At 58.5% G+C, this 115,343-nt stretch carries 90 protein-coding genes, 1 tRNA gene and 1 pseudogene (1 of these 92 running past the window's edge); 18 read left to right on the top strand and 74 right to left on the bottom strand.

The window, feature by feature from the left end; genetic code table 11:
- From Q0J60_RS04065 to Q0J60_RS04105, 9 genes are all read right to left on the bottom strand, one after another.
- A partial coding sequence (locus tag Q0J60_RS04065; protein ID WP_367178780.1) for a coiled-coil domain-containing protein occupies nt 1-409 on the bottom strand: 409 nt, incomplete at its 3' end.
- A gap of 160 nt (nt 410-569) precedes the next feature.
- Nucleotides 570-1,319: a peptidoglycan-binding protein gene (locus Q0J60_RS04070; RefSeq protein WP_294438968.1), complete on the bottom strand. Its 750-nt coding sequence runs from the start codon at nt 1,317-1,319 to the stop codon at nt 570-572.
- 9 nt (nt 1,320-1,328) lie between these two features.
- Entirely contained in the window at nt 1,329-2,399 is a 1,071-nt protein-coding gene (locus Q0J60_RS04075; protein WP_294438969.1) for a polyprenyl synthetase family protein, read from the bottom strand.
- A 266-nt stretch (nt 2,400-2,665) separates the two neighbouring features.
- Nucleotides 2,666-2,750: transfer RNA gene (locus Q0J60_RS04080), tRNA-Leu, on the bottom strand.
- Nucleotides 2,751-2,836: 86 nt separating this feature from the next.
- Nucleotides 2,837-3,814: a Ppx/GppA phosphatase family protein gene (locus Q0J60_RS04085; protein ID WP_294438970.1), complete on the bottom strand. Its 978-nt coding sequence runs from the start codon at nt 3,812-3,814 to the stop codon at nt 2,837-2,839.
- Nucleotides 3,815-3,837: 23 nt separating this feature from the next.
- On the bottom strand, nt 3,838-4,668 hold the full coding sequence (locus Q0J60_RS04090) for a septum formation initiator family protein (RefSeq protein ID WP_294438972.1): 831 nt from the start codon (nt 4,666-4,668) through the stop codon (nt 3,838-3,840).
- Between the two features lie 509 nt (nt 4,669-5,177).
- Nucleotides 5,178-6,647 (bottom strand): basic amino acid/polyamine antiporter, encoded by a 1,470-nt coding sequence (locus tag Q0J60_RS04095; RefSeq protein WP_294438973.1) that lies wholly within the window; start codon nt 6,645-6,647, stop codon nt 5,178-5,180.
- Nucleotides 6,648-7,376: 729 nt separating this feature from the next.
- On the bottom strand, nt 7,377-9,077 hold the full coding sequence (locus Q0J60_RS04100; RefSeq protein WP_294438974.1) for an FAD-dependent oxidoreductase: 1,701 nt from the start codon (nt 9,075-9,077) through the stop codon (nt 7,377-7,379).
- Between the two features lie 137 nt (nt 9,078-9,214).
- Nucleotides 9,215-10,696 (bottom strand): LuxR C-terminal-related transcriptional regulator, encoded by a 1,482-nt coding sequence (locus tag Q0J60_RS04105; protein ID WP_294438975.1) that lies wholly within the window; start codon nt 10,694-10,696, stop codon nt 9,215-9,217.
- Nucleotides 10,697-10,965: 269 nt separating this feature from the next.
- On the opposite strand from Q0J60_RS04105, the gene Q0J60_RS04110 reads away from it, so the two are divergent.
- Complete coding sequence (locus Q0J60_RS04110) at nt 10,966-11,736, top strand: hypothetical protein (protein ID WP_294438976.1); 771 nt, start codon at nt 10,966-10,968, stop codon at nt 11,734-11,736.
- 198 nt (nt 11,737-11,934) lie between these two features.
- Here the strand turns inward: Q0J60_RS04110 and eno are convergent, their stop codons facing one another.
- From eno to Q0J60_RS04190, 16 genes are all read right to left on the bottom strand, one after another.
- The gene (eno, locus tag Q0J60_RS04115; RefSeq protein ID WP_294438977.1) at nt 11,935-13,227 is read right to left on the bottom strand and encodes a phosphopyruvate hydratase; all 1,293 of its coding nucleotides are present in this window, start codon (nt 13,225-13,227) and stop codon (nt 11,935-11,937) included.
- A gap of 673 nt (nt 13,228-13,900) precedes the next feature.
- The gene (locus tag Q0J60_RS04120) at nt 13,901-14,698 is read right to left on the bottom strand and encodes a hypothetical protein (RefSeq protein WP_294438978.1); all 798 of its coding nucleotides are present in this window, start codon (nt 14,696-14,698) and stop codon (nt 13,901-13,903) included.
- A gap of 488 nt (nt 14,699-15,186) precedes the next feature.
- Nucleotides 15,187-16,032: an energy-coupling factor transporter transmembrane protein EcfT gene (locus tag Q0J60_RS04125; protein ID WP_294438979.1), complete on the bottom strand. Its 846-nt coding sequence runs from the start codon at nt 16,030-16,032 to the stop codon at nt 15,187-15,189.
- Between the two features lie 223 nt (nt 16,033-16,255).
- Nucleotides 16,256-16,630 carry a hypothetical protein gene (locus Q0J60_RS04130; RefSeq protein WP_294438980.1) on the bottom strand — a complete coding sequence of 125 codons (375 nt, stop codon included), beginning with the start codon at nt 16,628-16,630 and terminating at the stop codon, nt 16,256-16,258.
- Between the two features lie 361 nt (nt 16,631-16,991).
- Nucleotides 16,992-17,555 (bottom strand): 50S ribosomal protein L17, encoded by a 564-nt coding sequence (rplQ, locus tag Q0J60_RS04135; RefSeq protein WP_294438981.1) that lies wholly within the window; start codon nt 17,553-17,555, stop codon nt 16,992-16,994.
- An 18-nt stretch (nt 17,556-17,573) separates the two neighbouring features.
- Nucleotides 17,574-18,524 carry a DNA-directed RNA polymerase subunit alpha gene (locus tag Q0J60_RS04140; RefSeq protein ID WP_123209171.1) on the bottom strand — a complete coding sequence of 317 codons (951 nt, stop codon included), beginning with the start codon at nt 18,522-18,524 and terminating at the stop codon, nt 17,574-17,576.
- Nucleotides 18,525-18,556: 32 nt separating this feature from the next.
- Nucleotides 18,557-19,153 (bottom strand): 30S ribosomal protein S4, encoded by a 597-nt coding sequence (rpsD, locus tag Q0J60_RS04145; RefSeq protein WP_294438982.1) that lies wholly within the window; start codon nt 19,151-19,153, stop codon nt 18,557-18,559.
- 21 nt (nt 19,154-19,174) lie between these two features.
- Nucleotides 19,175-19,573 carry a 30S ribosomal protein S11 gene (rpsK, locus tag Q0J60_RS04150; protein WP_123209169.1) on the bottom strand — a complete coding sequence of 133 codons (399 nt, stop codon included), beginning with the start codon at nt 19,571-19,573 and terminating at the stop codon, nt 19,175-19,177.
- Nucleotides 19,574-19,586: 13 nt separating this feature from the next.
- Nucleotides 19,587-19,955 carry a 30S ribosomal protein S13 gene (gene rpsM / locus Q0J60_RS04155; RefSeq protein ID WP_294438983.1) on the bottom strand — a complete coding sequence of 123 codons (369 nt, stop codon included), beginning with the start codon at nt 19,953-19,955 and terminating at the stop codon, nt 19,587-19,589.
- Between the two features lie 21 nt (nt 19,956-19,976).
- The gene (gene rpmJ, locus Q0J60_RS04160; protein WP_006363204.1) at nt 19,977-20,090 is read right to left on the bottom strand and encodes a 50S ribosomal protein L36; all 114 of its coding nucleotides are present in this window, start codon (nt 20,088-20,090) and stop codon (nt 19,977-19,979) included.
- 222 nt (nt 20,091-20,312) lie between these two features.
- On the bottom strand, nt 20,313-20,531 hold the full coding sequence (gene infA / locus Q0J60_RS04165) for a translation initiation factor IF-1 (protein WP_123209167.1): 219 nt from the start codon (nt 20,529-20,531) through the stop codon (nt 20,313-20,315).
- A gap of 280 nt (nt 20,532-20,811) precedes the next feature.
- A complete protein-coding gene (locus Q0J60_RS04170) occupies nt 20,812-21,390 on the bottom strand; it encodes a DapH/DapD/GlmU-related protein (protein WP_294438984.1) in 579 nt (192 codons plus the stop codon).
- A 161-nt stretch (nt 21,391-21,551) separates the two neighbouring features.
- Complete coding sequence (locus Q0J60_RS04175) at nt 21,552-22,316, bottom strand: DmsC/YnfH family molybdoenzyme membrane anchor subunit (RefSeq protein ID WP_294438985.1); 765 nt, start codon at nt 22,314-22,316, stop codon at nt 21,552-21,554.
- Between the two features lie 22 nt (nt 22,317-22,338).
- Nucleotides 22,339-23,301 carry a molecular chaperone gene (locus Q0J60_RS04180; protein WP_294438986.1) on the bottom strand — a complete coding sequence of 321 codons (963 nt, stop codon included), beginning with the start codon at nt 23,299-23,301 and terminating at the stop codon, nt 22,339-22,341.
- Nucleotides 23,298-23,873 carry a 4Fe-4S dicluster domain-containing protein gene (locus tag Q0J60_RS04185; protein ID WP_294438987.1) on the bottom strand — a complete coding sequence of 192 codons (576 nt, stop codon included), beginning with the start codon at nt 23,871-23,873 and terminating at the stop codon, nt 23,298-23,300. The genes Q0J60_RS04180 and Q0J60_RS04185 overlap by 4 nt, the downstream gene beginning before the upstream one ends.
- 3 nt (nt 23,874-23,876) lie before the next feature.
- Nucleotides 23,877-26,774: a molybdopterin-dependent oxidoreductase gene (locus Q0J60_RS04190; protein ID WP_294438988.1), complete on the bottom strand. Its 2,898-nt coding sequence runs from the start codon at nt 26,772-26,774 to the stop codon at nt 23,877-23,879.
- Nucleotides 26,775-27,069: 295 nt separating this feature from the next.
- Here Q0J60_RS04190 and Q0J60_RS04195 point away from each other — a divergent pair, with 295 nt between their 5' ends.
- The 3 genes from Q0J60_RS04195 (at nt 27,070) to Q0J60_RS04205 (ending at nt 30,517) form a co-directional block, all read left to right on the top strand.
- Nucleotides 27,070-28,092, top strand: a complete 1,023-nt coding sequence (locus Q0J60_RS04195) for a LysR family transcriptional regulator (protein WP_294438989.1) — start codon at nt 27,070-27,072, stop codon at nt 28,090-28,092.
- A gap of 662 nt (nt 28,093-28,754) precedes the next feature.
- Nucleotides 28,755-29,858, top strand: a complete 1,104-nt coding sequence (locus tag Q0J60_RS04200; RefSeq protein ID WP_294438990.1) for a low specificity L-threonine aldolase — start codon at nt 28,755-28,757, stop codon at nt 29,856-29,858.
- Nucleotides 29,859-30,076: 218 nt separating this feature from the next.
- Complete coding sequence (locus Q0J60_RS04205) at nt 30,077-30,517, top strand: universal stress protein (protein ID WP_294438991.1); 441 nt, start codon at nt 30,077-30,079, stop codon at nt 30,515-30,517.
- Nucleotides 30,518-31,018: 501 nt separating this feature from the next.
- Here the strand turns inward: Q0J60_RS04205 and Q0J60_RS04210 are convergent.
- Together Q0J60_RS04210 and Q0J60_RS04215 are read right to left on the bottom strand one after the other, a co-directional pair.
- Nucleotides 31,019-31,291: a CBS domain-containing protein gene (locus Q0J60_RS04210; protein ID WP_294438992.1), complete on the bottom strand. Its 273-nt coding sequence runs from the start codon at nt 31,289-31,291 to the stop codon at nt 31,019-31,021.
- Nucleotides 31,269-33,101, bottom strand: a complete 1,833-nt coding sequence (locus Q0J60_RS04215; RefSeq protein WP_294438993.1) for a DHA2 family efflux MFS transporter permease subunit — start codon at nt 33,099-33,101, stop codon at nt 31,269-31,271. Before Q0J60_RS04215 ends, Q0J60_RS04210 begins: the two co-directional genes overlap by 23 nt.
- A 92-nt stretch (nt 33,102-33,193) precedes the next feature.
- Here Q0J60_RS04215 and Q0J60_RS04220 point away from each other — a divergent pair, with 92 nt between their 5' ends.
- Entirely contained in the window at nt 33,194-33,667 is a 474-nt protein-coding gene (locus Q0J60_RS04220) for a MarR family winged helix-turn-helix transcriptional regulator (RefSeq protein WP_294438995.1), read from the top strand.
- A 57-nt stretch (nt 33,668-33,724) separates the two neighbouring features.
- On the opposite strand, the gene Q0J60_RS04225 is transcribed toward Q0J60_RS04220, so the two are convergent.
- The 4 genes from Q0J60_RS04225 to Q0J60_RS04240 all read right to left on the bottom strand — a co-directional run bounded on the left by Q0J60_RS04225 (nt 33,725) and on the right by Q0J60_RS04240 (nt 38,293).
- Nucleotides 33,725-35,308 (bottom strand): helicase HerA-like domain-containing protein, encoded by a 1,584-nt coding sequence (locus tag Q0J60_RS04225; protein ID WP_294438996.1) that lies wholly within the window; start codon nt 35,306-35,308, stop codon nt 33,725-33,727.
- A 196-nt stretch (nt 35,309-35,504) separates the two neighbouring features.
- Complete coding sequence (gene tsaE, locus Q0J60_RS04230) at nt 35,505-35,960, bottom strand: tRNA (adenosine(37)-N6)-threonylcarbamoyltransferase complex ATPase subunit type 1 TsaE (protein ID WP_294438997.1); 456 nt, start codon at nt 35,958-35,960, stop codon at nt 35,505-35,507.
- Nucleotides 35,961-36,068: 108 nt separating this feature from the next.
- Nucleotides 36,069-37,007 (bottom strand): acetamidase/formamidase family protein, encoded by a 939-nt coding sequence (locus Q0J60_RS04235; RefSeq protein WP_294438998.1) that lies wholly within the window; start codon nt 37,005-37,007, stop codon nt 36,069-36,071.
- A 347-nt stretch (nt 37,008-37,354) separates the two neighbouring features.
- Nucleotides 37,355-38,293, bottom strand: a complete 939-nt coding sequence (locus Q0J60_RS04240) for an aldolase (RefSeq protein ID WP_294438999.1) — start codon at nt 38,291-38,293, stop codon at nt 37,355-37,357.
- Between the two features lie 640 nt (nt 38,294-38,933).
- Between Q0J60_RS04240 and Q0J60_RS04245 the strand changes: the two genes are divergently transcribed.
- Nucleotides 38,934-39,962, top strand: coding sequence for a hypothetical protein (locus tag Q0J60_RS04245; RefSeq protein WP_294439000.1), 1,029 nt, complete (start codon nt 38,934-38,936; stop codon nt 39,960-39,962).
- Nucleotides 39,963-40,444: 482 nt separating this feature from the next.
- On the opposite strand, the gene nadE is transcribed toward Q0J60_RS04245, so the two are convergent.
- The 11 genes from nadE to Q0J60_RS04300 all read right to left on the bottom strand — a co-directional run bounded on the left by nadE (nt 40,445) and on the right by Q0J60_RS04300 (nt 50,886).
- Complete coding sequence (gene nadE, locus Q0J60_RS04250) at nt 40,445-41,266, bottom strand: NAD(+) synthase (protein WP_294439001.1); 822 nt, start codon at nt 41,264-41,266, stop codon at nt 40,445-40,447.
- A 3-nt stretch (nt 41,267-41,269) separates the two neighbouring features.
- Nucleotides 41,270-41,929 carry a hydrogenase nickel incorporation protein HypB gene (gene hypB / locus Q0J60_RS04255; RefSeq protein ID WP_294439002.1) on the bottom strand — a complete coding sequence of 220 codons (660 nt, stop codon included), beginning with the start codon at nt 41,927-41,929 and terminating at the stop codon, nt 41,270-41,272.
- Nucleotides 41,926-42,306, bottom strand: a complete 381-nt coding sequence (locus Q0J60_RS04260; protein WP_294439003.1) for a hydrogenase maturation nickel metallochaperone HypA — start codon at nt 42,304-42,306, stop codon at nt 41,926-41,928. The genes hypB and Q0J60_RS04260 overlap by 4 nt, the downstream gene beginning before the upstream one ends.
- Nucleotides 42,307-42,604: 298 nt before the next feature.
- The gene (gene tatC / locus Q0J60_RS04265) at nt 42,605-43,459 is read right to left on the bottom strand and encodes a twin-arginine translocase subunit TatC (RefSeq protein ID WP_294439004.1); all 855 of its coding nucleotides are present in this window, start codon (nt 43,457-43,459) and stop codon (nt 42,605-42,607) included.
- Nucleotides 43,459-44,124 carry a twin-arginine translocase TatA/TatE family subunit gene (locus Q0J60_RS04270; RefSeq protein ID WP_294439005.1) on the bottom strand — a complete coding sequence of 222 codons (666 nt, stop codon included), beginning with the start codon at nt 44,122-44,124 and terminating at the stop codon, nt 43,459-43,461. The genes tatC and Q0J60_RS04270 overlap by 1 nt, the downstream gene beginning before the upstream one ends.
- Nucleotides 44,125-44,386: 262 nt before the next feature.
- Complete coding sequence (locus Q0J60_RS04275; protein WP_294439006.1) at nt 44,387-44,725, bottom strand: P-II family nitrogen regulator; 339 nt, start codon at nt 44,723-44,725, stop codon at nt 44,387-44,389.
- Nucleotides 44,726-44,814: 89 nt separating this feature from the next.
- On the bottom strand, nt 44,815-46,086 hold the full coding sequence (locus Q0J60_RS04280) for an ammonium transporter (protein ID WP_294439007.1): 1,272 nt from the start codon (nt 46,084-46,086) through the stop codon (nt 44,815-44,817).
- A gap of 410 nt (nt 46,087-46,496) precedes the next feature.
- Complete coding sequence (locus Q0J60_RS04285; RefSeq protein ID WP_294439008.1) at nt 46,497-47,168, bottom strand: winged-helix domain-containing protein; 672 nt, start codon at nt 47,166-47,168, stop codon at nt 46,497-46,499.
- An 18-nt stretch (nt 47,169-47,186) separates the two neighbouring features.
- On the bottom strand, nt 47,187-48,518 hold the full coding sequence (glnA, locus tag Q0J60_RS04290; RefSeq protein ID WP_294439009.1) for a type I glutamate--ammonia ligase: 1,332 nt from the start codon (nt 48,516-48,518) through the stop codon (nt 47,187-47,189).
- Nucleotides 48,519-48,608: 90 nt separating this feature from the next.
- A complete protein-coding gene (locus tag Q0J60_RS04295; protein ID WP_294439010.1) occupies nt 48,609-49,343 on the bottom strand; it encodes a type 1 glutamine amidotransferase in 735 nt (244 codons plus the stop codon).
- 1 nt (nt 49,344) lies between these two features.
- On the bottom strand, nt 49,345-50,886 hold the full coding sequence (locus tag Q0J60_RS04300) for a MurT ligase domain-containing protein (protein ID WP_294439011.1): 1,542 nt from the start codon (nt 50,884-50,886) through the stop codon (nt 49,345-49,347).
- 186 nt (nt 50,887-51,072) lie between these two features.
- Here Q0J60_RS04300 and Q0J60_RS04305 point away from each other — a divergent pair, with 186 nt between their 5' ends.
- Nucleotides 51,073-51,369, top strand: coding sequence for a hypothetical protein (locus Q0J60_RS04305; RefSeq protein WP_294439012.1), 297 nt, complete (start codon nt 51,073-51,075; stop codon nt 51,367-51,369).
- Between the two features lie 254 nt (nt 51,370-51,623).
- Here Q0J60_RS04305 and Q0J60_RS04310 read toward each other — a convergent pair whose 3' ends face one another.
- From Q0J60_RS04310 to Q0J60_RS04335, 6 genes are all read right to left on the bottom strand, one after another.
- Nucleotides 51,624-53,717 (bottom strand): glutamine synthetase III, encoded by a 2,094-nt coding sequence (locus Q0J60_RS04310; RefSeq protein WP_294439013.1) that lies wholly within the window; start codon nt 53,715-53,717, stop codon nt 51,624-51,626.
- A 109-nt stretch (nt 53,718-53,826) separates the two neighbouring features.
- A complete protein-coding gene (locus tag Q0J60_RS04315; protein ID WP_294439014.1) occupies nt 53,827-54,876 on the bottom strand; it encodes a tyrosine-protein phosphatase in 1,050 nt (349 codons plus the stop codon).
- A gap of 14 nt (nt 54,877-54,890) precedes the next feature.
- A complete protein-coding gene (locus Q0J60_RS04320; RefSeq protein WP_294439015.1) occupies nt 54,891-56,342 on the bottom strand; it encodes an amidohydrolase in 1,452 nt (483 codons plus the stop codon).
- Nucleotides 56,343-56,391: 49 nt separating this feature from the next.
- Nucleotides 56,392-56,979 carry an NAD(P)H-dependent oxidoreductase gene (locus Q0J60_RS04325; protein WP_294439016.1) on the bottom strand — a complete coding sequence of 196 codons (588 nt, stop codon included), beginning with the start codon at nt 56,977-56,979 and terminating at the stop codon, nt 56,392-56,394.
- Nucleotides 56,980-57,086: 107 nt separating this feature from the next.
- Nucleotides 57,087-61,457, bottom strand: coding sequence for a DNA-directed RNA polymerase subunit beta' (locus Q0J60_RS04330; RefSeq protein ID WP_294439017.1), 4,371 nt, complete (start codon nt 61,455-61,457; stop codon nt 57,087-57,089).
- A complete protein-coding gene (locus tag Q0J60_RS04335; protein ID WP_367178782.1) occupies nt 61,458-65,015 on the bottom strand; it encodes a DNA-directed RNA polymerase subunit beta in 3,558 nt (1,185 codons plus the stop codon).
- A 625-nt stretch (nt 65,016-65,640) separates the two neighbouring features.
- Here Q0J60_RS04335 and Q0J60_RS04340 point away from each other — a divergent pair.
- Nucleotides 65,641-66,789, top strand: a complete 1,149-nt coding sequence (locus Q0J60_RS04340) for a hypothetical protein (protein ID WP_294439018.1) — start codon at nt 65,641-65,643, stop codon at nt 66,787-66,789.
- 594 nt (nt 66,790-67,383) lie between these two features.
- Here the strand turns inward: Q0J60_RS04340 and Q0J60_RS04345 are convergent.
- The gene (locus tag Q0J60_RS04345; RefSeq protein ID WP_294439019.1) at nt 67,384-68,364 is read right to left on the bottom strand and encodes a DMT family transporter; all 981 of its coding nucleotides are present in this window, start codon (nt 68,362-68,364) and stop codon (nt 67,384-67,386) included.
- A gap of 147 nt (nt 68,365-68,511) precedes the next feature.
- Between Q0J60_RS04345 and Q0J60_RS04350 the strand changes: the two genes are divergently transcribed.
- Complete coding sequence (locus Q0J60_RS04350; protein ID WP_294439020.1) at nt 68,512-69,393, top strand: LysR family transcriptional regulator; 882 nt, start codon at nt 68,512-68,514, stop codon at nt 69,391-69,393.
- A gap of 8 nt (nt 69,394-69,401) precedes the next feature.
- Here the strand turns inward: Q0J60_RS04350 and Q0J60_RS04355 are convergent, their stop codons facing one another.
- The 6 genes from Q0J60_RS04355 to Q0J60_RS04380 all read right to left on the bottom strand — a co-directional run bounded on the left by Q0J60_RS04355 (nt 69,402) and on the right by Q0J60_RS04380 (nt 75,702).
- Nucleotides 69,402-69,734, bottom strand: a complete 333-nt coding sequence (locus Q0J60_RS04355) for a helix-turn-helix transcriptional regulator (RefSeq protein WP_294439021.1) — start codon at nt 69,732-69,734, stop codon at nt 69,402-69,404.
- A gap of 405 nt (nt 69,735-70,139) precedes the next feature.
- Nucleotides 70,140-71,156, bottom strand: coding sequence for a DmsC/YnfH family molybdoenzyme membrane anchor subunit (locus Q0J60_RS04360; protein ID WP_294439022.1), 1,017 nt, complete (start codon nt 71,154-71,156; stop codon nt 70,140-70,142).
- 14 nt (nt 71,157-71,170) lie between these two features.
- A complete protein-coding gene (gene dmsD, locus Q0J60_RS04365; RefSeq protein WP_294439023.1) occupies nt 71,171-71,827 on the bottom strand; it encodes a Tat proofreading chaperone DmsD in 657 nt (218 codons plus the stop codon).
- A gap of 8 nt (nt 71,828-71,835) precedes the next feature.
- Complete coding sequence (locus tag Q0J60_RS04370) at nt 71,836-72,489, bottom strand: DMSO/selenate family reductase complex B subunit (RefSeq protein ID WP_367178783.1); 654 nt, start codon at nt 72,487-72,489, stop codon at nt 71,836-71,838.
- A 151-nt stretch (nt 72,490-72,640) separates the two neighbouring features.
- Complete coding sequence (locus Q0J60_RS04375) at nt 72,641-73,261, bottom strand: 4Fe-4S dicluster domain-containing protein (RefSeq protein WP_294439025.1); 621 nt, start codon at nt 73,259-73,261, stop codon at nt 72,641-72,643.
- An 11-nt stretch (nt 73,262-73,272) separates the two neighbouring features.
- Nucleotides 73,273-75,702, bottom strand: coding sequence for a DMSO/selenate family reductase complex A subunit (locus Q0J60_RS04380; protein ID WP_294439026.1), 2,430 nt, complete (start codon nt 75,700-75,702; stop codon nt 73,273-73,275).
- A 405-nt stretch (nt 75,703-76,107) separates the two neighbouring features.
- On the opposite strand from Q0J60_RS04380, the gene Q0J60_RS04385 reads away from it, so the two are divergent.
- Together Q0J60_RS04385 and Q0J60_RS04390 are read left to right on the top strand one after the other, a co-directional pair.
- A complete protein-coding gene (locus tag Q0J60_RS04385) occupies nt 76,108-77,679 on the top strand; it encodes a helix-turn-helix transcriptional regulator (RefSeq protein ID WP_294439027.1) in 1,572 nt (523 codons plus the stop codon).
- Nucleotides 77,680-78,006: 327 nt separating this feature from the next.
- Complete coding sequence (locus tag Q0J60_RS04390; protein WP_294439028.1) at nt 78,007-78,486, top strand: helix-turn-helix domain-containing protein; 480 nt, start codon at nt 78,007-78,009, stop codon at nt 78,484-78,486.
- 111 nt (nt 78,487-78,597) lie between these two features.
- Here Q0J60_RS04390 and Q0J60_RS04395 read toward each other — a convergent pair whose 3' ends face one another.
- The 4 genes and pseudogenes from Q0J60_RS04395 to Q0J60_RS04405 all read right to left on the bottom strand — a co-directional run bounded on the left by Q0J60_RS04395 (nt 78,598) and on the right by Q0J60_RS04405 (nt 82,670).
- Nucleotides 78,598-79,755 (bottom strand): hypothetical protein, encoded by a 1,158-nt coding sequence (locus tag Q0J60_RS04395; RefSeq protein ID WP_294439030.1) that lies wholly within the window; start codon nt 79,753-79,755, stop codon nt 78,598-78,600.
- Between the two features lie 61 nt (nt 79,756-79,816).
- Nucleotides 79,817-80,413, bottom strand: a complete 597-nt coding sequence (locus Q0J60_RS10510) for a sensor histidine kinase (protein ID WP_367178786.1) — start codon at nt 80,411-80,413, stop codon at nt 79,817-79,819.
- Nucleotides 80,396-81,718 (bottom strand): annotated as a pseudogene (locus tag Q0J60_RS10515) (sensor histidine kinase); the annotation flags it as partial. The gene Q0J60_RS10510 and the pseudogene Q0J60_RS10515, both read right to left, overlap by 18 nt.
- A gap of 184 nt (nt 81,719-81,902) precedes the next feature.
- Entirely contained in the window at nt 81,903-82,670 is a 768-nt protein-coding gene (locus Q0J60_RS04405) for a response regulator transcription factor (protein WP_294439032.1), read from the bottom strand.
- Between the two features lie 368 nt (nt 82,671-83,038).
- On the opposite strand from Q0J60_RS04405, the gene Q0J60_RS04410 reads away from it, so the two are divergent.
- The 5 genes from Q0J60_RS04410 to Q0J60_RS04430 all read left to right on the top strand — a co-directional run bounded on the left by Q0J60_RS04410 (nt 83,039) and on the right by Q0J60_RS04430 (nt 90,941).
- The gene (locus tag Q0J60_RS04410) at nt 83,039-83,689 is read left to right on the top strand and encodes a C39 family peptidase (RefSeq protein WP_294439033.1); all 651 of its coding nucleotides are present in this window, start codon (nt 83,039-83,041) and stop codon (nt 83,687-83,689) included.
- A gap of 161 nt (nt 83,690-83,850) precedes the next feature.
- Nucleotides 83,851-85,461, top strand: a complete 1,611-nt coding sequence (locus tag Q0J60_RS04415) for a helix-turn-helix transcriptional regulator (protein WP_294439034.1) — start codon at nt 83,851-83,853, stop codon at nt 85,459-85,461.
- A gap of 124 nt (nt 85,462-85,585) precedes the next feature.
- Nucleotides 85,586-87,304, top strand: coding sequence for an FAD-dependent oxidoreductase (locus Q0J60_RS04420; protein WP_294439035.1), 1,719 nt, complete (start codon nt 85,586-85,588; stop codon nt 87,302-87,304).
- Between the two features lie 296 nt (nt 87,305-87,600).
- Nucleotides 87,601-89,019 carry a LuxR C-terminal-related transcriptional regulator gene (locus Q0J60_RS04425; protein WP_294439036.1) on the top strand — a complete coding sequence of 473 codons (1,419 nt, stop codon included), beginning with the start codon at nt 87,601-87,603 and terminating at the stop codon, nt 89,017-89,019.
- Between the two features lie 224 nt (nt 89,020-89,243).
- Nucleotides 89,244-90,941: an FAD-dependent oxidoreductase gene (locus Q0J60_RS04430; protein WP_294439037.1), complete on the top strand. Its 1,698-nt coding sequence runs from the start codon at nt 89,244-89,246 to the stop codon at nt 90,939-90,941.
- A 104-nt stretch (nt 90,942-91,045) separates the two neighbouring features.
- On the opposite strand, the gene Q0J60_RS04435 is transcribed toward Q0J60_RS04430, so the two are convergent.
- From Q0J60_RS04435 to tsaD, 5 genes are all read right to left on the bottom strand, one after another.
- Nucleotides 91,046-92,575 carry a sodium:alanine symporter family protein gene (locus Q0J60_RS04435; protein ID WP_294439038.1) on the bottom strand — a complete coding sequence of 510 codons (1,530 nt, stop codon included), beginning with the start codon at nt 92,573-92,575 and terminating at the stop codon, nt 91,046-91,048.
- 223 nt (nt 92,576-92,798) lie between these two features.
- Nucleotides 92,799-94,115, bottom strand: a complete 1,317-nt coding sequence (locus Q0J60_RS04440; protein WP_294439039.1) for a hemolysin family protein — start codon at nt 94,113-94,115, stop codon at nt 92,799-92,801.
- A gap of 316 nt (nt 94,116-94,431) precedes the next feature.
- The gene (locus Q0J60_RS04445; protein WP_294439041.1) at nt 94,432-94,683 is read right to left on the bottom strand and encodes a DUF2442 domain-containing protein; all 252 of its coding nucleotides are present in this window, start codon (nt 94,681-94,683) and stop codon (nt 94,432-94,434) included.
- Between the two features lie 11 nt (nt 94,684-94,694).
- The gene (locus tag Q0J60_RS04450; RefSeq protein WP_367178784.1) at nt 94,695-95,003 is read right to left on the bottom strand and encodes a DUF4160 domain-containing protein; all 309 of its coding nucleotides are present in this window, start codon (nt 95,001-95,003) and stop codon (nt 94,695-94,697) included.
- A 170-nt stretch (nt 95,004-95,173) separates the two neighbouring features.
- Nucleotides 95,174-97,909 (bottom strand): tRNA (adenosine(37)-N6)-threonylcarbamoyltransferase complex transferase subunit TsaD, encoded by a 2,736-nt coding sequence (gene tsaD / locus Q0J60_RS04455; protein WP_294439042.1) that lies wholly within the window; start codon nt 97,907-97,909, stop codon nt 95,174-95,176.
- A 357-nt stretch (nt 97,910-98,266) separates the two neighbouring features.
- On the opposite strand from tsaD, the gene Q0J60_RS04460 reads away from it, so the two are divergent.
- Nucleotides 98,267-98,467, top strand: a complete 201-nt coding sequence (locus tag Q0J60_RS04460; RefSeq protein ID WP_294439043.1) for a hypothetical protein — start codon at nt 98,267-98,269, stop codon at nt 98,465-98,467.
- 110 nt (nt 98,468-98,577) lie between these two features.
- Here Q0J60_RS04460 and Q0J60_RS04465 read toward each other — a convergent pair whose 3' ends face one another.
- From Q0J60_RS04465 to Q0J60_RS04505, 9 genes are all read right to left on the bottom strand, one after another.
- Entirely contained in the window at nt 98,578-100,194 is a 1,617-nt protein-coding gene (locus Q0J60_RS04465) for a radical SAM protein (RefSeq protein WP_294439044.1), read from the bottom strand.
- 38 nt (nt 100,195-100,232) lie between these two features.
- Nucleotides 100,233-100,961: a response regulator transcription factor gene (locus tag Q0J60_RS04470; RefSeq protein WP_294439045.1), complete on the bottom strand. Its 729-nt coding sequence runs from the start codon at nt 100,959-100,961 to the stop codon at nt 100,233-100,235.
- 5 nt (nt 100,962-100,966) lie between these two features.
- Nucleotides 100,967-102,748 (bottom strand): DUF3365 domain-containing protein, encoded by a 1,782-nt coding sequence (locus Q0J60_RS04475; RefSeq protein WP_294439046.1) that lies wholly within the window; start codon nt 102,746-102,748, stop codon nt 100,967-100,969.
- A 165-nt stretch (nt 102,749-102,913) separates the two neighbouring features.
- Entirely contained in the window at nt 102,914-103,594 is a 681-nt protein-coding gene (locus Q0J60_RS04480; RefSeq protein WP_294439047.1) for a molecular chaperone, read from the bottom strand.
- A gap of 79 nt (nt 103,595-103,673) precedes the next feature.
- Entirely contained in the window at nt 103,674-104,252 is a 579-nt protein-coding gene (locus Q0J60_RS04485; RefSeq protein ID WP_294439048.1) for a 4Fe-4S dicluster domain-containing protein, read from the bottom strand.
- Nucleotides 104,253-104,261: 9 nt separating this feature from the next.
- Complete coding sequence (locus Q0J60_RS04490; RefSeq protein WP_294439049.1) at nt 104,262-106,886, bottom strand: molybdopterin-dependent oxidoreductase; 2,625 nt, start codon at nt 106,884-106,886, stop codon at nt 104,262-104,264.
- Nucleotides 106,887-107,226: 340 nt separating this feature from the next.
- Complete coding sequence (locus tag Q0J60_RS04495; protein WP_367178785.1) at nt 107,227-107,805, bottom strand: 4Fe-4S dicluster domain-containing protein; 579 nt, start codon at nt 107,803-107,805, stop codon at nt 107,227-107,229.
- 165 nt (nt 107,806-107,970) lie between these two features.
- On the bottom strand, nt 107,971-108,255 hold the full coding sequence (locus Q0J60_RS04500) for a hypothetical protein (protein ID WP_123208648.1): 285 nt from the start codon (nt 108,253-108,255) through the stop codon (nt 107,971-107,973).
- 756 nt (nt 108,256-109,011) lie between these two features.
- On the bottom strand, nt 109,012-110,658 hold the full coding sequence (locus Q0J60_RS04505; protein ID WP_294439051.1) for a polyphosphate--AMP phosphotransferase: 1,647 nt from the start codon (nt 110,656-110,658) through the stop codon (nt 109,012-109,014).
- 402 nt (nt 110,659-111,060) lie between these two features.
- Here Q0J60_RS04505 and ppk1 point away from each other — a divergent pair, with 402 nt between their 5' ends.
- Nucleotides 111,061-113,850, top strand: coding sequence for a polyphosphate kinase 1 (ppk1, locus tag Q0J60_RS04510; protein WP_294439052.1), 2,790 nt, complete (start codon nt 111,061-111,063; stop codon nt 113,848-113,850).
- A gap of 180 nt (nt 113,851-114,030) precedes the next feature.
- Here ppk1 and Q0J60_RS04515 read toward each other — a convergent pair whose 3' ends face one another.
- Nucleotides 114,031-115,343 carry the 3' portion of a CCA tRNA nucleotidyltransferase gene (locus Q0J60_RS04515; RefSeq protein ID WP_294439053.1) on the bottom strand. The gene runs 115 nt beyond the window's last position, so the window shows 1,313 of its 1,428 coding nt (coding positions 116-1,428); its start codon lies beyond the right edge, outside the window; its stop codon occupies nt 114,031-114,033.

Here is a 115,343-nt window from a genome sequence, read left to right on the forward strand (position 1 = left end):
TCTGCAGAATGTCCCACTTCTTCAGGAAGTCGTCGAAGGAGGACGAGCCCAGAAGCACGTCGAGGAACGTGATCTGGCCGTCGCGGTACATGCCGCGGGCGCGGCCGCCCAGGCTCTCCTGGAGCTCGGAAATCTTGGCGTTATTGTCGTCGATCTTGGCCTGCGCCTCGTCCATCTTGGTCGTGGCGGTGTCGTGCTCCTTGAGGGCGGTGTAGTAATCGTCAGATGCCTGGTTCAGGCGCTTCTGCATATCGTCCAGTTTGACGCGGGCGGCATCGGCCTGGGCCTGCACGTCAGCGGAGGTGGGCTCAGCCAAAGCAACGCGCGGCACCGCAATCGACACGGCACCAAACGCCGCCGCGCCTCCGATAAATGCACGCCTCGTCAGATTCGTTTTGTTTGCAGCCATAAGCGCAAGCCCTCCGTGCGATCCTTCAAATGCAAAAAACATGCATACCTTAACAAAATTCGGCGAATGGCGTGCCGCAGGCGGCATCTTCGCCATGCGCACGCCATAAACCGTTCACATGACGCGAGGTAATTGTCCCTCCCTCGCGACTGCCCTTCCCTTACGAGAACGCGGCGCAAAACGCGTCGAGCAGCGTGATGGCGTCGTGGTGCGCCACCTGATCCTGGCGCGCCTCGTCGGCACCTTCGGCGGCCCCTGCGACCTCAATCACGATGCGCAGCGGACGCCCCTCCTGAGCAGTCTCTCGCGCGCGATCGATAGCGCTCGAAATGCGCAGCGGGAGCGAAGCGGCATCGTCGCACACCACGCGCGGGGTGCCCTGATCGATTGCCGTGCCCTCGCACACGATGTGCGCGAGAAGCATATCCGCGTCAGGCGGCACGAGCAGCGTCTCGGCGCTCACCATCTTGGAGCGCGGGTTGGTGGCGAGTGCCAGGTTGGACATGTACGAAGCCACCTTGCGAGAGAAGGCATCCGTGCCGAACAGGCACACGGCGTGGTGTTCGAGCACGCCCGCCGCGCGCGCGAAGCCCATGTAGGCGTGGTCTTCGATCTGGGGCTTGTCCATCCACGCGTTGTGCAGGTTCTTGAGAATGGCGTAGGTCTCAACGCCGGCGATGCCGTCGGCCTCAAGGCCCATGTTCACCTGGAACTTGCGCAGCGCGCCCTCGGTGTAGGCGCCGAACGTGCCACTAATGCCGCCCGTGGCAAAGCCCAGCGCGCCCAGCGCCGTCTGCAGCGCCTCCACGTCGCGCCCGCGGAAATTGGGCGTACGCAGGTACAGCAGGCGTTCGCCCAGCTCGAAATCTTCCCCTTCGGAATCTTGGCGATAGATGGTCTGCTCGGTCATGGATGTGCCTTACTTCAAACGGTTAACGAAATAATCCGCCATGGAAATCAGCAGGTCGCGCGCGGGGCTCTCGTCCAGCATGTCGACCAGGCGATTCTTGGCGATGCTTGTCAGGTTTTCGGCGTAGTTGCGCGCGTACTCGATCGAGCCGCTCTCGCGCATGATCGAAACCGCCTCGGCCAGCACGGTCAGGTCAGTGGTCTTGCTGGAGAGGATCTCGATCAGACGGTCGCGCTGCGCGGAGTTCTGCAGGGCGTGCACCACCATGAGCGTGCGCTTGCCCTCGGTGATATCGCTGCAGAAATCCTTGCCCACGGTCTCGGGGTCGCCTTCGATGTTGAGGAGGTCGTCCTGGATCTGGAACGCCAGGCCCGTGTCCAGGCCGTAGTTGCGCAGGGCCTCGATCTGGGCCTCGGTGCCGCCGCCGATGATGGCGCCGATGGCCAGCGGTACGGCTCCCGAATAGTGAGCCGTCTTGTGCGTGGCCATGACCAGGTAATCCTCGGGCGTGATGTCATAGCGCTTGTCGCGTGCCCAACCCAGGTCGAGCGCCTGGCCCTCGATGGTGCGACGCGTCATCTCGATGAGCTCGGTGACCACGCGCACCTTGATGGCGTCAGACAGGTTGGGGTCTTTCACCACGCTGCCGTTGACCAGGGAAAGCGCGAGGTCGCCCGCGTTGATGGCAAGGCCGATTCCCTCGGTCAGATGCAGGCAGGGCTCGCCACGGCGCAGCGTGGCCTCGTCGGCGATATCGTCGTGGATGAGCGCCGCCGTGTGGAAGTGCTCGATGGCAGACGCGGCAGAAGCAGCCTTGCGAACGTCGCCGCCCACCGCCACGCACGCCGCGAAGCAGATCAGGGGGCGATGGCGCTTGCCGCCGTTTTGGCTGTACTTCAACAGGGGGTCGTACAGATACGCATCCATGTCAGGATGGGTGCCGCGAGGGATGAACGTATTGACCAGGTCTCCCACGGTTTCCGCATAGGAGTCCAAATACTCCTCGAACGTTGCAGGCGGATTGGCGACCGCCTCCAGAAGCTCTTCCATGCTTGCTTTTCTCATTTCAGCTGCCGTCATGCCTCGGGCTTTCTACTTCCGCCTACTCGTTATATATGCCTCTCCTGGTAGGGGCGGTGGAAGAACGCGTCGTTCCACTACCTCTCCTGGTAGGGGCGGTGGGACTCGCGTGCCGCCGATGGCGGCGCGCACCCCTCGGGCTAAAGCCCTCGGGCGATTTCCTGAAAACTGCCCACTGGGCAGTTTTCTTAACGGAAATCCACCTCATCGGTTCGAGTCCCACCGCCGGGTCCCGAATCGATGCGGCGTCGTTCCACTACCTCTCCTGGTAGGGGCGGTGGGACTCGAACCCACAAGCCTTGCGGCGGCGGATTTTAAGTCCGCTGCGTATGCCAATTCCGCCACGCCCCCACGTTTCGAGCGTACGCCTTTTGGGCGCAATTAATCATAATAGCAAAAAGTGACCAAGACCTGGCCTCGGTCACGAAACGCACCCATTAGAGCGATGAATCCGATTCCTCTCCCGATGCGCTGCGGGCCGCGTCGAGCACGATTCCCTTAAGGATGTCGCTTTCGCTTGCCGTGAAGCTATCGACGCCCGCAAGTTCCATGACCGCCCCCATGATCACAACGCCTGCTGGGAACACGCCCGCGCGTTTGGGCTGTATACCGGGCACGCGCATACGGTCCGCAAGGGGCAGCGCGCACATGCGGCGCGCCACACGGTCGAATTCCGCACGCGTCACTTGAGCGCCATGAACTTTCTCCGAATCGTAGGGCACCAGCGCATCGCGCACCGCCACCACGCTTGTGGGAGTGCCCGCGACGGCAACAAGGCGGTCGCACGCAAAACGCCCTCCTTCAAAGAACGGTTGAAGCACCTCGATGGCCCAGTTGCGCGCGTCGGACAGCTCGGCAATCGAAGGCGGATCGCTTTTGAGGAAGCGCTCGGTCATGCGGCGGCATCCGATGTTGAACGAATGGCTCGCTCGCAGATCGACCTCAGGCACCAAGGGATCGCCCCCCGTAGACGCGCGCCCGAACGCCAGCTCCGTCGAGCCGCCCCCTATGTCAGCGAACAGCAGATTCTCGTCGCGGAAATCACTGGATGCCCCCAGAAACGAGAGATACGCCTCGCGCTCGCCCGGAATGACCGTTAATTCCACGCCCACATCCCGCAGGCGGCGCACGAATTCGTCGGAATTGCCCGCGTCACGGCTTGCACTAGTCGCAAGCGCCACTACACGGTCGACAGCAACGTCGGCAGAGCATTCGTCTATCGTGCGCTTATAGCCAGCGACTGTTTCCACCGTACGCTCGATGGCTTCAGGAGAAAGCATGCCCGCCGCATCCACGCCCTCGCCCAGATTGGTGATGACGCTTCGCCTGACCACCGTCCGCAGGCCGGACTCAGTCACGTCCGCCACGAAAAGCCTGCTTGTTACGGTGCCGATGTCGATAGCTGCAACGCGCATGCCACTCCCCCGTTTCGAATTCGCTACTGTTGGCCGGCCCCCGACGATTCGCCCTGGGCGCCATCGTTTTCACCGGACTCGGCGCCTTGCGCCTGGTCGCTCTGGGCAGATGCGCCCTGCGTCTTTTGCACAGACGCAGGATCGGAATAGCCGAATATCACATCGAGCACCGGCGAATACCAAGTCTGCGGAGCAGGAATGCTTCCGCTGACGATCTGGATATTCACGTCGGAAGCAGCGTCGGAGGAATCCTCCGACAGGCCCTCAACCACGACGGCCTTCTCGCCTTCCTTCACCCAGCCAAGCTGCTGGCGCGCGGCATCCTGGATGCCCTCGTCGGTCTTGAGGTAATCGATGCGATCCTGCATGGCGTCGTTACGCGCCATGAGGGCATCGTATTCGGCCTGCAGGCGGTCTTCCTCGCGCGATTCGAGATAGACCTGCTGCGCCGTGGGATACAGGAACAGCAGAACGGCCGCAACGCACACCAGGCATCCGACCGCCACCGCGATGCGCGATGCCGTGACCGAACGCATCTTCTTCGCCTTGCCCGCATCGGACCGTGCGGAAGAACGGGCGCCGCGCTGCGTTCCGCCCATCTCGGCGAAGGCGCGTTTATGGCTCTTACCCATTTCGCCCTTGTAGACAGCGGCACGCGGGCCGGAATCCGCCGCAGCATCAGAGCCGCCGAACTGATGGGCGAACATCTTCTCGGCTTTTTCCTTGAGGCGCTGCTTCTTTTTGCTCTGTCGGGAATTGCGGGCGGGAAGATCGTTTTCCTCGGCGAATTCGTCATAGGACTCGACCGCAGGACGCGACGCAATTTGGCGTTCTTCGGCGGAAGAGCCTCGCATCGAGGAGCGAGAGGCGCGAGAAGGGCGTGAATCCGCGGCGTCATCGGCGTCATACCAGCTAGGGGTCGGGCGCGAGATGCGTCCCGAACGGGAGACGGTGGAAAATTCGCTACCCGATGCCCGCAAGGACCGAGCGGAATAGGACGAGCGAGAAGACGCCTGTCTGCGACCGCTGCCCGCAGCGGAGAACGGGCTTTCGAAAGGAGTGATATCGTCAAAAGCATCCAAAGGCGCAAACGCACCCGAATCGGATGAACCAGAAGCGCGCGAATATGCGATAGAACGGTACGTTTCCGCAGATGAACGAGACGAAGCGTAGCGTTTTGCGTCGTCAAAAGAAATGATGTTGCCTTGACGGGCCATAAGAACAGAGCGCTCCTTGATGCATCGTGGTGTGTTTATGGTTCGGGTAATGCCTTGAGCTGTCCAATTATGGTACCACAAAAGCAAGGACCCGCACCAAAGTGCGAGCCCCTTCAAAACTAATTCGTCGTTTTCATGCGACGGAACTAAATCACCGCAATCTGACCCGTGGCGATCAAGTAGATGCTGACCACGAAGAACACCACGATGGCTGCAGCCACAATCTTGTCGATGGCCTTCGGAAGCACCGGCTCGCCATGCTGCTTCTCGCCCACCGCATACAGGATGATGCCAGGGGCAAACAGGATTGTGGTGATCATGAGGCCCTGCATGCCGCCCGCGTACACCAGGAACACGCTATACAGAAAGCCGACAAGACCCGCCACGCGATAGAAGGTCACAGTCGAGCCGCTCGCATTCGCGAAGCCATCCTTCTTCATGGCACACACCAGCGCGAACAGCGTGCCGAAGAAATACGGCACCAGAATCATGGATACGCTCACGCTGTAGAAGAACTGGTAGGTCTGCTCGGAGAAAAGCTGCACCACGAGGAACAGCTCAACCACGGCGCAGCTCACCGTGCAGGTGACGATGGGGCCGCCCGCCTTGCCGATCTTCGCGAACGCTTTGGGGAACACCCCCTGCTCAGCCGCCTCGAACGGCACCTCGGAAGAGAGGATGGTGTAGCCCAGCATGGACCCCAAAAGCGACAGCGCCACACCCAGGCTGATCAGTGCGCCGCCCCACGGGCCCACGCACGCCTCGAGCACTCCCGCCATAGACGGATTGGCCAGCTCGGCCAGCTCTGCGCGCGGCATGATGCCCATGGAAAGGATGGACACCAGCAGGTACGTGGCCAGAATACCGCAGAACGCGATGATGGTGGCGCGGCCTACGTCCTTGCTGTATTTAGCGCGACCCGAGATAGCAATGGCGCCCTCGATGCCCAGGAAAATCCAGATGCTCACGCCCACAACGCCCAGAATCTGGTCCCACAGCGGCAGCCCGTCGGGCTCGCCCCAGAAGTTATCCATGAACACAGCGGGATCGAAGTGCATGGACAGGATGATGGCCACAATCGCCACAAACAGCGGCACTACCTTGGAGATGGTGGTGAGGATATTCACCGTAGCGGCAACCTTCACGCCGCGAGCCACCAGCGCCCAGCAAATCCAGGTGATGATGGAAGCGCCAATGACAGACGGCAGGTTGTTGCCCTCGCCGAACACCGGAAAGAAGTATGCCAGGCTGGAAAACATCAGTGCGGTGTAGGAAACCGTGGCAAGCAGGCAGCTAACCCAATAGCCGTAGACCGAGGTGAAACCAAGGAACTTGCCAAAGCCTGCACGCGCATAGGCAAAGATGCCGCCCGTGAGCTCTGATTTATAGCGACTCAAGCCGAAGAAGCACATCATCAGGCAGAACACGCCGATGCCGCACAAAAGCCAACCGATGAGCACGGCTCCGGTGTTGGCGCCCGCAGCCGCCATATCGCCCGCCATCGTGAATACGCCGCCGCCCACAACGGCAGCGATAACGGCAGCGATAAGATGCGGAAGCGAAAGACCATTGGGGTCGTTAATCTTGTTTCCGCCGCCTTGCGCGAGGTTTGCCATGATGCCCTGCTTTCCTCTCAACCCGCCTTCCGTCTGGCATGACCGCCAGATGCGCCCTCCGAGCACCGCGTGAGATTTGCCCGCATGCGCGCCGCATGCAACGACGTCACGCAATTGGCCGCACGTTAAGAATCGCCTAACGTCGCGTATCGGAGGTATACCGCACAGAATACTCCTCGCTTTGCTCAATTCATAGGGAAAATTGCATATTATTCAGTAATATTGCACTTTAAGGCATTTTTATGCATTTAGGATTCACGGGTACTTTTGAAACCGCCCCCGAAGGATTCCTCCAGCATAGGAATACCGACTCCAAAGCGTAATGACCGACAAAACCGCGAGCAAAAGAACCGCACAGGGATGGGGCAGGATGTTCCCCTATCAGGGTCCGACCCAAGGATGCCCCCATCAAAGCCCGACCCAAGAAACAAAACGCGATACGGTGCGGTTTTCTAATACCCCGTTAAATAGCTGCCTAATCCCACACGCATCGACCCAGTTCAAAAAGCCCACTAATTTCAAGCTGCTTGAGCACTTTGAAGAAAACTGCACCGTATCGCGTTTGATTTGTCTTTCGACGCTCGCTTCCGTTGCCGAAAAGCACCGAAACGCAAAAAGCGGCCGACCCGGGAGGGGTGAGTCGGCCGCCATAAGGGATTCGGCGATTGGGAGGGTGCGCTCATTCGAGCAAATCGCCTATCGGGTAGTTACGAGCACGCGATCTAATCGTTATTCGAATTCAATCTCGGTCAGAACGCTGTCCTTCGCCAGAGCCTCGCCGACCAGCTGGCCGAACGTAACGCAACGGCTGTGGCTGATGCCGGGGCAATGCACAGGATAGTTCAGACCGAAGAAGTCGCCCTGAACGTTGCCGATAGCGAACAGGCCAGGAATGGGTTCGTCGTCCTCGGTGCACACCTGGGAGTTGTCGTCCACATGCAGACCCATCGGGATGGTCAGCACAGAGCACACAACCGGAGTGGCATAGAACGGAGCAGTCTTAATCTCGGAGAGGAACTGCGCAGGCACATCGAAGCGCACGTCCTTGCCATTGGCGTAAGCAGTGTTGTACTCGTCGACAGATGCCTGAAGCTTGTCGGCGGGAACGCCCAGCTTCTCGGCCAGCTCTTCGATGGTGTCAGCCTGAATCAGGCTACCATCCTCAAGGCGCTTCGCCATTTCCTCATCGAGGCCTTCAAGCTGCACATCGTAGTTGGTGGGCCACTGCTGCTTGACATACTTCTCGTAGTCAGAATCGAAGATAGACCATGCCATATTGCCCGGAGTGTTCATGCGGGCGCTAGTCAGATACGGCTCGAACGGGAGCTCGGCGCCATAGCGCTCGCCATTGCGGTTAACGGCCAGCCAACTCATCACGAATGCGGTGAGGTTGAAGCTCTTCGAGTCGGGGGTGTACTGATGAACCATAGGAGCAGCGGGGCTCTTGGACAGAGCGGCACCTGCCCAGCAACCCATCAGAATACCGTCACCCTTGTTACCGTTCTCAGGAGTGTACACATTGCCGTCGGCGCGATTGCAGATGGGAGCCCAGCAATCGATCATTTCCTGGTTGCCTCCGATGTCGCCGGTGGCCAGAATGACACCCTTCGCAGCGTTGTACTGCACGTGGTTGCCATCAGCGTCGGTCACGATGACGCCGGTGATTCCGCTCTCGGCATCGCCCACAAGCTGCTCCGCATGAGTGTTGAAGAAGTATTCGGCGCCATTATCGGTGGCGTTCTTATAAAGAGCCTCAACAAGATTCCAGTTGCAGGTCTTGCTGTCAGCACGAGTCGAGCCGGGATCGGCGTCGGTCACGAACGACACAGCATCGGGATACACGCGCCAACGCTCGGGCAGCTCTTCCCATCCATACTTCGCAGTCTTGGACAGAGCGGTCACGGTGTGGACGCCTTGAGCCTCGCACATCTCCTCGATGTAGTCCATAACAGGGCCGGTCTGCTCCGCCCAGGTGCGAATCAGGTTGTAATTGGTGGTCTGCTGCGACCACAGGAACAGAAGCTTGCAGGCCTCATCGATGTCGATATCGACGCCGTTGTCCAACTTCCACTTGCTGCCAATAGCGGCAACGTCGATGCCGTGACACTGGATGCCGTCACTCTGCTCGATAACGGCGACCGTAGCGCCATTGCGAGCAGCAGCCTCAGCTGCAGAGTTGCCGGCAAAGCCGCCACCCACGATTACGATGTCGTAATCCTTGGTCTCAGCCACATCGGAAATGGCCTCAGGCTTGATTTCCCAGGTGTGGAGCTGCTCACCAGTCTGCGCGGTGGAGGCAGAAGCCGTGGTGCTGCCGCCGTCAGAAGACGTGGAGCCCGACGGGCTGCAACCTGCCAGAGCAGCACCGGCGGCCACAACGGCACCAGCGGTCAGCGAGCCCTTGAGAAAATTCCTGCGAGAAACGTCCATGATTCCCTCCTTGTTCCCTCATTCAGAACGGCATGGCGCCTTTCTTTTCTTCGCCATGCGGCACCTTTTGGCGCTGAAGAAACTTTCGAACAAGGAGCGTTGCGTGCGCAACGTGCGAATTACCGGATTTTCACAAATCAGGTGTTTCTGCCAATGGCATCAAGCCCATCGTGTGAATCACATGATGGGATGCTGACCAGGCAATCTAATAACTCTTGCCTTCCATGCACGTCTGCCTTCTGATAGATATGGCGCACATGGGTTCCCACGGTGCTCTCGGAGATACTGAGGTTCTCGGCGATCCACGGCTGAGTCCTGCCCGCCGCAAGACACTCCAGCACATCGGTTTCCCGCTGAGTAAGGCCCCACCGCTGAGCCCATACTTCAACAGCATTACCCTGAGCGCCCTCTTCGACATCCATTCCCACCCTGCCGCGACCAAACCTAAACAGGCTCCAGATATCTTCACTTCCCAGCAGCAGCACGATAGCGATCACCATGGCATACCCCACCACCATGGTTTCTTGCGCGGAATATGCATGACCCGCAGGATTCGCGTTGAGTGCCAGACCGACGCCCAAACCGAGCGCGAGAAATACCGCATCAGCAAGACGCATGACCGCAATGGTCTTGATTGGCATCTTAGATTGCGAAAATGCTATTTGCGAGAACGCCACCCATTTCAACACGTCGAACACCGTGTAGCCGCCAATGAAAATCGCCCCGGGAATCCAGAAGACATCCGTACCGTAAAGGAACGCCATAATCATGAATCCCGCAATAATGGCGAGCAGGCCAATACGATACGCAATGCTTGAGCGCAAAGGATTCATGGCAATAAAACCAAACAAAACGATACCGACAATGCCACGCACCACCTGGATAATCACTCCGCCATTCATAACGCTCTCGGAGAACGATACGATGTGCTGGATATATCCGAATCCGAACATAACCAGACAAAGCGCGCAGAGAATGGAAAGCTGCACGCCAAGGTAATTGCGCAGAATACTGTGAACGCCCCCGGACGAAGGAGGTAATTCAGGGCGTTTTACGTACGCACGACTATCTTTGCCCAATGATGCAAAACACAGCGCCGAAGCAAGCGGCAACAACGCAAAAGAAAAAGCACGTCCCTCGGGAATCATGAGCAGCAGCGGAATGTCGATGACAATGGCAACCGCGAAACCTCCCGCGAGATACGCCATAGCTGAGACAGCGCCCTCTTTGCTGTAGATACCGCCCCAAGCAAGTGTGAGAAATCCCATGAACGCCCCACTGAGCAGCGAGCCAAACACGAGTAAAGGAGGACTCATCAGCATACCCGAAGCGATACAGAGAAGAGCGCCGCATGTCCCCGCCACGCCCAATCCAACAATGAATCGATTATGGGAGATCGCGCGCATGACCAGAGAACCGCGCGCTAAAACAAGAATGTACGGAATGATGCTGAGGGAAAACACAAGCATTGTGCACGCTTCCGGCATGATGCCCTTTTGCCCCGGAAAAAATGCACCCATGAAAAGCGCGTCAAACCAAGCCCAAAACAGCCCCGACCCTAAAAACGCACGAAACCCCGGGCCGCACTTCAGCTGACGAATCACCATATCGTTTTTCATGCCGAGCTTTATTCCCTCCCAAATGCCTCAGCAGACCAGCTTGCTGCACTACGATCCGCCGAACGTAATTCTCTCCCTCTGTGCCTCATATTGTAATTGAAACGCCATTCGGGATGACCTAGTTAGCACTCCCTTAAACTCGTGTTCCGTGCATTTTGCCCCAAAGCGCACGAAACGCTGCTCGTCCGCCGCGTCCGCGTCGCCTCAATAGTTTATGCTGACACCGTGACAATGCTCGCATGCTAAGTCAAACAGGCTAAGGAGTAAGCATGGTAGAAGGAAAATGCCCTCTGTGCGGCAAATCGATTCCCGTCGACCCTCAGACCGATGCGGGAATTTGTCCCTATTGCAGCAATGCGTACGTGACGGCAAAGGCCTTACAGGGACAAAGCTCTACTCCTTCGCCCAACTCAATCGCAGCGCTTTCGGACAGATGCACAAAGCTTTGCCAAGCGGAGATGTTCAATCAGGCTGCGGAGGCCGCCGAAACCGCAACTCGACTCTTTCCCGACGATTATCGCTCGTGGGTTCTTCGCATATTCGTGTTCTCTTCTACACCCGACTTCAAAACGCCCTATCCCCAGGATTGGGTGGACAACGCAGCGAAGCTCTATCGCCTAAGCGACAAGAAAAATCCCCGATTCGAAAAATGGTATGCAGACTATCAACGCTGGCTTCAGCAAGCACAGCGAGCCGTAGATCTTTGCAACAAGCTCGATGCCAGCCATGCCTTGAGACTCATTGGGTGTTCGCACCTGGAATACGGCCACGCCTCCAGAGAAACCATTCCATGCGGCAATGCATTGGACGGCTATCAATCCAAAGAGTACGTTGCCAAGACGCGGTACGGGAGATGGATAGACAGCACGAGGTTCCGCCTCGCACCCTATTGCGGCATTGTGCTTGATGTGACCTATGGCGAACACGACGGCAGATTCCATAACTTCCAGGAGTGCTTTCAGCGCAAAGCCTATATCGTCGCATTGGAAGGCAATCTGGTTGACGCCCTGCCCGAGCTAGAAAGAGCAGCCGGGCGCTAGCAACTTACTTGGTTCCCGACGACTCGTCTCCATCGCGAAAAGCACGCAACGCAAAAGGCGGCCGACCCGAAAGTGGGTCGGCCGCCCTCTTGATGCGCCTCTAGCATAAAGCCCCGCTGCGAGAATCACTGCCGCGACGCTCTGGCTTTATTCCCGAGCCCGCACGCCATGCCTCGCGTCCAAGGCCACAGCTCGCATCTAGCGCTTGATGTTGTAGAACGCGTTCAAGCCAGCGTACTGGGCGGAACCTTCCAGCTCCTCTTCGATGCGGATGAGCTGGTTGTACTTGGCGATGCGGTCGCTGCGGCACGGAGCGCCGGTCTTGATCTGGCCAGCGTTGGTGGCAACGGAAAGGTCAGCGATGGTGGTGTCCTCGGTCTCGCCGGAACGGTGGCTGATCACGCACGCATAGCCCGCCTGCTTGGCCATCTGCACGGCCTCGAGCGCCTCGGTCAGGCTACCGATCTGATTCACCTTCACCAGGATAGCGTTCGCAACGCCCAGTTCGATGCCCTTCTTCAGGCGCGCGGGGTTGGTGACGAACAGGTCGTCGCCCACCAGCTGCACGCGATCGCCGATGCGGTCGGTCAGCATCTTCCAGCCATCCCAATCCTCCTCGGCCATGCCGTCCTCGATGGAGATGATGGGGTACTTGTCAACCAGCTTCTCCCAGTAATCGACCATCTGCTCGCTGGTGTAGGACACGCCCTCGCCCGCCAGCTCGTACATGCCGGTCTCGGCGTTGTAGTACTCGGTGGATGCGGGGTCCATGGCGAACATGATGTCGGTACCGGGCTTGTAGCCGGCCTTTTCGCACGCCTCGGTGATGTACTTCAGCGGCTCCTCATTGGTCTTGAGATTGGGAGCGAAGCCGCCCTCGTCGCCGACACCGCCGCCCAGGCCCGCGTCATGCAGGACCTTCTTGAGCGTGTGATAGATCTCGGCGCACCAGCGCAGGCCCTCGGCGAAGCTCTCGGCGCCCACGGGCATGATCATGAACTCCTGGAAGTCCACGTTGTTATCGGCATGCACGCCGCCGTTGAGGATGTTCATCATGGGCGTAGGCAGCACGTTGGCATTCACGCCACCCACGTATTTGTACAGAGGCAGCTCGGCAGATTCCGCAGCGGCGCGAGCGGCGGCGAGCGACGCACCCAGGATGGCGTTCGCGCCCAGACGGCCCTTGTTGGGCGTGCCGTCCAGGTCGATCATCTCGGCGTCGATGGCGCGCTGGTCGCACGCATCCATGCCGATAAGCGCCTCGGCGATTTCCTCATTCACGTTGGCAACAGCGTTCTGCACGCCCTTGCCCAGATAGCGGCCCTTGTCGCCATCACGCAGCTCTACGGCCTCGAACGCGCCCGTAGACGCACCGGAGGGAACGATGGCGCGGGCGAACGACCCGTCGTCCAGCGTGACCTCTACCTCGACAGTGGGATTGCCGCGCGAATCCAGGACCTCGCGACCGTACACATCGAAGATGATGCTCATGTGAGAATGCCTCCTCATTTCGTTGAACGCAACGCGCCGATGGAGCGCCGACACCTGATTGCGTCAACGCCTTTTGCGCGCCCATCCATGCCAAGCGCACGGATAATGCGATTGTATACCACACTCCCGGCAGCCGCGCACGCGTGTAGGCGGGCGGACACCACAAGGCGCATGATTGGCACATTCGAGTTGACCATTCACCCTAGCTGACGGCCGGACATCGTGCCCCATAAGATCAATGCGGATGAATTTTGCCTTAAATGCACATGCGGGGCGCGGTCCTGCTGAAAAATGCCTTATCTGTACTGCATCAATTCACTTAGTATCTTTCGCCTTGCTCGCCAATATCAGCCTCTTCTGCATAATCCCAGTTCACGCGTTTGGAATCTATTCATCTCAATACGCTCTGCAACCAATCCGGCGTTTTCACGAGTACATATAAGTGATTTTTCAGCATCCACCCCGCAAAAGCATGCACATAAGCTCTTTTTCAACATCTCGTTTCGTATGATTCCTCACCCCGGTGCTCATCAAAACGCTCCACCCGCCTCCGATGCTCGTCAGTGCTCGCCAACGTGCCCCAGCCGCCCTTGACGCTCACCAGTGCGCTCCAATCGCTCAGCGCTCACGCATTATTGACCATTCCCATGCTCGCCAAGTAAGCCCCATACTGTCATCGACTACACATCGCTCTGTCTTTGATCCTGACGGACTGGAGATAATCACCTTTCAGCAAGTTTCTCAGCCTTTCGTTTCTCTTCTTGAAATCGCTCACTCCTGGCTGAAGCCTGAACTTAAGTTCTTGCCGAAGACCATTAACTAGATCCCAGAATTTCAGCGATGAAGACATCGTCACACGCGTCGCAACGTGAACCGAATATCCCGACGCAGCCAATATCCTCGCCTTTCTTGCATCCTTCTCGACACCCTCACGAGTGAAATGAGTTTCGTCTCCGTGATACTCAAGAATGACCTTTCCAGCATCTCCCCAAACCAAGTCACATTCAAAGTAAGGCAGTCCGCGCGCATCCCAGCGCACTCCACCGCCAGATGGAACAAGAGACGGATCAATGAAAATCGGACAATTGAGAGCGGGCTTAGGCATTGAGCAGCCTCCCAATCGATACGGCAAGGTGAGCGCCATCGTCAAAGACGATTCCATCGGGGAGCGGCTTCTCTCGATAATATAGGGGAGGGCTCTCGTGGCTACTTTGATGCCTTTCAATGCGCGAACATGTTTGAAGTCTTGAAGCTGTTCGATATACGTCGACAGGTTTGCGACAGTGGTCAGAGGCGAACGGCGCGCCAAGTTCCTCTTTTCACCTCGCAATGTCGGACTGTTTTCGCCCAAGGATGCATCAAGGGCAAGTGGCTCACGCGAAAATATGCCACAGAGCATCATTCCGAAGTGAATCAGCTGTTCGACCGTGAGATGTCGTGCCATTTCTACATAGCTCAATTCAGGAGACACGACGAATGTATCGTCTGCAATTTGGAATAATGAACCAGGCGGAAGCTCCCCCGAATGAACGTGGCACACCCCCTCCTTAAGCGTACGCCTCAACTCAGGTTTCGTAACAAGCACATGAAGCCTATCGAATGCGCACTTCGGCAGAAATCTTTTCATTCTCTCGATATCACGCTCGCAAAGGGGCGAGTCGAGACATGTCGACAAACCCCGTCGAGCATTCGGGTACGACGCGGAATGATACGACTCCCAGAAAAGCGCAGCGGATATGTCTGAAAGAATGATCGCCATACATGGAAGGCTAGTCCCTCGACGTTTTTCTCTCGCACAGCACCGACATTCTCCATAGTTGCCCACAGATTTGTTACCGTCACGTTTTACCTGGTCAGAAACGGGTCAGAAATAGGCAAGAAAACCGCAAGGTTGTGAGGGAATACTGGCAAGTTAGGAGCACGAACCGCAAGGTCACACCACTCTGACGGGTCGAACCATCAGAGCGCTATTCCCAACATAACGATTACTGCGCAAGCGAAAACCGTAGCGACAACATCGCCTGCACCGAGGCGCTCGTCGCCGTGCAGGCTGGTGCGGCGAGCGGCGCTTCCGTAACAGCGCGCCTCCATTGCCTGGGCGAGCGCGCCGGCGCGGCGAAACAAACCCACCAGCATGGGCACCAGAACGTTGCCCCATAACCGCACGCGGGCAATTGCGCCGCCTTCGTCAAGCTGGGCGCCTCGGCTGCGCTGGGCGTTGGCAACGCGCTTGAATTCCTCCATGCCCGCCGGAATGAATCGCAGCGCAATGGAGAACATGGTGGCTATGTCGTCGACGGGCACGTGCAGAGCGCGCAGCGGACGACCAAACGAAGAGAACGCGCGCACGAACTGCGAGTCGTCATAGGAGAACGCCACGGCAAGCGTGGCAAGCGCCAGCAAAAGAATGCGAAGGGCGTAGAAAAAGCCCTCATCGATGCCCTGGGGAATATGCGCGACCACGGTAAACGCCAATATGAATAGAAGTGGAATGATGCTCTTGAGGATTTGCCCGATATGCACCCCCATGGCGCCGAGCACCGCAGCAACTATAAGGGCGAATGTCGCCATGCCCACCCACGTATCCACCAAGAACACCGCTATGCAATACGCGAGGGTGGCAACGATGGAAATCCGCGGGTCAGGACGTAGCCCACGCCGGCGACCCTGGTAGCCCTGAGGAGCATCGGACGTATCGGGGTCGCGCGACAAGTCACATCCGACGGCAGAGGCATCATCAAGAGAAATGGCGCTTTGCGCGTTAAGCGAACGGTGCGAAACGATATGTTCTTTCGAAATCGGCATTCGCCCAGTATAAAAGAAGGAGACCGAAGCCTCCTTCCGAAATGACCCCGTCATAGGTTCTACCACGGGTTTTCTATGGTGCAAACATCCAACAATTCGTTCACGCAACCCATCGTTCATCGGCCCACATCGCACAACCACGAATTAATGTGAAACCGACAATACGAGACAGCTGTCAAAGCACCCATCGTTTGGCAACGTGTCAGACAAAGGGCGAAACGCGCTATTTCTCTTCGTCCTTCTTGGTGATGCGCTCGACGGTAGCCTTGGTGGCATCAGCCGCACGATCGGCCACTTCCTTGGTGGCGTCGACCGTTTTCTCGGCAACGCTCGAGGTCACGTCCATGACCTTTTCGGCGGCCGACTTGGTAGCGTCCATCGCCTTCTCAGCTGCAGCCTTCGCATCGTCCATGACCTCGGGGAAGTTTTTCTGAGCCTGGTCAAGAAGCTCCTCGGTCTTCGCCTTCGCGCTTTCCATGACAACGGGAGCCTGCTCCTGAACAGCGTCGATGACCTTGTCGCCGGCGGCTTTCATCTCGCCCGCGAACTCCTGCGCCTTGTCGATGGCATCGTTGATAAGCTTACCCATCTCAGACATGATGCCCTCCTTATGATAGTGCGGGCGAAAACCAATGAACCTCGCTCGCGTTGATCCCGATTTCGGGCTTTCCCTTATCCTACCACGTCGGCGGACGCAAACGGAGTGCAGGACTGCACCGCATCAATCGGTTGCCATGACGTTGCCGATACGTGCTTTATCCGCACCTGCAACAGCAGAAGGCCGCCAGCACCCCAGGCAGACGCGAAGAGCAAGCGTAGCGTGTTTTAGATACGTAGGCTTGACCAACGCGGCTAGATGGGGCACATGGCGGCCTTGCAACGGCACAAGCGCCTTCGAGGCGCGACATACAAAAACGCCGCCCCAAACGGACGGCGTTTTGCAAGTAAAAGAGTTCAGGCTATTCGGCCTTCTTCTCCTCCTCGGCGGGAGCCTCAGCAGCCTCGGTCTCGGCGGCTTCCTCAGCCTTGGCCTCGTCAGCGGCCTCGACCTCTTCCACCTTCTCCTCAGCAGCCTCTTCGACCTTTTCCTCCTCGGCCTTGGCGACCTTCTTGGGAGCGGCCTTCTTGGCGGGAGCCTCGGTCTTCTCAGCCTTCTTGGCCACGGGCTCGGTCACGAGCTCCATGATGACCATAGGGGCGTTGTCGCCCTTGCGGGGACCGAGCTTCATGATGCGGGTGTAACCGCCCTGGCGGTCGGCCCACATGCCCTGCTCGACCTTGGCGAACACCTCACGCACCAGTTCCTTGTCGCCCAGCTTGGCGATGGCCAGACGGCGAGAGTGCAGGTCGCCACGCTTGGCCCAGGTGATGATGCGGTCCACGTCGGGACGGATTTCCTTGGCGCGCGACTCAATGGTCTTGATACGGTCATTGAGGAACAGCGCCTGAACCAAGGACTTCTTCATGGCCTTGGTGTGGGCGGCATCGGTGCCCAGCTTGCGGCCCTTCTTGTAATGCCTCATCGGTAAATCTCCTCGTAGCTATTGCTTCAGGTTCAGGTCCATGGAGATCAGCTTGTCCTTGACCTCCTCGATGGACTTGGCACCGAAGTTGCGGATGTTGAGCAGGTCGTTCTCGGAGAACTCGACCAGCTGACGCACGGAGTGGATACCCGCGCGCTTCAGGCAGTTGTAGGAACGGACGGAAAGGTCCAGGTCCTCAATCTGCTTATCGAGCTCGGCGTTGGCCTCCTGGCCCTCCGGCGCGAAGATGGACGGAATCTCGCCCTCTTCCTCGTCGACGATGTCGGCCAGGCCGAGGAACGCGCCCATGTACTGGTTGATGATGTTGGCCGCACGGCACACCGCCTCGTTAGGGGCGATGGAGCCGTCGGTCTCCACCTCGAGCACCAGCTTGTCGAAGTCGGTGCGCTGGCCCACACGCGTGTCGCTGACCGCGAGGGTGCAGCGGCGCACGGGCGAGAACAGGCTGTCCACCGGAATGATGCCGATGGGATCCTCGGTGCGCTTGTTGCGCTCAGCCGAAACGTAACCGCGACCCACGCCGATGCGGATGGACATGTTCAGCGTACCGCCGTCGGCGACGGTAGCGATCACATGCTCGGGGTTGATCAGCGTGAACTCAGCGGGAACATGCACGTCGGCACCGGTCACCGTGCAGGGACCTTCGGCCGAAATGGTAGCCGTGGCCTCAGTGTAATCCTCGGACAGGGCCGAGAACACCAGGCCCTTCACGTTGAGGACGATGTTGGTGACGTCCTCAATGACGCCTTCGGCGGTGGTGAACTCGTGCTGCACGCCCTCGATCTGGATGGCGGTAGCCTTCGCACCGTCCAAGGAGGACAGCAAAACGCGACGCATGCAGTTGCCAAGCGTGTAGCCGAAGCCACGCTCCAGCGGCTCAACGATGAAGCGCGCGACGGTGTCGTTCACTTCTTCGGTTGTGACGGTTGGCCTCATGAACTCTGCCATAGTTTGTAAGCCTCCTAATCAGCCGCGGGTCATTACTTGGAGTAGAGCTCGACAATAAGCTGTTCGCGGATGTCCAAATCGATCTGATCGCGGTTGGGAAGAGAGAGCACGCTGCCCTGAAGCTTCTCGATGTCGACCTCGAGCCAGGCGGGAACCTGAACGCTCGCGTTGGCAACGATAGCATTCTTGGTGACCAGCATGTCCTTGGCCTTGGGAGCCACGGCCACCAGGTCGCCGGGGCGCACGCGGAAGGACGGGATGTCCACGCGACGGCCGTTCACCAGGATGTGGCCATGGGACACAGCCTGACGAGCCTCTTTGCGGGTCTTGGCGAAGCCCAGACGGAACACGACGTTGTCCAGACGAGACTCGAGAATCTGCATCAGGTTGTCGCCGGTGATGCCGGGCATACGCTTGGCCTTGTTGAAGTAGCCGCGGAACTGCTTCTCCAGAACGCCATAGATGAACTTGGCCTTCTGCTTCTCGCGCAGCTGCATGCCGTACTCGGATTCCTTACGGCGACGCTTGGGCTGGCGAATGGATTCTTTCTTGCTGCTGTAGCCTAGCACGACGGGATCGATCCCGAGCTGGCGGCAGCGCTTAAGAACCGGGGTCCTATTGATTGCCATAGTGATTCGATCCTTTCTGAACTACACGCGACGACGCTTGCACGGACGGCAACCATTGTGCGGGATGGGGGTGCAATCCTGGATGGAGGCCACTTCGAGGCCGGCAGCCTGCAGCGAGCGGATAGCGGTCTCGCGACCCGAGCCGGGGCCCTTCACGAAGACGGCGACCTTCTTGAGGCCGTGCTCCATGGCGGTCTTGGCGGCCTGCTCGGCAGCCATCTGCGCAGCGAACGGGGTGGACTTACGGGAGCCCTTGAAGCCCACGGTGCCGGCAGAATTCCAGGAAATCACGTTACCCTGAGGATCGGTGATGGAAACGATGGTGTTGTTGAAAGTGCTCTTGATGTGAGCCTGCCCCACCGCGATGTTCTTGCGCTCGGAGCGCTTGATGCGGGTGGTGCGAACGTTCTTCTTAGCCATGTGTCAAATACCCCTACTTCTTCTTGCCGCCGATTTGCTTGCGCGGACCCTTGCGGGTGCGGGCATTGGTGTGCGCGCGCTGGCCGCGGACGGGAAGACCCTTGCGGTGACGCAGGCCACGGTAGCAGCCGATCTCCATAAGGCGCTTGACGTTCTGAGAAACCTCACGGTGCAGGTCGCCCTCGACGGTGAGGTTCTTGTCGATGTATTCGCGAATCTTGCCGAGATCTTCCTCAGAGATGTCCTTCACGCGGACGTCCGGATCAACGCCGGTCTCTGCAATGATCTTCTTGGCGGTGGTGTTGCCGATGCCGTAGATATAGGTCAAGCCGATCTCGATGCGCTTCTCGCGAGGGAGGTCGACACCAAAAAGACGTGCCATAGTAGTACTAGCCTTCCTCTCTTAGCCCTGACGCTGCTTGTGACGGGGGTTCTCGCAGATCACGAGCACCTTGCCGTGGCGTCGGATAATTTTGCACTTGTCGCACATTTTCTTGACCGAAGGACGGACCTTCATGTTTGTCTCCTTTGAATGTGCGGCTTCCCTTCGGCGACGGTTAAGCCTCTAGGGGAACCATGTTTTCCTTTACTCTATGCAACACGCCCAGCCGCAGGCGATGGTTGTCATATGGATGCTTTCGGGCTCCCGCCCGGCGGTTTTGAGGGGTTCCGCTCCCCTGCTTCAGAGCGCAATAAGGCGCCCCCTTGCCCCGACGTGGCGCCGGCGCGAGGAAGCGCGTTACTTGAAGCGATACGTGATGCGTCCGCGCGACAGGTCGTACACGGACAGCTCAACGGTCACTTTATCGCCCGGCAGGATCTTGATGTAATGCATGCGCATCTTGCCGGAGATATGGGCCAGAATCTGATGACCGTTCTCAAGCTCCACCTTGAACATAGCGTTGGGCAGTGCTTCGAGAACCGTGCCTTCGAGTTCGATAACGTCTTGCTTCGCCAAGTATCTTCCCTTTTCCCTTATCCTGATAAAGCGGCAGCCGAGTATTATACCCAACATCCCTTGGATGCGCACGAATTTCATGGGGAAATTCACGACGGCATCACAAAAGATGGCGCTAACGCGCCTGCGTTTGGCATTCTAGCACGACACGGCGCGTTTTACGCTTGCTCACCTGCGCATATTCGCAATTTCTCAACCCTTTACAGAAGGTGTTAAGCACCCCTACAGAAGGTTGGTTTCTTTTTGAAAGTAAGTATGTGTAGACGTGTTCCTGCAATCGTTAGTCAATTGTCTTGATAACGTGAGCCGGAACGCCGCCTACGATGGTGCGCGGCGGCACATCGCGCGTCACAACCGCACCTGCAGCAACCACCGCGCCATCGCCGATGGTCACGCCCTTGGCGATGGTCGCGTTCGCACCGATCCATACATCGTCGCCGATAACGATAGGTGCACAATGAAGCACAGCGCGCTTGGCGGGGTCAAGATCGTGGTCGAGCGTCGCCATGACCACGTTATGACCTACGAGCACGTTGTCCCCAATCGTGATGCCTCCCTGGTCCTGCAGACGGCAGCCACTATTGAAGAAAACATTGCGCCCCACCGTAATGTTCTTGCCGAAGTCAGACGTGAACGGCGGGAAGATGCGGAAATCCTCTGGCGCGGGCTTGCCGATGAGCTTGGAAAACAGCTCTCTGATTTCCTCGGGCGTGCGGTATGCGCCGTTAATCTGCGCAGCGATGGCCAGCGCCTCCTGAGCGCCCTCATGCATCACCTCGGCATCAGGCGTGCCGGGCATAATCGATTCACGGCGCATGCGGTTGTCGATGAAGGTATCAATCTGTTCCTTGGTGAGCATAGGAGCTCCTTTCTTGTACGACGGTTGGCATTGTAGCAGTGCACAAGAAACCCCGATTGTCTAGGGAGGGATGGCAACCGGGGTTTATGAGGAAGAAGAGGGCAATTAGATGCTTTGGCGGGCACCTCACGCTTCTGCAGGGCACCCGCCACATGGAACTGCTAGAGAATACTCGCCGCGTAGAAGAAGTAGCGCGCGATGACCACGCCCACCAGCACCAGCACGAGGCCGAGCAGAGCGGCGACCTTGGGCGCGAGTTTGCCCGTCATTCCCAGCGCATACACGACAATGCCCGCTACCGGGCCAACGATCAGGCCCGCAATGAACGGCACCACGTCGAAGCCGTAGCCTGCGAACTGGGCCGCGATGGCGGCGATGGACGCAGCGCACAGCACCAAGATAACGATGACGACGGCCGCGAACGTCTTCTGCGATACCAGCTCAGAGCGGAAGCATGCCACCATCGCAGCGCCCATAGCGAAATCGCCCACCACGAACAGTGCGAGCGTCGCGGGGCTCGTCCACACGGGGTTACCATGCATGGTGAAGTAGGCGTTTGCGGTCACGCACATGAGGCCGATGGCGGCAAGGGCGCCAAGCACACGCACCGCAGCAGGGGCCGCACCTTTCATCTTGCACAGCACCGCGTCAATTACCATAAGCACACCGAAAGCGATAGACCAATAGGCCTCCTCGGCAATCATGGACGCAGGATTGGCGAGCGCATTAAGGAATCGCTCGGGATGACCCAGGTGAGCGAGCGTGCCGCACAGACCCAGGCCCAAAAGCACGATGCACACGAGCGGGAACAGCCACGCCATCTTGGAATCGGCCTTCTGGCCGCGAAATACCGCACCCACGGCATAGCCGCCGGCCGCCAAGCCGGAAAGCGTCGTGAACGCGAACAGAGGAAATTCGGAAATCATGTCAACCATCCATTCTTGGGGTCTATGCACATGCCGTCGCGGCAGGCGCGTGGGTGACGAAGCTGTTGCCCGGCACCTGGTCGGCGGGCGCGAGCTCGTTGTCTTCCAGGCCGAAGAGGCGCAGGGCGCGAAGCCGCTCGCAGGCCCGTTTCACCCGATTGAACGCTTCGGGCTCATCCGCATCGGCGCCAAGCTGACGCACCTCGTCGCCAAGCCATTCGAGTGCATTGACGGCGAAATCGGCATCAAGCTTTACGAAGGCGGCAAGCGCTTCTACAAGCTGCGGATACAGCACCGCCGTCTTGGAGCGGCGCAGACCGCGGGCGTATTCGAACAGCCAGGTGGTCATGTGCCCCGCGACGAACGCTTGCTGTTCGACCAACTGCCGAGCAAAAGCATCCGCATCCGCCGCCTCGAACGATGCCAAAGCGTCATCCGCGAGGCGCGCCATGAAATCGCACATGAGCGCTACGTGATCGTCAGGCAGCTTCAGGTACCGCTTGGGCAGAAGCCCATGGGCGCGATACTGCTCGCGAACGGCAAGCGTGTTCTCCTGGAACACCGCTGCGTCATGCGTCACATAAGGCGACTCCAGCGGCAGAGCCGGCAGCATCGCGGGGCCTACAAACGTGCGCGTGTACTCGTCACGAGCAGCATCAACCGTCTGGTTCCTATCCGTCTCGCCCAGCGTGCACAAAAACGCCTGCAGCCCGCGCATGGTTTCGTCCTGCGCATACTCATCCGTCACGTTCAGCGTCACGTCGCTGGTCAGATGTGCGATAAGCTCCGAAGTAGGCTCGCCGCCGAGCGCTTTATGGAACAGCGTGTACATATAGGTGCGCGCGATCAGGAGCGCATGCACGGCGAGAGCATCGGCACGAGCGTCCTGCGCCTCGGATGCCGCCTCTTGAACAGGAGCCTCGCTGCCCGCCGGAGCGGTCAGGGCCTCGGCATCAGCCGAGAAACCCTGACCTTTGCCAATCACAGGACCACCTCGTGGAAATCGTCGCGCAAGGCCGCATCGGACGCTCGCAGCAGCACGTTGGGGCCGGTGATGGAGGCGTCGGGCATGCAGGGCAGCTCGTTCACCGCGTCAGGATGAGCGGCTCGCAGTTCGTCCATATCGCCGAACTCGATGGCGCGCATGGGGCACGCATCCACGCACACGGGATTGTGCCCCGCATCGCGCAGCGCCTTGCACGCGTCGCACTTGGCGATGGCGTTGTTCTCCTCGTCATGCTGCGGCGCGCCGTAGGGGCACATCAGCATGCAGTTGCGACACATCACGCACTTGTCGGAGTCGTAGACCACCGTGCCGTCGTCGGTCTTGTGCATGGCGCCCGTGGGGCATCCCTCTACGCAGGCGGGGTTCTCGCAGTGGTTGCACGAAAGGGTCAGATGGAACAAGCCCACCTCGGGATAGGTTCCGCATTCGTAGGTGTCGACGCGGCGCGGGCGCGGGCCTGCCTGCTGCAGGTCGCGGCGATCTTTGCATGCCACCTGGCAGGTGCGGCAGCCGATGCAGCGCGCCAGGTCAACGTAGAATCCAAGGCTCATGGTTTAAGCCTCCTTGCCTTCGTAAATGCCTTCGGTGGTATAGGCGGGGGTGTCAGGGTCATCGATGCCGGCAGCCAGGAACGGCCCACGCTCGCAATCGAGAACCAGAGGCTCGCCGTCGTATTTCTCGATCTCGATCAGCAGGCTGTTGTAGCCGTCCACCTGGTTGAAGTAGTTGGACTGCTGGCCGTCGGAGAGCATCTGCTCGCTGCCGCCGCGATCGATGATATTGTCGGGGTCGGACTCGTCGAGCACACTGTGCGGCCCATGCGGAATGGCGACGGTGCCCGGCATCATGCCCTCCATGGGCTGAGCGATGCGCAGCATGCGACCGAAGTCGTTGTAGCACATGACCGTATCGCCCGCCTGAATGCCGCGGTCGGCCGCATCCTGGGCGTTCATGAACACGGGATTGGCGAAAGCTTCCTGCGTCCAGGCCATATTGTCGTAGCAAGTGTGGGCGCGGCGCATGTAGTGCGGCGTGTAGGCCTGCAGCGGATACTTGCCCATGACCTTGTTGCCCCAGTCGTCGAACATGGTCTGGTAGCCGCGATTGGGCACGAAGTAGTTCGCGTAAGGCTTGATGGGCTCAGGGTTCAGGCCAATGCGGTTGACGTTATCGGCCTTGTACTGGCAGTAGATTTCCAGCTTGCCCGAAAGCGAGGGACGCGGCCACGCGGTGTCGGATACCACGACCTCTCCGTTGGGGCCGATGCCCAGCTTGTCGTCGCGATAGCCCACGTAGTTGCGGCGATCCTCGGGCGAACGCTGGCACACATAGGCGCCATCGGCCATGAACTGGTCGAGCGTGACCTTGCCCTGCTGCTCGGGGTAGTTCGCGTGATAGCGCACGTTATCCTCGGCCGTCCAGGTGATGATGGGGTCCCAACGCGTGAGGTCTTCGGAGAGCTCGCGCATGCCCAGGAAGTATCCCAGCCATTGGTCGTAGTTGCTCTTGGGATACGCCAGATCAGGATCCACGCCCATGCGTTCCATAATCTCGCGCGCGATTGCCTTCTCCTCACGCGCCTCATACATGGGCTTGATCAGCGGTTTCCAAGCCAAGAGCGCATCCTTGCGCTGCTTCTGGCCGTTGCCATCGCCGAAGGGGCTCGGCCAGCACAGCTCGCCCCAGCTCTCGTCGTCGTTGCCCTCCCAATGGGTGGCAACGGGCAGAATGATGTCGGCGAACGACGCGGTGAGCGAGTACTTGATCTCGAGCGAAACGCACATGTCAGCCTGGCGCATGACGCGGATGGCCGTGGGCAGATTGCCGCGCGTCTGCATGAAGTTGGAGCAGGAGGCGAACATGATGCGCGGGTTCACTGGCATCTCGCGCGCCTCGTGATACACGGGCGTGTTCGCGCGCAGCTTGGTGGGCGCGATGGTGCCGTCGGGGTCGTCGATGTATTTGGAAACCTCGCTGGAAGAACCGGCGTCGTAGGCGCCTTCCGAGGTGGAGATATAGGTGCCCTCTTCGAGCGAGCTCCACCAGGAATTGCCCTCAACACAGCGGTTGGCGCCCTGCGCGGGCACGGCGATCAGGTTGTCGATGTAGGCATAATCGCCACCGGCATGCTGAATCAGGCGGTAGCCCGAATCGCCCGCATCCCAGGTGTAAATGGCGGCGCTGCCGTTGCCGGACTTACCGAAGTGGCCGCCCAATGCGCTTACGGTCATGAACGCCTGCGACAGGTTCTCGGCGCCCAGGTAGCGTGACGCGGCATAGCTGTGCAGGAAGATGTCGTTGTTGTTCTTGCCCGCCATCTCGGCGTACCAGGTGATGTCCTCCACGGGCGTGCCGCAGATCTCGCTCGCCCATTCCGGCGTCTTGGGAGTGCCGTCGTATTCGCCCAGGATGTAGTCGCGGAAGTTCTCGTCGGTCGTGGCCTCATCGGGCATGGTCTCGGGCGTGAAGCCCACGGTGCGCTCGTTGATGAAATCCCAATCGATGATGTCGCCCTGCTCCTCGTCCAGACGAATCATCTCGTAGACGACGGCCAGGAGGAACGCGGTGTCGGTACCGGGGCGCACGCGGATCCAGCGAGCGCCCAACTGCGAGGCGGTCACGTTGTAGCTGGGACCCACGTAGACGAAGTTCACGCCGGCCTCTTTGGCGTTGTTGAGCCAGTACATGCTCGAATGTTGTGCCCAGGCGGGGTTGCAGCCATAGAGGATGATGTTGTCGGCATTGGGCAGGTCGTACTTGTCGGGCGCCATCATGATGTCGGGATGGTCGCCGTTGGAGAACATGCCCAGCGCCTCAGTCTGGAAGGCCCAGCAGCCAAACGATTCGGTCTCGGTGTTGTACACGGCGCCGCCGATGTGCGGGAACATGGCCGAGACGGGTGCCCAACGCCAGCCGTTCACCACCACGCCGTCCTGGCCGTATTCGGCGTAAACGCGCTTCAGCTCGTCAGTGATGTAGGCGAGCGCCTCATCCCACGTGATGCGCTCCCATTCGTCTTTGCCGCGCAGTTCGCCATGCGCGTTCTCGCCGCCGCCGGGCTGCCAGTTCTTACGCTTCATGGGGTATTTGATGCGGTCGGCGTTATACACCTGCTGGCGCAGACTGCGACCGCGCAGGCATCCGCGCTGCTGAGGATGATCGAAGCTATCCTCAATGGAATCATGCGTCTTCTGGCGAATGCACACGCCATCGACCACGTAGCCCATGTTCAGGCACATCTGGTTGCAGTTCTGATGGCAATGGATGGGCAGCCACTCGCCCGCCTCGGCCAGGATTTTCTCGTCGGAATCGATGCGCTGCACGCCATCCGCCGCCGTGGGCTCCTGCTCGCCCGCAGCGCAGCCCGAAAGCCCGAGCGCGCCCAGCGCCGCTACGCCTGCGGTGGCTCGGAGAAAATCGCGGCGCTTGAGGTTCTTGTCAAACAATGACATATCCTCTTCCCCCTTCTTATTGTCTTCCCACGCGCGAGGCAAAACTGAGCAGATGTGGCACACCGTACGAAACGCGATACGAATCACAGGTTCCGGCTTTCGCGCTTCCCCCTTTTTCATGCTCTGACCTCGTGCGAATTGGCCTGAATTGATAATAAGAAGTGGGTATTAAAAACGATATTGCCTATAATGTAATTCGTACTATGCCTAATAAGCATAGATTGTGGTTGATTGGCTGCTGCATCTGCCTCACCATCCGCAGTGATCGGCGCATGCACGCATGAGAGGGGTGCCTGTGGAAATCCGCGTTCTGAATTACTTTCTCACCGTTGCCCGCGAAGGGAGCTTCTCCAATGCCGCCAAGGCGCTCCACGTGACGCAGCCCACGCTTTCGCGCCAGCTGGCCGCTCTTGAAGATGAGCTGGGGCGCCAGCTGTTCACGCGCGGCAAGAACGGCGTGATGCTTACCGAGCAAGGCGTCATGCTGCGTCGGTATGCCGAATCCATCGTTGGCCTTGCGGAGAAAGCCGAGGAGGAGATTGCCCTGCCCGCGAAATCCGTTGCTGGCAGTGTGCATATAGCTGCGGGCGAGACAAAAGCGATGAGCGTCCTCGCCCGAGCGATGGCGCTCACCCTAGAGGAATATCCGGATATCCAGTTCAAGCTCTACAGCGGCACAACGTCCGACCTGATGGACGGCCTGGTCAAGGGGCAATACGATCTCATGCTGGAATGCGAGATCCAGGCGCATGTCAACATGAACGTGATGCGCCTGCCCGTACGCGACCGTTGGGGCGTGATTACGCGCGCCGATAACCCACTCGCCAGGCTGGACGTCATTCGCCCGCACGATTTGGAAGGTGTACCGCTCATCACGTCGCGTCAAGGCATGAAGGCGGCGGGGCTGCGCGAATGGGCGGGGTCCTCACTTGAAAAATACCGCGCCGTTGCAGAGTATGGCCTTGGATTGAACTGCCGGTATCTGGTGGCACAAGGTATCGCAAGCGCCATTGCGTATGAGGGGCTCATTGAGGATGTGGCGTTGCCCGAATCCTTTGACAGCTCGCTTTTCGACCTACCTGAAGGATTACCCACGACCAGCTCATCCATCACCACGCAACCCGATCGCGCACCTCGTACCCAATGCAATATCAATTCCAAAGCAGCCCTCGTATTCAGACCTCTTGACCCGGCCATCGAATCGCACCATGGCGTGGTGTGGCGCAAAGCGTTGCCCACCAAGCAGACGCAGGTATTCTTGGATAAGCTCGGCATTGTGTGCGAACAGATAGAGCGCGCCGAAATAAATACGTTCTAGATACACCGGCATGGCGGAGGGCTGAGCAAGAAAAGCCAACTCCATGACGAAATGGCGAAGAAGCGACTGCAAGCTCGTGTAACCCGCAAAAGATGCTACAATGCAATCAGACGGCAGCGCCCGCCAGAACTAACGACTTTCCAAGGGGTTAGCTACGGGTGATGCGTGTCAGTTTCTAGAAGGCCGGGTCCCCACCCGGCCATTCTATTTCCTGGGCTTCATCTTCTTTCCTCGCTTTCTGCGTCGGAATCTGTCTATGCAACTCAGAACAAACGTCAGAATCGTGCAGCAAGCTGCAAGGGCCATAAGCAGTTCCATAGGTTTAGCTCCTTTCGAATCGATTGGAGCATCACCCGCAGAGTCGGCGAGCACTGCCGTGAGCGCATCTTAACGCGGCCCGCTCTAGCGCAGTCTTCCTTCGATTAATTACATGAATGCTTCACTGTGGGCTGTCGCCCAACACCTTTTTGAACTGGGATTATGGTGGATTTGAAGTCCACAGAGGTCACGCAATCAATTCTGTTCCGCCCAGATTGCCATTCGCCAACAAAGCTAGCTAAAAAACCGAGCAAACCTATAATGGTTCGTGGACATAAATGGCGAGCCACCGCGTTGGCTCCTTGGCAGAAAGGCTCATCATGCACAGCTTTCGCAATGATTATATGGAGGGCGCGCATCCGCGCGTGATGGACGCGCTCGTGCGCACCAACGCCGAGCAACAAATCGGCTACACCGAAGACCCCTGGTGCATGAAGGCGCGCACCGCCATTCGCCGCGCCATCGTGGACAGCGACTCCAAGGGTGCGCTGCGTGCGGCGAACATCGCCGGCGCATCGCTGCAGGTCGAGTTCGTGAGCGGCGGCACCATGGCGAATCTGCTGTGCATCGGCGCCGCGTTGCGCCCCTGGGAATGCGTAATCGCCACGCCTGACGGGCACGTAAACGTGCATGAGACGGGCGCCATCGAGGGCACGGGGCACAAGGTGCTCACCACCGATGACGTGGACGGCGTGCTCACCGTTGAGGGCGTGGACGCCGTGATGCGCGCGCACGAAATGGGTCGCAATCACCACATGGTGAAGCCGCGTATGCTGTACCTGTCGCTTGCCACCGAGTTCGGTGCCGTGTTCACCGCCAAGCAGCTTGCCGACCTGCGCTCCTATGCAAACAAGAACGACCTGCTCATCTTCATCGACGGCGCTCGCCTTGCCTGCGGCCTGGCCTCCGAGAAGTGCGACCTCACGCTTGCTGACGTGTGCGCGGCCGCCGACGTGTTCACTATCGGTGGCACCAAGAACGGCGCACTGTTCGGCGAGGCCATCGTCATTCGCAACCCTGCTATCCAGCGCTATTTCAAGTATTACATGAAGCAGCGCGGCGCCATCCTGGCCAAGGGGCGCCTGCTGGGCGTGCAGTTCGCTACGCTGTTCGAGACCACCGGCACCGCCGCCGGCATCGAGGAGGCCCAAGGCGACGAGGCCATGTACTTCTCCATGGGGCGTCACTCCGTTGAAGCGGCCGCACGTCTGAAGGACGTGCTCGTGCGCCACGGCTACGACTCGTTTGCCAGCGATTCGAGCACCAACCAGCTGTTCCTCACGCTGGATAACGACACCGCGGACGATTTCATCCGCGCGTTCGACGCCGATCTGAGCGCCCGCCCCGACGCGTCGCACACCATCGTGCGCATGACCTGTTCGTGGGCAACCACCCAGAATGACATCGATGAAGTCGAGCGCATGCTGGCGGGAGCGGAGCAGGAATAGGGCCGAACGAACGTCGGCGCGCAAACCGATGCCATGATTCGTGCGCCAGACCCTCGCAGCTGAACGCAATAACACGCAATCAAAGGTTTCGTACGTAAACAATCGGATAACGCTCGCGCCCCTGCGCCCCTGCCCCGGCGCGAGACGATTCTCCGAGTGCTACAATAAAAAACGTCCCGTCGAAGGATGGCGGGCGCATCCGAAGTTAGGAGTTTCCCATGTCTCAGTACAAGCGTATCTTCGCCGCGTTGGACGGCGGCAAAACCCAGGACATGGTGGCAGAGCGTGCAATCGAGCTGGCCGCGAACGAGCATGCCGAGCTGCTGTTCGGCCACGTGGTCGATTCCGTCCCCTATGAGGCAGCCGGCACCGACTTCGCCGCGCTGGCAGCCGACGTGAAGGAAAAGCTGGAGGAGAGCATCGCCGACCAGCTTGAAGCCGCTCGCAACAACCCGGACATCCCCCACGTCGAAGTGGTGGTCAAGGCCGGCCGCATCACCGAGACGTTGAGCGAGCAGATCATCGAGCCCTTCGAGCCCGATCTGGTCATCTGCGGCGAGCGCGGCCTGTCCAACATCAAGTACGTGTTCGTGGGCAGCGTTTCCACCTACCTGATTCGCAACCTCCGCTGCGACGTCCTGGTGGTCAAGCAGGATTAATGCCATTGTGCCGTTCTTCCGAACGACACTCTCTTGACGCTTATGAGGGGCTCCATGCGGAGTCCCTCTTTGCTTTTCGGAGACGATATATCCAGCGGTATAAAAATGACCTTATTGGCTAACTTTTGGACCTCTCGGTATAAAAAGAGCGTTATATGCGTGGGAGGAAATCCACTCGAATGGCTCATTGCCATTGGCATTAAAAATTGACCAGGCATTTTAATATTATTCCGCATTCCTCGGATTTCCAAAAGGGCGTAGAAAGCTGCTTCGAAGCACGCAAATAATGCGATTTTAGGAAATCACCCCCCGATTTCATGCACTTAACGCATTTTTCGGAATGGGATGTCGCGGATCCCGCATAGAGAGCAGCAACAAAGAGGGCGGCAACCTCTCGGTCACCGCCCTCTCTCAATGAAATGGAAATGCACTTTAAATGAGATAAAGATGCTCTCTCTCAATGAAATAACAATGCTCTCAAACCCAAAGAGAAATCACGCTCTAGTGCGAAAGGCGCGCTTTTTCTTCTTCTGTCAGCATGTTGGCTACGAACTTCATCAGGCTGCGGCGGCGCACCACGCCCACCAGTTTGCCGTCGTCGAGCACCGGCAGCTCTTTGAGGCGCTTCTCAGCAATCATGCGGCACGCATCTTCAAACGAGGCATCGGGGGCAATGCCCACCACCTGCTTGGTGGCAATCGACGCCACGTCGGTATCGGCCATACGCAGCGCGCGATCGCGCACGTTCTCGTCATCGGGCATGCGCAACGCCATGAAGCCCGAGGCGCCTGCCTGTCACAGTTTGCATCTCATCGCCAAACGTGCGCAGGATATCGCTGTTGGACACGTAGCCCTTCGCCATACCCTGGTCGTCCACGACAACCGCGCCGCTCGCATCGGCCTCGATAAGGGCGCGCGCGGCAAACGCCATGCTCGCTCCCTCGGAGATGGTCACGGGGCTTGCATCCATAACGTCGGCGACGCTGTGGCGCCCGGGCTTGACCTCGACGCGCGCAGCGGACGGCGCAACGTCGGTCTTCTTATTGCGCACGAACACCGCGATTATGACCAGCGCGACGATCGAAATCACCAGCACCGCGATGTAGGACAGGTGGTATCCGGCGAACACGCGCTCGACCTCGGACCCCTGCGCGACGCTTGCGGAGCCCACGGCGCTGAACGACATGATGAACGCCGTGCCCAGCGATGCGCCCACCTGGTTCATCGTATTGGTGACCGAGGTGGCATGCTGCACCAAATCGTTGCTCAGAGAGTTCACGCCCCAGGTGTTGATGGGCGTGAACAGCAGCTGAATGGCCAGGCAGGTTGCCACATTCGCCACGATGACGTAAGGAACCACGCTATCCATGCCGTAGAACGCCATGCCCACGCAGCCAACCACGAGCATCACGACGCCGATGAGCGAGATGGCGCGCACGCCCGAACGGTCGAACATGCGGCCGGCGAAGAGGCTGCCGAAAGCGCCCAGAACCGCGCCCGGCAGCGTGATGAGGCCGCTCACGGTGGCAGAGTGGCCCAGCACGTTCTGGATGTAGAGCGGCATGAGCACGCTCAGACCGATGAGGATGGCCTGCAGAACGGCACACGTACAGGCGGCCACGCGATAACGGCGGCTCTTGAACACCTCGAGGCGCAGCATGGGCTCGTCAAGCTTGAACTGGCGCCATGCGAACAGTCCGAGCAGAACCACGCCCACAACCATAAGCACCACGCACACCACGGGCGCGGGCGACGAGGCGAACGACGAGATGCCATAGAGCAGCGATACCAGACCCAGCGACGAGAGCACGATGGATAGCGCATCGGCAGACGTACGAGGGAAGCCCTCGCGATTGGCGAGTACCTTGGCGGCGAACACCAGAACGATTGCCGTGCACACAACGACCACGCAGAAGAGCGCACGCCAACCCACCATATCGACCAGCAAACCGCCGAGCGACGGGCCCACGGCAGGAGCAAATGCAATGACCAGGCTCACCAAGCCCATGGCCTGACCACGGCTTTCACGCGGGAACGACAGCAGGATGAGCGACATCACCATGACCATCAGCACGCCGGTGGACGCGGCCTGCATGACGCGGCCCAGCAGCAGCACGGCAAACACCGGAGCGATGGCCGCCACCAGACTGCCGGCGCCGAACAGAATCATGCCGCCGATGAACAGCTGGCGCGTGCTGAAGCGGCCCATGAACCACGCCGCTAGCGGGATGACCACGGCTTCAACCAGAGCGTAAGCCGAGGTCAACCACTGCACCGTAGTGGCATCCACATTCATGTGCACCATGATGGACGGCAGTGCCGGCGAAAGCAGCGTCTGGTTGAGCACCACCAGAACCGCGCCTGCCAGCAGCACGATTACCATGCGCTTGGCTTCCTTCGTAAGACCTAGAGATCCCATGTTCCACACTTTCTGTCGCGAATCGGGGTGCGCCATCGAATACGGCCAGGCGGGCTCGGACTCGGGGCCAAGCGAACTTTGTGTGCCTTTCGGCATACCGCACGCCTCCTGAGCCATCTCCCAGAGATAGGAAAGCCGCCCTGCGGCGGCGATTCGATTGCACATCACGATTGCTTGTTTTACACTTGACGAGCGTCAATTGTATGATTCACTTGACTAATGTCAATGGATTTTCGTCAATTCTTCGGAGGATGCTCATGATTGAGGAACGCGATATTGACAGCATGATCAAAGCGTCGCTGTACTTCCACGAGCTGTTCAAGAAAACCATCCTCGCCACGCCACCCGCCGAGGTTGTTACAAAAACCCAGATGGACATCCTTCTCACGCTGTACGCCGATGGACCCATGAGCATGTCAGCTCTGAGCTCGCACGTGAATATCGCGCCCGAACAGGCCACGCGCGCCATCAAGAACCTGCGCGAGCGCGGGCTGGTGGAAAGCGACCGCGACGAGGAAAACCGACGCGTGGTAATCGCCCGACTCTCCGAGAAAGGCACGCTGCTGCTTGACGACCACACGCGCGAACTCCACGCAAACCTACAGGCTAGTCTCGAAGGGTTGACCGATGAAGAGGTAGCCCAGCTTGCCGAAACCGCCCGTGTTGCCACCCGCCTGCTGGAAAAGACAGGATTCAGACACGTGGTGACCGACCCGAAGATTCGCAAATAACCAAAGGGCGCCAAATTGTCTTCGACGCCCTTCTAGCCGTATATGTATGCGCAGTCCTTAGCGCTTGCGCGTGCCGAACAGGCCTCGCATGATCTGCTTGGAGGCATCGCGGCCGATTTGTCCCAGGATGGACGTCGCGGCCTTGGTCACGTCTTTGAACAGCTCCTGCTTCTGCTTCTCGGCGGCCTTGACGGCACGTTCCGCCTCTTTCTCGGCTTCTTTCTGCGCCTTGGCGGCAGCTTTCTCGGCCTCCTTGGCAGCCTTCGCCTCGGCCTCGGCCTTCTGCTTTTCCAGCTCGGCCTTCTCTGCCTCAAGCGCGGCACGCTCTTCCTCGAGCTTTTCCTCCTCGGCTTCCTTCTGCGCCTCGCCGGAAATGATCTCGAACGCCGACTCGCGGTCCACGGCGGTGCCGTACTTCTCCATGAGCGACGCCTGGTCGGCCAACGCCTTGTCCATGCATTCCTGAGACGCGGCTGCCATCAGGCACTGCGGAGGCAGAATCTTGGCGTTCTCGACCACGCACGGCTGGCCCTCCTCGTTGAGGAAGCGCGCCAGCGCCTCGCCCGTGCCCAGCTCAAGAATGACATCCTCGCTCTTGAACTTCGGGTTGGCGCGGAACGAACTCGCCGCCGCACGCACCGCCTTCTGCTCGGCCGGCGTGTAGGCGCGCAGGCCGTGCTGGATGCGGTTGGACAGCTGCGCCAGCACCTCGTCGGGGATGTCGGAGGGGCTTTGCGTGATGAAGTACACGCCCACGCCCTTGGAGCGGATGAGCTTGACCACCTGGATGATCTTGTCCAGAAGCTCGCCCGGCATGTTGTTGAACAGCAGGTGCGCCTCGTCGAAGAAGAACACGAACTTGGGCTTGTCGAGGTCGCCCGCCTCGGGCAGCGTGTCGAAGAGCTCGGAGAGCATCCACAACAGGAACATGGCGTAGATCTGCGGGCTTTGGATGAGCTTGGCGGCGTTGAGAATGTTCACGTAGCCCTGGCCGTTGGGCGCGCACTGGAACCAGTCGGAAAGATCGAGCGCCGGTTCGCCGAAGAACACGTCGCCGCCCTGATCTTCGATGGCGATGAGCTCACGCAGGATGGCGCCCACCGACTGCGAGCTCACCTTGCCGTACACGGTCTCGTATTCCTTGGCGTGCTCGGATGCGTAGTTGAGCATGGCACGCAGGTCTTTGAGGTCGATGAGCAGCATCTGCTTGTCGTCGGCGATGCGGAAGATGATGTTGAGCACGCCTTCCTGAGCCTCGGTCAGGCCCAGCAGACGCGACAGCAGCGTGGGGCCCATGTCAGACACGGTGATGCGCACGGGGATGCCCTGGCCACCCAGCATATCCCAGAAGCGGCACGGGCAGCCCTCAAGGGTGAAGCCCTCCAGACCGAACTTCTCCACGCGCTTCTTGATGTTGTCGGAATCCTCGCCCGCCTGGGCCATGCCGGTCACGTCGCCCTTGACGTCGGCCATGAACACCGGCACGCCGGCCTTGGAGAAGCCCTCAGCCATCACCTTGAGCGTGACGGTTTTGCCGGTGCCCGATGCGCCGGCGATAAGACCGTGACGGTTCGCCTGGTTGAGCAGCAGATCGACGTGGACGTCGCCGACGCCCATCCAAATCCTATCGCCCTGGAACATATGGTTTCCTCCTTGGGCGCCATGCGCGACGATTCTTTGCGCGAGAGGCTTTTCGCACGAAGGTCGCGAACAGCGGCAATGTTGCATTGGCCCATGGCCCTCTGCCATGGAGCCGCGTTGTTCCTAAACATGTGAACGATAGCAAACGACCACGTCGCATGGGAGAAATGAGCGACGCTCAAGAAGAAATTGAAGGCTAGGCCGTAGCCGCCGCAACAAGCGCTTCGCCGCGCTCGGTTGCGGAGGCGGCGACGATGGTGCGCGTGCCGTCGAGCGCCACGGCGAAGTCGAGCGTCAGGCACGCCTCGTCGGCCGCCTCGGGGAACTTGTCACCCCATTCCACCAGGCTTACGCCGTCGCCTTCGGTGATTCCCCAATAGTCGATATCGTCTAGCTGCGAGGCGTCTTCGAGGCGATAAAGATCGAAATGGTACAGCGGAAGGCGTCCGCCCTGGTATTCGCACACCAGGTTGAACGTGGGGCTTGTGGGAACGTCAGGAGTGTGAAGACCGGAGGCGAACCCCTGCGTGAAGTGGGTCTTGCCCGCCCCAAGGTCGCCCACAAGCAGAATCACATCGCCCGGTTGCGCCGCTTGCGCCATGCGATGTGCCAGCTCCTGAGTATCTTCGACGCTGTGGCTCACAAATTGCATACTCGTGCTCCTGACAACCTTGTGATGAGTATTGATAAACTATTAGAGAGTTAGTATGTAATAGATACTAACTCTCTAATTCGTTGTTAGTTTACTATTAATGTCTACTTACAGTTCGAATCCATAAGCCTCAAGCACCTTCTTGGGAACCATGAAGCGTACAGTCTTCTCGGGGTCGACCATCTGGCACACTTCCACGTTGCCGCACAGGCTGAACAGCATCACCAGGTCGGCAGGATCTTCGCCCGTGCGGTCGGCCACCAGGTCAACCATGCGATGCACGGCCCCATCGGCAGCCGCATCCAGCGATTCGGCGGAGTAGATGACGCCGAACTCCTCGAAGTTTTCGATGAGTGGCGTGTCGATAGAAAGCTCGGGCAGCGCCGTCAGCTTCACCGTCGCATGGCCTGCAGCCTCAGCACCGGAGACGCTCACCTCGCCATCGCCCATCACAGCATGCATATCGCCGCAGCCGAACAAGGCACCGTCGACCGCCACCGGGAAATACAGCGTGGCACCGGGAGCGACCTTGGTGTTGTCCATGTTGCCGCCGTGTGCGCCGGGCGTGCCGCAGTTCACAGGATCGCCCGCCGGGGCAACGCCGATGACGCCGATCATGGGGCGCAGGGGCAGCTGCACCTTGTCATCCCACGTCAGCATGCAGTTCTCGATGGAGCACACACGCTTGCTCCATCCGTCCAGGCGGTCGCCGTACACGCCCTCGTCCTTACCGGTGCAGCATATGACCGTGCCGTCGAACGCAAGAGATTCGATCTCGACCTTGAGCGCGCCGCCTGCCTTGGCGCCTTCCACATAAATCGGGCCGGTAGCAGGATTGATGGCGTCCCAATCGATGTTGTCGATCTCGTCATCCGGCATCTGAATCTGGTTGCCGAAGCAGTCCTTTGTACGGATGGTCACCGTTTCGCCGGACGGCACGGTAAGCGCCGGCTCAAGATCTTTGCTGAACGCGTAGAACACTTTCGAATCCGACAGGTACGGGAAATCCATGGGCGCCTCCAATCGATTGGGGATGATTGGCACCATGATACCGCGCCCACCGCCTGTACGCGACCGAACCGCGGCAATTCCACTCCCCAAAATGCAACGATGCCGCCCCGAAGGACGGCATCGGCACAGAGCAAAATTATATCAACATTGGGTGCATGCAAAAACAGCGAGCGGCGGCCCGGTGCCCCAGATAGCCCCGCCGCAGCACCAGCAAACATGCCTGTGGCATGTTTGGTCCCTCTCTATGCGACCGAGAGGGAGCGCGATGCATAGCATCGCGGTACGCGCCGAGTGCTGTACAAGGGGCTAGATGGGATGCCCGGCCGCCGCACAGCGTCGTAGCGACTCATCGAGTAATTACGCTGGCTGGTAAGCCAGCGTAATTAAATAGCGAAATCCTCTTCGCCGTTGAACACCTTGAGGGCGTCTTCCACGGAGTAGTCGGCCAGGGTGATGGCGCTGATGGCCTTGGTCAGGCGCACGGCCTCATCCAGGCTGCGCTGATGGATGTTGCGGCCAGTGGCGTTGCCGCATGCGCCGCCCACGTGAATCTGGTCGTGCAGCTGCGTGAGGAACGTCTGAGCGTCCACGGTGGAACCACCCGCGCACACCAGGCCGGTGCGACCGGCGGCCTTGGAGGCAATCGACAGGTTCTCGGCGGAGGTGGAATCCGCGCAAGCTTTGGGCGGGTTCACCTTCACGAAGTCGGCGCCCAGGCACAGAGCCACGCCGGCGGCGCCCGCGATCAGCTCGGGGGCCTTCTCGTCGGTGACAGCCTTGCCGCGGGGGTAAATCCACAGCACGACAATCAAGCCGTTCTCGTGGGCTTCGGCGATGAGCTGGCCGGCCTCGGACACCATGGCCGCCTCGTACTCGCTGCCCAGATAGATGGTGTAGCCCAGACCCACCACGTTCACGCCGTTCTCGCGCATGGCGAGCACGGCCTCGAGGTCATGCAGCTGCGGGCTGTAGGGGTCGCTCTGGGCGGTTTTGACCAGGTTGGTCTTGGAGTTCATCTTGACCAGATAGTTGATTTCAGGGTAATCGGCGGCATAGCGCGCGATAAGGCCGCGCTGGCCGGCGAGCACGCCGCACACGCCCTGGGAGCCAATCTGGAACAGATGCTCGGGATTGAGGTCGGCGATGTCAATGCCCTCGCCGTAGAAGTCGCCGTTCATGTGCTCGATCTTCTGGTCGCAAGCGAAGAGCATCAGGCGACCGGTGCCGCGCGTGGCGGCCATGTAGTTGTCGATGTACGTTTCGCGGGCGTCTGCCGCGACGTCGACGGGCACCTTCACCTGATCACGGGTGATCTTGGGCATGGCTTTCCTCCTAAGAGACGATTAACTCTGGCACGCTTCGCGAAGGACTGCCCCGCGCGCTGCGTGCACGCATGCTGCGTGCCCATGAGAACACGCACGCAGTAAGTGTAACGCCAATAAAGCGAGCAACAAGTCGCGCATAGAAAAATGGCTAAGAACATCAGGCGTAAGGCTGGGCGCTGGGCGCTGGGCGCTGGGCGCTGGGCGCTGAATTATCTTGCAGCCACGCTGCCGCCAAAGGACAATCACGCCTTCTCCATATGATGAAAATTCACCTCGTCAAATCCTTGCCGAAACCTTGCGCAATCCCAATCAAACACTGCTGCAACCTTGCGGGATTCTTGCGGAACTCTTACCGCATTCTTGCCGGATTCTGGCCAATTCCTCGCCGAAACCACCCCCCCCCACCAACCATGCGAAACGCCCACGAAGCGCATTCGCCCTCATGAAACGCACATCGGATTAGGAGACAACCCAGAACATCCACCATACACCGCTCTAAAGCCGTTTTTTGCCCGACAATCCACACAGGATTCCACTCACGATCCGCACGACATTTCGAGCAATATTCCACATTTCCCCAGATAGCAGACATATTTTATTCTCAGAATCGCAGCGAAATCTGTGATAGGATGCCGCCATGTATCCACCGCTTTGCAACATATCAGCCGTCAAATTCTGGACCGCCTACGGCGCCCCCGACATGCCCACTGCATACCCAATCCCAACGCCCACGCATTTCGATCCGCCCGACAGCGAACTCATGCAACGGCTGCAATCGATTCCCGCCCTGCAGCTCGGGGAGCCGCTTCATTTTCTCTGCCGCGATTTAAAACAGCGCCGACATGCAGCAAACGTGATTTGCCATGCGCGTGAAGTCCTGCCTCCGAGACATTCCGTTTTCTCATTTGGAAACGAATTATCCGTCGTCTCCCCTGAACTGAGCTTTTTGGAAATGGGGGCCGTCTATCCCGTTGAACGCCTTTCCCAATACGGCACTATGCTCTGTGGCAAATACGGAATTAAAACTGCAACTCAAGATGCCTCGTCGGTCAAGTCGACACGTTTCGACACCGACCTCTTCAAACGCACTCCCGTTACATCACGGGAGCTAGTCGAAAGCTACCTTGCCTCGTGCCACTCACTCCACGGAAGAACAATCGCACGCCGCGCGTTCCCCTACGTGTTCGACAGGAGCCGGTCACCCATGGAAACGGCAACCGTCCTTTTGCTTTCGATGCCTTACCATTATGGCGGGCGAAACCTTCCTCAGCCGCAGCTGAATATCCCTGTTGCAATCAAGCAGCCCATGCAGGTTCGAAATTGGAATGGGTCGATTTCCGCGCTCGATGCTTTTGAATGCGATTTAGTGTGGCACTCAAAACGCGGCATTGTTGTGGTCGAATACCAGGGCGAACTTGGTCATTCAGGTGAATCAAACATACATCGCGATGCCAGAAAACATAATGCGCTAGAAAACTCAGGCAGCAAAGTTCGAGCCTTAACCAAAGAAGCGCTCTTGGATTATGAGCTATTCACCGGGTTCGCGAACGACCTGGCCAAATTGCTTCGATGCTATCGGAAATCAAAACTATCCGACATAGACAAGCGGCAAAAGGCTCTACATCGATTACTTCTGGGTAAATACCTGACCATGCGGGTCTTTTAGAAATCGAACCCAACCTCTCGGGCAGACGGAATTCGACCGCCACGCCATGGTTTAACTACCATACTCAAGGCGAGAACCGAAAAACGTTTTTTACTCTCTTATGCCTCCGAATCAGGATGAGGTGAAGAGTTCAACACTCAAGCCAGATGCAGCTCATTGTCGAATGACGCAAGTATTGAACTCTTGAAGACGCGTTACGGGGAGCATTTCGTTATCCCCCGAATCACGACCAGGCATTATGACATCAAAGAAAAGCCGTAAGAGCACATACATTGAGAATCAGAGTTCAATACTTGCGTCATTCGATAATCGACTGCACTTGAAGCAAGTATTGAACTCTGATCTGCATTTAGGTTGAGTATTGAACTCGTAGTTGCGTTTTGAATTTAGCATTGAACCGACACTCAAGCAAAGTCAATAGAAGAGCAGGCAACCGCGATAGCCACAGACCGCCAACCGCACGCGCGCCCGACGCCATAGCCTTACGCGTAGGGAATCTCGGGGAAAGAGGGTTCGAGGGCTCGCTTGAATGCATAGGACGCGACGCGCTTGGTCACGCGCTCGACCTCGGCAGCATCGTAGCCGGCGGCGACGAGCGCGGCGGCGTCCATGCCACGTTCGACATGGTCAATCAGCAAACGATCCAGCTCATCGTATGACCCCAACGTTGCCTCGTCGGTCTGACCGGGAGCGAGTTCGGCACTCGGCGGCTTGACCAGCACATGCTGCGGAATAGGCGGAAGGTCACCCTTGGCGCACGCCGCGAGGTTCACCCAGCGCGACACGGCGAATACGTCGGTCTTGTACAGGCCGCCGATGGGAGCGTATGCGCCGGCCGTATCGCCATAGAGCGTGGAATAGCCCATCATGGCCTCGCTTTTGTTGCCCGTGTTTACCATCATCCAGCCGTGCGCGTTGGAAAGCGCCATGAGGACCACCATGCGGCAGCGCGCCTGCGTATTCTCGGCGGCCAGCCCGGTGAACGACGCGCAATCGGCGGCACAATGGGGACCGAGCACATGGGCGAACGCCTCATAGGGCTCCACGATAGAGATGCGTTCCACATGCAGGCCCAGATTGCGGCCGAGCTCCTGCGCATCCACAAGCGAATGCTCGCTGGAATACGGGCCGGGCAGCATGTAGCCATGCACGTGGTCGGCGCCGAACGCGTCAACGCACATGTAGGCAACAAGGCTCGAGTCGATTCCGCCAGAAAGCCCCAGCACCACATCGGTCGCGCCGGTGCCCGCCGCGAATTCACGCAGTCCATTCACGCATGTATGGTATTGCTCTTCAGGGGTCATGCCCTACGCCTCCTGCATGGCGCGAATCTTGGCACGCAGCCATTCGGCCCAAGCCTCAACGCCCTCGCCCTTGGTGGCGGCAATCGGGAAGATGGGCGCCTGCGGATTCAGCTGCGTCACGGCATCGCGGAACGCCTGCTCGTTGAAGTTGAACACGCTCATGGTGTCAACCTTGTTCAAAATGATGGCCTCGGCCACCTGGAACACGCCAGGATACTTGAGCGGCTTATCGTCGCCTTCGGGCACCGACAGAATCATAACCTTAGCGCCCTCGCCCAGGTCAAAGTCGGTGGGGCACACCAGGTTGCCCACGTTCTCCACGATAATAAGGTCGAGGTTGTCCAAATCAAGCGCATTCACGGCGCGGCGAATCATGTCGCTTTCCAAGTGGCACGCGCCACCGGTGTTAATCTGAACCGCAGCGATGCCCTGTGCGCTGATGCGCTCGGCGTCAACGTTGCTGGCGATATCGCCCTCGATGACAGCGATATTGAATTCGTCGCGCAGCGCCTCGATGGTGGCGAGGATAGTGGACGTCTTGCCGCTGCCGGGGCTTGCCAGGAGGTCCAGCACGAACACGCGCTTCTCCTTGAACAGGTCGCGATTCTCGCTGGCGATGCGGTCGTTCTTGTCAAGAATAGGCTGATGCAGATCTATCTTCATGACGACTTCCTTTCGGTTTCTTCTTCCTCGTCGGGAATATCCACCTCGATGCTGTCGATGCGCAATTCCTTACCCTGCAGAAGTTCGGCGAATCCCCCGCATTCAGGGCAAATCACATGATAGCGGTCATGGTCGAACACGAGGCCGCACTCGGTGCAGCGGCTCTTCGGATGCACCATGGTGATATCGAGCTGCGCGCCCTCGAACAGGGGATCCTGCTCGCACAGCGCCTCGAAGGCGAACTGAAGCGCGTCTTCGATCGCCTCGGTCATCACGCCCACGGAGAGCGACACCTTGAGCACCTTGTCAGCGCCCGCGTTACGCGCAGCCGCGCCCACGCTCTCGACGACGCCGGTCATAATTCCAAGTTCGTGCATGGGGCGCATTCCTCCTTTGTTGCTCAATCGCGTATTACACGACGAACATTCGATGCAGCCAACAGCGGCCTCCAACAACACGCTCTTGCTGCAGGACAAACACCTGGCTTCATTCGCCGTAGTTGCACACGACTTACGGCAAATGTAACACTTTCGCATGGTATAACAGAATCGCGGACGCAAAACCCACCTATCCCCTATTCGGCCCGAAAACTCCGCAGAGAACCAAAAAGGCGCCCGACTTGTGTCGGACGCCTTGCGCAATTAATGGGTTTCGGCAGACAAACGGCCGCTATGACTAGTCTTCGTCGCTATCGAGGCGCTTCTTGATCTTGTCCTTCGTGGCGGCCCATTCTTCCTGCCATTCGGCCTCTTCGCGCGCCTCGCGCTCGGCCTCTTCCTTCTGCTGCTTCACGCGCTTGCCCAGCACCAGACGAGCAATCAAGAGGCTGGCCTCATACAGCACCACCATAGCAGCGAACATCAACAGCATGGTGATCGGCGAAGCGTCCAGCGTGACCATAGCGGAAATGACCATGAGCACGATGTACACGGTGCGCCAGGATTCGCGCAGCTTGGCGTACGGAATGATCTCGAAGATGACCAGATAGAACACGATCAGCGGCAGCTCGAACGCAAAGCCGAAGGCGATCTCGAAGTTGATGAATACGTCGATCCACGCCTTGGCGTCGGGGAACACCTGGGCAAAGCCAGCGCCCTGCTCGGTGAGCCACTGAACCGCAGGGTTCAGGATGAACAGGTAGCAGAACACGGTGCCCGCAATGAACAGCGTCACGCCCGCGGCAAACGTGGGGATGAACCACTTGCGCTCGTTGGGCTTAAGGGCGGGCAGGAAAAATGCCAGAACCTGCCACAAAATGATGGGAGCAGTGGCAACAACGGCCGACCACAGCGCCACCTTGAAGCGCACCGTGAAGAAGCCGAACACGTCGAAGATGTTCAGCGCGATGAGGCCCGCGTCATCGTGGGGCAGGTACTCCGCCGCAGGCTGCAGCAAGAACTGGATGATAGTAGGCGTAGCGGGATAGAAAACACACATGGCGATGAACAGCGCCGCCACGATGCGCACCAAGCGCATACGGAGTTCGCCCAGATGGTCGAACAAAGGCATACGTGCCGGACCGATAGGCATTAGTTCTCCTCCTTCTGGGCAGAGGCGGACGCATCCGCGGAGGTTGCAGATTCAGCGGGAGCCGCAGAGGACTCGGCAGACGAGGCGGCATCGGCCTTCTTCGCAGCCTTCTTCACGGGCCTTTTGGCACCCAGAAGCTCATCGGCAAGATCGCGCTCGGCAGCCTGCTTCGCTTCCTCCTCGGCGGCGACCTTAGCGGTGGCTTCCTTCCGGGCCTCCATCACCTTTTCGTGCACCTTGGTAGGCGAAGGCTTGGCGGCAGCAGTCCCAGCGGCACCGGCAGCAGCGGCGGCGGCAGCTTCCTTTTCCTTTTCTGCCGTAGCGGCAGCACGCGCCTCTTTGGCAGCCTCGTTTGCAGCCTCGCGCTTCTTTTTGTCTTGACGCTCTTTATCGTACTTGGCCTTGCGAGCGGCGAAGGATTCCTTCTTCTCCACCTTCTGCTTGTTTTCCTTGTCGATGGCGTCGAGCGGGTTTTTCACCGGATCTTTGCTCAGCGGGTCGTAAATCTCGGTTTTGACGACCTTGTTCATCTCGTCCTGCGCGCTGCGGAACTTCTGCACGGCCGCTCCGATGGTCTTGGCAAGCTGCGGCAGCTTATCAGGGCCAAAGATGAGAAAGCCAAAGAGCAGGATGAGGAAAAGTTCGAATCCACCTATACCGAACACGTTCTACCTCTCACGTCATACTGCGGTTTGCATTACGGTTTGCGGTTGCCATGGCGCCAAAGGACGCACTGCTCCCCTAGCGCATAACTGCGCTATCTTACCACAGCGTTTCGCGGTGAGACCGCCCAATTACGCTCCGTTGCGCATCGCCAGCAATTCCGTACATTCGCGTAAAAGCGGCCGCACCGATCATCCGACGCAGCCGCCCTACCGCTTATTGCTCAAGCCATAGGCTCGAACGGATTGCGAGACCCCCAGAATCCTACAGCGCTTCCACGCCGCGCGCACCGGTGCGGATGCGGATGCATTCCTCGACGGGCGATACGAAAATCTTGCCGTCACCCACCTCGCCGGTGCGCGCTGTGGCACAGATGAGTTCCACCACTTCATCCACCTTGGCGTCTTCCACCACCATCTCGATCTTCACCTTGGGAAGCATGTTCACGATGACCTCGCTACCGCGGTAGTACTCCTTCCATCCGTGGCTGTTCCCGCAACCCTGCACCTGCGAGAGCGTCATGCCCTTCATGCCCTGTTCGAGCAACGCCTCCTTGAGCGCCTCGAGCTTGGCGGGACGGATGATTGCTTCAATCTTTTTCATGATATGGCTCCTTACTTTTGAGCGTACTGCGCGAATAGCGGAACGTCGGATGGCTCGCCCGCACATCCACGCTTCATTTGCGCGGCAAATCAATCCAAACCGTTGAACGACGGGTAGGCGCTCTCGCCGTGCTGACGGGCGTCCAGGCCTTCGGCTTCCTCCTCGACCGACACGCGCAGACCGCCGAACAGCACTTTCACGACAAGACCGATGACGGCGGACGCCGCGGCAACGAAAACGACCGTCAGAGCAATACCTTCGACCTGAGCCAGAAGCAGCGCGGGGTCACCCGTGTACAGCAGGCCGCCGAAATCGGTCCACGACAGCTCGGGCACGCAGAACACGCCCGTGAGAACGCCGCCCACGATGCCACCCACGCAGTGGCAGCCGAATGCGTCAAGCGCGTCGTCGTAGCCTATGCGCGGCTTGAGGAAAGCGATCGCTGCATAGCATATGGGCGACACGATGAGGCCCATGACCACGGCGGCCCACATATCCACGAAGCCCGCAGCAGGCGTGATAACCACAAGACCTGCAACGATGCCCGTGCAGGCGCCGACGAGCGTCACCTTGCCGGTGCGCACACGCTCCACCAGCATCCAAGAAAGCATGGCAGCAGCCGGAGCCGCCATGGTATTGAGGAACGCAAGGGCGGCGATGCCATCGGCCGCGAAGGCAGATCCGCCGTTGAACCCGAACCATCCGAACCACAGTAGCCCTGCGCCCAGCACCACAAATGGCACATTATGCGGACGATACGACATGAGTCCGAATCCGCGGCGTTTGCCCAGAAGCAGACACAGCACCAGGCCAGTGAGGCCGGAGGAAATGTGAACCACGTCGCCTCCGGCGAAGTCCAGCGCGCCGATTGTGTCGCCAATCAGGCTGCCCTCGCCTCCCCACACCATGTGCGCAAGCGGAGCGTATACCACCAGGCACCACACGGCGACGAACGCCAACAGCGCGCCGAACTTCATACGGCCCGCTACAGCGCCCGTGATAATGGCGGCCGTAATCATGGCAAATGCCATCTGGAACGCCACGTCGACAAGCGCGGGATACGTGTCGTGCGAAAGCGCCGCATCGGCCCCATTCAAAAGGTTGGCCAGCACTCCTTGGCAAAGAAGCTGGTCAAATCCTCCGAACACGGGATTCGACCCGTCTCCTCCGTACGCGAGCGACCATCCCGCCACTGCCCAAAGCACGCCAACGACGCCCAGAACGCCTACTGACATGATCATCGTATTGACCACGTTTTTGCGACGCGTGAGGCCGCCATAGAAAAACGCCAGTGCCGGCGTCATGAGGAACACCAGCATGGCGCATACCATCATGAAGCCCGTCGTACCTGAATCGAACATTACCGCTCCCTTCTTCTACATTGATACTGGTTCCCCGCATAGGAGCGTAGGATTGCGTTGCAACGCATCGAATTATGGGGCGGGTCTTGGAGCAGAAACTCAAGAATCGCTTTAGTTAACTAAAGCGATTCACGTACGAAATAGGAAGGAAATGCTAGGTTACGTGCGCGAAACAAGGCGTTTAGGGAGTGCAGAGCGGAAAGTGTCGTTCATGCTGCAGTTTTCGCACGCCATGAGAAATAGAGCAGAATACTGCACCCTTTTGACCAGCCATTATGCAAAAAGTCCGGCGAGAATACTCGCCGGACCCATGAAAAACTGCAGCATGAACGACTGCCTTGCCTCCGAAAACGCTGGGCGACAGAAACCAACCCTGATCTCGATGCAAGACATCTCGCAGGAGGCACTTACTAGTTCACCCAGAGGTATCCTGCGCCGCGCACGGTTTCCAAATGCTGCGCCATCTCGGGGCCCAGCTTGGCACGCAAGCGTCGCACGTGAACATCCACCGTGCGGCTGCCGCCATAATAGTCAAAGCCCCACACCTGCGACAGAAGCACCTCGCGCGAATAGATGCGTCCGGGATGCGTGGCCAAAAACGACAGCAACGCGTATTCCATAAACGTGAGGTCGATGGGCTCCCCCGCCACTTTCACCTGGTAGGTGGCAAGATTGATGGTCATCGAACCCACATGCACGAAATCGGCGTCGGCCGTGGCCTCGCCCGGCCACAGAAGCCTGCGGCAACGCAGCTTCATCTCTTCATCCGATGCCCCTGACGACGCAAAGTCGAGCGACACCTGCATGGGAAGACGCAGCGTCTCGATATCGCCTTCGTCGACGACCAGGAACAGCGCGGCCGGTCCGCCCGTCAATGCCTGGGCGAGACGCGCCACGTCGCACGACCCGTCGGTGTCGTCGACCACCAGCAAGTCGGCGTCGAGGTTGCGTCCCATGGAAATCACCTGGCTGATGGGCGCCTTGAGCACGCGCACCTCAGCGTCCATCGAGGCAAACAGGGTGGCAGCGTGCTCGGGGGTTATCGTGCGTCCGCAAGAAACAAGTATGGTTTTCGAATGCATGAACTCAACGCCCCCTTTCTACAGCGTGGCCAAGTATCGATCGAGTTCCCATTGTGTCACGTGCGAGCGGAATTTCTCCCACTCCGCGCGCTTGTTCTCCACAAGCCAAGCGTGGGCGGCGTCCCCCAGCACCTCGCGCATGAAATCCGACTTCTCGAACGCGTCCACGGCACGCGAGAGATCGGTGGGCAGCGCGGCGATTCCCAGCTCCTCGCGCTGCGCGGCGGAAAGCTCGAACGCGTTTTCCGTGAGCGGTGCCGGCAGCTGAAGGTTCTCTTCGATACCGCGCAGACCGGCGGCGATGAGAGCCGAAAGCGCCAGATAGGGGTTTGCAGCCGAATCGACGCTGCGCACGGCCACGCGCGTGGAGTTGCCCTTGGCGGGCTTGTAACGCGGCACGCGTACCATGGCCGAGCGGTTGGAATTGCCCCAGCAGATATGCGTAGGACAGCAGAAGCCCGAGACGATGCGCTTGTAGGAATTCACGTACTGGTTGGTGACCAGGGAATACTCCGGAGCATACTTCAAAAGGCCGGCGATATAGCGCTTTGCCACCGACGAAAGGCCAAAACCCTCGGGGTCATCGGCATCGAAGAAGGCGTTGCCGGTGCCGTCGAACAGCGACATATGCATATGCATGCCGCTGCCCTGCTCATGTTCGAGCGGCTTGGGCATGAACGTGGCATACAGGCCGCGCTCGCATGCCGTTTCCTTGATTACCAGACGCGAGGTCATCACGGCGTCCGCCGCGGCAAGGGCATCGCTGTAGCGCAGGTCGATCTCCTGCTGCGCAGGCGCCGATTCGTGGTGCGAATACTCGACGGGGATGCCCATCTGCTCAAGGGTGAGCACGGTGTCGCGACGCAGATCGGCCGCGTTGTCGAGCGGGGCAAGGTCGAAGTAGCCGCCTCGGTCGATGGGCTCGGGCGCCTCGTCGCTCTTGAAGCAGAAGTACTCGATGGCAGTGCCCACATTGACCGAATAGCCCATGTCGGAAGCCTTATCCAGCACGCGCATGAGGATCTGGCGAGAATCGCCCGCCGCAGGAGCCCCGTCGGGCGTGCGGATATCGCAGAACATGCGTGCCACGCCATTGTTGGCGGGACGCCACGGAAGCATCTGGAAGGTGGAGGGGTCGGGGTGCGCCAGCATGTCGCTTTCCTGCAGCGGAGCCAGGCCGTTTACGCTCGCGCCATCAAAACCCACGCCCTCTTCGAAGGCGGATTCCACATCGGAGGGCGTAATGGCAACGTTTTTCAGGCCGCCTAGAAGATCGGTGAACCACAGGCGAAGAAAACGGATGTCACGCTCTTCGATCTGCTTGATGACGTATGCCTTCGTATCGATCATTGTTCCTCCAACATGCCGGCAGCACTTTATCCGGGTATAGTATCACCTGACGTGAGGTCATCCGTTTCAGACGCGTTAAGTATCGCCTTCTTATGCCACTCCCAGGCGGCGAGCCATGACCTGGTTGGCAGCAAGCTCCTCGGCGTCGTCGAGCGGCTCGAGCTCAATCGCATTGCCGCGACGCTCGTATGCGCGCGCAATAAGCCAGTCAGCCACCTGGGGGTTCTTAGGCAAAAGCGGGCCGTGCAGATAGGTTCCAATCAGGTTGCCCTGGTGCACGCCCTCGAAGCCGTCTTGACCGTTGTTGCCGAACGTCTTGCCCAACACGCGGCCGAGCGGATTCACGCCCGAGCCCAATGTGGTGCGCCCGCCGTGGTTCTCAAACCCCACGATGGGCATGTCGCAGATATCGCTCTGGATGACCGCGTTACCGATCAGGCGCCCCTCACCTCGCACCGTTTCCATGTCGATGATGCCCAAGCCCTCTACCACCACGTCGTCCATCGCATAGCTGTGCCCCAGGAACTGATAGCCGCCGCACACGGCAAGGAGTGCACCGCCATCAGCAACATACGCCGAAAGCTCGGCTTTGCGCTCCATCATGGCGTCTTTCACGATCATCTGCTCGCGATCGGCACCGCCGCCAATGAACACGATGTCGGCACGGGAAAAATCCATCGCGTCACCCATGCCCACTTCCTGCACTTCCACAGGCAGGCCGCGCCATTCCAACCGGCGGCGCAGGCAAATCACGTTGCCACCATCGCCATACAAGTTCAAAAGTTCGGGGAACAGATGCACGATTGTCAGAGGCTTTACCGTCATATTAGTTCCCCTCTTTGGATACTTGGTTTCCTTTAGAAACTTCATTTATATTTGAGTCTTGTACTATATTTTGCGCTTTATCACTTTGAGAATCTTGAACGGAATTCGAAACTTGTTCACTCCAGGGAATATTTCCTGTAGATTCCCATTCAGCATGCAGCTTTTCAAGCTCTCGACGCACTTCGGGCAACGCCGTGTAGTTGGCAATGATGTAAGCGCGTCCATCCTCGGCGCAAGTCGCTTCCATAACCTGAGCGACGTTATCCACAATCTGGGCCTTGATGCCGGCATACTTCAAGCGCACCTGCATGTCGTTCGCGCGGCTGCCGCCCACGAACGCCTTGAGGCCTTCGATATGCGCCCAGTTCTCGAAGTCGATGTCCCAGAACCACGAGACATCGTGCCCGTCGGGGTCGTTGTCGTTGACGAACAAGGCCAGTACGCGCCCCTGCTCCTGCAGCACGATGCGGATGTTCTGGTTGAAGCCAGTGGGGTTTTTGGCCAGATTGGTCATCACGCTGCGCTCGCCGAAATCGAACACCTGCAAGCGTCCGTTCGTAGGCCGGTACGCCAATACACTCTTTTGGAAACCATCGTATTCCACCAGGAAGGACATCTTGGATGCCGCATAGGCCGCCAGCACGTTGTACACCATGTACACGCCCGTTTGCCCCGTGCGCACCTCGTGCCCATCAATGTCGAACACGAAGCCTTCGTCGGTCGCGCGCACGTTCTCGGCGGCGAACTTCAGCTCGGGCCTGCCCCATCCGCACTCCTTGCAGCGGTATGCGCCCAGCTTGTCATAGTGCACGTATTCGTATTCCAGCACGCCGCCGCACTTCTGGCAGAAGCGGCTGTCGCTCACGCGGTCGGCGGAAAGCCCCAGGTCGCCCTTGATGCCGAACGCAAACGACCTGTTGGACACGCGGTCGGCGATGGCCGCGCACAAGGGGTCGTCGCCGTTGTAGATAAAGATGGTTTCGGGTGTCTTGAGCAGAGCCTCAGCGATCACATCCTGGATGCGGTCGATTTCGCCGAAGCGATCCAGCTGGTCGCGGAACAGGTTAAGCAGCATGAAATAGCGCGGCTTCACGCGCGGCAAGACGAACTTGGTGTAAAGCTCGTCGCACTCGAAACATACGATGGGCTTGGCGGAGACTGCGGCGCCCACAGCGGTCTGGGAATCCGGCGAAGCCTTTGGCGTCGATGACGCGCCCGCCTCTCGCACGTTCCCCTTTTCCGGCCCCACCAACAGCGCCGTGACCACGCCGGACTGCAAGTTATTGCCCTCGCGGTTGCACACAAGCGGCCTGCCGGAGGTGGCCAGGCAGTCGGCGATAAGATTCGTTGTGGTTGTTTTGCCATTAGTTCCCGAAACCACAATCACGGGATCCACCTGGCGCGCCAGATCCGTCAAAACGAGCGGGTCAATCTTGAGCGCGATCGCGCCCGGGATGTTGCCCGCTGCGCGATGCATGAACGTCTCGCCGCCCCAGCGAGCCGCACGGCCCGCGAACGCCGCAAGTTTAGAACGAAATCCCATATTTCACCTCGTGTATCGGCGATTACTCGCAAGCGCGCCGAGGCGCGCATCATTTCCAAATATTGCATCATACACGAAGGCACCCCGCACATCCTCATGGAGCACAGGGCTTCAACAAACGGGCAGCTCGATTCAAACCAGACACAAAGCAGGCTGAGTAAGATTAGAGTTCCTCCGTCGCAAAGCATGAGCGCATTCGACCAACTCGCCGGCCAAGAAACTGACAGTTCGTGGACGTTTTTGCGACTTTCCCGGATTATGCATCCCTATAAAAAAGTTAGCGATAGCTATTTCCAGGCGTTTCTGAAGGACGTTGAGAACGGCTCGCTTCGTTCGATACGAAAAAGAGGACGAAACACCCAAAATCAACCCATGACAGCCAAATCCATCCCGGTAAACTCGCAAAAACGTCCACGGAATACGAAAGAACTGGCAGAAGAGAATGCTACCGTCGATCGAGAGAGCGCTACCCCGACGCATTAGAGGTGAGGGGAATTGCGACTGCCTCGCAGCACAGCTGCCTCGCAGCGCGATAGCATCGCGGCCATGCCCTCCTTCGTAGAGCTCGGCGGCGCGACGTCCCAGATCGATGCCGTACAAAGGCCTTCCCGTCATAAGGAAACCTCCCACTTCTCATGTCCAAGAAATGGGAGGCGGTTCAAAATGGGCGGCGCAACTTGCGAACAGCGCCACATCCGTTCACCACAGGCGCCGGCCAGAAGACCGGCGCGACATTTTTACGCGTAGAACAGGATGTCGTCGTAGGTGGGCACGGGCCAGTACTCGCGCGCCACGATGGGCTCCATCGCGTCGACGGCGGCACGCAGGCGCTCCATCGCAGGATTCACCTCATGCGCATAGACGTTGGCCTTCTCCTGCGAATCGGAGCACGTCTCAGCCTTCTCGTGCAGGCGAGCCAGCTCGTCCAAATCCTCGTAAATCGCGCTCACGCCGTCGGTCAGCGTGGCAAGCTCGGCGCGCTCGTGCGCCATGCTGGCGGTGGGCATGGCCTCGGTAATCGTGGTGATGCCCTTGGCGATCTTGGTGGCATACGCGCTGATCACGGGCAGATACGTGCGGCGAGCCATGCGGCGCATGGTGGTGCACTCGATGTTCATGAGCTTGTTGTACTTCTCAAGCTTGACCTCGTAGCGGCTGCGCGCCTCGGTCTCGGAGAGCACGCCCATCTCCTCGAAAAGCGCCAGATTCTTGGGTGCCACGAAGCTCGGCAGCGCGTCGGCGGTAGTGGGGAAATCGCACAGGCCGCGACGGCGCGCCTCTTCGTGCCACTCCTCCGAGTAGCCATCGCCCGAGAACAGGATGCGCTTGTGCTCGGACAGCACGCGCTTGATGTACGACACGGCAGCGGTGCGGAAGTCCTCCTCGCCGCGTGTCTCCATGGCGTCGGCGAAATTCTTGAGCGACTTGGCAACGGCGGTGTCCAGCATGGTATTGGCATCGGACACGTTCACCGAAGAGCCCGGCATGCGGAACTCAAACTTGTTGCCCGTGACGGCGAAGGGGCTGGTGCGGTTGCGGTCGGTAGTATCGCGCTCCAGGTTGGGCAGCACGTCCACACCGAAGTCGAGCGAGGCACGCGAGGCGTGACTAGCCTCATGGCCTTCGGCAAGCGCGTCGATAATCGCGGAAAGCTCGTCGCCCAGGAAGATGGACACGATGGCCGGCGGAGCCTCATTGGCACCCAGTCGGTGATCGTTGCTGCAGCTTGCCACGCTCATGCGCAGCAGGTCCTGGTAGTCGTCCACCGCTTCGATGATGCAGGTGAGGAACACCAGGAACTGCAGGTTGTCCTCGGGGGTGTCGCCGGGGTCAAGCAGATTCTCGTCCTCGGTGCCAATGGACCAGTTGTTGTGCTTGCCGGATCCGTTGATGCCCTCGAACGGCTTCTCGTGCTGCAGGCACACCAGGCCGTGATGGCTGGCCAGCAGCTTCATCTCTTCCATGGTGAGCAGGTTCTCGTCGATGGCGCGGTTCACGTTGGAAAACACCGGAGCCAGCTCGTGCTGGGCGGGTGCCACCTCGTTGTGCTTGGTCTTCGCCGCAACGGCGAAGCCCCACAGTACGTCATCGAGCTCTTTCATGAAGGCGTTCACCGTAGGACGGATGGCGCCGAAGTAGTGCTCGTCAAGCTCCTGGCCCTTGCACGGCGGCGCGCCGAACAGCGTGCGGCCGGTCATGACCAGATCCTGACGCTTCTCGTAATCCTTCTCGGAAATCAGGAAGTATTCCTGCTCGGTGCCCACGTTCACCACCACGCGCGAAGGGTGCTTGCCAAACAGCGCCAGCACGCGCTTGGTCTGCGTGTCGATCGCAGAGATGGAACGCAGAAGCGGCGTCTTCTTGTCCAGCGCCTCGCCGGTGTACGAGCAGAACGCCGTGGGGATGCACAGCACCTCGTCCTTGATGAACGCGTAGCTCGTGGGGTCCCACGCGGAATAGCCACGAGCCTCGAAAGTGGCACGCAGACCGCCGTTGGGGAAGCTCGACGCGTCGGGTTCACCCTGCACCAGCTCCTTGCCGGAGAACTTGGTGATGGCGGTGCCGTCGCCCACGGGCTCGATGAACGAGTCGTGCTTCTCGGACGTGATGCCCGTCAGCGGCTGGAACCAATGCGCGAAGTGGGTGGCGCCGTGCTCGATGGCCCACGTCTTCATCGCGTGCGCCACGGTGTTGGCCACATCCAAGTCGAGCGGTTTGCCCTCTTTGATGGTGCGCGAGAGCATCTTGTACGTGTCAGAAGGCAGGTACTGCTTCATCACGTGGTCGGAAAACACCATGGTGCCGTAACGAGAGGTGAGGTTATTGGACATGCGGCAGGCTCCTATCGATTATTGCGATACGCGTAATACGCACAAGCTGTTATTTTACTACGACACGCTGGAGTGCAAGACGAAACCTCTGTCGTTTACGCACAGTTCATCAACGCGGCAGGAGCAGCATGCGAAGACGTTCGATGTGGGAGTCGGTCAGGCGCAGGCCGTCGCGCACATAGCCCTCGAACGAGCCGTAGACGCGCGCTGCCTCGTCGAAGAATGCCTCCAGATACGAAGGCCGCGCCTCCAGAAACGACATGAGGATGGAGCGTTCGCGCTGCGTCATGCCGACGCCCAGGCGTTCCGCTTCGGAGGCGATCAAATCGGCATGGTCGTCGTTAACGCGCAGATAATCTTCCATTACGGCATCGTCGTCGAACCGCGCCGCCTTAAGCAGCACAGCAGCAAGCACGCCCGTTCGGTCCTTGCCGTTCGCGCAGTGCACCAGCGCCGGCGTTCCCTCGGCCGCCATAGAGCGCAGCGCCTGCCCGATGAGCGGGTATTCGCGCACGTAACGCCGGTAGTTCTCGCGCATGCGCTCCTCGGGTTCGCCGTATGCGCCGATCACGCCCGCCACCAGGCGCTTGTCGGCGTCTTTCTTGCGACGTTCCTCGGCGGGTTCCAGCGCGATGGTCTTGGTGCCCACCAGATACGGCTCAGGATGCGCCGCCACCTCGCGGCGCGTGCGCATGTCATAGATGGTGGCGATGCCCAGCGAACGCGCCAGGAACACCGCATCGTCGGGCGTGATGTCAACCAGCTCACGCGAGCGGAACAGGCAGCCGCCGCCCAACGTGCCGCCTCCGATTGCGCGCACGCGGGCGCTTCCAAACATGGTCATGGCAGGAAGCACTTCGAAGGCGAAGCCGGTCACAAGCGACGACGAAGGCGTGCCGTCCGAGCGAACCGCGCGCGCCTTCAGCAAATACCGCCCCGGCTTCTGCGGTGTGTATACAAAGCGCCATCGCACGCCGCGCTCCTTGTCCACAGCCTCGGTGGCATACGGCGTCCAACTGTCTCCGCCGTCCAGCGAAAACTCGATACCCGCGATGGCGCGCTCGAAATCGTCCACGTACCCTGTGAATTCGATAGGCCGCCCCACAAAATACGGTGGTTTCTTGCTGGGCGTTATAAGCGTGTGCGAATTGCCGGACATGGTGGGAGCCGCCTCTATTCCGCCAGGAAATCTACGGCGTATTGCGCTGCGAACTCCGAGCCGCGCACAAGGGCGCTTTCGTCCACGCGGTAGAAGCAGCTGTGCTGCGGATGCTCCGCCCCCACCTTGGGATTGCGGCACCCGACGAACGCGAACACGCCGGGCACAATCTTGAGGTATTCGGCGAAATCCTCGCCCGCCAGCGTGCCCTGGTAATCGGACAGCGCATCTTCGCCGAACAGCTTGACCACGGCCTGCTCTGCGCGGGCGGCGCTCGCAGCGTCGTTCACCAAGCCGGCGTTGCCCTCTTCATACGTGAGCTTCGCCCTGGCTCCCAGCGCCTTTGCGGTACGTTTGACCAGGTGCTCCAAGTGTTCCGGAATGGATTTGCGCGTCTTTTCGGTCCAGGTACGCACCGTGCCCGTGAGATAAGCCGATCCCGCCATGATGTTGCGCGCCTCGCCGCCGTGAATCTCGCCTACGGTCACCACCAGCGGTTCGAACGGCGAAATATCGCGGCTCACCAATGTCTGAATGACGTTCACCAGCTCTGCGGCGACCACGATAGCATCCACGCCCTTGTGCGGCATGGACCCGTGCGCGCTCACGCCCGCCACATCGATGCGAAACCAGTCGGTATTCGCCATGCGCTGACCAGGTGCGCATGAAATCTTGCCCGCTTCCACATCGCTCCAGATATGCATGCCGAACAAGCCGTCCACGCCCTCAAGGGCGCCCGCGCGAATCATCATGCGCGAACCGATAGAAATCTCCTCTGCCGGTTGGAAGATGATGCGCACCTCGCCATGGAGCTGCGAACGCATATCGTTCAGGATGCGAGCGGCGCCCAGCATCATAGCGATATGGCAGTCGTGGCCGCAGGCGTGCATGACGCCCGTGTTCTGCGACTCGTACGGCAGTCCCGTCTCCTCGGTTACGGGCAGCGCGTCGATATCGGCGCGCAGGGCAATACGGCGACGCGGATTGCCCTGGTCATCGTAGGCATCGGGCGCTTCGCCTTTGATGGTGGCAATAATGCCCGTTTTCGCAACGCGTTCATACGGAATGCCCATGCGCGTGAGGCGCACGCAAATGCTGTTGGACGTAGCGACCTCTTTGGTGGAGAGTTCAGGATGCGCGTGGAAGTAGCGACGCATGGCGATGATGGAGTCCTCGATGGCGCCGCCAGCTTCAAGGATGTGCGCTGTCAGCTCGTCGGGCGTCATGACAGGCACCGTCATGGGCGCGATGGGCGCGGGGGCGACGGCATCGGAAGCCTCTGCGATCCCTGCGGCGTCAGTGGCTTCCGCAGCGTCAGCAACCACTGCGACCTCTGCAGCATCAGCAGCCACGAGCGGCTCCGCTCCCTCCACCTGCTCATCGCCCAGAACGACCACGTTCGTGCTTTCCGGACTTTTCGCCTGCGTTTTTTCTACCGGCTTCGTCGCCTTTTTCTTCTTACCCATGCTGCTCACCTATCGCGTACTTCGTTTGCGTTGCCGCACCTTGCCTGCGTTAATCAACTTGGGCCGACTCAATGTTAGCCAGAGCCTCGGACATAATAGCATCAGCGTCGTTGGTGACAATGTCCAAGCCTTCCGCGCGGAAGCATTCCGCCGTCTCGAACCCGAAGAACAGCGTGAAGAGCACCTTGATCTGCTGATAGCCGAAATCGAGTTCGCCCACATATCCACCCGACGTGGTGACGTAATACAGGCGCTTGCCGCGGCATAGGCTCACCGGCACGCCGGCCTCGGAGTATCTGAAGGTCACGCCCTGCGCGCACAGATGCTCTACGTACACCTTAAGCTTGGACGGGAACGACAAATCCCAATACGGGGCCGCTATGACCACTGTATCGGCCTGGCTCATTTGCTTTGCCGCGTCGAACAACACGTCGTCGAAAGCGCCCGCGCGAGCGAGTTGCGTGCGCCGATTCACATCGTCGCCCGTCAAGGGGCGCATGTCGGCATCTTCCAGCACAAGCGTCGAAACGTGCGCCTCTCGCCCATCTGTCAACTTAGCGAGCAACGCCTGCGCCAAGCGCTCGGTGCGCGACGTCTCACGGTTCACGCACGCATCCACATACAGAATGGTTTCCATTGCATTCCTCCCCTTTTCTGACTGCTCGCCACCCTAACACAAAAGGCGACCCCGAAGGGTCGCCTTTGATGCATCAATCCGCAGATGGAAGAGCCTTTGCGCGAAGACTAGTCTTCGTCGGACTCTTCCTCATGCTTCTTGCTGGTCTCGCCGAAGCCGAGGTCGCCCAGGCCGCCCAGCAGGGCGTCGAGCTCGCTCAGGTCGCGATGGTAGCTGCGCGGAGGCAGCGCCTCGCCCAGCATCTCCTCGCCCTCGGTGTTGAAGGTCGCAGGAGCGTCGCCGCCGATGAGGATGGTGTCATCGGGGCTGAACACCATGTCGAGCAGCTGGCTCATGTCGTCGTTGGACGCAGCCAGGTCGTCCTCGAGCAGGTAGGACAGCTCATGCTCCTCCAGGCCGGCCTTCAGCTCCTCCAGAGCCTTGGCGCCGATGCCCTCGATGCGCAGGAGCTCGTCCTCGGTGTAGCCAACCAGATCGCCCACCGTCTCGATGCCGGCCTCGCTGAACTTATTGGCCCAGCGCTGCGAAACGCCCAGGTCGTCGTACAGGTAGAGGCGTGCATCCTCGTCGGAGAGCTGCTGGCCGCGACCGCCGCGGAAGCTGCCGGCGCCGAAGTAGCTCGGGTACGCGCCCATGTAGTTGTCGTCGAGCGACCAGTCGGGGCGCTGCGGCAGCAGGCTCTCGATCTCGCGCAGCTCGGCGGGAGCGTAATCGGGCAGCGTGCCTTCTTCCTCGGGCTTGACGGCCTGACCCTTGTAGGTGAGGCCCACCTTGTGGTAGCGGGGCAGGCCCGTACCGGCAGGAATCGGCTTGCCGATGATGACGTTCTCCTTCAGGCCGGCCAGGTGGTCGGTCTTGCCCTCGATGGCGGCGTCGGTGAGCACCTTGGTGGTCTCCTGGAACGACGCAGCCGAGAGGAACGAATCCGTGGCGAGCGATGCCTTGGTGATGCCCAGCAGCAGCGGCTGGCCCACGGGAGGCTGCTTGCCCTCGGCCTCGCACTCATGCGCAACGCGCTCGAACTCGTAGCGGTTCACCTGGCGACCCGGCAGCAGGTCGGACTCGCCGGCGTCCAGCACGACCACCTTGCGCAGCATCTGGCGCGCGATGACCTCGATGTGCTTGTCATTGATCTCTACGCCCTGGGACACGTACACGTCCTGGACCTGGGCAACGATGTAGCGCAGCGTGGTGTTGGGGTCGGTCAGACGCAGCAGGTCGTGCGGGTTCACGGAACCCTTGGTCAGCTGCTGGCCAACCTTGACCTCGCAGCCATCCGTCACGCCGCTGAGCAGCTGGGCGCGAGCCGAAACCACGTACTCGCGGTAATTACCCTCGGCATCGTGGATGGTAAGGGTCTTGGTGGTCTTGTCGCCGGTCACCTGCAGCGTGCCTGCGATCTCGGCAAGCACCGCCTGGCCCTTGGGCTTGCGCGCCTCGAAAAGCTCGGTGACGCGAGGCAGACCGTGCGTGATGTCCTCACCAGCAACGCCGCCGGCGTGGAACGTACGCATCGTCAGCTGCGTGCCGGGCTCGCCGATGGACTGCGCAGCGATGATGCCCACAGCAGTGCCGATGTTGACGGGACGGCCGGTGGCCAGGTCCCAACCGTAGCACTTCTGGCACACGCCGTGCTCGGCATGGCAGGTCATGACCGTGCGGATGACGACCTCGGTGATGCCCGCGGCCTCGAGAGCCTTGAGCTCATCCATGGACTCGATGTACTCGCCCGCGGAAAGCTCGCCCGCGTTCTCGAGCAGGCAGCGGCCGACCAGGTTCTCGTCCAGCTCGCCCTTCTCGTTGTGCAGCGGGTAAGGCACGCCCTCGGTGGTGCCGCAGTCGATCTCGCGCACGATGACGTCCTGAGCGACGTCCACCAGACGACGGGTCAGGTAACCCGAGTCAGCGGTACGCAGCGCGGTGTCGGTCATACCCTTACGGGTGCCGTGCGTGGAGATGAAGTACTCCAGAACCGACAGGCCCTCGCGGAAGTTCGACTTAACGGGGCGGTCGATGGTGCCGCCCTTGGTGTTGCCCATCAGACCGCACATACCGGCCAGCTGGCGAATCTGCTTGATGTTGCCTCGAGCGCCGGAGGAAGCCATCATGTAGATGGGGTTGAACTTGTCGAAGTTCGCAGCCATCGCGTCGCCCACGGCGTCGGCGGTCTCGTTCCAGATGTCGATGACCTGGCGATGACGCTCTTCGGGGCTCATGAGACCCATCTCGTAGTCCTCGTCGATCGCGGCGACCTTGGCATCGGCCTCGGCCATGATCTCGCCCTTGTTGGGCGGAATCGTGGCGTCCCAAATGGATACGGTGATGCCGGCGCGCGTGGCGTAGTGGAAGCCAGCGTCCTTCAGGCCGTCCAGGATGGCGGGCATCTCGGAGATGCTGTAGCGGTTCGCGCAGTCCTCGATCAGGCGGCCGATCTCCTTCTTGTTCATCTCGTAGTTGATGAACGGATGATCCTCGGGCAGCACGTTGTTGAACGTGATGCGGCCAACACTGGTCTCGATCAGCTCGCCGGCCTTGTACTCCTCGAACACGCCGTAGGACGTGGCGACCTTGGTGTCGCGGGTCAGGCGCACGCGAATCTTGGCCTGGAGGTCAAGCTCGGCGCGGGCGTCGTAGGCGTTGAGCGCGTCGTCGAAGTCGATGAACGCGCGTCCCTCGCCCGGGAACCCGTCACGCACGGAGGTCAGGTAGAACAGACCGATGATCATGTCCTGGGTAGGAATGGTCAGCGGGCGGCCGTGAGCAGGTGATTTGATGTTGTTGGAGGACAGCATGAGCACGCGGGCCTCGGCCTGAGCCTCGTTGCCCAGCGGCACATGGACTGCCATCTGGTCGCCGTCGAAGTCGGCGTTGAACGCGGTGCACACCAAGGGATGCAGCTTGATGGCCTTGCCCTCGACCAGCACCGGCTCGAACGCCTGGATGCCCAGACGATGCAGGGTAGGTGCGCGGTTGAGCAGCACGGGATGGTCGACGATGACCTCTTCCAGCACGTCCCACACATAGCTCGCGCCGCGGTCGACCGCACGCTTGGCAGCCTTGATGTTGGCGGCGTACTCGAGCTCCACCAGGCGCTTCATGACGAAGGGTTTGAACAGCTCCAGTGCCATCTGCTGAGGCAGACCGCACTGATGCAGCTTCAGGGACGGGCCGACGACGATAACCGAACGGCCGGAGTAGTCCACGCGCTTGCCCAGCAGGTTCTGGCGGAAACGGCCCTGCTTGCCCTTGAGCATGTCGGACAGCGACTTCAGCGGGCGGTTGCCGGGACCCGTGACGGGACGGCCGCGACGGCCGTTGTCGAACAGGGAGTCCACGGCCTCCTGCAGCATGCGCTTCTCGTTATTCACGATGATCTCAGGCGCGCCCAGGTCGAGCAGGCGCTTGAGGCGGTTGTTGCGATTGATCACGCGACGATACAGGTCGTTCAGGTCGGAGGTCGCGAAGCGGCCGCCGTCCAGCTGCACCATGGGGCGCAGATCGGGCGGGATGACCGGAATGACGTCCAGGATCATGTCGTGAGGCTTGCGATCGGAGTTGAGGAACGCGTCCACGACCTTCAGGCGCTTGATGGCCTTGGCGCGGCGCTGGCCCTTGCCCGTCTCGATGATTTCCTTGAGATCCTCGGCGGTCTTCTCCAGATCGATGGCGTCCAGCAGGTCGCGCACAGCCTCGGCGCCCATGCCGCCGCGGAAGTAGTCGCTGTAGTTCAGGCGCATCTCGCGATACAGCGCCTCATCGGGAACCAGCTGCTTGGGCACGATCTTCAGGAACGCGTCGAACGCCTCGGAACGCAGGGCCTTGCGCTCCTGGAACTCCTCGTAGATGTCGGCGATCTCTTCGTCGACCTCCTCGGGGCTCATGCGCTCGTCCTCGTCGATGTCGTCGATGAACTCGTCGTCCTCGGGCACGTACTCCGTGGACAGGCGACGGGTGGCCTCGATCAAGCGGTCGCGCTCGGCGTCCAGCTCCTCGAGGTCGGCCGCAAGCTCGTCACGCAGCTCGTCGACGTCCTCGTCGCGAGCCTCGGTGTCGACCCAGGTGATGATGGAGGATGCGAAATACAGCACCTTCTCCAGCTCCTTGGGCGGAATGTCGAGCAGGTAGCCCAGACGCGAGGGCGAACCCTTGAAGTACCAGATATGGCTCACGGGCGCGGCCAGCTCGATGTGGCCCATGCGCTCGCGGCGAACCTTGCTGCGGGTGACTTCCACGCCGCAGCGCTCGCAGACGATGCCCTTGAAACGGACGCGCTTGTACTTGCCGCAGGCGCACTCCCAGTCCTTGGTGGGGCCGAAGATCTTCTCGCAGAACAGGCCGTCCTTTTCGGGCTTGAGCGTGCGGTAGTTGATGGTCTCGGCCTTCTTCACTTCGCCGTGCGACCAGCTGCGAATATCCTCGGCGCTGGCGAGGGAAATACGCAGGGCGTCAAAGTTGTTCACATCGTATTCGCTGCTCATTTATCGCTCTTCTCCTTCGCCGTTGTCGGTCGCGGAAGCGTCGGAGCCGATCAGGCTCTCTACGTCGGAATCGGTGCCGTCATGGTTCTCGGACATCAGCGACTGCAGGTCGGCCGCGATGTCGGTGAGGGCGTCGTGCTCCTCGGCCTCGGTCTTGGCCGCATCAGCCTCGATCAGCGACTGGATGGGGTTCTTGGAGCCCCTGGTTTCCAGGTCGACCGCATCGAAGTTGATGGCATGGTGGTCGGCGCCGCCGATCATCTCCACGTTGAGGGCCAGCGACTTCATTTCCTTCATGAGGACCTTGAAGCTCTCGGGCACCTCGGCAGCGGGGATGTTCTCGCCCTTGACGATGGCCTCGTAGGCCTTCACGCGGCCCGCGGTGTCGTCGGACTTGATGGTGAGAATCTCCTGCAGCACGTTGGAAGCGCCGTACGCGTACAGCGCCCACACTTCCATCTCGCCGAAGCGCTGGCCGCCGAACTGAGCCTTGCCGCCCAGAGGCTGCTGCGTGATCAGGCTGTAAGGGCCGGTCGAACGCGCGTGAATCTTGTCGTCCACCATGTGGCCCAGCTTCAGGATGTAGGGGAAGCCCACCGTAATAGGCTCGCGGAACGGCTCGCCGGTGCGGCCGTCGTAGAGCGTAACCTTGCCGGTCGTGGACAGCTGGGGCACGAACTCGTCGCGCGCCAGGTCGCCGTACTTGGCATGGTTGAGGTTGATGAGGTTCTGGTTGGCCTTCTGGATGGCATCCACAATCTCTTCCTCGGTGGCGCCGTCGAAGACGGGGGTAGCCACGTAGGTCGGGCCCTCAACAGGCTCGGTGGAATCGGGATCGTCGGACCAGCCCCACTTGGCAGCCCAGCCCAGGTGGCACTCGAGCAGCTGACCCACGTTCATACGCGAAGGCACGCCCAGGGGGTTCAGCATGACGTCGATCGGAGTACCGTCGGCCAGGTACGGCATGTCCTCGACGGGCAGAACGCGGGAGATAACACCCTTGTTGCCGTGGCGGCCGGACAGCTTGTCGCCCTGCTGCACCTTACGCTTCTGAGCGATGAACACGCGCACGAGCTCGTTCACGCCGGGAGCCAGGTCGTCGCCGGCCTCGCGGCTGAAGCGGTGGATGCCCACCACGCGGCCGCCGGCGCCATGGGGCACCTTGAGGGAGGTGTCGCGCACCTCGCGGGCCTTCTCGCCGAAGATGGCGCGCAGCAGGCGCTCCTCGGCCGTAAGCTCGGTCTCGCCCTTGGGGGTGACCTTGCCCACCAGCACGTCGCCGGGGAACACCTCGGCGCCGATGCGGATGATGCCGTCAGCGTCCAGGTCAGAGATCATATCGTCGGAGATCTTGGGAATCTCGCGGGTGATCTCCTCGGGGCCCAGCTTGGTGTCGCGGGCGTCGATCTCGTACTCGGAGATGTGGATAGAGGTCAGCAGGTCCTCGGCAACCACGCGCTCGCTGATGATGATAGCGTCCTCGTAGTTGTAGCCTTCCCAGGTCATGTAAGCAACCATGAGGTTCTGACCCAGAGCCAGCTCAGCGTGGTCGCAGCTGGGGCCGTCGGCCAGCACGTCGCCGGCATGGACCTCGTCGCCCTTGCGCACCAGAGGCTTGTGATTGATGCAGCCGGACTGGTTGGAGCGCTGGAACTTGGGAACCAAGTACTCGTCGAATTCGCCCTCATCATTGCGGATGATGATGGTGGAGCCGTCGACGTAGTCAACCACGCCGGGGTTCTGGGCCACCAGCACCTCGCCCGAGTCGACCGCGATGCGGTGCTCGATGCCGGTGCCGACGTAAGGCGCGTGGGGCTGCAGCAGAGGCACAGCCTGACGCTGCATGTTGGAGCCCATCAGCGCGCGGTTCGCGTCGTCATGCTCGAGGAACGGAATGAGGGAGGTAGCCACCGACGTCATCTGGCGCGGCGACACGTCCATGTAGTCGACCTTGGTGGGCGGCACTTCGTCGGGCTCGCCGAACACGCCGTCAGCGTCGCGGGTGCGGCACAGGATGCGCTCGGAAGCCACGAACTCGCCGTCGACCGTGCGGCCGAACACGCGGGTCTCGGGGTCGAAGGGCTCGTTGGCCTGCGCGATTGCGTAGTTCTCTTCCTCATCGGCGGTCAGGTAATCCACGTCGTCGGTCACCTTGCCGTCGACCACGCGGCGATACGGCGTCTCGATGAAGCCGTAGCTGTTCACGCGGGCATAGGTTGCCAGCGAGCCGATCAGGCCGATGTTGGGGCCTTCAGGCGTCTCGATGGGGCACATGCGACCGTAGTGAGAGTTGTGAACGTCGCGCACCTCGAAGCCTGCGCGCTCGCGGGACAGACCGCCCGGGCCCAGAGCCGACAGACGACGCTTGTGCGTGATGCCGGCAGCGGGGTTGGCCTGGTCCATGAACTGCGACAGCTGCGAAGAGCCGAAGAATTCCTTGATGGCCGCCGTGATCGGGCGGATGTTGATGAGGCTGGAGGGGCTGATCTCGTCAGGCTCCTGCATGCTCATGCGCTCGCGCACCACGCGCTCCATGCGGGACAGGCCGATGCGGAACTGGTTCTGGATCAGCTCGCCCACGGTGCGGATGCGGCGGTTGCCGAAGTGGTCGATGTCGTCGGTCACGAAGCCCTCGACGCCGTCATGCAGGTTCACGATGTAGCGCATGGTGGCGATGATGTCTTCCTGCGTGAGCGTGGAGGAATCGCTTTCCTCGCCGAAGCCCAGCTTCTTGTTGGCCTTGTAGCGACCCACCTTGGCCAGGTCGTAGCGCTGCGGGTTGAAGAACAGGCCGTCGAGCAGCGTGCGGGCGGAGTCGATGGTGGGCGGCTCGCCGGGACGGAAGCGCTTGTACAGCTCGATCAGGGCCTCGTCCGTGGTGGTGGCGGGGTCGCGGTCGAGCGTGCGCATCACCATCTCGGTGTTGCCCAGGATGTCGATGATTTCCTCGCGGGTCTCAGCGATGCCCAGCGCGCGCAGAAGCAGCGTGGCCGGCTGCTTACGCTTGCGGTCGATGCGCACGGAAAGGATGTCGCGCTTGTCGGTCTCGAACTCGAGCCAAGCGCCACGGGAAGGAATGACCTTTGCGCCGTAGATGATCTTGTCGGAGGTCTTGTCGCGCTCGGAGCTGAAGTACACGCCGGGAGAGCGGACCAGCTGGGAAACCACGACGCGCTCGGTGCCGTTGATGATGAACGTACCGCGCGGGGTCATGAGCGGGAAGTCGGCCATGAACGCCTCCTGCTCGCCCATCTCGCCGGTCTCGCGGTTGATGAAGCGCACCTGAGCATAGAGCGAGGCCTGATAGGAGACGTCCTTCTCCTTGCACTCGTCCACGGTGTACTTGGGGTCACCAAAGTAATGGTCGCCGAATTCGACGCACATATCCTTGGTGGCGTTTTCGATCGGGCACACGTCGTTGAAGGCATCGGTGATACCCTCATTCATGAACCACTTAAAGCTTTCGGTCTGGATGGCAATCAGGTTAGGCACATCCATGACGTCGGGAATCTTCGCAAAGCTGCGACGCTCCCTATAGAGGCTAGTTGCTTGGGCCACGGGTCTTCCTTCCTTAATGGATTCAGACTATTGATGCGTATGCGTTCGCTTGCGTGCTCTACAGAGAAAGCCTGCACGGCTTTTGCCGCAGCGGCGTTCCCGCGCCCGAGCCCTTGTGATAAGCTTGGCGCACGCCCTTGCAGAACCCTTGCTGCAAGCCTGCTTTCCCTGCGTGAAATACGCAAATCCACGTAAATACGCAAACGAAAAATTTAATCACGATGAAAAAATAAGTCAAGACTTTTTTTCATGAGATGTGTTGGTTTTCTGGAATCTTATAAAACAAATGCGCTTCTGAACAGGCAAAACCGATTGTAGGTTTCTTTTAGATAGTAAGTATTTTCTAGAAATAAAATACTTCAGCGTCGCGTTACTTAGCTAATCTCCCATTTCTCTCCCTCATTGTGGATTCTTTCTCCAAAATGGCGCTTTGTTGGCTGTGGGAGAACAGGTATCGTGCAGCGGATTCGACAATGTATTCGCAATTGGCGCATCCTTCACCTGGATCCGCCGACGCCACAGCGACCAAAACACGGTGCCGCAATAGTGAATAAACACGCTACGGAGCCAACAAAAACGATGCCCTGCCCAGCCAGCACATCGACAATACGAAACGGTGAAACCTATGACCGTCTGTCTTAGCCATATTTCAGCACTTGACTTCTTTCGAGCGGCCAATGTATCGAAAGTCGACATTCTGGGCTTGCCCCGCACGGGAAAGTTCGACGCATGCGACGCTTCAACCGTATTCGACGCGCTCGCCTCAAGCGGCTTTCCAGCCTATCTCAAACCGCCCGTCCATGTTCTCGTAAAAGGCAGGTCGCACTCGCATTCTGAGAAAAATGTCATCCGACACTCATGCCATTCGGACTTGCCGAACCGAGCCTTCATCCGCCTTACGGACGAATTAATGGTGGTGTCGCCGGAACTATGCTCGTTGCAGCTATGCGCCACCCTGCCCGAGCTGGACGCGGCCCTTGCTATCTTCGAGCTATGCGGCGTCTATTCGCTCAAACCCAATACCAATCCGCGTTTTTCTGAGACCCAAGCAACGAACGCGTCCGCAATGCGCAAAATCGAGCCTGAAGACTTTTTTGGACTCGAAGAAGAGAACCCTAAAACGTACGGAACGCGAACTTACAGTCAACCAGACATAGCCAGAAAAGACGTCTATGCATTTGCCGCAAGCCAAGCGCAAGAGCAGCTGCCCCACATGACAATCAAAGACTGGGGATTCTACAATCGCGAGAACCGACTCACCTCGTGTAAAAGAATTGCCTCGTTCGCCGATTCCGTGCCCGGTGCGCATGGACTGGGAAAACTCCGCACTGTGCTGAAATACGTCCTGGATAATTCCGCTTCTCCCATGGAAACAGCCTTAGCGCTTATGGTTACGGGACCAGCAAGAATCGGGGGCATGGGATTCAAAGGGGCCACGCTTAATCATCGCGTAAACACGATACATGGGGAACGCAGGATAGACCTGCTTTGGGCAGAGCAGAAGTTTGGATTAGAGTACCAGGGCTTCGACTCACACGAAGGCTGGACGAATCGCGTAAAGGATGACCGCCGCAGAAACGCCATCGCCGCAGAAGGAATAGACATCGCGTCTGTCTATTATCAGGATCTGGCCAGCCCCTTTCACTTTGATGCCCTCATCAGCAACATAGCACGCATCATGGGCAAGCGGGTACGAATCACCACCAAAGACCATCGGTACAAGCAAATGCTACTAAGAAAAGCAGTATTACCGCCCGCCTCTGCCAAGCGATAGAAACCTGGAACATGAACGGTCCAAAGAGGCCCCGGCACTACGCACTCTTTGGACCGGCTTCCGCCCGCAGGGAAGCTAAGTGGCGCTTCAGGAAAGTATTCAGCCATGCGCCACGATGCGATTCCTTGTAATAGGCTGCTCTTGAGATGCTGCGCGACAAATGAGCACGATGAGGTCACCCAGGCGGCATTGCGGCAAAAATGTATTGGCAATTTCTCGGAGTATGTAATCCAAAACTGCGTCGATTTGAACGACGCCGCCAGTTTTGGTGAGTATGTAATCCAAAACCAAGGATTATTTCATCGCATAGGAGCTTACTGCGACTATAGCGCGCTTTAAATCGTATTTTAAAAGACGCTGACCAGGTCTTTCCTGAAGCAACCAAGTCCAATTGCGCACCTGCATTCGCTTGCAGGCCTCTAATCGGATTACATACTCACCAAAACTGACGTCGCACCAATTCTGGACAAAGAATTGGATTACATACTCCGAGAAATTGCCAACGGTCGGACTATCGCCCCCATTGCGAGCATGAAATCAAATGCTGCTGAAGGCAAACGAAGATTCAGAGGCCCTGAAGAAACCGAAGAAGCGTCAGTCTCCGTCGGTGGCGCGAACGGCATAGCCTCGGCGGCATACCCGCAAGAGTCTTTGTGCCAAACCGTTCGAAACGGCCTTACGACCCTTTCTCACCTGAGGCCTTTCATCGAGCAGCGTCGCGGCAACGGTGCAGGCGACCACGATCGCAGCGCCCGCAATGCCCATCGCGCTCAGATACTCGCTCAAGAACATCGCCGAGAGCACCGCCGTGAACACGGGCTCGGCGCACAGGACCACCGAAACGGTTGCGGAAGGCAGATGCGCGAGCGCAGTGTTCTGGAGGAAGAACGCCAGACAAGTGCCGAATAGTGCGAGGAAAGCAATTGCGGCCCAGCTGATAGCCGGCACCTGGGTGAAGGCCGGCGTGGGCTCGAAGAGCAAAGCACCCGCAAGAGCGAACACAAACGTGACGCCCGTCTGCGTGGCGGAAAGCCCCTTGGCGTCCACATGAGCGTTCGCGTCCGACAGATCGCGCTCGCTCAGAACCAGTGCGGCGGCAAAGAACGCCGAGCTCGCAAGGCCCACAAGCTCGCCCGGCCCGATGCTCAGCGCACCGCCATTGCAGCACAGGAGATACAGCCCCACCAGCACTGCAAGCTGCAGCGCCGCGATGCTCAACCGATAGGGCCTATGCATGAGAACCAGCGCGAACGCAGGGGCAAACAGCATCGGAAGCGCAATGAAGAACCCGGCATTCGTGGCGCTGGTCAGGTTGACGGACAGGCTGCTGGTGATGAACGTCGCCCCCATGCAGATGCTCGACGGCAACCAAGCGCGCAAGCCTGCACAGCGAAGCTGCGACCCAATATTGCGTCCGAACAGCAGCATGAACACGACAAACGCGATTCCGAAACGCAAAGCGGTGCACCACAGAGGCGGGATGTCGGTATACGCAACTTTCATGACCACGTTCGCGGCGCCATAAATGGCGGTCTGCAGAACCACCAGCATAACGAACATCCAGCTTCTCTTCATTTCGTGCACCTCTTTTCGCGGCATCCTCGTGTGTAATTCCGAAGCTGCATCTTAGTGGCGCCCTCAATAAAAGTAAAACTGGAATATCTTTCTATTGATATAAGATATTCTTATATAGCAAATTACCAGCGACAGCAGGAGCAGGGCGTGGGCAACTCCAAGTACGAAGCATTTCTCAAGGTGGCGGAAGTCGGCAGCTTCAAAGGCGCCGCCGAAGAGCTTGGCTACACCCAAGCGGGCATCAGCTACATAATCGCATCGTTGGAAAAGGAGATGGGCACTGCCCTGTTCGCGCGCGAGCGGACGGGTGTCACGCTTACCCCCGACGGACAAGAGCTTCTCCCCCTCGTGCAGAACGTGCACAATACCGAGCGATCGCTCCAAACGCGTCTGGATGAGATGCATCACTTGGAATCGGGCACGGTGCGCATCGCGGCATTCGCCAGCGTCGCCATTCATTGGTTGCCCGGAATCGTGAGCGAGTTTTTAAAACAGCATCCCAAAGTCGATTTGCACATATCATGCATCGAAGACCAGGCCGAGGTTGAAAATCATCTTTTGAACGGAGACTTTGACTGCGCGTTTTTGGTGCTGCCGGCAGCGCATGAGCAACTCTTCTGCATCCCGCTCGCCCAGGATCCCATCTATGCGGTGGTCGCGCACGACCATCCCCTGGCGCAAGCCTCCTTCTTTCCCGCCGAGGCTTTGGCAAACGAGCCCTATATAAAAGTACGCGGAAGCGCTCATTCGGAATTCGATGCGCTCTTCGACCGCCACGGCGTGCATCCCAAAACGCGGTTCACCCTGGATAACGACTTTGCCGTCATGGGAATGGTGAGCGAAGGGTTGGGATTCAGCCTGTTCGCCAAGCTCATGCTGCGTGACGCGCCATTCGACCTGGCGTTTGTGGAACCCGAAATCCCCACGCATCGCGAGCTTGCCATCGCGGTTCGCTCCTACGACACTGCCTCAATTGCCACAAAGGCATTCCTCGAATGCGTGCGCGCCTGGGTTGCGGCGCAGAAGTAGCAGCTGGGCTATCGCAAAAGAACTCTCCCTGTAGGAAGATTCGCGACAATCGACATCGTGCCGCCTATTGCCTCAATGTAGCGTCGAATGGAATCGAGGCTCATGCAGCCTAGCTCTCCGTTTTCCATGCGGGATACCCGATTCTGCGAAACGCCCATTGCGGCGGCAAGCTCAACTTGAGTCATATTGCACGCCTTACGCGCCTCCCGCAAGCAATATGCATCGATTTCCGCCCGTGTACGCTCGCGTGCCACCTGCATTTGCTCTTCGGTAATCCCATGCTTTTTGAGATAAGTATCGAGATCAGCCATCTTGGTCCTCAAATATTGGATGTTCCACATATCATCTCCTTTCATATATAGTCTATAAGCTATATTGTCAAGGCAAAACTTGTAGAGCCGATGTGGACTCAACTATTTCAATGCTAGCTTCCAAACCTTGCCGAACCCTTGCATAAACCTTGCCGAACCCTTGCCTGATTCTTGCGAATCATGCTGCTGCCAAGTCGCAAATCCTTCCTCGCTTCAGCTATGCGATTGCGTTGAAATTCGGTTAGCAGCACAAGCGTTCTTGCTCAGCGACGAACAAACAAAAAACCGGCCCTTCCGTAAATCTGGAAGAACCGGCTCATAAGACCAAAAGCAATGCGACCTTAAAGCTGATGCATGCTTAAAACTGCTGTACGACACCCTTAGGCATTTTGCAATTTAGCATGCACACACCGATTAACAAAACTAAACGAACCCTTACATTCCTAGACCAATCGTGAGATGCATAGAATAGAACGCAAAACGCGTGAGAAATATGCCCGTGAACACCAGTATGCATGCGATGACGCTCGCTATAAACGCACGTCTCGAGACGCAATCCGCCCTACGCTGATTCGAGCCTGCTTCTTGGTCTTCGAATCCGAATTCCTGCAACGCAACGATGCCCGATTCATGCAGCGCGTTTGAATCATGCCCCATACGCTTGCGCCTATAAGCGCCCTCGAAAGCCCCATCACGCACGTCGAGCATCCACTGCATCGCTATAGAAATTGCGGTAAGCAAAGCAAACGCTACGATGCAAACTCCGTAGAACGGAACCAGGTCAATTGCAGTAGACAACTCGTTTGACACTTCCTTAAGCGCCTCGTTCTGAAACGACATGCAAGCTACATTGGCGATAAGAGCAATGAAAGATTCTATGAGAAAAATCCGAGCAATCTTACCTCGGACGAACTCGGCCCTTGCTAACCTCAGGCTAGCGAGGGCAAGAATCGGACCCCCTACCAACGCAGAAAGCCAGAGATTGGTTGGCACATATGGCGTATTCCACGAAACGATAGTGTCAGCTGCATACGCAAATGCAATAAGCGTGATAAACACGATTCCCGCAATGCAGATGAGTGCAAACCAGATAGCTCTTAAGCGCAGAGCAGGCTTTCGCGAAAACGAATGCAGCCAATACACCCCCGCAAGAGCCAGAAAAAGCGCCGCGCTCGCCACTTCATTCGATAGGGGCGAATAACCCGTTCGCGCAAAAACATAGAGCACATTGCTCGGATTGCCCAGGTGCGTAGCCGACATGACGAGTCCCACCAAAGCCACAACCAGAGGAACATAAAGGTGGCGATCAATCCTTGAACGTGTCTCGGAGTCGATGCGACCAATATATGACATGACACCCATAAGAAGAAACGCAAGGGTGCCCGATGGAGCCAACGTGGTGAAAAGCACCAGCGTCAGCTCGCTCATCGCCATGTCTACGCCAACAATCATGGCAAGTCGCTTTCTTATCGGAAGAAGCGCGGATAAGTGACCTCGAGGCCGAATGCCTCCTGCATACCCTCGAGACTTGCCTTGGTTATCTGCGCCAGACCCTTGTAGAAAAGCTGCTGCGCGGATTCTTCCAGCTGATCGAGGTAATGAGAAGACCACGGCAGCAGATGGTCGAGGAGGAACTCCTTCACGAGCTCCGGCTTCTCTTGGGCAAGCCAAGCCAAAAGCGCGAGCATCAATCCGATATGGTCTTCAGGAGTTTTCTCATCGCCTAAACGCTGAATACCGCATTTGCGCATCCAGGCACGCAACGCAAGGTTCGACTCTCCGAACACGACACAGTCGCGATCGGTATACACCGAACCCCAAGGTGGGCAAGGCATCTTGGCAGGGCCCACAAACAAGCGACGATACTCCCAGACAAGGGCATCGGCATGCGGCCCTTCCGAAAGTCCCTGCTTCATCAGGCTCAATGCGCCGCACGCTTCCTCGGCGGAAACGAACGGCCATTCCGCCGCCGCAGCGTCAACGTCAAGCGACGACATGGCAGCAAGCTCTTCATCGAGCGCTCCATGGGCGGGGTCGTTCAAGAACAAGGGAGCAAGCGTTTGCCCCACGAATACCACGCCCTCGAGTTGAGCGCGCCCCTTAGAACTGCAAACTTCCGACACGATTCCTCCTATACCAGCTCACGTTGATTTACTACGTTTCCTTCATTTGATCCAGGCGGGCGAGCACCGTGCGGCAGCGTAACGACCAGATTCGGCTGCGTCGCGCAAGAAGGCGGCAGAGGCGCCACTTCAGCCACATCGCCGTACATGGTACGCAACTCCCCTATTTCGCCGAAATCCAAAGCACGAAGCGGACAGGCCTCTACGCAAATGGGATTTAAGCCTTGCAATACCCGATCACGACAGCCATCGCATTTAACGGAATGGCCCGCCTTCCGATCGACTTTGGGAGCACGATATGGACACGACAAGGCACAGTAACCACACCCGATGCACTTTCGAGCATCGACACTGACCAGCCCGAGTTCGTCCTTATGCATAGCGCCCGTTGGGCAGACATTCATGCATGCAGGCCCATCGCAATGACAACAAGCGTTCGACACATAATACGCGAAGCAATTTTGCTCCCATCGACCGCCTCGGTCGCTCGTCCACGACCCACCTGCATATTCGTACACCTGACGGTATGCGATATCAGGCGGCAGATCGTGATAATCCTTGCATGCAAGCATGCAGGTCTTGCAGCCCGTGCAGCGCGTGCCGTCGAAATGGAATCCGTATTGCATGCCGCAGAACCACCTCCCGGCCGCCCATACTACCATGAATTCAGAGGGCCGTACGGCACTATCGCCATACGGCCCTTGCGTGATGTCGCGGGTCGTCTAAGGGAGGGAGGAGGGGACGACCCGACGTCAATCGTTGTGCCTCACGCTATCCCGAAAATCTTATTTTCGGGAATTGCGAGATGCAAAGCTACACCAGTTCAACCTGGTTGAGGATGGCTCCCGTGGTGTCATCGAACGGAAGAGCATTCTTGGGCTCGGTGATGACCAAACTCGGAATGGTTTGGGAAGGATCCGCCAACGGAGCAATGGCGCTCACATCTCCATACGTCGAACGCAGCTCCTCGATATCGCCGAAATCAAGCGCACGCAAGGGGCATGCTTCCACGCAAATGGGCTGCTTGCCCTCCGCGAGACGATCGCGGCAGCCATCGCACTTCACATACACGCTGTTCTCGGCGTCGCGCTTAGGGATGGAATACGGGCACGCTTCAGCGCAAGCGCCGCAGTCAATGCAGTTCTCGGCATCGATGTACACCAGGCCGGTCTCTTCGTCCTTGATGATTGCTCCCTGCGCACAACTTGCGAAACACATCGGGCTTTCGCAATGGTTGCATGCTTCAGAGATGTAATACACGGACGTGGTGCAGGTCCAGCCATCGCCATCCTGCGTCCACTCTCCCAGGCCATACTCATAGATCTGTCGGAAGGCAACGTCGTTGGACAGGTTATGGTAATCCTTGCACGCAAGCATGCAGGTTTTGCAGCCCGTGCAGCGCGTGCCGTCGAAATGGAATCCGTATTGCGTCATGATGTTCCCCCTTACGCCTTCGCGACCTGGCAGATGTTGCTATGCTGCGGATTTGCCTTGGCCAAAGGCGACGGACGATAGATGGTGACGGTGTTGATGCATCCGCCATGGTCAATCTTGTCGCCGTTCATGTCGGCATCATGCCACATGCCCTGAGGCATTGCCACAGTACCGGGAATGATGCGAGGCGTCACCTTGGCGATAATACGCAGTTCACCGCGATCGTTGAACACGCGCACTTCGTCGCCATCGGCAATGCCGCGCTCTTCGGCATCAACGGGATTGATCCACAGCTCATGGTGAGCAGCCGTCTGGATGATCTCATTGTTGGCATACGAGGAATGCGTGTGCGCCTTGTAATGGAAGCCGGTGAGCAGCAGCGGGTACTCGTCGGTCAAGCTCACATAGCTCTCGAAGCCCGGATCGAACTCAGGAATGGGGCTAATGACTTCATCTTCGGCAAGCTCCCACGTGTCAGCAAAACCAGCAAGCGTTTCGGAGTAAATCTCAATCTTTCCAGAAGGCGTAGGCAAAGGATTCGCCTCGGGATCCTCGATGAACGCCTGGAGGCTGATGGTCGCCTCGGGAGTGCGCTTCCACACGCCCTGAGCCATGCCGGTATCCCAATCAGGCAGCTCGGGATACGTCTCACGCGACTCATCAAGAATCTGGCGCAGCCAATCTTCGCGAGTCTTGCCACCGTCGGTGAACTCATCTTTGACCCCAAGCTTATCGGCAATCTCGGTGCACACCTCATATATGCCGCGACGCTCGAATTGAGGATCATACACGGGGCTGCCGTAGACGATTGCTTCCATATTGTCGGCATATCCGTTTGCAGAAAGACTGTACTGCTCCTGCAACGTCAAGTCGGGAATGATGATGTCGGAATACTTTGCCGAATCGGTCATGAACACTTCGCTTGTGACGATGAATTCGCACAGGCTCTCATCCTTAAGGATGTCGTGCGTCAGATTAATGTCGGAATGCTGATTGGTCAGCGTATTACCTGCATAATTCCAAATGAACTTGATGCTGCTGGAGAGCTTCTCGGCGTTCTGAACACCAGCGTTAAGCGCAGTCAGCTCCTCGCCGCGACGAATTGCATCGGGCCACATAAACGTAGGCAGGCTCGTCTTAACGGGGTTCTCTCCCGCAGGGAAGCTGGACAGAGCAAATGCCGACTTGCCCTCGCGTCGTCCGCCAGTAGTGCCAGGCAGACCGATCTGGCCAACCAGCTGAGGGAGCATCATGATGGCACGTGAAGTAATCTCACCATTGGAGTGACGCTGCGAACCATAGCCCTGGCAAATGTAGACAGGTTTCGTAGTGCCAATCTTTTCCGCCAGTTCCTTAATCTTTGCGGCGGGAATCAGCGTAATAGGCTCAGCCCACTCAGGCGTCTTGGGCGTTTTGTCGTAACCAGTACCCAAGATATAGTCCTTGTAAGACTTATTCTGGCCCTTGGCGGACTCGGGCATGGTTTCCTCGTCGTAACCGACGCAGTACTTATGCAGGAACTCTTCGTCTGCCCAGCCATTGTTGATGATTTCGTACGCAAGTGCCGCACACAGCGCTCCATCGGTACCGGGACGGATAGGAATCCATTCGCCACCCTGACCGCATGTGGTATCGGTCATGCGAGGATCAATATTGATGACTTCGAGATTCTTCGCCTCGCGCATCCAAGCAAAGTCGTGAGTGTGACCGCCGCCACCCATACGCGTATCAGCGGGGCTGTTGCCAAACATGACCACAAGCTCGCCATCCTGCAGCGTAAGGAAGTTGCTGCCATACGTGCCGCCACCATAAGTATAGGTGCCTGCGGCGGAGATATGAGCCGAACTGTAAGAACCGTAATAGTTCAAATAGCCGCCAGTGACGTTCATAAGGCGATTGACCACAGAACTGCCCATCAAGCCCGAAGACACACCGGAAGCATAATGCACGGTCATGGCCTCATCGCCATACGTCTCACGAATGCGCTTCATTTCATCGGCGATGGTCTGAATCGCTTCGTCCCAGCTAATCTGCTCGTACTCACCCGAGCCACGTTCACCCACGCGCTTCATGGGGTAATTCAGACGATCGGGGCTCTGCAGCCAGCGACGCAGCGAACGACCACGCAGGCAGGCACGAAGCTGCGGCTGATCCATAGCAGAATCGCCCGTATTATCGGATTCGATGTACTTAATTTCCCCGTCTTGAACGTGGCATTGCAGAACGCACGTGCTGCCGCAGTTGACTGCGCAATGCGTCCAGACAATTTTCTCTTCGGGCGCCGCCTCGGTCTGCTGGCCTTCCCCTTCGCCTCCAGTGTTCGAAGAGCAGCCAAAGAGCGTCGCCGTGCCACCGGCGGCCGCAAGGCCGAGACCAGCCAAGGCGGATCCCTTCACGAACGTACGGCGCGACAGGGCTTTTTCTTGTGCCTTCTCCACCATGTCTCCCCCTTCTGTGTTCCGATATTTCCTATCGTGGCGATGCGGACAACCCGCACTTGCCCAAGAAGGAGAATCTGAAGTTCGACCGACGAGACGCGTCGCAGACATCCACCAGAAAGTCCAGCACGCATTCCTGTCCAGACTCGCATTTCTGTTTTATGCGACCCGGTGGAGCAATAACTGCCGAACGCCCCGCTGACCTTACGTCAATCCCCCCACTTGAGGCTTTCGCCATGTAAGCACTGTATCTCTTAATCCATATTACCTTGTCGCATAAAATGTATGAATTTTAAGAAATGCCTGCTCAGAGAGGCGACGCCTTAAAACAGAGTTTTCGCGCTCTGTTTTGGACTGCTGAGCCATATGCGAAAATAATGCGGGACATCCATTGGAAAGAAGGGGTACATGAAGTCTTGGACGCTGTTCAAACCGAACGCATGTGCATTGGGCTACGCGCTCTTCCTGGCCACCAATGCCGCAGGGGTATGGGGCGGCGTATTCCCCTTCCTTCCCATTGAATTCCAGACGCAGCAAATCCTCTACTGCTTTTTCGCAACTCAGTCCATTGTATTCGGAATAAGCTACCTTGCGAGTGCTCTAGGGGCTTACTGCCTGCCTTGGGCAACTCGTCGATTCCTCGTGTTTGGAGCGGGCATTCCTTATTTCCTTGGATGGGCATGTCTTATCGCCGCAATGTACCTCGAGCCGATGACACTTGTATTCATGACCATAGGTGGCGGCCTTTTAGGGTTAGGCTCAGCAGGGTTTTACATGCTTTGGCAACGTCTTTTTGCGAGTCAAAATCCCGATTCCGGAACGCACGACCTCATTTTGGGCACCGCCTACTCCGCACTCATATACTTCTCGTTCTACTTAATTCCGCGTGCTGTCACGGCACTTCTTATTCCCATCGTGTTTCTCCCTTTATTCGGCCTTTGCATTCTTGTGAGAAGCCGCAACATTGATCTCAATCAACCGATGTTTGAAGACGTACCACGCGAACATCCTCAGGTCTATCAGCGCGTGCTCAAAGACTACTGGCGCAGCGCCCTCTCCATCGGCGCATTGGGATTCGGGTGCGGCATTATGCGCTCTCTCGCTATTTACGACCCTGAAGTGGGCAGCCTTGTTAATGTAATGTCCATGCTCGGATCGATAATCGCTGCCATCATCCTCTTGCTTCTCTGGCGACAAAAAAGCGTTCGAATCAATGTGCTTACCGCATATCGCGTTCTTTTCCCCCTGGTCATGACTGCATTTTTTCTACTGATGTTTCTGGGCGAGGGATATTCGAGCATCTTCGCCGGAACCATGTACATGTTCTACAGTTGCGGAATCATGCTGATGATGCTTCAGTGCGCGCAGGCGTCACGCGATCGCGGCATCAACCCTGTATTCATATACGGTTTCTTCGGCGGAATCGTCTATATACTGCATGATTTAGGATTCTTGGGAGGCATTCTCATGGAATCCATGCCATCCGCAGGCCTTTCCCCTGTGGTCGGCGCAGCCGCCGTGGCTATGTGGCTTCTGGCAATTATGTACTTTGTGGGCCAGGGCGGATTCAGACAAGTCCTTATTCCGGGAAAAGCATCTGCTGAAAACATCGAGTTCATCGCGCTTAATGCCCCACGGGTTCAAATCAAAACGGACACTGTTGAAAACTCCGCCGATTCGACAGGCTCAAACGACGATCAGAATTACGTCTCCGAAAGCGCTGATGCGCCTGCATATCGTGACCGCATCTCCAAACAGTGCGCCGCATTACAGCAGCACTATCGCCTCTCCGCCCGCGAAGCGGAAGTCATGGAGCTGCTGGCTCGAGGAAACACAGTTGCCCATATCGCTGATGAACTTGTTGTGTCCGAGAACACAATCCGCACCCATTCGCGCCGCATCTACGCAAAACTCGATATCCACAAAAAACAAGAGCTGCTCACACTTGTTGATTCTTTCGAACCGAGCGATTTGGACTAATTAATACGCTGCAAAACATACTCCTACCTATTATTCAAAACTACTTATCAGAATAATCTAAAACCCGATGACGTCGCGTCATCTGTCCTGCTCAGAGGCATATTTTTGCTTTCAATCGTATAGAAGATGTGTACTTTTGCAAAGTGTTGTCTGTCACCCAACAGCTTCGCCTCCAAACCGGGTAGTATCAGCTCCACAACGCAGGAAGCGAAGCGGAGAGCACCTCGACTTGAGAGACTCGAAACACGGATCCGGAGCTTCACCGTTCTTGCGCGCATCAGATACGGAGGGCCCAACGCGAGCCCATGGAAGATAAGGACGCAAGCGATGGTACACACCTATGAATTCGAACTGTACCCTACGGGAGGCTCGCTTAGCGCTATGCCCTTCGATTTCGAGGGGGAGGTCAAAGGCCGCAGCCGCGCCGAAGTTTCGCGCAAAGCGGTTTCGCTGCTGCGCCGCGAAATCGAACAGCGCCTCATGCATAACAGCCCCATGCCGAAGGCGACATTCGGCAATGCGCCTAGCCACGACGGCGGCATCGTTCTGATCGCCAGCATCGACGCGTCCGTTGACGCCATCGACACCATCACCGCCTCCGAAGCGGCCGAAAAGCTGGGAGTATCCCGCGCACGCATTTCGCAGATGGTCAAAGCCGGCATCCTCGAGGGCTACACGAAGGGCAACGCATCGTTCATCACCTGCGAATCCGTCCAGCGACGCCTGAACAGCAAGCCGCGCCCCGGACGCCCCCGCCTTACTAAACCCAAAACCGTCCAAAAGCGCACGGCCAGCGCAGAAAAATAGCATTCGACCGTCTTGCCGGAACCAATCGGCAATCACCGCCACATAAGACATCGTCAGAAGCGCCGGAACCGCACAGGCTCCGGCGCTTCTGACGATGGTGGGGAAAAGACTTTACTGCAGAAACATCTCGAAAGAAGTCCCCGGTAAAACCTTCTGACGAAGCAATTGTTGTCGTGCCGCATGGTTTTTCAAGGTGATCCTGACGCGCCGACCCATGGCGCGTGCGATAGTGCGCGACAAATCATCGAACCGCTCAGGGTCAATGAAATCAAGAATACGAACAGCGATGACCTCGACCCCGTTCACCTGCGTCATCCTTCGACGACGGTCCATCTTGAGGAACAAACGCCACCCTCCGTCGGGGATAAAGTCTACGATTTCAAGCCCGATTCTGTACCGCGGCCACACCACATCCGCCCAACGATCGCCATCTTTCGTCGATACCCATTTATTCAGCACTGCCCCATCGAATCCCATGCCTCCGACGCGCGAAGGCGCGGTAAGCAGAAGCGCCATTGCGGCCTGTGCGGGAGATGCCGACCCCGCGCAGGCATACGACAGCACCTTGCGCGCCGGTTTCACACCATGCAAGCCCGGCATCGCCTTGACGAGCCGCAACGCTTGCCGCTGCGTAGCCAGGGGTTTCCCTCTCCCAAGGCACTCGCCGCCATCCTGTTCGAGCGCGTAATACCCTAGAAGCTCATACGCCCTCAACGCCAAATCGATTTCAGGCATCTGCGCGCCCATCTGGGCAAAACAAAGCTCGGGTGACGCCACGAATACGCGCTCGGAGAACTGGGCCACGGAGGATTCGGGCAAATCGAGCGAAACCCCATGCTTTGCAACGCCCGCCTGGCATCGCTGATGCGTTCGCTCCTTGACCATGACGTGCACCGGCGCCTCAAGTGCATCCTGAAAGCCGTCCTCGGCGAGCGCCTCAAACACGCGTATCGCCGAAAAATCCTCAAGCGACCCCAATCGCGGCAGCTTCGATACATTGATTCCCCTTTGGGCGCAGACGCGATAAAACTCAAACGCCGATACATGGCTTAGACAAACCGGCATAGCCGCCCCTTCCCACCGATTGGCACGACAAACAAAGCGCCTCGATGTGAAAAGGCCGCTCATATCGTGCCATTGTGGGTCAGCCAGCGCCGCACCCGTTTGCCCACAGCCACCACAAACAAATAGTTGGCGGTGGTTGTTGACGGCGCGGTTGGCGACGACCGAAGTCCAAGACGCTGGTGGTATTCGGCAGCAGAAATGCACGGGGCAATGGCATTCGGCAACGGCAGAAATGCACGGTGGAAATACTCAGATCAGCGCGCACCTATGCGGGCATGACCAGGGTGAATACCGTGTGACCCGATTCGCTCGACGCCATCAGGTCGCCGCCGTGAGCGCGTGCAATCTCGCGAGCGATAGCAAGCCCCAAACCCGCGCCTCCCGCCTGAGTCCCGCGAGAGGCGTCCTCACGGTAGAACTTTTCGAAAATCGATTGCAGATGCGCAGGGCTTATCTCGCGTCCCTGGTTTTCGACTTCGATCGTCAAAACGCGAGCGGACGCGAAATCCGACGCACCGCACGATTCGCCCGTGCCCCCAAGAGCAGCACCTAATTCACCCGTTGCCCCAGAGGCAGCACCGCCTTCGTTCACGCACACACGCACCTGCACCGTCGAGCCTTCATCGGCATAGCTCACAGCATTCTTCAGCAGGTTGTTCAGCACGCGCGACACCTTGCCTGGATCGGCGAAGACGAACAGCGACGCCGGCGCATCGACGTCAATAGAGATGCCGCGCGCCTCGGCCGTAGGGAAGAATTCGTCGGCCACCTGGCGGCACAGCATGCCCGCATCGAACCGCTCCCTCTCGATGGGGATCGATTGCAGGTTGTACCGCGTGATTTCGAAAAATTCCTCAAGCATACCTTCAAGCCGTTGCGCACGATCCAACGCGATGCCCGCGTAGCGAGCGCGCTGCTCAATCGGCATATCGGGCGATTCCTGCAGCATGGTGAGATAGCCCACCACCGAGGTGAGGGGCGTGCGAATGTCGTGCGCAAGATAGGCAACAAGTTCATTCTTGCGTTGCTCGGCGGCGCGGGCAGCAAGCTCATTGGACTCGTTCTCGCGCCGGATAGCATCTAGCGCACGCGATGTGGGCTCAAGCTCGCGCGGCAAGTCAGGCTGGACATCGCGCTTGAGCAGCACGCTCTCCATCGCGCCGAACAGCGTATCGAATGCATCCAGAGAACGCTGCAGCAGCGCCCACATGATAATCACGACGCCTATGAGAAACGCGGCGACGGCGAGGGGGATTTTGAACGATTTCACTATGTTGTACACGGTCATATCGCGGTACTCGTAATGCCCGTCAAGGTAATAGACGTCGTAGTATCCGCCCAGGCCGTTGAGGACGGTAGTCTCCTCGGTCATGCCGTAGTAGCTCATCGCCTCCTGGAAAAGGCGCTCGAACGATTCGCTATCGGTTTTTTGAAGATTACCCACCGCCTTTTCTATGGCGGCATGCGCATCAGCGGTCACGTCATAGAACATGTAATACGCGCCCTCTGACGGCACCCGAATCTCCGACCCGGCGTTCACCGGATGGCTCTCGCGTACGCCGTCCGCCAGCGCAAGGGCTTCCTTCGACGCTCCTTCGCGCGGGCTTCCCTTGCCCTCGCTCGAACCGTACAAATCAGTCATATAGCCGACGAGCGTGTCAGCCTTGGTGGTTTGCACGGCCATCTGGAATGCGGCCCATTCCTCCGTGCCTGCGTTTTTGGCGTCAACGATGCGCCACGGCGCGAACTGGTCGGCAACCACCTCGGCTATCCGCGGCACCATAACCGCATTGAAGGCAAGCGCGAACAGGCAAAACGCCGCAGCCCAAACGCCCAGCAGCGCGAACATGCGCCCCAGGAGCTTGCGCCGCAGAAGCTTCTCCTGCTCCCTTCGGTAAGTGGAACGAAACCCTGCAGAAGCGACAGGCGCGCTATATTCGTAACCCATACCGGACATGTGATCCGCACCGGATCCGCAGTCCGCATCGGACATGCAGCCTTCATTGAACTCGCGATTCACGCCAGGCACATTCGCCGTTCCGCTCATGGCGTTCCTTTCTCGCCGCGCCAGCAATTCAAACACTCGTGGACGTTTTTGCGACTTTCCCGGGCTTAGATGCCCCAAAAAGCATTCTTTCCCGCTCATCCGAGCCAGTTCCAGACGCATGGAACTATCCCAAATGAACAAAACGCCTGGTCGCAAAATGCAACGAACATGACTCAATCCTCCACGCGCACAAACGAGCCGGGAAACTCGAAAAAACGTCCGCGAAATCGAGGTTTCCTGGCCGAGCGGGCATCGCGCTATGCGCAAAATCCTCGAAATGAGCTTCGCATGCGACCAGCCTTGCCTAGCGACGTTCGTTTGCCGCCTTCGCTATGCGATAGCCCATGCCCCACACCGTCTCCACGTAGAGGGTGGACGCATCGACCTCCGCGAGCTTCTTGCGCAGATGGCGCACGTGCACCATGACGGTGTTCATGCCAGCGGGATCGGCCGGCTCGCCCCACGCCTTCTCGTAAAGCTCGCCGGTGGATACCGGGGAACCGCCTGCTCTCAACAACGCTTCAAGCAGGGAAAACTCTTTGGGCGTGAGCGAAAGCGGAACATCCAGCAGCCACGCTTCATGAGAATCGGGGCACATCTCGATGCCGCGCATGCTCAGCCGTTCATCATCGTTCGAGGTTTGCTCCGCCCTACTGAAGCGACGCAGGCACGCTCGCACGCGCATCACCAGCTCACGCGGCTTGAACGGTTTGGTCACATAGTCATCCGCACCTAGCGCGAATCCCAGCACCTTGTCCACTTCCTCGTCTTTGGCGGAAAGGAAGATGAGAGGGATATCGGAGAATTCACGGATGCGTCGTCCCAGCTCAAAGCCGTCCATACCCGGCATCATGATGTCCAGGATGGCGCAATCCACCTGACCGCCGTGCACCAAGGCAAGCGCATCTTGGGCACAGTAGGTCGCCTGGGCATTAAAGCCCTCGCGCTCAAGCAAGCTGGCGACCAGATCAGCAATCTCGCGCTCGTCATCGCACACTACGACGTTGCGACGCAGCTGCTGCGGCGCCTGGACAGATTGCATGCTGGAGGTGTATGTCATTTGCTCATCCATGGCGTCATCCTACCACGGCATTCGCCACAGCCCTTCTTTCTTAAGGAAGGTTTAAAGCGTGGCACCAAACCGTCACGGCTCCTTGTGGGACTTTTAAACGGTGCGACACGTAGTCTTGGGACAACCCGAAGAAAGGATTTCCCATGATCACACGCGACAACCGCCCCTCGCCCACGCCCCATTTGGAAGATGACGCATTTCCAGCGCCCCGACCTTTTTCGCGCAATCCTTCACGCACGATGCGCTCAACGGGTGCACAGTCGCCCACTTCGGGAGCCGCACGCCCCTCGCCCAAAGCTCCCTACGCGCGCACGGTTCTTCACGGGCGTCGCTTGTTCTCCCGCAGGCGACGCAGCGTCGATCTCATCGTGGCGATTGCTATCGTGGCAGCGTTGGCGGCAGTGGCCTCATGCGCGTTCTTCACCTGGAAGCAGGCAAGTGTTTACACAGCAAGCCAGCAAAGCGGCACCCTGAATTCAAGCAATGTGTTCGAAAGCGGCACGAGCACGCCGAAGAGCGAGTGGCATCAGGGTGAAGTGCCCATGTTGTTCCAAACCGACCCCGCATGGGGTAGCAACCCTTATGCTGGCTCGGACATCGCAACGGCAGGATGCGGACCGACCTGCTTGAGCATGGTCTATATTGCGCTTACGGGCAAAACCAACATGGGGCCTGTAGAAATGGCGGCGTTTTCCGAGAAGAACGGCTACGTCCAAGACGGCATGACCGCGTGGGCGCTGATGACCGATGGGGCGAGTGAGCTGGGGCTTGTCGCCGAAGAGCTCCCCGCCAGCGTGAGCGCCCTTATCGGCGCACTTGAAGAGGGCCGGCTTGTCATTGCCTCCATGCTGCCGGGCGATTTCACCACCGTGGGCCACTTCATCGTGATTGCCGGCGTGGACTCGTCGGGCAAACTCGTGGTGCGCGACCCCAACAGCGCCGAGCGCAGCATGCAGACGTGGGACGCACAAACCGTGCTCGCCCAATGCGCAAACCTCTGGGCGTATTCGAGGGGCTGATGCGCTCGCGCTCTATGATGCGAAGACGGGCCCGCCTCCGCAGCGCGCTTCTCATCACCGCAGCGCGTATCCAACCGACGGATAGGCGCCCAAGCAAAAGCAGCAGCTTAATTGCACGTCGAACAATCCCCTCCTGCTACAATGTCCGCGGGAGGGATAGTATGTCACACATTGATCGCATCGGCGGGCCCGACGGCATCAAGGCGATTGTCGGGTCTGGTTTTTTCTGGGCATGGTTCGATGCCCTGTTCATGAGCGCCCTTTTCATTCCCGGCGAATCACCAGCCATCCTGCCAGAATACGGAGCTATCGCGGCATTTGCGTTGAGCCTCCCCGTGTTTGCCCTCGTGCTCTGGCGCGATGACCTGCCGCATACGCTGGTAGGAGCCAAGCGCACAGGAATATTCACCGCCGCCGTAGGAACCGCTGGCTCGCTGCTCTACCTTTTCTCGAGCCTCACGGGAAGCGTTGCGATGTTTGCGACGGGAGCCTTGCTCTGCGGCATCTTCATGGGCGTATACGACATGGCTTGGGGCATGACCTACTGCAAGCACGGGGCCCGAAGCGCCCTGCCGCTCGTTGCCGGGGCATTCGCCCTCGCTCCCCTGCTCGACGCGCCGCTCCTCTTCATGATTCCTGAAGCAAAGGCTGCGTTCTTTACGCTCTTTCCCCTGGCATCGGGACTCATGTATGCCCTGCTTAACCGAAAACCAAAACCTCAGGGAAAAGGCGCTGGCGCATGCGACCAGCCCGAGCACGACCAGCGCGACAAAACCGCCTTTCGTCCGTTGGCGGCCACCATGGAGGCGGGCGAACATATGGACGCCTCGCTCGCCCGCGCCCTTGGGCTTGAAACCGCCCCCGCTCCCTCGCATGGCATCATGGCGTTTCTCCAGACCCACCTGGGCGTTTCGCTCACGCTCATCGGAGCCGTTGCGCTTGTCATGGGCGGCTTCGGATACCTGCAGCACCTTATCTCGTTCTCGAGCGAGACGAGTGGCATAGGCGTGCAGATTGTTCGCGGTGCGGCGGCCATCATCATGTTTTGTCTCTTCATGCTGCTCCCTAAAAAAGCGAGTGCAGTATTTCGAGTCGGATTTCTCGTGATGGTGGCGGGCATCATGATGATGCCGTTCTCCTTCGGCGGCAATACGTTCCTCGTGTCCGGAGCGGTGATCGTCAGCGGATACACCGCATTCGACATCTTTATTTGGGTGGCGTTTTCCGACATCGCATACACTCGCTCCAAATCGCCCGCAAAAACTGTTGCGTTCATCCGCCTCGTTGCGAATGCCACTACGGCGCTCGGGCTTGCATGCGGCATAGCGCTGGTCGGCTCTCACAATGGATTCGATATGCTCGCATTCCAGGAAACCACTGTAGTGGGATACCTCGTTGTCATCGCAACCGTGATGATTCTTTCGAGCGAGGAGTCAGCGGCGCTCCTGCGCAGCGCCCGGCCCGCCGCCGCGACAGGTCCAGCCCTCATAGGCGTAGTCGGAGAAAACCCCGCGGAGCGCCTTTCAACATGGTTCGACTCACTTGGATTCACCGCGCGCGAGAAGGACGTCGCTCCGCTTCTCCTCCAGGGGCGCACCCAGCCTTGGATTGCCGAGGCGTTGGGAATCTCCGAGAACACCGTCGGCACCCACGTGCGCCATATTTACCAAAAAGCGGGGGTGCATGACCGCCAACAGTTCCTTGACCTGGCGATACTATCCATATCACCCGAAGCACGTGACAGGCAAAACGGTCTCACGGAAGCCGACTGATTTATTAAAATAGCGCCATTCAAGCGTTGCGAATGCATACGCGAAAAACCATCCTTCCTCATATGCGCACCGAAGCGCATTCCTCGGGAAAGGGACCGAGGACAGACAAGAGGAGGGATACCTTATGGCTATGGAACTCGATCGCAGGAACTTCCTGAAGGGCGCCCTGGCAACCGGTGCTGTCGTGGCGGGAGGCGCCGCGCTCGCAGGCTGCAGCCCCAGCAGCAGCTCTTCCGAAGGCAGCTCCACCGGTTCTGCCACCACCGCGACTTCCGGCTCCACTGAGGGCGCTGAAGTCAAGCACACGTGGGAGGTCGCACCTGAGCCCATCACCGACATCGCCGAGACCAAGGAATACGACGTCGTGATTGTTGGCGCTGGCTTGGCTGGCATCTCTACCGCCGAGGCCGCCGCGCGTAACGGCGCCAAGGTCGCCGTCATCGAGCGCATGGGTGAGATTTCCATTCGCGGCGTTGACGTGGGCAACATCGGCAGCAACTTCCACAAGTCCAACGGCTTCGACATCGACTGGCACATCCCCGCGCGCCAGCTGCATTTCGACTCCCGCCAGAAGACCAACTACGAACTCATCTCCGTGTGGGCAAGCCGCTCCGGCGAAGTGTTCGACTACCTGGAGAAACTGGGCGAGCCGCAGGGCATCTCCATGGTGCACGCGCTTTCCGGCACCTCCAAGTATGACATGTGGAGCGAGCTTGACAGCCAATGGCGCGTCTACCCCGACGCCGTTTCCTTCGTGCGCGGCGGCGAGACCTACGACGTGCGCGACGACGGCAAGTCTGTCAACTGGACCCTCGGCGAGATGCTGTACAACTCCGCCACCGAGAACGGTGCTGAGTTCGTGTTCAACACCCATGCCGAGCAGCTCGTGGGCGACGCCGAAAGCGGCGTGACGGGCGTCATCGTGACCGCCGAGGACGGCTCCTACATGCAGTACAACGGCGCCAAGGGCGTTGTGCTCGCCACCGGCGACATCGGAGGCAACCAGGAGATGATCGACGCGTTCGCTCCTATCGCCAACCGCGCTGATGCCAATACCTACACCCCGATGGGCGGCAACACCGGTGACGGCGTCCTGATGGGCTGCTGGATCGGCGCTGGTCTGCAGAAGAGCACGGCAGCTCCCATGATTCACCAGTTTACCGCTGACTCTCTGGCGCTGAACCTGACCTCGTTCATCATGTGCTGGCTTGCCGTTGACAGCGAAGGCAAGCGCTATGGCGCCGAGATGCCCTTCGAGCCCATGCTGACCAACGCCCGCATGAACACCATCGACAACGTAGCGTGGTCCATCTTCGACTCCGACTATGAGAAGTACGTCAAACAGCAGCAGCCTTCTCGCTACGAGCGCTTCCTGGATGGCGTCGAAGACGTCATGGCAGAGTGGGAAGAGGCCGGCACGCTGATCAAGGCGGATACGCTGGACGAGCTCGCCGAGGCCATCGGCGTTCCCGCCGAGACCTTCAAGGCCACCATCGAGCGCTACAACTCCATGGCAGAGGCTGGCGAAGACGTTGACTTCGCTGTTCCCGCTGAGTTCCTGGCGCCCGTCCAGACCGCTCCGTTCTATGCCACCAAGAACGTCTGCAGCCTTCTGACCATCCCCTTCGGCCTGCACTGCAACGCCGAATCTCAGGTCATGACCGAGGACGACAAGGTCATCCCTGGCCTGTATGCTGTCGGCAACGTCCAGGGCGACTTCTTCGGCGACGATTACCCGGTGCACTTCCCCGGTGTCAGCCATGGTCGCTGCGTGACCTTCGGCGAGTTGGTTGGTGAGGCAATCGCCAAGGACACCGTCATTAGCGAACTCGACTTCGAATAATCGAGGCGCCTCGTTCGGCCGGGACCTACCTCCCTCCCAACGACACCCGGCCGGATTACCGCAGGAGCCGCCCTTCTGGGCGGCTCCTTTTTGTTGCGCAGGTAGATTTCAGCCAGAGCGGCCCACAACACACGTCCACTTGAATAAATTTCTACTAACGCTAGATTACAGAAATCGAAAACGCACGCCGAATCCCTAATACAAACCGAAACAGTAGCGCCATCCACAATCATGGTGTTAAAGTAGGGTGAATCTGTCACTGGAGCTGAGTGATTGCGCGGTACCCAATGGTCAACATGGACAGTACAATCCGTTTTATTCGTAGCGAGTCAAAGTACTTGATCAGCTACTCATGTTGGTGGGCAATCTACTGTATTGCGCTTCTCACTCCCCTATTCTCTCAGGCAATTAGCGACTCTCAATTTAGGCTTGATTTTAATGGGATGTCAGTTTTATCAGGTGCTATCGTCTCCATCCTTTTAGCCATGTCCAACGGCTTCGCAATCACCAAGCGCCCCAAACAAAGCACCATCGTTGCCATCTTTTGCATTGAAGGCGGCCTAGCTGCCTCGTACTTTATGTTTATTCAGATTGGTGGCTTCCTGCTCGGAGTCGGCATATCTCTGCTTCAGATCCTCTGGGGAGTTATATTTTTCTCAAAACTTCGTGCGAAAGAGATTTATATTGCGACGGTTGTCCCAATCGCCATAGGAAGCATTGTCGCCTTTGTGATTGTCCTATTTGGATCAGTCGCCTCCGCAATTCTTGCATTTGTCTTGCCGCTCGGAGTATCAATTGGGATTTTCGCAATCGAGACAATCAATGACAGGTCAACAAACCCCACAAAACACATTGACGATACGATAGAAACAGAATCCAACAGAGCCATGATTGGCCCTATAATCCTTACAACCTGTTTCGGTCTGGCTTTCGGAATCTTTAGAACAATCCTGCTTCCCGAGCACTCTCATTTTGAAATACTTACTTTCGGTGCAACCGTTCTCTCTTGCTGCGTAGCAGGAATCTTAGTCCTCGCGATCTCTTTATGCCTATCCCGATCATCTCGCGTGCCCCTAGCTCTTGGCATGACCCTCTTTGCAGTTACCGCAGCCGTATTCGTCCTGTCCCTGCTCGAATCCGAAGGAAAGTCCATCGCTCAGGCGATTATCACTGGCGGATTCCGCTGCGTAGACATCATTACGTGGATTATGCTGTTGCTGTCTATCAGTGGCAGCTCTGCTCTGACATCAGTTCGGGCTTTCGCTCTATGGCGCGGACTGGGCTGCCTAGGATGCTACTTCGGATATCTTATGGGCGATATCATCGTGGAGCATAGCATCCTTGACTCTATTGGTCTGGTTCCAATCTCTATTCTTCTGCTCCTCTTTTTGATGGCTGCAACAGCAATTAGTCTTCAGTTTTTCCGCCAAACTGATATCACTGGAAACACCGCAGAGCCCATTCGTGACAATTTGGCAACTTCATACGAAGCCATTTCCAGGCAATACAAGCTTTCGAAACGTGAAGCGCAGGTGTTTGAGCTACTTTGCTCCGGAAGATCTGTTCCTTATATCGCAGAAAAACTCGTTATCGCCCCCAGCACAGTAACGACGCACGTACAACGCATTTACCGCAAACTTGACGTGCACAACAAGCAAGAGCTCATTGATTTTGCAGAAAGAAACCGTACCGAGCAGGATGAACACCTTCCGTAGGTTATCCGCCATGAATAAAAGCAACGCTATTTGCTGCGAATCATATGTTTCATAGGACACTTCCGTAGTCATTTCATATCATTAATCGACAGACAAAATGTCCCGCCATTCCTATCCTGAAATTGCTAGCTAGCAAAGAGCGATGCAGTGATTCTTGCCCGTGAGCAAACCACTGCATATCGGTGGATTATTCATTCGCCAAGTTTGCAGCCAAGGAGGGAACCATGGAACTTGATCGTCGACATTTTATAGGCGGAAGCGCTGCCGCAATTCTCGCAGCAGCCGGCACAGCTGGACTCGTAGGATGCACCTCCAGCTCGGGTCAAACATCTTCTAATCCCGAAACTTCTTCTGAAACCTCATCGAACGCATCTCCCCACTCTTGGGAATCGACGCCAGATCCCATACCCGAAGACGAAATTACGGAGACAGTCGATACCGAGGTCGTTGTTATCGGCGCCGGCATTGCTGGCCTAACTTGCGCCCACTCCGCAGCAATGAATGGAGCTCAAGTTATTCTGGTTGAAAAAATGGAAGAGTTTTCCGCTCGCGGGCATGATAACGGAGTAGTCGGAAGCGCTTATCAAAAAAACCAGGGGATCGAAGCCGATATTCCGCGCATGCGTCAAGACTATCTCCAGCTCACCACGTATAAAACCAACATTAATCTTTGGAACGTCTGGGCCAGCCATAGCGGCGAGGCAATGGACTACTACGCAGAGCGCATGAATGAAGAGGGTGTAACCGAATTCTCTATGGCGGCATCCACGCATATGGACTCAGATAATGTTGCCGTTCGCGAATATCCTACCGGTATAGACTTCGGAGTCACCCAAGTTACCGATGACGGAGAAAACATCCAACACCGTTTCTTGAGATTCGTCGAGCAATGGGCGAAAGACGAAGGTGCCGAATTCCGCTACAGCACCAAGGCCGAACGACTCATTCGCGATGAAGACGGCCCGGTCACTGGCGTAATTTGCTCAACAGAAAATGGCTATGTGAAAATCAATGCTTCCAAGGGAGTCGTCCTTGCCACAGGAGACATCTCCGGTAACGATGACATGCTTAAGACTTTTGCCCCCATAGCGTTGAGCTGCGAAGACAAGCTCTATACGCCCTTTGGAGGCAATGAGGGCGACGGCATTAACCTTGCTTGCTGGGTGGGCGGCGCACCGCAGAAAACCAATGCGGCGATCATGGCCCTCCCCTCTGCAAAAGCCAAAGGCGGTCCCCTTGCCAGTGACGGCATTCTCGGGTGGCTTGGCGTTAACATGAATGGCGAAAGGTACTTCGCAGAAAATAGCGGCGGCCCCTCTATCTGCTTCGCCACAATGCAGCAGCCTGAAGCGAAGGGCTACTCCATCTTTGACGGCAAGTATGAAGAGAAGATACTTGTTCAGGCGCCCGATGGTAAAAATCGTAGCGGAATTGACTATCTTGGCGATCTATATGGCGTGAGCGAAGGCTTCGAAGGCCTTCAGGATTGGATGGATAAAGGCAAAGAGGACGGAACCTTCTTTGAAGCAGAAACCCTCGATGAGCTTGCCACGACACTCGGAATTGACCCCGAAACCCTAAAGAGCACTGTCGATGAATACAATGCTCTTTGCGAAAAGGGCGTCGATGAAGCATACGGTAAGCCAGGGCAATACCTTACAACGGTCGATACTCCTCCGTTCTATGCATCAAAAATCAAGGCTGCGGTTTTGGTTGTCCCGTTCGGCGTCAACGTCAACAGCCACTCCCAGGTTTGCGATGCCGACGACAAGGCAATTGAGAACCTGTACGCAATTGGAAATGTCCAAGGTAATTTCTTCACCGATTCTTATCCGATGTTGTTCCCCGGCATCAGCCATGGACGCGCATTGACATTTGGATGGGTGCTCGGAAAAGCACTAGCGGAAGGAAAGCTCATTTAACGGCACAAGCATAGCGTCACAGAACCGCCAGATGCCCCTCCCCAAGCAGGTCGCTCATCAATCGAGCGACCTGCTTTGTTTGGTGCCCATACGCTGTGAAGCGTCTACTTCAGCCCCACATCCTCGGCGTCGGCGTCAATCGCCTCTTCGAAGTACTCACGCACCGGCTCAGGACCCACATGCTTGAGGTCGTCCTCGCCCACGTGCCAGCACTGCGTGGCAGGCAGACCGGGGATGCTCTCAGCCACGAACACGGGGTTCTTGCCCAGCTTGCGCTGACGGGTGTAGTCGTCCAGCGCCTTGAACGCCCACTTGCCCAGCAGGAAGATGGCGATCAGGTTCACCATCGCCATGAACGCCATGGTGATGTCGGCGAAGTTCCAAGCCAGCGTGAAGTTGTTCAGGCAACCCACCATGATGGCGGCAAGGCAGGTGAAGCGGAACACGGTGAGCACGGCCTTGCTCTTGGTGATGAAGCGAATGTTTCCCTCGGCGTAGAAGTAGTTGCCAATCAGGCTAGAGAACGCGAAGCAGAAGATGGCAAACGTCACCACGTGGATGCCGATCTCGCCCACCGAAGAATTGATGGCCATCTGCACCAGCGGCATGCCGTTCAGATCGCCGAACGTGCCGCCCTGCTTCACGAAGAAGATCAGCACGATGAACGCGGAGCAGGTGCACACGAGCATGGTGTCCAGATACACCGAAAGCGTTTGGACCAAGCCCTGCTTGCACGGGTGCGACACGCTCGCGGTTGCGGCGGCGTTAGGGGCGGAACCCATACCGGCCTCGTTGGAGAACAGACCGCGCTTGAGGCCCAGCACCACTACCGAGCCAGCAAAGCCGCCGAAGATGGACTGGAAGTCGAACGCGCTCTGGAAGATGTAGCCGAACGCCTCGGGCAGCAGGTTGATATTGGCGATGGTGATGCCAATGCCCAGCGCCAGATACGCCACAGCCATAATGGGCACCAGGATGGACGAGATAATGCTGATGCGCTTCGATCCGCCGAAAATAACGAACGCGGTCATCACCATAAGCACGATGCCCAACGCCACGGCGGTGCCGTTGGTAGCGTAATCAGGGATGTAATACTCCAGCGCACTCGCCATGTTGTACGCCTGCAAGCCGTTGAAACCGTAGGCGTAGCAGATGATCAGCAGCACAGCGAACACGATGCCCAGCCAACGCTGGCCCAGCGCCTGCTCGATATAGTACGCAGGACCGCCGCGGAACTCGCCCTCCTTGCCGCGCACCTTCCAAATCTGCGCGAGCGTGGACTCAACGAAGGCGGATGCCGCGCCCAAAAGCGCCATGAGCCACATCCAGAAGATTGCACCCGGGCCGCCCGTCGCCACAGCAGTGGCGATACCGGCGATGTTGCCCGTGCCCACGCGCGACGCGGTGGACACCATCATCGCCTGGAACGACGAGATGGACTTCTCGCCCTCCACGTGGCGCTTCTCGGTCAGCTGGGTGAACATATCCTTGATGTAGCGAATCTGAACGAAACGCGTACGCACCGTGAAGTACACGGCACAGAACACCAGCAGGATTACCAGGATATAGGTGTAGAGAAAGTCATCGAATTGCGTGGTGACGTCGATCAGCCATGCATTCATCTCTGCGCTCATCCAGGCCCCCTTTCCCCTGTCATGCGCCGCAACGAGCCTGAACGGGCGGGTCCGTTTGAGGGAAGAAGAACGGCGCGATTGAAAAACGATGCGCCGATTCTACCAGACGAACGACGGGCGCTCCATCCCTTTGGAGCGATAAAGCACGCAGAAATGAAAAGAGACGCCCCGCAGGACGCCTCTCATTTGCATCTCGTCATTCGGAAGAACGGCGGAACGATACCTATTCCTCTTCGGACTCCTCGACGGTCACCCAGAACTCGACCTGGCCGATGCGACGCGCGTCCATCGAGCGCACGATGAAACGCACGGTGGTGTTGCCGTTGATGTATTCCGTCTTGTCACCCGCCTCGGGGATACGGTCGAACTCGTCAAGCAGCAGGCCGCCCAGCGTGTCGTACTCAGGGAAGTCGTCGTCGCTGAAGCCCAGTTCGTCGGCGAAATCGTCGATGGGGCATGCGCCGCTGGACAGGTAGTGGCCCTCGGAAACCTTCACCAGGTCATCGCCGCTGCCGTGGGAGTACTCGTCGTCGTAATCGCCCACGATCTCTTCGAACACGTCGCCCATGGTCACAAGACCGCTGGTGCCGCCGTGCTCGTCCACCACGATGGCAATCTTGGTGTGCTCCTTCTTGAGCAGACCCAGCAGCTTGGAAACCGTCAGACCCTCGGGCACGGCAAACATGCGGCGGATGCGCAGGCTTTCCATGCCGGCGTCCTCGGGCAAGTTGTACAGATCCTTGATGTGGATGAAGCCGACGATGTCGTCCTTATCCTTGCGGCACACGGGGTAGCGCGTGAACTTGTGCTCGTCGACGACGCGCAGGTTCTCCTCCAGGGAGTCCTCCATGCTCAGGCACACCATGTCGGGACGCGGGGTCATGATGGCCTCGACATCCTTCTCAGCGATATCGAAGATGTTGTCCACGAACTCGTTCTGCTCGGAATCAATCAGGCCGCTTTCAGTAGACTCGTCGATGAGCAGGCGAATCTCTTCCTCGGTGTACACCTCGTGCTCGTTTGCGGGGTCATGGCCAAGCAGGCGCACAACAGCGTTCGTGATGGAGTTGAACAGCCACATGATGGGATAGGTGATGCGGTAGAACCACATGAGCGGCGTGGCCGTGTGAAGCGCATAGCTCTCGGTAGAGAAAATTGCCAGCGACTTAGGAATCAGCTCGCCGATGACCACGTGCAGCGTGGTCATGATGAAGTAGCCGATCGCCACGGAAACGGCGGTGACGGCAGCAGCAGGCAGATGCAGCGCCTCGAATACGGGATGGAACAGCGCCGAAATGGCAGGCTCGCCCAACCAACCCAGTGCCAGCGAGGCAAGGGTGATACCCAACTGGCAGGCCGACAGGTACGCGTTGATGTTTTCCGCGATGACCTTGGCATTCTTGGCGCCGGGCTTTCCCTCCTCTACGGCCATCTCGATTTGGGACCTGCGAACACGCACCAGCGAGAATTCCGCCACAACGAAGAACGCGTTCATCAGAAGGAATACGACAACAAGAATCAGACTTATGCCAATGGGCATGGGTGAGACTTACTCCTTTCGGTTGGTTGCACTGGGGTCTCAAACCCGACCGCGCGATTGTTCCGTCCTGCCTTGCGGCTTAATCGCGTGGGCTTCCCGCCCAAGCGCGACAATGCCGACGGCGGTCCCCAGGTTGGAATCCGGAGGCGGCGCTTTCGCCGCTTCCTCAGGGACCGCGCTTTGCGCACGCGGCCAATTGTTAATCCGCCATCATACAGGAAAGCCGCTCGCCATGCGCGTGACGAGCGGCTTTAACTGATATTTGTCAACATTTAGACACCAAGAACGACGCCGCGTCGCCATTGAAGCCCGACGCCTATCGAGAATCTATGGGCGTGCTCATCTCGTACAGATCCTCGGGAGACATATCCTGACCGTGCGGCCACACGACGCAATCGCCCCCATGGGCAATACTCACCTGCTTGAAATAAGCTGGGCATGAAAGCTCACCGAAAAAATCGCCCTTGATATACGGCTTCATACTAAAAACCCTTTGTTCGCCCGATTCATACGTCAAAAGAAGACGCAGGTCATCCAAGGCAACAACGTTTTGCAGCATCGGCCTCATCCAACCTCCCGTCAACGTAGCGGATCAATTCTGAAAAACTCCCCCGTTTCCTGCAGGAGTCTCCAATTAGCCCTAAGTTCTTCCTCGTGAATCGCCATCCATGCTAGCACAAGTTTCTCTTGCTTTGCAGGCAATCGGCCCTCGAGCAAGCTTCCGTCAAGCCCATACACAGCCGACTCATCCGCATGGTACGCATGGATATGGGGCAAGTGATGTCTTCCTCCCTTTTCTAAAAACATTCGAATGACGATTCCGAAAAACATACTGAGTGTTGGCATTGCGCATCTCCTCCAAACCCTGCTGATCAGACAACAATTCATGGATTCAATGCTAGCTTCAATACCTTGCCAGACCCTTGCCCAAACCTTGCGGAAATCTTGCCGGAATCTTGCGGATTTTCACTCTAAAAGTTGGCAAAGTCCAGGCTATTTCGCTTCAAAGATTCTTCTTTCTTCTTACTTTGCACCACAATACCCTTGCAGTAATCCGTCTAGTACGCCTCGTCCAGGGGGGCGTGGGCTTTCACGTCCAAGCTCAGGTCGGCGAACTTGCCCTGCGCGTAGCGGTCGCGAGCCACTTCGGCAATCATGGCCGCCTGATCGCCGCACGCCGAAAGAGGCGGCATGGTCAGGCGCACACCAATCTTCTTGCACATACGCTCGTAGGCCGCGCGCAGCTCGGGATTAGCCGCCACGCCGCCGCCCAGGCAGAACTCCTTGGCGCCCGTCTCGAGCAGCGCCGCCTTGGCTTTTGCCACCTGCACATCCACCACAGCTGCCGTGAAACTGGCGGCGATGTCGGACATGTTGAGTTCGCGCCCTGCCTGCTGCTCTTTTTGGATGTAGGTGGTCACGGCGGTTTTCAGGCCGGAAAGGCTGAAGCGCAAATCGCCCGAATGCATGAGCGCGCGCGGGAAATCGATGGCTTTAGGATTGCCCTGCGCCGCAAGCTTGCTGATGATAGGACCACCGGGATAGCCCAGGCCCAACGCCTTGGCCACCTTGTCGAACGCCTCGCCCACCGCGTCGTCGATGGTGGAGCCCAGCGTAACGTAGTCGCCCCAGTCGCGCACGTGCACGAGCATCGTATGGCCGCCGCTCACGAGCGACACCACCATGGGCGGCTTGATGTCGGCGCGTGCGATGCGGTTGGCATAGAGATGCCCCTCCAGATGATTCACGGCGATAAGCGGCTTATCGGCGCCCCACGCCGCGCCCTTGGCGAAGGCCAGACCCACCACCAGTGCGCCCACCAGACCGGGAGCATAGGTGACTGCGACGGCGTCCAGGTCGCGCCAACGGAGATGTGGGGAGGCAGTGCGGAGTTCCGTCTCCGCAGCGAAAGGAATCCCGTCATTTTGACACGAAAATTCACCCGATTCGCCTAAATTAGCGTCAAAATGACGGGATTCCTTAGCCGAACCGTCCTTTGCGCTCGAATTGCCGTGATTCGCCAAGCCCAAGCTGCGCGAAGCCGCGTCCAGGCATTCGTCGCACACGCCGCAGATGGCCTCGATGTGCTTACGGCTCGCGATCTCGGGCACCACGCCGCCGAAACGCGCATGGAAATCGATCTGCGAGGCCACCACGTCTGAAAGAATCGTGCCGTTGCCATCGATGATGGACGCCGCCGTCTCGTCGCACGAGCTTTCGATGGCGAGAATGAGCGGATGGGCGAAAGCAGGCTCCTCGTCAGCAGTGGCCGCAGGCACTCCCGCGCCTGCGAAGGTCTGCCCTGCTCCGTCGATCGCCCCGGAGCAAACGGCATCGCGCCCTGCGCCCGACCCTTCGGAGGGAGCAGCGGAATCGCCGGAGGTCGCAACCTCATCCACACGCAGCGTCATGCCTGCCACATCATGCTGAGCCACCGGCAAGGGACCGGTCATGATGACGGCATCCTCTCGGTCTGAATAGTAGCGCGGGCGCACGCCGATGCGCGCGAGTCCCAGATTCTCGTAGAAGGCCTGCGCGCCCTCGTTGGACAGACGCACCTCAAGCGTCATTTCGGTGGCGCCCAAATCACGCGCGTCGGAGGCGACAAGCCCGATGAGCTCGCGGGCAATGCCGCGACGGCGATACGCAGGGTCGGTGGCGATCTTCAGAATCTGCACCTGGCCATCCACAATCCAGCCGCCGCAATAGCCCACAAGCTTCTTGCCGTCGTACGCCGCCCACCAGGTGCGATCCTTGCGCGGAAGCTCGTCAGCCACGAGCGTTGCGGCCCAGGCATCGCTCCCCATGGTCTCGCCCTCGAGGCACGCCACGTCGCGCACGTGGGCCACATCGAGCGGGCGATATGCCAGCGCAGCAGCCGCACCCGAAGCATCATCCTGCACGCCGGTGTGCAGATTCTTCGGCTCCGTCTTGGCGAGGCGAATACGCTCGTTTTCTTCGGCATCGGAAAGACGCGTGTACACCGGCAGCAGCGTGGCGGGGTTGCCATCGCCCGTACGTGGAGCAAGCAGCAATCCGCGACCGGAAACCGACCACAGCTTTTCAGGCGCAAGCTGGCCCATTTCAGCAAAGATATCGGCATATTTTGCCAGAGCATCACCCAGAACGATGAGGCCGGATGAGCTAGCGGGACCGTTGGATTCCGCAAGCCCCGCCGAATCTGCGGATTCCGAGGTATCAACAGGTTCGGCGGCGTCAGAAAGATGCGTGCCGCCTCCGTCAACCGCAGAAAGAGCATCCTCAAGCCATTCCCCTGCCGCCGCGGCCTTTACCACGGCATCGCTGGTCAAGCGGTGCGCGCCGGCACCGTCCAAATCAAACAGCGCCGGATACACCTCCTTGCGCATCGCGTCGGCAGCAACCAGCACGCGCCCGCGCAGGCCATCAGCCCACGCGTTCCACGCAACCGCATCAAGCGTGGACACACCAAAAAGCGGCACCTCAAGCGCCGATGCCACGCCCTTTGCCGTCGCCATGCAAATGCGCACGCCGGTGAAGCTACCGGGGCCGCGCCCGCACACGATAGCAGCGATGTTGCCCTTGGAAATGCCCGCAGCCTCAAGCGCGGAATCCACCTCAGACAGAAGCACGGTGTTGCTCGCGCGATGGGCGGCCACCTCGCGCGTAGTCACGATGTCAACCGACGCGACCTTCATCGCGTCACCCGCCCCCGCCTTGTCACTCGCATTCTCGCGCAGCTTCCCCACGCCAATAGCAACGACCTCATTAGCCGTATCAAATGCCAGAATATATTCGCGTGCGTGCTCGCTCATGAACGTACCCTTTCCTGCGTCCGCACCCTCGACCGAGGTCCCTCGCCAGCTATTGCCCTTCATCAGGCAAACGCGCTCGGATGCCGTACGCCAAATTCGCCCAACGTGCACGCACCGCATTGCGATACGAACGTCGGACGTTTAAATATCCATAACTTTCGAAATTGTACGAATTTTCCCCGCAAAGCGCGCGCATTCAGCCGAAAACCAGAATCCCGGCATCTTGCCACGCCAGCGACGACGGCGTCGAACGGCCTCATTTTGCCCATTCATGACACGCCTCTTCCATGAAACCGAAATTGACCGGACAAAATGATTACAGAAGCATCCTGACGTTCGAGCGAAAGAGGAGTCGCCATGTATAAAACGGTCGTAGTCAAATATTGTGCCAAAGCCAAGGAGATGGCAGAGCAGGTGGAGAAAGTCTCCAATCAGATGGCGCAAGAAGGATATGAGTTGGTCACGTTCTCTACCATGCCATCGGCAAAGGGGATTCTGGTGTTCAAGGAAAGCGGAACCGCAGACGACGCGGTGGATAACGAGGCAGATGCCGAATAGCAAAGCAATCATTTACCAATTCCCCATCCGCTGTCCGCATAGAAAGCCTTGCCAGGCGGGGGTGATGGGGCTCTTTGGGCATAGCGCGATGCAAGCGGCATGCCAGCAAATCACACAAGCGGCGTCGCATACACCTCGCGCAGGACGGGGCCGGTGGATTCGTCAAATTCCACCACGTGCCAGCACTCGGCGAGTTCCGCCTCGGGAAAGCGCTCTTGCACGGCGTTCGCCCAGGCGGCAGGGAATGTCACCGAAGGGATCTCGGAATTAAAGCGCACACGGTCTTCGGCGGAAATCTCGCTCAAAAATGCGGCGCGATTGTCCATGACGCGTCGGATCTCGTCATTCAGGGACGCGACACGCTTGTACGCCGTGCGATCGAAACGCACGGCGAAGGGCCGCTGAACCCGTTGGGGCACAGAGGCCGCATCGGGCGAGCCGGCTTGCCTTTCTTGAGGATCCCGAGGCTCCACTTGCGCACAAAGACTCCCGTCATCGACCATCTCCCGCGACAGCGCCTTGGAGGCAAACGCCTTCGCCTCAGCGAGTTCGACCGCCTCCGTCCCTTCTTTACTCGACAGCCAATCACGCACACGCAACGCATCCTCGCCAAACGCTTTTACGCACTTCAGGAAATAGTCCGCCTCGTCCATCGCAAGCCACGCGTGCGAGCGAGCGAAGCCATCGTCCAACAAAAAGCCGCGATTTTGCTGAAACACCTGCCCCGTATTCTTGTTGTCGAGCGAACAATAATGCACACCCATGCGCAAGCCCCGCTCTTCGGAGAAACGCAGCAAATCCAGGCATGCCGCCTCGCTGCCCGCGATGGGCAGGCCGCCCGCATACCAGTAGTTGTAAAGCACCTTGTACGGCTTGCGACGCAGCTTGAACCCGCGGCGCTTGAATTCCTGCTCGTTATGCAGCGGGAAGCACAGCTCCAACAAATTAATGCCGCGAATGCCCAGTTCGTCGAGGCGTAGGAGCAAATCACGCATTTCCTGCTCCTCGCCAGGCATAACGGGCATCTCAACCATCACGTCGGGAATGACACGCACGGCAGCCGCCATGCGCCCGAATAGCTCCTCCTGATCGCCATCAGTGTCCTGCGGCTTCACACTGAAGCGCAGCTCATCGAGGCCCGCCTCTGCAAGATCGTTCAAAAACGCATCATCGAGCAAATCACCGCTCGTGTATATGCGCACATGAACCCCGGGATACAGCTCTTTCGCGCAGCGCAAGAACTCGAGCACCTCGGGCTTGTGCAAGCACGGCTCGCCACCCGTAATCGCCAGACAATCGAACTGCGCGCCCTGGGCATGCGCCTGGCGCAGCTCCTCGGCAATATCGCGCGTGTGGGTGCGGAAGAACTCGTAATCTTCTTGGTTGGGGTTGAAGCAGAAATAGCAATGCTTGGTGCATTTGAGCGACACGAAAAACGTTGCCGTGCGCTCGCCCTTGCGGCACGCCAGACATGCCGGCGAAATCCAACCGCGCCACAAGCTCGCATCGCCGTTCTCACAGTGAAGGGGCTGGCGCACCTCGTCATGCGATTCATCAGCGCCTTGTCCGACGGCGTTCACCTCGCGCACAAGCTCAAGACGATGCGCGCGGGGACACGACTCAGCCGCCTCAAACGGCAGCCCAAACTGCGCCACCGACTCTTCGAAATCGGCACGCACCACATCATATGTCCCGCAGTATTCCGCCCTGTTCACGCTCTCCCCCATTGCTGTCGCACGCCTAACGCGCCTCGTAACGTTTTGGCCTATTCGCTCGCCACATCCACGCGTTCAGCGAATTTGTAGCCAACGCGCCACACGGTAAGCAGATATTTCGGCTGCGAGGGATTATCCTCTATCTTCTCGCGAATCTTGCGCATGAACACCGTGATACTGTTTTCGTCCACACTGCTATCGCGCCCCCAAATGTGCTCGTAAATCTGGTTACGCGTGAATACCTGACCGGGACTCGACGCCAACAGCGCCAGGATTTCGAACTCCTTCGCGGTCAAATCAACCGGTTCGCCACGCAGGCGCACTTCGTAGCGATTGAAGAATATCTCCAGGTCACCGGTCTTGTTGCTGCCTTCGCGGCTCACTGCCTTGGCAAACGCCAGGTCCGACTTGTGGCGGCGCAGGTGCGCCTCGATGCGCAGCAGCAGTTCATCGGGGCTGAACGGCTTGACCACGTAGTCGTCACCGCCGGCCTTGAAACCGATGCTCTTATCCACGATGTCGCCCTTGGCAGAGAGGAAGATGATGGGAATGCGGCGCCCCTGCTCGCGAATCTTCGTGCACACATCGAAGCCGTTCATGCCGGGCATCATCACATCCAGAAGCAGCAGGTCAGGATGCTCACTCGCAAGCATCTTCAGGCCGCTCTCGCCGTCATAGGCGGCGCAGTATCTATATCCGGCGTCCTCGATGATGCGGCGCATGAGCACGTGAACGCCCTTGTCGTCGTCAATCAGCATGACTTTGTACGGTTCCGCCATGCGAATCACCTCTCTTCTTCGCGAGACGCCTCTGCCCCAGTTGCCTCGCATGCGTCGCACGTCGGCTCAGGCGCAGAAGCTTCACCAAATTGCGTAGTCGCCAGGTCACTGGAGACGCCCGTAACGTTTGTCGGATCCTCCGGCAGACGCACGGTAAACGTGCTACCTTGCCCCGGCTTGCTTTGGACGGCAATCGACCCGCCGTGCATCTCGGCGTACTCCTTGGCGAGCGCAAGGCCCAACCCTGTGCCATTGTATTTGCGTGATACGGAGGAATCCACCTGCACGAACTTCTCGAATATGCGCTGCTGGTCCTTCTCGGCGATGCCGATACCCGTGTCAATCACCTTGAGTACAACCTCGTGAGCAGCGGCATCGCGCTCCACCGCCAGATGCACGCTGCCGCCTTCCGGCGTGAACTTCATCGCGTTGCCGCAAAGATTCTCAAGCACGTGGCGAATCTTTTCGAAATCCCCTTGAATAAGTGGAACATCGGGATTGATGTCGCAGGTGAACTTCACGCCGTTGCGACGCGCAAGCGGTCCCACAACCGATTGGACCAGGCCCACCACATCGCCCATGTCCACAGTCTCAAGCGCAAGCTGCGTCTTGCCGGCATCCAGACGGCTAATCTCCAGAATGTCGTTGATCATCGCGAGCAGCACGCGACCGTTCGCCTCAATCTCGCGGCTCGCCTCCGCTTCCTTCTCATCGACCGGATTGCCCTCGCGGTTGAGCAACTCGGCGTACGCCAGAATCGAGGTAAGCGGCGTGCGCAGCTCGTGGCTCATCATGGCAAGGAAGTTCGATTTGTATTCGTTGTCGTTGCGCAGAAGCTCGTTCGCCTCTTCGAGCTGCACGCGCTGGCGCTCAAGAACCTCATTCGCGTGAGCAAGCTGCGCGGTGCGGTCGTCCACCTGGGCCTCAAGGCCTTCGTAGAGATCGGATAGCTCATGAGCCATGTCGTTGAATTCAGCCGCGAGCGTGTTCATCTCGGCAGATGACTCGGCACCGTCAAGCCGCACGTCCAAATCGCCCGTCTGGATGCGAGACACGCCTTGGCGAATCTTTCCAAGGGGCTTCGTGACCAAGTGCGAGAGCGTCAAATACACGATGAGCAGGCACGCAACCAGCACCACGATGAAAAAGACCACGTTCTGCAGCACGCTATCTTGCTCGGCGGAAACATAGAGGTCCATAGGGATGACGATGCTGATGGCACCGCCGATATCGTCGATGGCCCATCCTTCTTTGGGATGGCCGGTAATGTCGATCTCGCCCTTGGGTTCGCCGTGGCACTCCAGACACGTGCGCTCGATTTTCATGGGAGCAAGATAACGAAACACCTGTTGACCGTCATATTCGGTCACAGCGTAATACTCGGTGAGCGATGGATCGGCATGGAACGCATCGAGCGCAGCAGCTTCAAAATCGTCGGGCGTATCCTCGATGTTGCGCGGATCGAAATTGACGAAACGCGTCACATAACCCGATTCATTGGTGAAAAGCTGCGCGATAGAGCGACCCGCGATAGCGCAGTGGAGCCCCTGATAAGAGCCTGTTTCAGAGAATGACGATGCCTCGAACCTATCCTGATTTGAGCTCATGAAATCCCACACGGCGGTCATCTGCTGAGAAAGAACCAGGCCTTTCTCGCGCAACTCATTAAGGGTCTGCTGACGTTGGGAATACGAGGTCCACAATGAACTCGCCACCAAAGACACCACAAACAGCGCCACGATAAGCACGCCAAACTTAGTCTTGAGTTTGATTTTGCCCGCGTCCATAATTCCCCCGGCTTTAATCCCCACGCCCTGCGCTTACATCTGAGGCGTTTCACGCTCGCTCAACTCAGCTTGCCCTTGTCAATCGTACCGATAAGCCACACTATCATAAGGCGGCAAAATCAAAGACGTGCCCGCACGACATTCGCGCGAGCACGTCAACCTTCACTACTGCAAGGAACCCGAAATCTCGACCAGCGCCGCAGCATCAGCGGCACACAGTTCGCGAGCAAGCACGGCAAAACGCGGATAGAATTCGCCAAATTTTGGCGACTCCGTATTCAGCAAACGCTCCACGAACTGAGGCAGCCATACATTCAGATGCTGCGCGAGAAACATCGTCTGCTGGGAAAGCAGCAGACGCAGCTTTGCAGAATCGCCCGCATCGTATGCCGCTTGCGAATCCTTGGCGAGTGCCTCCATGAATCCAAGCTCGGTAGCGAGGTGGTCGTCTGCCTCATGGGGATACCCCGTGGCCTGGTAGCCGGCCTTGCGGTATGCGTCGCGCACCTCAAGTGTGCTCGGTTGGAACAGCAAATCCTCGCCCGCCACATACACCGATTCCCACGGCGGGGCAGGCAGCTTGCCGGGACCGATGAACAGCCTCGTATAGTCGGATTTCAACGCGTCGAGAGCATCGGGCGCCGATGCCGTGGATACCAAGACACGCTGCTCTTGCGCTGCGCGAGACCCTTCGCCTGCAAGAATCACACACTCCTCAGTTGCCTGATCAGATGCGACAGTTGCCAGCAACGCCTCGTCGGGCTCGGCAGCAAAAGCACGCCACAGATAGGTATATACAAAGCTTCGGTTTGCCAACGCAGCGGCAATTGCGTCATCGTGTTTCATGGTGGACCTTTCAAAGACAGGCCGCGGCGAAGGGAGGGGATTCGCCGCGGCCGTCATACAACAGTATGGAGAGTTTACCTTACAGGAGAACCTCCACGAAGTCGTCCTCGAGAGCAGCGGGACGTGCATCGATAAGCGTGCACGGACTCGTCGTGGACGAATCCGGAAGGATAGCGATGTCCTTCACGGCGTCGGGATGAGCGGCAGCGAGCTCATCGATGGGCCCAAACTCGAGTGCGCGCATCGGGCATGCCGCCACGCACGCAGGCTGTTCGCCATTGGCGCGAAGCTCGATGCAGGCATCACACTTGCGCACGACCTTTTCTTCCTCAAAGAACACCGGCACACTGTAGGGGCACGCAGTCACGCACGCCTGGCAGCCGTCGCACTTGGAGATATCGTACTGAACGGTGCCGTCCTCGTCATCGATGTAGAGAGCACCAGTTGAACAATTCGCAACGCATGCCGGCATCTCGCAGTGGTTGCACGTGGCGGCGTAATGGAACAACTTAGGAGCGGGATATTCGCCCGATTCGAAATCGCTGACATGCCTAAAAAGGTAGCCGACTTCGAGATCGTTCTTATCCTTGCATGCAACCTGGCAGGTCTTGCAGCCCACGCAGGCAGCCTGATTGAAGTAAAAACCCTGCTTCGCCATGGTTCCTCACTATTCCTCATCGATATAGTCATTCGGGACAAACGTGGAATCATCGGGGATTTCTTCGCCGGTCCATTTTTCAAAATTAGCAATACAACCATTCCAGCCGGACACACCTTGTCCAGTGCTGATTCCACCGCACAGGTAGTTATCTGCACCAGCTTTGTCGACCTTGGTCTCCTCGTCTACGTTCACCCAGGCGCCATGCGGCAGACCAATAACACCCGGCGTCAAGCGTTGCGTGATCGACACCTTTCGCAGCGTGCTTCCATGCTTACTGGTAACCTGAACCGTATCTCCGTCAGCTACGCCCTTTGCTTCAGCATCGGCGGCACTGATGAAAACAGGGTTTTCCCATGCTTCTCGGAGCCAGGGAATGTTGTCAAAAACGGTATGAGAACGACGAAGGTAATGAGGATTTATCACCTGATAAGGGTACTCTCCTGGCGTCTTTTTCTCAAAATCAGAGAACGTCTCTTCGTATCCCTCAACAGGCTCAATAAATTTAGCAATAGGGCTAATCTCGCTGTATCCCATATTGTTAATAGTGTCGGCAAGCGCTGCAGAATAGATCTCAAATTTGCCACTCTGGGATTCCTCAAGAGGATTGGCTTCAGGGTCATTAATGAAGCCTTCGTAAGCAATGTAGCCGTAATTATCCCCATCTGCGCGCGGCACCTGATACACACCTTGCGCTAGCAGATCGTTCAACGCAATTTTTCCTTCTTGAGGTGCCCCTTCACACTCCCAAGAATCAATGTCCTCTTGAGTCACCGTTACCAGAGGAACCTGAGTAACACCGTCTTCATCGGTCACTGTCGCAGTAAGCAGTTGGTCAAAGAACTGCTGCTTCTCAGACCTTGGATAAACCTGGTTCGGGTCGACACCCAAAAGCTTTGCGAGCTCGAGGGCTATCCACTGATCGGAGTGGGTCTCATACATTGAGTCGATGACCTGGCTGTAAACAATTGCCATCTCACGATTGCCCGTCAAGAAACCGCCAGGTCGCTCCCAATACGTATTTAAGGGAAGCAAAATGTCGCAGTATTTTGCAGTAGTTGTCAAAAACTGCGTATGGCACACCGCCATGTCAACTTTGCGATGAGCCTCAATACCCATACCCATGTTATCGCGTGTCTGCAACAATGCTCGGTTTGCATGGTAAATGACATGAATATCGATATCTCTGACTTCGCCCTTGTCCTGAGTGTAATTGCCATTCGGGGCAAGACCAGTCCAATTGTAGGAACCATTAACAACAGCATCCCACAGTTGGGTGTCGTTAATGCAGTCATCCACGGGGACATCAATTTCCGGAAGCTCAGTTGCGCCCGGAGTTACCAGCGATGGGCCGTGATTGCCGGTGCGATTGTGGCAGCTTACACCGGTCATATTTCCCGACCTACCAATATGTCCGGTCATAGCTCCAACGGTCATTAGAATCTGAGCAAAATTGTCAGCGTTGTGCGTGCGAGCGGGCGCCCAGCCAGCTAGAAGAGCAACATTTTTGGAGGGATCAAGTTCATAGGCGAGATTGCGAATCTGATCAGCGGAAGCGCCCGTATGCTCCGCAGCCCATTCTGGAGTTTTGGGAACCCCATCATATGTGCCAAGAACGTAATCCTTGAAATTATCTTTCGGATCAGCGCCTTCGGGCATATGGTCAGCATCGTAACCTAAGGTATATTTATTCAGAAAATCTTGATCAATCAAGGATCCGTTCTCGTCTTCGGTGATAAGCGTATACGCCACTCCAAGAAGAAGCGCAGTATCTTGACTCGGACGACAAGGAACCCACTCTGCATCCAAAAGCGCATACGTCTCGTTGTAATACGGATCGACTCCGATGAATTTCGCTCCCGCCTTTTTCACCTGAAGAAAGTTATACGCGGGCGTACCAGCAGAACTCCATGCTGGATTGGTGCCGATCATAATGACCGTATCACAGTTCTTCATATCAAGACGGTCATTAATTGCCTTAGAATCATCGCCGTTGGACGTACCAATAAGATGGGGCGTAAGAGCGAAAGCGCCCAAAGATCCTGTACCCCAGCGCGACGTGTAGCCGCCGAAGAGGTTCAACGTACGTCCAATTTCCGTTCCTTCGGCGAGAATGGAGCGGTTACCATACTTTTCTTTGGCGCTCTTCAGGCCTTCTGCCACGTAATTAAGAGCCTCATCCCAGCTGATACGCTCCCATTCATCGATGCCACGCAACTCACCGTTGGGGTTATCAGGACTCCAATTCTTGCGCTTCATCGGATATTTAATGCGGTCCGCGGCGAAAATCTGCTTACGCTGAGCACGGCCGCGGATGCAGGCACGCTGCTGTGGATAGTCGGGGCTATCGTCATGAGTATCGTCGGTCTTTTGCCGAATCACAACCCCATCCTTAACCAAAACTTTGTTCAAGCAGCGACCGCCACAGTTATGCCAGCACGCAGCAGATTTCCATTCTCCCGAGATTAAATCGCGTTGCTGCTCTACGCCAGACGTTTCCCCGACCTCCTCAACATCGTTGGGAGCACAGCCGGCGATACCTGCCACGGACAGAGCGGCTGCCGTGGCAGCGCTTGCCTTGATGAACCCTCTACGACTGATGCCGGAAGACTGAATTCGCTCGAGATAGCTCATATTTCCCCCTTCTGTATTCAGTTCCCCCTTGACGCTTTTAGCGCCGCGACCTAGATGTCGCCTCTGAATACAGAGTAAAAACAGAGTGGATTAATGCCAATGCAGCGAACCTTGAAAGTTTCTTACCTGAATCTTTCTGAATTCTTAATAGCTTAAAGTCATAACAACCGAATCAGTATCGCAGCAGACAAGAACGCATACGGCGACGCACGGCGGTATTTCTTCCTTTCTCATCATTTTGTGTAGAAAGTAACACAAACCAAAGAAGCGAATCAAACACCCCAATACTCCGAGCCCTAGACGGGGAACACTTTAGTTGACCATATCGACGCGAAGTGCTCTACAGCATCACTTCCACATAGTCGGGGTCAAGAGCAGAATTCTTAGCATCGATAATAGTGCAGGGATGAGTTTGCGTAGGCTCAGGCAAAATAGCTATTGTGCGTACGGCATCAGGGTGTTTCTCTTCGAGTTCAGCAATAGGACCGAATTCGAGCGCACGCATGGGACATGCTGCCACGCAAGCAGGTTGTTCTCCGTTCGCCCGCAACTCGATACATGCATCGCATTTAATCGCCTGGCCCAATTCCTCATCATACGTCGGCACGCCATAGGGGCATGCCTGGACACAATACTGGCACCCGATGCACTTCGAATAATCGTGCTGCACGGTTCCATCCGCGTCGTCAATGTACATGGACCCGTTAGGACACGCCGCCACGCATGCGGGCGATTCGCAATGGTTGCACGTCGAGGAATGATGATATACGCGAGCGTTTGGATATTTCCCCACCTCAAAGTCGCGCACGTGCCTGAACAACAGACCGACACGAAGGTCATTTTTATCTTTGCACGCGATTTGGCATGTCTTGCATCCGATACATGCCGTCTGATTGAAGTAGTAACCCATCTTTGTCATACGTCCCCCTTTTGCCGCGGCAATTATAACGCGCCCTAGAAGACAGCACACAAAGAAGAAAGAGTGGCAGCCCGAACCGCGCCATCAACCCCCCAAAGCCAGCATGAACCGCACCATCGACGTTGCCTACACGCAATAATTCCGGCAAGAGAAATTGTACGAGAATCACCCCTGCATAAGCCACAGATCCGTTGCCTGACGCAGCGCTTGAGAACGCGAAATGCCGAGCGCGCGAGCTTTGGCATCCAACGCGATTATCTTGCTTTTAGGTTCTTTGTGGGAAACCGTTTCAGTCTCTTCTTCGTAAAGCGAAGGCCTACCGATTCTTGTGATTTTACCTTTAGGCCACTCACCTCGATCAGCAGCATCCGCCGCGGCCTCAAGCTCTTCAATTTCCTTTTCAGATAGGCCAAACCTCTCCATCAGTTCAGCCTTCGAAACCACAGACATTTCCTCCCCCTCTCGTTGAGGCCGAACTCCCTTTGCGCACGCGTGCTTAACGGAGTATTCGCGTGGTACACAATCAGACCGCATTCCCTGGCACGCGCTGACATCTCTATGGGTCGACTGGAAGCGTCAAACCCAATTGCTTTAATGTAGTACCCATCCCCCAAATCGGAATCGATACGAATGAAGTCAATCGCATTTCGCCATGCGTGCCTAATTTGCCCTTCCGATAGACCATGACGCAATGCCCTGGGCAAAATTATCAAATTAGCGGTTAAAGGATTGCCTTCTCAGATGGCCATTTAAACCACCTGCCAGTAATTACTTTCGTATACGAAAAGTATACTCATCGTATTTAAAATAAGCAAATAGAAGTTTCTACCCCTTTTGACCACTCTTCGAAAGAAGCCGGAACCCAGGGACAGTCTCGCTGGAACCCGGCGTTGGGTTTCAATACAAGCAATCGTCTGTTTCATATGCCAGCCCCTTTCTCTCAACGAGAAAATCCTGGCATACAAACCTTGCCGCTCTTTGTTCTCGGCGTACCTTAAAACCTTGCTAAAATCTTGCCGATTTGCACTCTGCTTCTCGTCAAAATCTTTCCGGTTTTCGATTCGCCTTTGAACAGAATTTCGGAACCTGCTCCCGTTGCTCCTTGTCTTTTCGTGCACCATAACAAAGGAGCCGCACGAGGCGGCTCCCTGATAGTTGGAACTACGTTGTTGCTCAGCGGCCCGCGCTTGATCAGCCCGGCAACCCTTACTTCCCCAGCCTCTTTTCGAGCGCATCGTTGATGGTCTTCAGCGCCTTGATGCGCGCGTAGTACTTGTTGGTGGATTCCAGGATGGTCCACGGCGCATACTCGGTCGAGGTCAGGCGGAACATATCATTAATCGCAGAGGCGTACTGCGGTGCCTTGTCGCGATTGCGCCAATCCTCAGGCGTGATCTTCCACTGCTTCTCAGGCGTGTTCTCGCGCTCGATGAAGCGACGCAGCTGCTCGTCGCGGTCAACCGCCACCCAGAACTTGATCAGCAGCGCGCCCCACGCATTGAGCTCCTGCTCGAACTCGTTGATCTCATCGTACGCGCGACCCCACTCCTCGGGGCTGGCGAACCCTTCCACGCGCTCCACCAGCACGCGGCCGTACCAGCTGCGATCGTAAATGCCCACATGGCCGGCACGCGGCAGACGCGTCCAGTAGCGCCACAGATGCGGATGCATCAGCTCGGGCTTGGTAGGTGCCGGGCTGGGGAAGATCGTGTACGCACGCGCATCGATCGCCTGCGCCACACGCTTGATGCTGCCGCCCTTGCCGGCCGCATCGTCACCCTCATACACCAGCATCAGCGGCACGCGCGCCAGATACATCTCAAGCTCCAGCTCGCCCAGACGCTTCTGCTCGCGCTTCAACTCCTCGCGATACTCCTCGCGCGTGAGCGCCAGTGAATAGTCGATATCCTCCAGGCGCGGCGGATGTTTAACCATGGTGAAGCGCGAATGACGCGGAGCGAGCGCAGCCGCCTCTTCTGCCTGGCGCTGGGCCTCCTCCATCACACGCGCGGTCTCCTCATCGGAGCGATTGCGCGGGTCGGTAGCAGCGAGCAGACCGGCGCTGTTCTGCTGGGCCTTGAGCGCCGCCGCAGCAGCCGCAGGATCGGCGCCCTTTTCCAGTGCGCGCTCCATCGCATTAACGATGGTCTGGGCAATCACCAGGTTGGCGGTACGCTTGTCCTCGCCGTTGACGATGGTCCAGCGCGCGAAATCGTAGTCGGTCATGCGCAAAAGCTCGTCGTAGCGCTCATACGTCTCGTCGTAGTCTTTCAGATGCTTAAGATCGCGATCGGTCACGCGCCACGCGGTGGAAGGATTGCTGCGCAGCTCCTTCAGGCGCTTCTTCTGCGCCTCTTTGGAAACATGCACGAAGAACTTCACGATCACGTAGCCGTCGGCGGCAAGCTGGCGCTCGAATTCACCCGCAGCGGCGCGATACGTGAGCGTCATGTCCTCTTTGTCGGTATACAGCAGACGACGGGCGGCCGCGGTATACCAGCCGCGCTCGTAGATGGTCATGTCGCCGCGCGGCCCAAGGGCGTCCCAGAACTCCTGCATAAGCGGTTGGAAACCCGTCACGCCGGTGCCCATGTCGCGGAAGCGCTTGGCCTCCTCCTCGTCGAAGTTGGAGAGCACATGCACATGCGTGGCGCGGGCGTCAAGGTTGTGAAGCAAGTCGCCAATGCGGCTGCCCTTGCCGGCACCTTTCCAGCCCTCGAATAGCACCACGAGGCCCAGGCCTTCCGAGCGGGCCTTCTGCTGCAGCACCACAAGTTTGGACAGCAGGGCGTCGTAAGCGGGCTTATATTCCTCCTTGGGAGTCCTGATGGAAAGATCGACCTGTTCGAGCATGGAGCTACCTGCTTTCTCTCGCGCAACGACCCCTGAGTCGGCGGGGACGCGCATCTCCCTCGGCGTGCGCCGCTTCCGTGACCGCCGTTCGCGTTCGGCGACGTGCCGCTCGCATTCTGGCGTGCCTTTCTATTTTACGCGAATTTGACCTTGAGGCCTTCACCAATTGCTCCATGTCGGATAAGACGCCTCACGTACGGAAACAATGGAGTAACCGCTCCTCGAATCGCGCGCCTGCGCGCGGAAACAAACACTTCAACCGCTATAATGAAATTGTGGTCGGCTACACGCAAGTCGCATCACTTTTGTACACATGACAAGGCGTCCCGCGTTCGCGCGGCTCCTTCCAAGAGCCCAACACGTCTCAGCGGTTCGCATGCAAGAGCTCGAGGAGGGATCCACATGGCGGACGACATCACCACCACGGCGGAAGGCGGCGAAGCAAGCGGCCGCAAGGCCGCAACGGCTACGTCCGACAAATCCGAGAAAAAAGCCAAAGACGGCAAGAACAAGACGGTCAAATCCCGCCCCAGCCGCAAGCCCTACATGCAGAACCGCGAGCTTTCGTGGCTCGAGTTCAATAAGCGCGTGCTTGACCAGTCCACCGATCCCGCCGTGCCCCTGCTTGAGCGCATGAAGTTCATCGCCATCTGGCGCTCCAATCTCGAAGAGTTCTTCATGGTGCGTGTGGGCAGTCTGCTCGATCTGGAGCTCGCCAAAGAGGTCGTTTATGACAGCAAAACAGGCATGACCCCGGCAGAGCAGCTCGATGCCGTGTATGCGCGCGTGCGCGAGCTGACCCCTAAAGCGTCGGAGGATTTCCGCATGGTGCGCCACCAGCTCGAAGCGGCCGGCATTCACCAACTCTACCCCGACGAGCTCACCCCCGCCCAGCTTGAAGAGCTGGACGACTACATGGAGATGAACGTGCTGCCGCTCGTCTCCCCGCAGATCATCAACTCGCTGCACCCGTTCCCCCATCTGGAAAACGGCGCGCTCTATATAGCCGTGCGCTTGGACGACCAGGCCGAGCCCGAAAAGGCAAAAGCCCGCGCCAAGGCCGCCGAGAACGTAATCATGGGCATCATCCCCATGCCGCGCGACTGCAACCGCATCATTCCGCTGAAAGATCCCAACGGCGGCTACGCCTTCATTCTGCTGGAGCACGCCCTTGAGATGGCGGCCGACCACATCTTCGAGATGTACCCGGTCAAGCACGCCAACGTGATCCAGGTGACGCGCAACGCTGACCTTGATATGCACGAGGAATCCGACGAATACGACGAGGATTTCCGCAGCCACATGCAGCGCATCCTGAAGAAGCGCGGCCGCCTTGCCCCTGTGCGCCTGGAGAGCGAGCGCCCGCTTTCGGACACCACCGAGCGCTTCCTGTGCAAGCGCCTCGGCCTCAAGCGCAACCAGGTGTACTCCGTGGGCATGCCGCTTGACATGGGTTATTCCTGGGGTCTGGCGGGGCTGATTGGCTCCGAGCGCGCCGCTGCGCTCACCGATGAACCGGCAAGCCCGCAGTGGCCCGACTGCCTGGTGCGCGGCGTGAGCGTCATCGAGCAGGTCCAGCACAAGGATGTCATGCTCTCCTACCCCTACGAATCCATGGACCCGTTCGTGCACCTGCTGCAGGAAGCCGCCATCGACCCGGATGTCATCTCCATCAAGATCACGCTGTACCGCCTGGCCAGCCAGTCGCGCCTGGCCGAGGCCCTGATCACCGCCGCCGAAAACGGCAAGGAGGTCACGGCGCTGTTCGAGCTGCGTGCCCGTTTCGACGAGAGCAACAACATCGAGTGGTCGCAGCGCTTTGAGCAGGCCGGATGCAATATCATCTACGGCTTCCGCGACTTCAAGGTGCACTCCAAGATCTGCGCCATCACGCGCCGCGGCAAGGACGGCCTGCAGTTCATCACGCAGCTGGGCACCGGCAACTACAACGAAAAGACGGCCAAGCTCTACACCGACCTGTCCATGATTACCTGCGATCCCCAGATCGGCATGGACGCGTCCAAGTTCTTCCGCAACATGCAGCTTGAGACCATCGCCGATGACTACAAGCGCCTGTGGGTGGCCCCGCTCATGATCAAACAGAACATCTGCGCCGCCATCGACGAGGAGATTGCCAAGGCCCAGGCTGGCAAGCCGTGCGGCATCATGATGAAGACCAACTCGGTGACCGACAAAGACGTCATTGAGAAGCTTGCCGAGGCCAGCCGCGCCGGCGTGAAGGCAACGCTGCTCGTGCGCGGCATCTCGTGCCTGGTGCCCGGCGTGCCCGGCCATACTGAGAACATCCGCGTGGTGAGCGTGGTGGGCCGCGAGCTTGAGCATTCTCGCATCTACATGTTCGGCGCCGAGGACGACCCCGAGCGCAAGATTTATCTGTCCAGCGCCGACCTGATGACCCGCAACCTGGACAAGCGCGTGGAAATCGCCTGGCCGGTGAGCGATCCCGACCTGCGCGCCAAGGTTGTGAACTACTACAACACTATGCTCTCCGACACCGCCAAGCTGCGCGAGCTCAAGCCCAACGGCGCCTACACCGAGCTGTATCACTTCGTTCCGCGCCGCCCCGACGGCAGCTTCGCCGCCAAGCCGTTCGACGCGCAGGATCACCTGATCAAGGAGGCCTATATCGCCGCCGAGCGTGCCCCGAAGGCGCCGAGCCGCGACTTCATCATGCATGCGGTGAGCACGCAAATCGAGGCGCTTGACGAGGAGGCACGCGATGACGAGGCCGCCTTGGATTACGAGCGCGTTCCCGCCCGTCGCGCAAGCGCCATCGATTCGGAGATGGAATCCGAAAGCGCCGGCTATCAGGGTAAAAACGATAGCGACACGACCAACACCGCTGATTACGACGGTGGCATGAGCGACCTGGATGAACCGGCAGACTCCGCCGCTGAGGAAAAGGCTGCTCCGGCCGCTGAGGCCAAGCCCGCGGTTTCCGCCCCCGAGGTTGAGGTGAAGCCGGAAGCTGAGCCCGCCGAGGCGCCCGCTCCCGAAGCCAAACCCGAGCCCAAGCCCACGGTGAGCCAGCGTATCGAGACCGCGGAGGCTGCCAAGGCAGAGGCAGCGGCACCTGCCGAGCAGGCCGCAGCGCCTACGGCAGAGCCCGCGCCCGCTCCAGCCGAAGAGCCCAAGAAGAAGGGCTTCTTCGCCAGGTTGTTTGGCAAGTAGGCAATTAAGCGCCTAGACCATATCGTTAGATTGGGGGCGAATCCTTCGGGATTCGCCCCTTTTCTTGCACGACTCTTTCGCAACGATGCTTCATGCCCATCACTGAGTATTACCGAATAAGGTTTACTGAATTATTTTTCAGTGAACTATGATTCAGTAAATTTGGCCACGACAGGAGAGCTACTCCCCGGAGCGGGCATGCTTGCGCTGGTTCTCAGCCTTGCGATGGAGCGCGCGGTACATGCCCAGGCACTGCGTGAGCGCCTCGCCTTTGGAAACGCCCGCCAGACGCACCTTGTGAGCGAACCGCAGCACCTCACCCATCTCAGGGCCCGACTCGACCCCGGCGGCAATCAGGTCATCGCCCTTCACATACGGACGAGCCATGAGTTCCTGGAAGGCATGAAGATGCCCCGCCAACCTATCCGCCACCGTAGCAAACGGCTCACCGCCCGTGCTGCCTTCCCAGTCGGACTGCGCCAGCAGGCACAAATCGGCTGGACAGCAGCTCTCGTCGAACAGCTTGGTGAACGACTTCTGCTTCGCATTGGCGTTGAGCAGCGAACCGGGACGCATGTGCAGCTTGACCATGTTCAGCACATACTGCTTGAGGCGCTTCTCGTGGAACACGCGGTCCATGAACGCCGCAGCCACCTCGACGCCCTCGTTCTCGTGGCCGTACGATACGATGCGGCCCGTCTCCAGCCTGAACGTGGTTTTGGGTTTGCCCATGTCGTGGCACAGCGCCGCGAGCATCAGGCCCAAAGGCCAGCTTGCCTGATCGCGTAGCGTGGCGGCGCAGTCCAGAACGAGCATGGTGTGCTCGAACACGTCCCCTTCGGGATGGAAACAAGGGTTTTGCTCCACGCCGATGAGCGCGTTCACCTCGTCGAACCAGCCTTCGAGCTGGTCCATCTCGCGAAGCATGCAGAAATAGATTGAAGGGCGCCGCGCTTTGAGGAGCGCCTTCTTGGTTTCCTCGGCAATGCGCTCATGGGGCAGATGCTCAAGCGACATGGTGCGACAGAGCTCAATGGTGGACGCATCAATGCGCATATCGAAGCGGGCGGCGAACTGCGCGGCTCGCAACACGCGCAGTGGATCTTCGCCAAATGTGCGTCCGTCGACATGCCTGATTACGCCCGCGCGCAGATCATCCGCACCGCCGTAACAGTCAACCACCTCGCCCGTCAGCACGTCCTGATACAGCGCGTTCATAGTGAAATCGCGGCGGCGAGCAGCCTCTTTAATTCCCAGCGCTGGGTCAACTTGCACCTCAAAGTCGCGGTGTCCCTTGCCAACGCACACCTCGGTACGCGGGAGCGCCACGTCGATATCGTTGCCGAAAAGCTTATAGATGCCGAAGGATTCGCCCACACGCATCACGGTGCCGAACTCGCTCAGGATCCGCTCGAGCGTTTCCTGGCCAACGCCGTGAACCTCGATATCCAGATCCTTGGTATCGCGGCCCAGAATCGCATCGCGCACGCATC

Source organism: uncultured Slackia sp., assembly GCF_944321625.1.
In the GTDB taxonomy this organism is placed as follows: domain Bacteria; phylum Actinomycetota; class Coriobacteriia; order Coriobacteriales; family Eggerthellaceae; genus Slackia.

Bases quoted from the DNA above. Each gene is read 5' to 3' on its own strand.
- Q0J60_RS04485 (WP_294439048.1), bottom strand. From the start codon at position 104,252: ATGGCGAAGCAGGGTTTTTACTTCAATCAGGCTGCCTGCGTGGGCTGC.
- Q0J60_RS04505 (WP_294439051.1), bottom strand. From the start codon at position 110,658: ATGCTCGAACAGGTCGATCTTTCCATCAGGACTCCCAAGGAGGAATAT.
- Q0J60_RS04470 (WP_294439045.1), bottom strand. From the start codon at position 100,961: ATGGCGGAACCGTACAAAGTCATGCTGATTGACGACGACAAGGGCGTT.
- Q0J60_RS04130 (WP_294438980.1), bottom strand. From the start codon at position 16,630: ATGTCTGAGATGGGTAAGCTTATCAACGATGCCATCGACAAGGCGCAG.
- Q0J60_RS04305 (WP_294439012.1), top strand. From the start codon at position 51,073: ATGAGCGCATTCGACCAACTCGCCGGCCAAGAAACTGACAGTTCGTGG.
- Q0J60_RS04480 (WP_294439047.1), bottom strand. From the start codon at position 103,594: ATGAAACACGATGACGCAATTGCCGCTGCGTTGGCAAACCGAAGCTTT.
- Q0J60_RS04460 (WP_294439043.1), top strand. From the start codon at position 98,267: ATGTATAAAACGGTCGTAGTCAAATATTGTGCCAAAGCCAAGGAGATG.
- Q0J60_RS04100 (WP_294438974.1), bottom strand. From the start codon at position 9,077: ATGGACGTTTCTCGCAGGAATTTTCTCAAGGGCTCGCTGACCGCTGGT.
- rpsM (WP_294438983.1), bottom strand. From the start codon at position 19,955: ATGGCACGTCTTTTTGGTGTCGACCTCCCTCGCGAGAAGCGCATCGAG.
- Q0J60_RS04210 (WP_294438992.1), bottom strand. From the start codon at position 31,291: ATGGCGTTGCGCATGCCCGATGACGAGAACGTGCGCGATCGCGCGCTG.
- Q0J60_RS04095 (WP_294438973.1), bottom strand. From the start codon at position 6,647: ATGGCAAACCTCGCGCAAGGCGGCGGAAACAAGATTAACGACCCCAAT.
- Q0J60_RS04295 (WP_294439010.1), bottom strand. From the start codon at position 49,343: ATGACGGTAAAGCCTCTGACAATCGTGCATCTGTTCCCCGAACTTTTG.
- Q0J60_RS04140 (WP_123209171.1), bottom strand. From the start codon at position 18,524: ATGGCAGAGTTCATGAGGCCAACCGTCACAACCGAAGAAGTGAACGAC.
- Q0J60_RS04420 (WP_294439035.1), top strand. From the start codon at position 85,586: ATGGCTATGGAACTCGATCGCAGGAACTTCCTGAAGGGCGCCCTGGCA.
- Q0J60_RS04465 (WP_294439044.1), bottom strand. From the start codon at position 100,194: ATGGGGGAGAGCGTGAACAGGGCGGAATACTGCGGGACATATGATGTG.
- Q0J60_RS04110 (WP_294438976.1), top strand. From the start codon at position 10,966: ATGGTAGAAGGAAAATGCCCTCTGTGCGGCAAATCGATTCCCGTCGAC.
- Q0J60_RS04190 (WP_294438988.1), bottom strand. From the start codon at position 26,774: ATGTCATTGTTTGACAAGAACCTCAAGCGCCGCGATTTTCTCCGAGCC.
- Q0J60_RS04240 (WP_294438999.1), bottom strand. From the start codon at position 38,293: ATGCCCAAGATCACCCGTGATCAGGTGAAGGTGCCCGTCGACGTCGCG.
- Q0J60_RS04415 (WP_294439034.1), top strand. From the start codon at position 83,851: ATGTCACACATTGATCGCATCGGCGGGCCCGACGGCATCAAGGCGATT.
- Q0J60_RS04405 (WP_294439032.1), bottom strand. From the start codon at position 82,670: ATGGATGAGCAAATGACATACACCTCCAGCATGCAATCTGTCCAGGCG.
- Q0J60_RS04245 (WP_294439000.1), top strand. From the start codon at position 38,934: ATGTATCCACCGCTTTGCAACATATCAGCCGTCAAATTCTGGACCGCC.
- Q0J60_RS04225 (WP_294438996.1), bottom strand. From the start codon at position 35,308: ATGTTCCAGGGCGATAGGATTTGGATGGGCGTCGGCGACGTCCACGTC.
- Q0J60_RS04275 (WP_294439006.1), bottom strand. From the start codon at position 44,725: ATGAAAAAGATTGAAGCAATCATCCGTCCCGCCAAGCTCGAGGCGCTC.
- Q0J60_RS04375 (WP_294439025.1), bottom strand. From the start codon at position 73,261: ATGACGCAATACGGATTCCATTTCGACGGCACGCGCTGCACGGGCTGC.
- Q0J60_RS04385 (WP_294439027.1), top strand. From the start codon at position 76,108: ATGAAGTCTTGGACGCTGTTCAAACCGAACGCATGTGCATTGGGCTAC.
- rplQ (WP_294438981.1), bottom strand. From the start codon at position 17,555: ATGAGGCATTACAAGAAGGGCCGCAAGCTGGGCACCGATGCCGCCCAC.
- Q0J60_RS04125 (WP_294438979.1), bottom strand. From the start codon at position 16,032: ATGCCGATTTCGAAAGAACATATCGTTTCGCACCGTTCGCTTAACGCG.
- Q0J60_RS04500 (WP_123208648.1), bottom strand. From the start codon at position 108,255: ATGTCTGTGGTTTCGAAGGCTGAACTGATGGAGAGGTTTGGCCTATCT.
- Q0J60_RS04390 (WP_294439028.1), top strand. From the start codon at position 78,007: ATGGTACACACCTATGAATTCGAACTGTACCCTACGGGAGGCTCGCTT.
- Q0J60_RS04105 (WP_294438975.1), bottom strand. From the start codon at position 10,696: ATGAAAAACGATATGGTGATTCGTCAGCTGAAGTGCGGCCCGGGGTTT.
- Q0J60_RS04215 (WP_294438993.1), bottom strand. From the start codon at position 33,101: ATGTGCAATCGAATCGCCGCCGCAGGGCGGCTTTCCTATCTCTGGGAG.
- Q0J60_RS04205 (WP_294438991.1), top strand. From the start codon at position 30,077: ATGTCTCAGTACAAGCGTATCTTCGCCGCGTTGGACGGCGGCAAAACC.
- Q0J60_RS04185 (WP_294438987.1), bottom strand. From the start codon at position 23,873: ATGAGCCTTGGATTCTACGTTGACCTGGCGCGCTGCATCGGCTGCCGC.
- nadE (WP_294439001.1), bottom strand. From the start codon at position 41,266: ATGACCCCTGAAGAGCAATACCATACATGCGTGAATGGACTGCGTGAA.
- hypB (WP_294439002.1), bottom strand. From the start codon at position 41,929: ATGAAGATAGATCTGCATCAGCCTATTCTTGACAAGAACGACCGCATC.
- ppk1 (WP_294439052.1), top strand. From the start codon at position 111,061: ATGGCGGACGACATCACCACCACGGCGGAAGGCGGCGAAGCAAGCGGC.
- Q0J60_RS04475 (WP_294439046.1), bottom strand. From the start codon at position 102,748: ATGGACGCGGGCAAAATCAAACTCAAGACTAAGTTTGGCGTGCTTATC.
- Q0J60_RS10510 (WP_367178786.1), bottom strand. From the start codon at position 80,413: ATGCTTGAGGAATTTTTCGAAATCACGCGGTACAACCTGCAATCGATC.
- Q0J60_RS04445 (WP_294439041.1), bottom strand. From the start codon at position 94,683: ATGAGGCCGATGCTGCAAAACGTTGTTGCCTTGGATGACCTGCGTCTT.
- Q0J60_RS04425 (WP_294439036.1), top strand. From the start codon at position 87,601: ATGGACAGTACAATCCGTTTTATTCGTAGCGAGTCAAAGTACTTGATC.
- Q0J60_RS04085 (WP_294438970.1), bottom strand. From the start codon at position 3,814: ATGCGCGTTGCAGCTATCGACATCGGCACCGTAACAAGCAGGCTTTTC.
- Q0J60_RS04370 (WP_367178783.1), bottom strand. From the start codon at position 72,489: ATGGTAGTATGGGCGGCCGGGAGGTGGTTCTGCGGCATGCAATACGGA.
- Q0J60_RS04310 (WP_294439013.1), bottom strand. From the start codon at position 53,717: ATGTCCAATAACCTCACCTCTCGTTACGGCACCATGGTGTTTTCCGAC.
- Q0J60_RS04070 (WP_294438968.1), bottom strand. From the start codon at position 1,319: ATGACCGAGCAGACCATCTATCGCCAAGATTCCGAAGGGGAAGATTTC.
- Q0J60_RS04360 (WP_294439022.1), bottom strand. From the start codon at position 71,156: ATGATTGTTGGCGTAGACATGGCGATGAGCGAGCTGACGCTGGTGCTT.
- Q0J60_RS04325 (WP_294439016.1), bottom strand. From the start codon at position 56,979: ATGGAAACCATTCTGTATGTGGATGCGTGCGTGAACCGTGAGACGTCG.
- Q0J60_RS04285 (WP_294439008.1), bottom strand. From the start codon at position 47,168: ATGCATTCGAAAACCATACTTGTTTCTTGCGGACGCACGATAACCCCC.
- tatC (WP_294439004.1), bottom strand. From the start codon at position 43,459: ATGCCTATCGGTCCGGCACGTATGCCTTTGTTCGACCATCTGGGCGAA.
- Q0J60_RS04355 (WP_294439021.1), bottom strand. From the start codon at position 69,734: ATGTGGAACATCCAATATTTGAGGACCAAGATGGCTGATCTCGATACT.
- Q0J60_RS04300 (WP_294439011.1), bottom strand. From the start codon at position 50,886: ATGGGATTTCGTTCTAAACTTGCGGCGTTCGCGGGCCGTGCGGCTCGC.
- Q0J60_RS04075 (WP_294438969.1), bottom strand. From the start codon at position 2,399: ATGACGGCAGCTGAAATGAGAAAAGCAAGCATGGAAGAGCTTCTGGAG.
- Q0J60_RS04200 (WP_294438990.1), top strand. From the start codon at position 28,755: ATGGAGGGCGCGCATCCGCGCGTGATGGACGCGCTCGTGCGCACCAAC.
- Q0J60_RS04495 (WP_367178785.1), bottom strand. From the start codon at position 107,805: ATGACAAAGATGGGTTACTACTTCAATCAGACGGCATGTATCGGATGC.
- Q0J60_RS04220 (WP_294438995.1), top strand. From the start codon at position 33,194: ATGATTGAGGAACGCGATATTGACAGCATGATCAAAGCGTCGCTGTAC.
- Q0J60_RS04260 (WP_294439003.1), bottom strand. From the start codon at position 42,306: ATGCACGAACTTGGAATTATGACCGGCGTCGTCGAGAGCGTGGGCGCG.
- Q0J60_RS04175 (WP_294438985.1), bottom strand. From the start codon at position 22,316: ATGATTTCCGAATTTCCTCTGTTCGCGTTCACGACGCTTTCCGGCTTG.
- Q0J60_RS04330 (WP_294439017.1), bottom strand. From the start codon at position 61,457: ATGAGCAGCGAATACGATGTGAACAACTTTGACGCCCTGCGTATTTCC.
- Q0J60_RS04340 (WP_294439018.1), top strand. From the start codon at position 65,641: ATGACCGTCTGTCTTAGCCATATTTCAGCACTTGACTTCTTTCGAGCG.
- Q0J60_RS04235 (WP_294438998.1), bottom strand. From the start codon at position 37,007: ATGGTGCCAATCATCCCCAATCGATTGGAGGCGCCCATGGATTTCCCG.
- Q0J60_RS04450 (WP_367178784.1), bottom strand. From the start codon at position 95,003: ATGAATTGTTGTCTGATCAGCAGGGTTTGGAGGAGATGCGCAATGCCA.
- Q0J60_RS04090 (WP_294438972.1), bottom strand. From the start codon at position 4,668: ATGCGAGGCTCTTCCGCCGAAGAACGCCAAATTGCGTCGCGTCCTGCG.
- Q0J60_RS04320 (WP_294439015.1), bottom strand. From the start codon at position 56,342: ATGGGTAAGAAGAAAAAGGCGACGAAGCCGGTAGAAAAAACGCAGGCG.
- Q0J60_RS04440 (WP_294439039.1), bottom strand. From the start codon at position 94,115: ATGCCCATTGGCATAAGTCTGATTCTTGTTGTCGTATTCCTTCTGATG.
- rpmJ (WP_006363204.1), bottom strand. From the start codon at position 20,090: ATGAAGGTCCGTCCTTCGGTCAAGAAAATGTGCGACAAGTGCAAAATT.
- eno (WP_294438977.1), bottom strand. From the start codon at position 13,227: ATGAGCATCATCTTCGATGTGTACGGTCGCGAGGTCCTGGATTCGCGC.
- tsaE (WP_294438997.1), bottom strand. From the start codon at position 35,960: ATGCAATTTGTGAGCCACAGCGTCGAAGATACTCAGGAGCTGGCACAT.
- rpsK (WP_123209169.1), bottom strand. From the start codon at position 19,573: ATGGCTAAGAAGAACGTTCGCACCACCCGCATCAAGCGCTCCGAGCGC.
- Q0J60_RS04280 (WP_294439007.1), bottom strand. From the start codon at position 46,086: ATGTTCGATTCAGGTACGACGGGCTTCATGATGGTATGCGCCATGCTG.
- Q0J60_RS04435 (WP_294439038.1), bottom strand. From the start codon at position 92,575: ATGAGCGCAGAGATGAATGCATGGCTGATCGACGTCACCACGCAATTC.
- Q0J60_RS04430 (WP_294439037.1), top strand. From the start codon at position 89,244: ATGGAACTTGATCGTCGACATTTTATAGGCGGAAGCGCTGCCGCAATT.
- Q0J60_RS04315 (WP_294439014.1), bottom strand. From the start codon at position 54,876: ATGTCCGGCAATTCGCACACGCTTATAACGCCCAGCAAGAAACCACCG.
- Q0J60_RS04345 (WP_294439019.1), bottom strand. From the start codon at position 68,364: ATGAAGAGAAGCTGGATGTTCGTTATGCTGGTGGTTCTGCAGACCGCC.
- Q0J60_RS04170 (WP_294438984.1), bottom strand. From the start codon at position 21,390: ATGCTCACCAAGGAACAGATTGATACCTTCATCGACAACCGCATGCGC.
- Q0J60_RS04490 (WP_294439049.1), bottom strand. From the start codon at position 106,886: ATGAGCTATCTCGAGCGAATTCAGTCTTCCGGCATCAGTCGTAGAGGG.
- tsaD (WP_294439042.1), bottom strand. From the start codon at position 97,909: ATGAGCGAGCACGCACGCGAATATATTCTGGCATTTGATACGGCTAAT.
- rpsD (WP_294438982.1), bottom strand. From the start codon at position 19,153: ATGGCAATCAATAGGACCCCGGTTCTTAAGCGCTGCCGCCAGCTCGGG.
- Q0J60_RS04380 (WP_294439026.1), bottom strand. From the start codon at position 75,702: ATGGTGGAGAAGGCACAAGAAAAAGCCCTGTCGCGCCGTACGTTCGTG.
- glnA (WP_294439009.1), bottom strand. From the start codon at position 48,518: ATGATCGATACGAAGGCATACGTCATCAAGCAGATCGAAGAGCGTGAC.